Source organism: Pseudomonas sp. NCIMB 10586 (genome assembly GCF_023127895.1).
Lineage (GTDB): Bacteria > Pseudomonadota > Gammaproteobacteria > Pseudomonadales > Pseudomonadaceae > Aquipseudomonas > Aquipseudomonas synxantha_A.
The window spans coordinates 1-90,770 of the sequence record NZ_SPKQ01000009.1; the positions used below are offsets into that span (position 1 = coordinate 1).

The window sequence follows — 90,770 nt, forward strand, 5'->3', positions numbered from 1 at the left end:
GCCAGCCGCTAAAACTGCAGCCGCGAAACCAGCAGCCAAGCCAGCCGCTAAACCTGCTGCTGCCAAACCAGCAGTCGCCAAGCCAGCCACTCCAGCGGCACCGGCAGCATCCACCGCTCCAACCGCATCGGCCAGCACCACGCCTGCACCGGTAGCGCCAAGCACCACCCCAGCCAGCGCTTCCTAAGCGTCGGTGGCCGCGACGCGCAGCGCCTGCAGCGCGTCGTGGTCAAGGTTGGCGGCTTCGGTCGCCAGGCCTTCAAGCCATTCGTACTGACCCACCACCTCATTGATCGGCCATGCCTGCGCCAAGGTTTCCAGGCGCGCCAGCAGTGTTCGTTCAGCCTCCAGCTCCAGGGCTTTGACCCGCTCGCGCAACGATGCCAGCTGCGTATCCTGCTGCGCCAGGGCTCGCCATTGCACGCGCAGGTATCGCAACGGTTCGACAACCTGCACCCGCCACGGACGGGCAAGCTGTTGCAGCGCCTGCACCCGCTCAGGTGTATGTGCCACACCGCGCCGCTCCAGCCAGGCACCACACAGCAGCAGGCATACATCCGCGCCTTGTTCCTGCAAACGCAGGCAAGCGGCCTCTACACCCGAGCGAGCGTAGGTAGAAAGGGCAAAGCTCCACAGGTCAGCGCACATATTCACACCCAAGCCAGCGGCCAACGAAGCTGGTAGACTCCGCCGCCATTATGATCCGACTTCAAAGCCTAACATTACAGCGTGGCCCGCAACGTCTTCTCGAAGACGCCGAGCTGACCCTGCACGCCGGTCACAAAGCCGGCCTGATCGGTGCCAATGGCGCCGGCAAATCCACGTTGTTCGCCTTGCTGCTCGGTGAGCTGACCCCGGATTCCGGGGACTGCCTGCTGCCGGCCGACTGGCGCATCGCCCATATGCGCCAGGAGATCGACACCCTGGACCGCATCGCGATCGACTACGTGCTCGATGGCGACCTGCGCCTGCGCCAGGTGCAACACGACCTCGCCGAAGCCGAAAAAGCCCAGGACGGTGCCGCCCAGGCCCGCCTGCACGCCGAGCTGGACAGTGCCGACGGCTACACCGCCGACGCCCGTGCCCGCAAAATGCTCGCTGGCCTTGGCTTTACCAACGAACAGATGGACCGCCCGGTCGCCGACTTCTCCGGCGGCTGGCGCATGCGCCTGAATCTGGCCCAGGCACTGATGTGCCCCTCCGACCTGTTACTGCTCGACGAACCGACCAACCACCTGGACCTCGATGCGATCCTGTGGCTGGAAGATTTCCTCAAGAGCTACCAGGGCACCTTGCTGCTGATTTCCCACGACCGGGATTTCCTCGACGCCGTGGTCGACAACATCGCCCACGTCGAGCAGAAGAAAATCACCCTCTACCGTGGCGGCTACACCGCGTTCGAACGCGCACGCGCCGAACGCCTGGCCCAGCAGCAACAGGCCTTTGAAAAGCAACAGGCGCAACGTGCGCACATGGAAAGCTACATTGCCCGCTTCAAGGCCCAGGCCACCAAGGCCCGTCAGGCCCAGAGCCGCATCAAGGCGCTGGAGCGCATGGAAGAACTGTCGGCGGCCCACGTCGATTCGCCGTTCGATTTCGTGTTCCGTGAGTCGGTGAAGATCTCAAGCCCCCTGCTCGATCTGTCGGACGCTCGCTTGGGCTACGGCGACAAGACCATCCTGGAGAAGGTCAAGCTGCAGCTCACGCCGGGCGCACGCATTGGTTTGCTCGGCCCCAACGGCGCGGGCAAGTCGACGCTGATCAAGAACCTGTCGGGTGAGCTTGAGCCACTGGCTGGCCGCCTGACCCGTGGCGAGAACACGGTGGTGGGCTACTTCGCCCAGCATCAACTGGACTCGCTTGATGCCAAGGCCAGCCCGCTGTTGCACCTGCAACGCCTGGCGCCCACCGAGCGCGAGCAAACCCTGCGCGACTTCCTCGGCGGTTTCGACTTCCGGGGGGCGCGTATCGACGAGCCAGTGCTGAATTTCTCCGGGGGCGAAAAAGCCCGACTGGCCCTGGCCCTGATCGCCTGGGACCGTCCAAACCTGCTGCTGCTCGACGAACCGACCAACCACCTGGACCTGGAGATGCGCCTGGCACTGACCATGGCCCTGCAGGAGTTCAGCGGTGCGGTACTGGTGGTGTCTCACGATCGCCACCTGCTCAAGAGCACCACCGACAACTTCCTGCTGGTGGCCGACGGCAAGGTCGAAGAATTCGACGGCGACCTGGACGACTACGCACGCTGGCTGACCGATTACCGCCTGCGCAATGCGCCGGCCAGCAACACCCCGGTCAACCCGGACAAGACCGACAAGAAAGCCCAGCGCCAGGCCGCCGCCGCGCTGCGCCAGCAGCTGGCGCCGCACAAGCGTGAGGCCGACAAGCTGGAAGCCGAGCTGGGCAAGGTGCACGAGCGCCTGGCCAAGATCGAAACCAGCCTGGGTGATAGCTCCGTGTACGAGGCGGCGCGCAAGGATGAGCTGCGTGACCTGCTGGCCGAACAGGCCAAGCTCAAGGTGCGCGAAGGGCAATTGGAGGAAACCTGGATGGAGGCCCTCGAACTGCTCGAAACCTTGCAAGCGGAGCTGGAGGCGCTGTCCTGATGGAAGCGTTGCAACTGCCGGTACCGGCGCAATGGGTCGAGCCCGTATGGATCGGCGTGCAAATCCTGCTGATCCTGCTGGCCGGCTACCTGGCCCAGCGCTTCGTCGCCAAGGGCCTGACGCGCCTGGGTGAGCGTTACCCGTTCCCGCCGCAACTGCTGATGCCCCTGCGCGGCGGCTTGCGCTGGCTGATCATGGGCAGTGCGCTGATCTTTGTGCTGGGGCGCCTGGGGGTGTCTGCCACGGTGTTGTGGACGGCGCTGTCAGGGTTTGTCGCGGTAGCGGCAGTGGCGTTCTTCGCCATGTGGTCGGTGCTGTCCAACCTGTTGTGCGCAATTCTGATCTTCACCGTCGGGCCGTTCCGCCTTGGGGATATTGTCGAGTTGGTGGACACCGTCGACAAACCCGGCGTGAAGGGCCGGGTCGTGGCGATCAACCTGCTTTACACCACATTGATCGAAGTAGAAGAAGCCGGGACCAGCAGCGCGATGGTGCAAGTGCCTAACAGCTTGTTCTTTCAGCGCTCGGTGCGCCGTTGGCCTGGCACCCATGTATTTCCGGGCGACCGCTAGCGTCTACATCTTGTAAAAAGCTATAGCCAGCCTCCGGTCGGTAGAGTTAGCTTAAGGCACAATCGCTGACTCCCTTCTGAGGTGCGCAATGGCTCTCGACACATGGCTGGCCTTTTTCCTGGCCAGTTGGATCATCTCCCTTTCTCCTGGCGCCGGTGCTATCGCCTCGATGTCCAGCGGCCTGCAATACGGTTTTGTCCGTGGCTACTGGAACGCCATTGGCCTGCAACTGGGCCTGGCGATGCAGATTGCCGTGGTCGCCGGTGGCCTGGGGGCCATTCTGGCGGCGTCGTCTACCGCGTTCTATGCGATCAAATGGTTTGGCGTGGCCTACCTGGTGTACCTGGCCATCAAGCAATGGCGCGCCCTGCCCATGGACATGACCGATGATGACGCCGTGCGCCCGATCGGGAAGCCGATGGCGATGATGTTCCGCGGCTTTTTGGTCAACGCCAGCAACCCCAAGGCCTTGGTGTTCATGCTGGCGGTGTTGCCGCAATTCGTGAACCCGCAGGCGTCGCTGTTGATTCAGTACCTGATCCTCGGTGCGACCATGATCAGCGTCGATATGATCGTGATGGCGGGTTACACGGGGTTGGCGTCGAAAGTCTTGCGTCTGTTGCGTACGCCTAAACAACAGAAGCGCGTAAACCGCACATTCGCCGGCTTGTTTGTTGGCGCTGCCGGCTTCCTCGCCAGCCTGCATCGCGCTACGGCGTAATTGCCGAAACCGAATCGAAATGTGGAAGGGGCAAGCTCCCCCCCACATTGGATTTAGGGGTGATATGAAATAACACCTTGAGTCGAATTCATTAAAGCTCAACAATAGTGTTACTTCGTATTTCCACTTGAGATTCATTCATGACTGCCCCTTTCCGCTTTCTTGCGTGGCTGCTGTTGCCGGCGCTGATGTCGTGCAGCTTCAATCTCTTGGCCGCGACCGCCGAAGGCGCGCCACAGGCCCTGCATTTGCTGGATTACATCGGCGCCGACTACCCGCCTACGGTAGAGGCAGGCAAGGTGGTAGACGACTCGGAATACCGCGAGCAGGTGGAGTTTCTCGGAGTGCTGCAGGGTTTGGTGGCTGATCTGCCCGACAAACCCGAGCGCGCTGAGTTGATAAGCGGCGTTAATGAATTGCTGGCGGCGGTCACCGCCCATCAGGACGGCGCGAGCGTGGCCCGCCAGGCTCGTCAGTTGGGCGCCAAGCTGGCCGTGGCGTATGAAGTCAGCCAAGCCCCGGCCATCACGCCGGACCCGACACGCGGCGCGCCGCTTTATGCCCAGCATTGTTCGGTGTGCCACGGCACTGTCGGCGCCGGTGATGGTCCGGCTGGCATGGGCATGACGCCGCCCCCCGCTAACCTGCGTGACGCCACGCGCCTGGATCGCTTGAGCCTGTATGCGATCTACAACACCCTCGGTCTGGGTGTCGAAGGCACTGATATGCCGTCGTTCGCTGACCAACTGGACGATCGCCAGCGCTGGGACCTGGCGACCTATATCGCCGGTTTCACCGCCGACCCGGCTGCCGCCAAAAGCGAGCAGGCGTTCAACCTCGCCGACCTGGCGCGCCAGACCCCCAATGAAGTGCTCGCCGCTGACGGCCCTGGCGCTGTGGCGACGTTCCGCGCCCAGCGTGCACAGCCGCCACAGGTTCAGCGTGGTCCCGCGCAGTTGCTCGACTACACGGCCGCCACGCTGGACAAGAGCCTCGCGGCCTTCCGCAACGGCGACCACGAGCAGGCCTATGATTTGTCCGTCGCTGCCTACCTGGAAGGCTTCGAGCTGGTGGAAAGCTCCCTGGATAACGTCGACGCCAATGTGCGCAAAGACACCGAGAAGGCCCTGATGGCCTATCGGCAATCGTTGCAGGATGGTTTGCCTATGGAGCAGGTGCAGCAGCGTCTGGACGTTGCCAAAGGCAAACTCACTGAATCCGCCGGCTTGCTGGGCGGCGATGGCCTGAGCTGGTCATTGAGCTATATCTCTGGCCTGCTGATCCTACTGCGCGAAGGCCTGGAAGCGATTCTGGTGCTAGCGGCGATCCTCGCCTTCCTGCGTAACACCGGCCAGCAGTCGGCGGTTCGCAGCGTCAACGTCGGTTGGGGCCTGGCGCTGTTGGCAGGCTTGGCTACGTGGGCCTTGGCGGCGTATGTGATTGACGTCAGCGGGGCCCAGCGAGAACTGCTCGAAGGCTGCACGGCGCTGTTCGCCAGCGTGATGGTGCTATGGCTCGGCGTGTGGATGCACGACCGGCGTCACGCGGCGGCCTGGCAGGATTACATCAAGAGCAGCCTGGTGGGCGGCGGCGGCCGTTTCGGTTTTGCCGTGCTGGCGTTCTTCTCGGTTTATCGCGAGCTGTTCGAAGTGATCCTGTTCTACGAAACCCTGTGGCTGCAGGCCGGCCCTGCCGGGCACAACGCGGTGCTGGCCGGTGGTGCCACTGCGCTGGTGCTGCTGGTGGGCCTGGCCTGGGTGATCCTGCGTGGCTCGGCGAAGTTGCCGTTGGCGCTGTTCTTCGGCATCAACGCTGCGTTGCTGTGCGCACTGTCGGTGGTGTTCGCCGGGCACGGTGTCAAGGCCTTGCAGGAGGCGGGCATCTTCGGCACGCGGCCGGTGGCGTTTTTTGACTTCGACTGGCTGGGCATCCATGCCGATGCGTATTCGTTGGGCGCGCAGGCTGTGGCGATCCTGGCGATTGTGGTGCTGTATGGCCGCAGCCGGCTGACCGAGAAGCGCCGGGCGGCGGTGTAGCATGCGGGTATGGATCGACGCCGACGCCTGCCCTCGGGCGGCCAAGGACTAGGTAGTGAAGTTTGCCCTCAAGCGCCAGTTCGAGGTGGTGCTGGTGGCCGGGCAGAGCCAGATCAAGCCGAGCTTTTCCTGTGTGAAGCTGATCGTGGTGCCCAGTGGCCCCGACGCGGCCGATGATTACCTGGTTGAGCACGCCGTACCCGGCGAACTGGTGATTTGCAGTGACGTGCCCTTGGCCGATCGGCTGGTGAAGAAGGGCGTCACGGCCCTCGATCCGCGAGGCAAGGAGTTCAGCCCTGCGAACATGAGTGAGCGCCTGGCGGTGCGCAACCTGTTCACCGACCTGCGTGAGCAAGGTCAGATGGGCGGCGGACCACCGCCCCATGGCGAGAAGGATAAGCAGGCGTTTGCCAATGCCCTGGACCGAATCCTTACACGTCTTATGCGCCCAGCCTGACCTGTCAGTCGTTCTCGTGGGTCAACTCCAGCACCCGATCCACCAACTTGTTGATCCCTGACGCCACTTCACTGATGTTCTTGCCGAGCATATACGCCGGCGTACTGACCAGCTTGCGCGCCTTGTCCTCGACGATATCTTCCACCGTGCATTCGTGGTGCGTGGCGCCCATCTTGTCCAGGGCAGCCGCTGTGTCGGCATCGTTACCGATGGTGCAGGTCACGCCAGGGCCGTAGATCTTCGCGGCCAGGGCCGGAGAGATGCAGATCAACCCCACCGGCTTGCCTGCTTCGGCAAACGCTTCAGCCAGTTCCAGCACCTGCGGGTTGACGCTGCAGCCGGCGCCCTCCACGGCGAAGTTCGACAGGTTCTTCGCTGCGCCAAACCCGCCCGGCACGATCAGGGCGTCGAAGTCGGCGGCATTGGCTTGGCCAATATCCTTCACTGCGCCCCGGGCGATACGCGCAGACTCCACCAGCACATTGCGCGACTCGGGCATTTCTTCGCCGGTGAGATGGTTGATCACGTGCAATTGCGCAATATCGGGTGCAAAGCATTCCACTTGAGCGCCGCGCTGGTCCAGGCGCAGCAACGTGATCACGCTCTCGTGAATCTCTGCGCCGTCGTATACGCCACAGCCGGAAAGGATCACTGCAATCTTTTTGCTCATGGGCATTTCTCCTGATTCATGGCGTTAAATGTCTACTAATTTGTAACCTGTTGCCAATGGGATCTCACGTCGCTGCACCTAATCTTGATGTAACAAAAATAGACCGGACTAGCCCATGGACTTTGTGCCTTACGCAGTACCGTTTTTTATCGCCCTGATCGTTGTGGAGCTGCTGGCCGACCGTTGGCGCGGTGCACGCAACTACCGAGTAGCGGACGCCATCAACAGCCTCAGCACCGGTGTGCTGTCCACCACGACCGGTTTGCTGACCAAGGGCGTGGGCCTGCTGACCTACGCGTTCGCCCTCAAACACCTGGCGCTCATCGAGTTGTCGGCCCAGAGTGCCTGGACCTGGGTGTTCGCCTTTGTGTTCTATGACTTCTGCTATTACTGGCTGCATCGCATGGGCCATGAGCGCAATATTCTCTGGGCCGCGCATTCGGTGCATCACCAGAGCGAGGACTACAACCTCACCACCGCCTTGCGCCAGACCAGCACCGGTTTTCTGCTGAGTTGGATCTTCTACCTGCCTCTGGCTGTGGTCGGCGTGCCGCTGGTGGTGTTTATCAGCGTGGCTTCGCTCAACCTGTTGTATCAATTCTGGGTCCATACCCGCCACGTTCCCAAACTGGGCTGGTTTGAATGGTGCTTCGTGACGCCGTCCAATCATCGGGCCCACCACGCACAGAATGCTCTCTACATGGATCGTAACTACGGCGGGGTGTTCATTATTTGGGACCGGCTGTTCGGTACTTTTCAAGAGGAAGACGACAACGAGCCGGTGATCTTTGGGGTAACCACACCCCTGGCCAGTTGGAACCCGCTGTGGGCCAACCTGCAGTTTTATGCGCAATTATGGAGTGACGCCCGGCGCACCGAGAGGTGGTGGGACAAGTTGCGCATCTGGTTCATGCGCACCGGCTGGCGCCCGGCGGACGTCAAAGCCAAATACCCGATAGCCAAGCCGGACCTGAGCCAGTTTCGCAAGTTCGAAGTGCCTTTGGATGCGCGGCAGCAGGTCTACATCGCCTTGCAATTTGCTGCTTATGTGGGCTTTGGCAGTTATCTGATGAATTTCGGTGAGGGCCTGCCTACGGCGGCGTTGGTGCTCGGCTGGGGCGCGATGGCGCTGGGCCTGTTTACGTTGGGGGTGGCGCTGGAGAATCGCCCATGGGCGTTGAAGGCCGAGCTGGCGCGCCTGGCGCTGAACCTGCCGTTGGTATGGTTGGCGCCGCTGGTCGGCTTGTGGCCTGCCAGCCCTCTCGCCTGGCTGGGCCTGGCGAGCTACAGCCTGCTCAGCGTGATTGGTCTCTACTGTTGCAGAGGCCGTTTTACTCGGTTGGCGTCTTAGGCGTTTCGACCGAGGCTTGCTCGACAGCCTGTCGCGCCTTGGCCTCGGCACACGCTTGGCGGGCGATGCGAGCATTCTTGAAGCGACGTCGCAGCCACAGGCCAAAACCCAGCACCAGCAAGGCGCCCAGTACCCATAGCTCGTACTTCTTGACGCTGCCGAGCATACCTTCCAGCACCGCACCGAAATGATAGGCCGCAGCCCCCAGTGCAGCGGCCCAGATCGCCGCACCAATACCGTTGAGGATCAGGTAGCGCATCGGCGGGTAACCGGACAGGCCGATCGCCACGGGCATCACCGTGCGCAACCCGTAGACAAAGCGAAAGCTCAGTACCCAGATATCCGGGTGCTTGCGGATATGCTCCAGTGCCTTGTCGCCCATCAACTGCCAGCGCGGCTTGCGTGCCAGCAGCTTGCGGCCGTGCTTGCGCCCCATGTAGTACCAAAGCTGGTCGCCGGCGTAGCTGCCAAAAAAGGCAACGACCACCACCAGGTTGATATCCATGTAGCCACGAAACGCCAGGAAGCCTGCGAGTACGAGGATGGTCTCGCCTTCGAAAAACGTGCCGAGAAAGAGGGCAAAGTAGCCGAAGTCATGCAGAAATTGTTGAAGCATGGTCTAGGGTGCTGGCGAAATGAACGCGCAGCCTACGCCTTCACGAAGATTCATGAAAGTATCGAGATGTGTCACGAAGTGAACAATTCCTACATAAATGACGAATGCGACTACAGGTCGCATCGATAAGCACAACTGTCATTCCTTCGTCATAATGGCCGCTTATAACTGCAACGCTCGCCCGTAAACGCGGGCTCAGGAGTCTGTCGTGAGCTTTACCCCTGCCAATCGCCTGTTCCCTGCCACTCGTCTGCGTCGCAATCGTCGTGATGATTTTTCTCGCCGCCTGGTACGTGAAAATGTACTGACGACGAACGATCTCATCCTGCCGGTCTTTGTGCTCGACGGTGAAAATCGTCGGGAAGCAGTCGCCTCGATGCCGGGTGTGGAGCGTTTGACCATTGATCAGTTGCTGATCGAGGCGGCCGGTTGGGTCGAACTGGGGATCCCGGCACTGGCGCTGTTTCCGGTGACCCCACCGCAGCTCAAGTCTCTGGACGCCGCCGAAGCCTGGAACCCGCAAGGGATCGCGCAGCGCGCCACCCGTGCCCTGCGCGAGCGCTTCCCGGAGCTTGGGGTGATCACTGACGTGGCGTTGGACCCGTTCACCACGCACGGCCAGGATGGCATTCTTGACGAAGAGGGTTATGTTCAGAACGACAGCACCGTCGATGCACTGGTCAAGCAGGCTTTGTCGCACGCAGCGGCGGGCGCCCAGGTGGTTGCGCCGTCGGACATGATGGACGGGCGTATCCAGGCGATTCGCGAAGCCCTTGAGCTGGCCGGTCACGTCAATGTACGAATCATGGCCTACTCGGCCAAATACGCCAGCGCCTATTACGGCCCCTTTCGCGATGCGGTGGGGTCGGCGCTGAACCTGGGCAAGGCCAACAAGGCTTCGTACCAGATGGACCCGGCCAATAGCCAGGAAGCGCTGCACGAAGTGGCGGCCGACCTGGCCGAAGGCGCAGATATGGTGATGGTCAAGCCCGGGATGCCGTACCTGGACATCCTTTATCGGGTCAAAGAGGAATTCAAAGTGCCGACCTTTGTCTATCAGGTCAGCGGTGAATACGCCATGCATATGGCGGCGATCCAGAATGGTTGGTTGAGTGAAGGGGTGATCCTCGAATCCCTGACTGCCTTTAAACGTGCCGGCGCTGATGGCATTCTGACCTACTTCGCCGCCCGCGCTGCCCAATTGCTTAGAGAGCAACAATAGCCCTCACAGGAACACTCGATGAATACCGAAGGACTCTCCGAAGTTGCCGTAAAAGACGCTCACCCGGTGGTTGAACAAGTTTCCCAGACCCCGCCGGAGCTGGAGCCTGCCCCGCCAGCGGTGGTTGCCGAAGCACCTGCGCCGGCACCGGTGGCCGTGGTCACCAACCTGGATGACAGCAGCCTGTACATCCATCGCGAGTTGTCACAACTGCAATTCAACATCCGCGTGCTGGAGCAGGCGCTGGATGAGTCCTACCCGTTGCTGGAGCGGCTGAAATTCCTGCTGATCTTCTCCAGCAACCTGGATGAGTTCTTCGAGATTCGCGTTGCCGGCCTCAAGAAGCAGATCACCTTCGCCCGTGAACAAGCCGGGGCCGACGGCCTGCAACCGCACCAGGCGTTGGCGCGCATCAGTGAGCTGGTACATGGTCATGTGGACCGCCAGTACGCAATCCTCAACGACATCCTGCTGCCGGAACTGGAAAAGCATCAGGTCCGCTTCATTCGTCGTCGTCACTGGACCGCCAAGATCAAGACCTGGGTGCGCCGTTACTTCCGGGACGAGATTTCGCCGATCATTACCCCCATCGGCCTGGACCCTACGCACCCGTTCCCACTGCTGGTGAACAAGAGCCTCAACTTCATCGTCGAGCTTGAAGGTATCGATGCCTTCGGTCGCGATTCGGGCCTGGCGATTATCCCGGCCCCGCGTCTGTTGCCACGCATCATCAAGGTACCGGAAGAGGTAGGGGGCGCTGGCGACAACTATGTATTCCTGTCGTCGATGATCCATGCTCACGCCGATGACCTGTTCCAGGGCATGAAGGTCAAGGGCTGCTACCAGTTCCGCCTGACCCGTAACGCCGACCTGGCACTGGATTCCGAAGACGTCGAAGACTTGGCTCGCGCCCTGCGTGGCGAGCTGTTCTCGCGGCGTTATGGCGATGCGGTGCGTCTGGAAGTGGCGGATACCTGCCCTAAACACCTGTCGGACTACCTGCTCAAGCAGTTCAACCTCGCCGAATCCGAGTTGTATCAGGTCAACGGCCCGGTGAACCTGACGCGCCTGTTCAGCATTACCGGCCTGGACAGCCATCCGGAGCTGCAATACAAGCCGTTCACGCCACAGATCCCGAAACTGCTGCAAAACAGCGAGAACATCTTCAGTGTTGTGAGCAAGCAGGACATTCTATTGCTGCACCCCTTCGAGTCGTTCACCCCAGTGGTCGACCTGCTGCGCCAGGCCGCCAAGGACCCGCATGTTCTGGCCGTGCGCCAGACCCTCTACCGCAGTGGCGCCAACTCGGAAATCGTCGATGCGTTGGTGGATGCTGCGCGTAACGGCAAGGAAGTCACCGCGGTGATCGAGTTGCGTGCGCGCTTTGACGAAGAGTCCAACCTGCAACTGGCCAGCCGTCTGCAAGCCGCCGGTGCGGTGGTGATCTACGGCGTGGTCGGCTTCAAGACCCACGCCAAGATGATGTTGATCCTGCGCCGCGAGGCCGGGGAGATCGTGCGCTACGCCCACTTGGGCACCGGCAACTACCACGCCGGCAACGCCAAGCTCTACACCGACTACAGCCTGCTGACATCCGACGACGCACTGTGCGAAGACGTCGGCAAGTTGTTCAGCCAGCTCATCGGCATGGGCAAGACCTTGCGCATGAAAAAGCTGCTGCACGCGCCGTTCACCCTCAAGAAGGGCATGCTCGACATGATTGCCCGCGAGACCCAGTTTGCCCTCGATGGCAAGCCGGCGCACATCATCGCCAAGTTCAACTCGCTGACCGATCCGAAGATCATCCGCGCGCTGTACAAGGCCAGCCAGTCGGGCGTGCGCATCGATCTGGTGGTGCGTGGCATGTGCTGCCTGCGTCCGGGTATTGTCGGCGTGTCGCATAACATCCACGTGCGCTCGATCATCGGCCGCTTCCTGGAGCACACCCGTGTGTTCTACTTCCTCAACGGTGGTGAAGAGCAGATGTTCCTCTCCAGCGCCGACTGGATGGAACGCAACCTCGATAAGCGTGTGGAGACCTGCTTCCCGGTGGAAGGCAAGAAGCTGATCATGCGGGTCAAGAAGGAGCTGGAAAGCTACCTTACCGACAACACCCACAGCTGGAGCCTGCAGTCGGACGGGCGTTATGTACGCAACACCCCGACCGGCAACCAGAACCCGCGCAGCGCGCAGGCGACGTTGCTGGAGAAGTTGGGTAGCCCGATTCTTGCGGTGAACTAAAACCCAGCACCAGCAAGGTCTAAAAAATGTGGGAGGGGGCTTGCTCCCTCCCACATTTGTTTTGCAGTGTGCTTTAGCGCAGGTTCAGGCTGAACCCCACCCGCGTCAGCCATTCCGCTTCCTGGGCGAAGTCCGCCTGGGTCAGCTGGTTTTCATCCAGCCAGCCCTTGGGGAAGATCACTTCCAGGCTGTCATCAGCAGCGCGCAGTTTTACCTGGGGCATTTCCTGGGTGCCACGAATGTGGTGGAACAGGATTGCAAAGCGCAACAGCGCGCACAGGCGAATCAGCTTGATGCCGTCTTTGCCGAATTCGGCAAATTTGTCCTTGGGAATATTGCGGCGATGGCCGCGCACCAGCAGCGCGAGCATCTGTTGGTCTTCGCGGGAGAACCCAGCCAGGTCCGAGTGCTCGATCAGGTAGGCGCCGTGCTTGTGGTAATGGTAGTGGGCGATGTCCAGGCCCACTTCATGCACCTTGGCGGCCCAGCCCAGCAGCTCGCGCCAGACGCCGTCTTCCAGGTCCCAATCGGCGGCCACCTGGTCGAAAGCGTGCAAGGCTTTGCGCTCCACACGGGCGGCTTGTTCCAGATCGACGTGGTAGCGCTCCATCAGCGAGCTGAGGGTGCGCTCGCGCACGTCTTCATGGTGATGACGGCCCAGCAGGTCATAGAGCACGCCTTCGCGCAGGGCGCCGTCACAGTGGTCCATGCGTTGCAGTTCGAGGGCGTCGAAGATGGCTTCGAGAATCGCCAGGCCCGCAGGGAAAATGGCGCGTCGATCAGGTTTGATGCCGTCGAAGTCGATTTTCTCCGCATCCCCCAGCTTGAACAGCTTGCGCTTGAGCCACGCCAGACCTTCGGCATTCACCTCGCCAGTGCCATGGCCGCCAGCCTTCAAGGCCAGGCCGATGGCGCGGATGGTGCCGGACGAGCCGATGGCTTCATCCCAGGTCAGGCGGTGCAGGGCATGTTCAATGCTCATGATCTCCAGCCGCGCCGCCGTGTAAGCCTGGGCATAGCGCGCCGGCGTGATCTTGCCGTCCTTGAAGTAACGTTGAGTGAAACTCACGCATCCCATCTGCAGGCTTTCACGCAGCAGTGGCTCGAAACGCTGGCCGATGATGAACTCGGTACTGCCGCCACCAATGTCCGCCACCAGGCGTTTGCCGGGCGTGTCGGCCAGTGTGTGGGACACACCGAGGTAGATCAGGCGCGCCTCTTCACGGCCAGAGATAACTTCCACCGGGTGCCCGAGGATTTCCTCGGCACGATGGATAAACTCATTGCGGTTTCGGGCTTCGCGCAACGCGTTGGTGCCGACGATGCGTACGGCGCCAGGCGGCATGCCATTGATCAATTGCGCAAATCGCTTGAGGCAGTCGAGCCCGCGCTGCATGGATTCTTCATTGAGCTTGCGCTCGTCGTCGATCCCGGCGGCCAGTTGCACTTTTTCGCCGAGCCGCTCAAGGATGCGGATCTCGCCGTTCTGGGCCTTGGCCACGACCATGTGAAAGCTGTTGGAGCCCAGGTCGATGGCGGCGATCAAGGACAGATTCTTGGCTTGGGATTGCGGCATGGTTTGGGGATCTCGGTCGATAACCTTGCCATCGTGCCACGATCGACCGCTGGAGCCAACGCGTTGTGCTTCGGTAATTTTCCCGATGTGGTCTGTAGGAAAATTTTGGAAAGTTCAGGGCTGCTTCGCAAGTTTCCAGCAAACAAACTTTCCGACGATGTAAGACGTTTTAACCGGATGCAGTTGTAAGTGTTTAGATAATTTCTCCTACAGTGAGTGGGACTATATGCTGTTCTATATCTTGCTCAAGACTACAAGGTCGATAGGTTAAAGTAATTTTTATGCTGGCTGGAGCCTACAATAAATACCGTGCTGTCTGATTTTTTATCCGGGCATCTACGCGCCAGACTGTCACTCGGCAATTCTGCCGGGGTGTTATTTATTTATAGTTTTTGTATCAGGGACAATAAGCTGTTGGGCGAAGGAGTCGCCAAAACCAAAATAAAGAGCGCCTGCTAACTTCAAGCGACAGGACGAACATGAAAAAAATTATTGGATTGACTTTCGGCATCGCATGTCTGGCTGCGACCCTGCAGGTTCAGGCAAACACGAGCGCCCAGTTAGTCGTCAGGGGGACGATCACGCCTGCAGCGTGCAACCTCAGCCTGGCGGGCAGTGGCATCATCGACTACGGCACTATTCGCTCCGGCGAATTGTCTCGCACGGCATTCAACCCCCGTGAAGAGAGGACCACGTCTCTGGTTATCAACTGCGGCACTACGCCTGCCAGGTTCGGGCTCACCTTTACCGATCTGCAAGCGGGGAGCAAGGTGGCAGGCATCCTGGGGGCGGGCTTTTCCGAAGCGCAGAATTTCGGTCTGGGGATGGCAGCGTCCCGGCGCACTGGTGGCTATTCGGTCACCCTCAGGGACCTCCGCTCTACCGGAACAACGTTGTTTCCGATCATGCGCACCGGGCTCGGTGCCTGGCAGAACAGCGACGGCAGGGTTGCCCAATCGCCCAGCCAGTACTCCTGGCGTAATAGCGTGACCGTCACCCCTGCCGCTATTAGCCAGCTGACCGCCACGGTGGCGGTGAAAGCAGTGATCAACAAGGCCCAGGACTTGGACCTGAGCCGCGACATCTCCATAGATGGGCGCGCCACGCTTGTATTGAGTTACATCTAAACAACCGAAAGCAGCCGATCAAGAAAGCCAACCCTTTCTTGTTGGCTGTTTTTCTTTGGGCGTTGGATGGCCAAACGTCAACTTCATAAGTTGTGGGGAATATTGAGTGCGTGTTTTTTTAATAAGTCTTACGTGGCTATGGAGTGTGTTTTTCAGTGTGGTTGCTACGGCGGACGGGATGTTGCCGGAAACAACTGTGGTCGTGCTTTACGAAGAAGTTGGCGAAGCCTCGATCAATATCAAGAACACCGATGCAGGGCCGGCGTTGCTTCATTCTGTTATTGAAAACGTGCCTGAAGATCTGGAGCCGCTACTGATTGTCACGCCTCCCATTACCCGTGTGGAAGCGGGGGATACGCAACTGGTGCGTTTCATCAGCACGTTGAAGCAGCCGCTCAAGACCCAACGGCTCAAGCGCGTATCTTTTGAGGGCATTCCCCAGGCGCGTGCCGCGGACGGTGCGACCATCGGTATCACTCTTCGGCAGAATCTGCCGTTGATCCTGCATCCCAAAGACTTGCCACGCCACCAAACGCCGTGGGAGCTGCTGAGGTGGGAACGGGTCGCAGAGCGACTCACCGTCCACAACGACAGCGCTTACGTCGTACGCCTGGCGCCGCATGTGCAGCTGCTTCCACAAGGCGTTCAAGCCACACTGCCGCGCACCTATGTCTTGCCGGGTGAGGCATTGGCGTTGAAGGTTGACGGTGCTTTGAGCGATGTGGCGCAGGTTGAGATTCAACCCGCCACGGTCTATGGATTTTCGGTAGATAGCTACCGTGCACCGGTCAACACAGATGCGCGTTGATCGGTTCATGATCGTTTCTTCGGCGCGCGGTATTGCTGGCCCGTTCCGGCCCTGCAAATCCAGATTGTTCATTGGGCTCACGGCGCTATGGGGTTTGCCTGGCATGACGGCTGCGCTGGAGCTTGGTGAGGGATTTGACCTGGCTGCGCTGACGACCCACGGCATAGACCCCCAGGTCTCCGATTACTTTCGCAGTGCGGCGCGCTTTCGTGAAGGTATTCAAATGGTGGGATTGCGCGTCAATGGCAACCCCCTTGGGCTGGTTGATGCTCGGTTCGATTCGCAGGGAGGGCTGTGTTTCACTCCCGGGTTGCTGGAGAAGGCGGGGTTGGTAAAGCCTCGGGAGATCATTCGAGAAGGCGCCACACCCGACCAGGCGTGTCATGACTTCCTCGGTGCGTTCCCGGCGACCATGGTGCGCTTGCGCCCCGGTACTGACGAAGTGGCGCTGGTGGTGCCGACCCAGGCTTTGCGTGAACCCGAATGGGAGAGCGGGCGTTCTTCCCGGGGCGGCGCGGCCGCGTTGTTCAACTATGACGTACTGGGTTATGACAGCCACTCGCGTAGCGGCCCGACCCGGTTCGTGTCGGCCTATACCGAAGCGGGCTTCAACCTGGATGACTGGATTGTTCGCAGTCGCCAGTTCTATGTGTCCGACGACGGCCATACCCGTACCGAGCACCTGCATGCCTATGCCCAACGGGATATCGCCGCGTTGCAGTCGACCTTCCAGGTGGGCCAGCTCTCCAGTAATAACCCGCTGTTTGGCGGGATCCAGCTGTCCGGCTTGCAGTTCTCCCCTGATGGGCAGTCCAGGGCCCCGGCGGGCGGCAATAATGCGGTGGTCGAAGGCTTGGCCCAAAGCCAGTCGCGAGTTGAAGTGCGCCAGTCCGGGGTGTTGATCCACAGTACATTGGTGCCCGAAGGGCCGTTTCGGTTGACGGGGGTACCGCTGCTCAATGGCACCAGTGACCTTGATGTCAGTGTGATTGACGTGCGTGGCGCCAGGCGCAGTTTTGTCGTGCCGGCGGCTTCGTTCGCGGGTGCTGCCCCATCGGCGCCGGGCTATTACTTTTCGATTGGCCAGCTGCGCAAAACTGCAGGTGAAGAGGGGCCATCACCGGTGGTCGCCATGGGCAGTGGCACCTGGGGGCTGGGGCGCGATGCGTCTGCGGGTTTTGGCTTGTTGAGTACCGATGACTATTGGGCCGCAGGTGGCACTCTGAGCAGTGTATTTTTCCAGCGGGTCTCTGTGAGCGCACGACATAACCTGTCCCGAGACAGCCACAACGCGGTGTCCGGGTCACGCAGCAGCGTCTCCGTGAGTAGCCCACTGGTTGCCGATCTAGATGTCAACTTAAGTGCAACCACCCAGACGCGCGGTTATCGCGAGGTCACTGAGGCAGGTCGGTCGCTCAGGGGCGATGAGCTGAACTCGCACTTCAAGAACCAATACACCGCGGGCATGAGCTGGGCCGACCCCACACTGGGCATATTTTCGCTGAACTACACTCGCAGTGCTCAATTTGGCGGGCAGACGAGCGAGCACGTATTCGCCTCCTGGAATAAGTCGTTCGGTCGCGTCGATGTCGCATTTATCGCGGACTCGCAAGTGGGCGGTACGCGGGCCCGCCGAGACGCCCCACTGGATGGCAGCCGGCGTGACAGTGCCTTGGATCACGACTTGTCCTTGCGGTTGCAGGTCAGCGTGCCGCTGGGCGGGGATCGGCGTGTGAGCAGCTTCACGAGCCGCCGTGGGGACCACTTCACTGCGGGTACCGCGCTCAGCGAAAGGGTCAACGAGTATGTGAATTACGAAGTCGGCATCGAGCGTGACATGCGGGCCCGGGAGCAGTCAGTGCGCGGGCGGGTGGACCTGTTGCCGCACTATACCCAAGTGGGCCTGGGCGTCAGCCGCGATTCCCTGGGCACCAGCTATACCGGGCAGTTGCGGGGCGGTGCAGTGGCGCATGAAGGCGGGGTGACCTTGTCGCCTTATAGCGTGCAAGACACGTTCGGCATCGTCTCGGTCGGCGATATCGGCTCCGCAAAAATCCAGACGCCGCAAGGCCCTGTCTGGACCGACTTCAAAGGCCAAGCGGTGATCGCGGGCTTGCCGGCCTACACCAACAGCCGAGTCGAAGTGCAGACTCAATCCTTGCCCAAACGAGTGGACCTGAAAAACGGCACCCAAGTGCTTACGGCGGGCCGAGGTTCGTTCAATACCGTGGATTTTGACGTAGTGAAAGTACGCCGAATGCTGGTGACTGCGAGCGATCAGCACGGCCGACCGTTACCTCAGGGCGCCTCGGTATTGGGCAAGGGCAACCGCTTTCTCACCAGCGTAGTAGGCGAGGGCATGATTTTCCTCAACGACGTTACGGAGTCGCAAAGCTTGCGGGTTTCATTGCCGGACTCTTCCACTTGCCTACTGCACATTGACCCTGAGGCCAAGCCTGACAATGACAAATTTTATGAAGCCGCATCGGCGGTATGCCGAGGTGATTAAAAAGGCCCTGAGCCCGCCCTTGGCGCTGTTTTGCACACTGCTGGCGCCGCTTGATGCGATGGCTGAAAACTGCCACCTGTCGCTGGGCCAGCCGCGTATCGACTATGGCCAGATACGCAGGGATGGCCTGGTTGAAACCACTACCGTGGTACTGGCAACCCGCTCGTTGAGTGTCAATGTACTCTGCGCCGAGCCTGCGGCCATGGCGTTGCGTTTTGTTGGCGCGGCAGCCGATGGGCAGGGATTTCGGTTCGGTCGCGAGGGGCATTTGCGGCTGAGTATCAAGCATGCCCAGGTAGATGGGCGTACCGTCGGGTGGTCGGCCGCCCACGTGCCAGGTGAGGCGGACGGAGGCCAGTTGTTGCCCGGCCAGGTTTTGGTGGCTCGAGCAGCAGGGATGCCGGTGGTAGGGCGGCGACTCACCGCCCAGGTCGATATCGATACCCAATTGCCCTTCGATGCCTTGTCGGTGCGCAGGGAGACGCACCTGGAGGCACGGGGCATTTTTGAACTGGTCAGCCCGGCTGTTCAACCGAGCCAATGAAGTTGGCGAGCTCTACGGTACCAGGGTTGGCAAACAACACCTTCGGGTCGCCGGTTTCATGCACTTTGCCTTGGTGCATGAACACCACTTTGTCGCCAACTTCCCGGGCAAAGCGCATTTCATGGGTGACCATGATCAGCGTCATGCCGTCCTGGGCCAGTTGACGCACCACGCTGAGCACCTCATTGACCAACTCCGGGTCCAGGGCCGAGGTAATCTCATCGCACAACAGCACCTTGGGTGACATGGCCAGCGCGCGGGCAATGGCGACCCGTTGCTGCTGACCACCGGACAGCCGATCGGGGAAGGCGTCGAACTTCTCGCCCAGCCCAACGCGTTCGAGCATTTGCCTGGCCAACTGTACCGCTTTGGCCTTGGGCACTTTTTGCACCACTTGCGGTGCCAGCATCACGTTTTCGCCGACGCTCAGGTGCGGGAACAGGTTGAACTGCTGGAACACCATGCCGACTTTCTGCCTCAGGCTGCGCAGGTCGGCGCGGGCGGCATCAAGGTATTCGCCATCGACTTCGATCACACCGTCATTGATCGACTCCAGGCCATTGAGGGTACGCAGCAAGGTGGACTTGCCCGAGCCGCTGCGGCCGATGATCGCCACAACCTGGCCTTCTTCCACCGTCAGGTCGATGCCCTTGAGGACGTGATGATCGCCGTAATACTTATGCAGGGCGGAAATTCTAAGCAGAGGCATGCAGTCTCCTTTCCAGGTAGCGCGCACTGAGGGACAAGGGGTAGCAGAGCAGGAAATAACCGAGGGCCACCAAGCCGTAGACCATAAACGGCTCGAAGGTGGCGTTGGCGAGCATGCCGCCGGTCTTGGTCAGTTCGGTGAAGCCGATGATCGAGGTCACGGCGGTGCCTTTGACCACCTGCACCGAGAAACCCACCGTTGGCGCGACGGCAATGCGCAGCGCTTGGGGCAGGATCACAAAACGCAGTTGCTCAAAAGGGTTCAGGGCCAGACTGGCCGAGGCTTCCCATTGGCCATGGGCGATGGAGTCCACGCAACCGCGCCAGATTTCGGCCAGGTAAGCGCTGGTGAACAGGGTCAATGCGATTGCAGCTGCCAGCCAGGGCGATATGTCCACGCCAAGCAGGGCAACGCCGAAAAACACCAGGAACAACTGCATCAGCAAGGGCGTGCCCTGGAACAGTTCGATATAGGTGCGGGCAATATTGCGTGGGAAAGCTTTGCGGCTGATGCGCATCGTCATCACCAGCAGGCCGATCAGGCCACCGCCCACAAATGCTACCAGTGACAGCAGCAGGGTCCACTGCAGGCCAGTGAGCAGGTTGCGCACGATGTCCCAGAGGGTGAACTCACTCATCGACTGTTCCTCATCACAAACCGCCGGCCGATCCAGTTGAGCAGTTGGCGAATCATCAGCGCCATGCACAGGTACACCAGGGTGGTCAGGGCATAGGTTTCAAAGGCGCGGAAATTACGCGACTGGATAAAGTTGGCGGCAAAGCTCAATTCTTCGGTGGCGATCTGCGAACACACCGCCGAACCGAGCATCACAATGATGATCTGGCTGCTCAGGGCCGGCCACACCTTGCCCAGCGCCGGTAGCAGTACCACGTGACGGAACGCTTCGAAGCGCGTCATCGCCAGCGCGGCGGCGGCTTCCAATTGCCCGCGCGGGATGGCCTGGATCCCGGCGCGGATGATCTCGGTGGAGTACGCCCCCAGGTTGATCACCATTGCCAGCACAGCGGCTTGCCACTCGGTGATTTTCAACCCCAGGGACGGCAGGCCGAAGAAAATAAAGAACAACTGCACCAGAAACGGCGTGTTGCGGATCAATTCGACATACACACCAAAGATCCATGCAAACGGCTGGATCTTCCACGCCCGCACCACGGCACCGACGGTGCCCAGTGCAACCCCAAGGAGGGCGCCGATGGCCGTCAGTTCAAGGGTAAACAACGCGCCGCGCAGCAGCAGGTCGGTATTGGCCAGCACCGGCACAAAGTCGAATTGATAGGCCATCGTTCAACTCCGCCTCAGAGGTCAGCAGGCAGCGGTTCTTTGAGCCACTGCAGTGCGTTTTTTTCCAGGCTGCCGTCCGCCTTGGCCGCAACCAGGATCTGGTTGACCTTCTCCAGCAGCGCCGGCTCGTTCTTGTTCACGCCTACGTACACCGGCGAATCCTTGAGCTTCACCTTCAGCGCGGGGACGCGTTTGGGGTTGCGTTCGCTGATTGCGACCATGACCACGTTGCCGCTGGCGATCAGGTCGACCTGGCCGGCCAGGTAAGCGGCGATGGTTGAGTTGTTGTCCTCAAAGCGCTTGATCGTGGCTTCCTTGGGCGCCACGGCGGTCAGCTCGATATCCTCGATGGCGCCGCGGGTCACGCTGATAGTCTTGCCCTTGAGGTCGTCGGTGGTGCTGATTGCCGCCTCGGGTGGACCGAACACCGCGAGGTAGAAAGGCGCGTAAGCCTTGGAGAAATCAATGACCTTTTCGCGCTCGGGGTTTTTGCCCAGGCTGGAGATCACCAGGTCCACCTTGCCGGTGGTAAGGAACGGAATGCGGTTGGTGCTGTTGACCGGGGTCAGTTCCAGCTTGACCTTGAGCTGGTCGGCCAGCAGCTTGGCGGTGTCGATGTCCAGGCCACGTGGCTGCATGTTGGGGCCGACCGAACCAAACGGCGGGAAGTCCTGGGGCACGGCGACCTTGAGGGTGCCACGGGCGACGATATCGTCCAGACCATTAGCCTGGGCAGGTGCCTGGCTCAGCATCAGGCTGGCAAACAGGGCAGTGAGCAGGGCGCTGTAGCGCTTGGTCATGGCAACTCTCCGAAAAAGGCGAAGGAATTTTCTGAGTTTGCTCAGTGCACAGCCCATGCCAGCTCTCTCGGAATGGTCTGTAAGGCACGGATTCGTTGAAGTGTCATGGTCTTACTGGTCTGAACAGTTGCGAGATTTTTCGCACCCTTTTCGAGCGCCGTAAAAAACGCACGGGCCCCTTTGGGGCGTGGCTTGCCGACAGACTTCAATAGCTTTACAACTAGCTCTTCAGCTGACGGGAACCTTGAGTTTTTTATGAATTCCATTGCCCAAGCCGTACCGGAAGCGGCCTTGCAAGCCATCCGCAAACTGATCAAGGAGCAAGGCTTTGGGCCGGGCGAGGCATTGCCTTCGCAACGCGATTTGGCGATGCGGTTGGGCGTGAGCCGGGCGTCGTTGCGCGAGGCCTTATCGTCCTTGAGCGCATTGGGTGTGGTCAGTGTACAGCCGGGCAAGGGCGTGTTCGTGCTGGCGCCGGACCCGCCATCCGAGCTCGCCTGGCCGTTTGCGGCGCAGGCCACACCGCTGGACATCTTCCAGCTGCGTTACGCGCTTGAAGGGTTCGCTGCGGGTTTGGCGGCAGTCACATTGACCACGAACGAGCTCGACAGCCTGGAAGACAATGTCGAGGCGATGCGCAAGGTCCTCAAAGGGGGTGACTTCGAAGCCGCCGCCCGGCTGGACTTTGAATTTCACCAGCGCATCCTGTTGGCCAGCGGCAACCAGGCCATGGTGAGTATTCTCAGTGCCAGCGCCGAGGTGTTTCTGGAGAGCCAGAAACTACCGTTCATCCGGCCGGAGCGAGCCATGGAGACCTGGCAGGAGCATCGCAAAATCCTGCGCGCCTTGGCCCGGCGCAGCAGTGCGGCAGCGCAGAAAACCATGCAGGAACACGTTCGCAATGCGGCGTTGCGAATAGGCATCGTGTTTGTGACTGCCGTGACGCCATGAGTTGGCTATATCCCCACTCATGCAACGCCATAGCAAGACTCAATCAGAGGCGGCTTCCTGAACGAGGGAAGGGCAGCTATGATGGGCAACGTTTTTTTTGCTTACAATCCGGAGACATCCATGAGCAACGATCTTATCAAGCACGTCACCGACGCGACCTTTGAGGCCGAAGTACTCAAGGCTGCTGGCCCGGTGCTGGTTGACTACTGGGCTGAATGGTGCGGCCCTTGCAAAATGATCGCTCCGGTTCTGGACGACATTGCAACCACCTACGAAGGCAAACTGACCATTGCCAAACTGAACATCGACGAAAACCAGGAAACCCCGGCCAAGCACGGCGTGCGTGGTATTCCGACCCTGATGCTGTTCAAGAACGGCAACGTCGAGGCCACCAAGGTTGGCGCGCTGTCCAAGTCGCAACTGGCTGCATTCCTCGACGCGAACATCTAAGCGTCGTCAAAAAAGCCCCGAAAATCTCGGGGCTTTTTCGTAAAGCAGGGCTAGACGCTCCGAAACTCAGGTGGTACATTCGGCCCCGCACTGGTTTCTCCACTGCCCCCTGCAAGCCGTCGCCGACGCATTCCTTTTCGATTAGTACGCGATCCTGTCGCCTTCTCTGCGGCGCGGCCTCATTAAGCCAAAAGCTTAATTTCCCCCCTCCATAAATGATTACGTCATTCCTATATGAATCTGACTGAACTCAAGCAAAAGCCGATTACCGACCTGCTCCAACTGGCCGAAGAAATGGGCATAGAAAATATGGCCCGTTCGCGCAAGCAGGACGTGATTTTCTCCCTGCTCAAGAAGCACGCGAAAAGCGGCGAGGAAATCTCCGGTGATGGCGTGCTGGAGATTCTCCAGGACGGCTTCGGCTTCCTCCGCTCCGCAGACGCTTCCTATCTCGCCGGCCCAGACGATATCTATGTCTCGCCGAGCCAGATCCGTCGCTTCAACTTGCGCACCGGTGACACCATCGTTGGCAAGATCCGTCCTCCGAAGGAGGGCGAGCGGTATTTCGCCCTGCTCAAGGTCGACACGATCAACTTCGATCGCCCCGAGAACGCGAAAAACAAGATTCTCTTCGAGAACCTGACCCCGCTGTTCCCGACCGTGCGCATGAAGATGGAAGCCGGTAACGGTTCCACCGAAGACTTGACCGGTCGTGTGATCGACCTGTGCGCCCCGATCGGCAAAGGCCAGCGTGGCCTGATCGTCGCACCGCCGAAAGCCGGTAAAACGATCATGCTGCAGAACATTGCAGCGAACATCGCCCGTAACAATCCTGAAGTTCACCTGATCGTACTGTTGATCGATGAGCGTCCGGAAGAAGTGACCGAGATGCAGCGCACCGTGCGCGGCGAAGTGGTTGCCTCGACGTTCGATGAGCCGCCAACCCGCCACGTGCAGGTAGCCGAAATGGTGATCGAAAAGGCCAAGCGCCTGGTCGAACACAAGAAGGACGTGGTGATCCTGCTCGACTCCATCACCCGTCTGGCCCGTGCCTACAACACTGTGATCCCGAGCTCCGGCAAGGTATTGACCGGTGGTGTCGATGCCCACGCCCTGGAGAAACCGAAACGTTTCTTCGGCGCCGCGCGCAACATCGAAGAAGGCGGCTCGCTGACCATTATCGCCACCGCGCTGGTTGAAACCGGCTCGAAGATGGACGAAGTGATCTACGAAGAGTTCAAGGGTACCGGCAACATGGAGCTGCCCCTGGACCGTCGCATTGCTGAAAAGCGTGTGTTCCCGGCGATCAACATCAACCGCTCCGGCACTCGCCGCGAAGAGTTGCTGACCGCTGACGACGAGCTGCAGCGTATGTGGATCCTGCGCAAGCTGCTGCATCCGATGGACGAAGTGGCTGCCATCGAGTTTCTGATCGACAAGCTGAAAACCACCAAGACCAACGACGAGTTCTTCCTGTCGATGAAACGCAAGTAATACAGCGTTTCAGGTCCAAAAAAATGGCGCCCTTAATGGGGCGCCATTTTTTTTGCGTCGAGATTCTGCGATTTTTGTGGCATAAGTATCCGTTAAGTAACAAAAATTGACGCGTGACTTCGCTCATCCCTTTCGTCGCAGACTGACCACATTCTTATGACCACCCTTGCTTACCGCAGAGACATCGATGGCCTGCGTGCCATCGCTGTCCTTGCAGTCGTGTTGTTCCACTTTGGTGTCCCTGGCATTACTGGCGGTTTTGTTGGCGTTGACGTCTTCTTCGTCATCTCGGGCTTTCTAATCACGTCAATTATCTGGCGAGAGCGTCAAGCTGGACGCTTCAGTTTCATCGACTTCTGGGCTCGCCGTGCCCGACGTATCTTGCCCGCGCTGTTTGTGATGATCGCCGCGACACTGGCAGTGGGTTGGTTTCTGTTGGCGCCCAAGGACTATGAAGAGTTGGGGCGGTCTGCGCATTATCAGGTGACCTTTACCTCGAACCTGTTGTTCTCGCGCCAGCACGGCTATTTCGATGCCTCATCGGACATCAAGCCCTTGCTGCATACCTGGTCATTGGCGGTAGAAGAGCAGTTCTATATTTTCTTCCCATTGCTGCTGACCTTGCTTTCCAGCCGTTTGAAGCACTGGCGCCTGGCATTGTTCGCGGTGCTGCTGGCGTCGTTTGGCATGAGCGTCTGGGCGGTTCAGCATGAGCCACAGAAAGCTTTCTTCCTGTTGCATCTGCGGGCCTGGGAGCTACTGGCCGGTGCGATGCTGGCGGTGCAGCCCAAGCGTGAATGGCGCGCCTCGCCGGCCTTGGCGCAAGGAATCAGCCTGGCTTCCCTGGCATTGATCCTCATCGCTGTATTGGGTTACGACGCGAAAACGCCGTTCCCAGGCGCGACTGCGTTGTTGCCTGTGCTGGGTGTGGTCGGGTTGATCTGGGCCAACGGCCAGCAACAGACTTGGGTCGCTCGCCTGTTGGGCACGCGGATCATGGTGGGTATCGGGCTGATCTCTTATTCCTGGTACCTCTGGCACTGGCCGGTATTCGTGTACGCCAACTACGCCGCGGTGGATGGCTTGAGCGCGCTGGAACTGGCGGGGCTGATGCTGCTTTCGCTGGTGCTGGGCTATCTGTCCTGGCGCTTCGTGGAAACGCCGTTCCGGGAAAAACGTTTGCTGGCTTCGCGTAAGGCGATTCTGGCGTCAGCCATGGTCGGCATTCTGGGGCTGGGCTTCACTGGCCTTGCGATACGCGAAGCTGACGGCGTGCCTTCGCGCTTGTCCGAGCAGGCGTTGCGCTTTGCCCAAGCCAAGAAGTGGAGCCCGGACCTGCTGGCGTGCATGGCCGACAAAGATACGCCCGATGAACGCTTGTTCTGCCATTTCGGCCCCAAAGACCAATCGGTTTCAGCGTTGGTATGGGGTGACAGTCACGCTACCGCGCTGATACCGGCACTCAAAGAGGGCGCTGATCGTCACGATATCAGCCTGGTCGAAGCCAGTTTTGCCGGCTGTATTCCCCTCGATGGCCTGGAGAATATTGCCCGCTGCGCGCATTTCAACCGTCGCGTCGAGAAGGCCATGGCTGAGCAGACATTCAGCGATGTGGTGTTGGCCGCCCGCTGGAGCCTGTATGTGTATGGGCAAATGTCGGGTGACAAGGAGCATGCGCTCAAAGACCCCGGCACTGGCCAGTATGTGCGTGCCGTCGCCGAGCAACGCTTCGCCCAAGGCTTGCGTGAACGCATCCAGGGTTTGCGTGCTGCCGGCCATAAGGTCTGGCTGGTCAAGGAAGTGCCGCTGCAGGAAATCATCGTGCCTTACCGTCTCAGCCGGTTGGCGATGATGAACCGGCCCGTGAGTGGTGAAGGGCTGGCCGTGGCCGAGCATGTGAAGCGCCAGGCGTTCATCACGCAATTGTTTGACGAACTGGCGGCTGCCGACAGTGGTGTCGCGGTGCTGGACCCTGCGCCCCTGCTGTGCGGCGCCGATGGTTTGTGCCGGGTCGAACTCAATGGTCGCGCGCTGTATACCGACGATAACCATCTGTCAGACGTGGGGGCGCGACACATTGAAGCCTTCCTTGAGCCATTGTTCAGTTCGTTGCAATCACGCAGCTTGACGGCCAATTAAGCTGCCAGCCGCCCTCAGAGCAGGTAGGATGTACGCCTATTTTACGGGTGGCATGGTTAATGAAATTCAAGGATCTTCGGGATTTCGTGCAGCAACTTGAGCAGCGCGGAGAGTTGAAACGTATCCAGATGCCGATTTCTCCGGTACTGGAAATGACTGAGATTTGCGACCGCACCTTACGCAACAAGGGCCCGGCGCTGCTGTTCGAAAACCCGACCGGCTTTGATATCCCGGTGCTGGGCAACCTGTTCGGTACGCCCGAGCGCGTAGCCTTCGGCATGGGTGCCGAGTCGGTCAGCGAGCTGCGCGAGATCGGCAAGTTGCTGGCGTTTCTCAAGGAGCCCGAGCCGCCCAAGGGCTTGAAGGACGCCTGGTCGAAGCTGCCGATCTTCCGCAAGATCATTGCCATGGCGCCCAAGGTGGTCAAGGACGCGGTGTGCCAGGAAGTGGTCATCGAAGGCGATGATGTCGATTTGGCCATGCTCCCGGTCCAGACGTGCTGGCCGGGCGATGTCGGCCCGCTGATCACGTGGGGCCTGACTGTCACCAAAGGCCCGAACAAGGATCGCCAGAACCTCGGCATCTACCGTCAGCAAGTCATTGGCCGCAACAAGGTGATCATGCGTTGGCTGAGCCACCGTGGCGGCGCACTCGACTTCAGAGAGTGGTGTGAAAAACACCCGGGCAAGCCGTTCCCGGTGTCCGTGGCCCTGGGGGCCGACCCGGCGACCATTCTCGGCGCCGTGACACCTGTGCCCGATAGCTTGTCCGAATACGCCTTCGCCGGCCTGCTGCGCGGCAATCGCACCGAATTGGTCAAGTGCCGCGGTAACGACTTGCAGGTGCCCGCTACCGCCGAAATTATCCTTGAGGGCGTGATTCACCCGGGTGAGATGGCCGATGAAGGCCCTTACGGCGACCACACCGGCTATTACAACGAAGTCGACAGCTTCCCGGTGTTCACCGTCGAGCGCATTACCCATCGGGTCAAACCGATCTACCACAGTACCTACACGGGGCGTCCACCCGATGAGCCGGCGATTCTCGGAGTGGCGCTCAACGAAGTGTTCGTACCGATCCTGCAGAAGCAATTTCCGGAAATCACCGACTTCTACCTGCCGCCCGAGGGCTGTTCGTACCGCATGGCCATCGTGACCATGAAGAAGTCGTATCCGGGCCATGCCAAGCGCGTCATGTTGGGTGTGTGGTCGTTTTTGCGACAGTTCATGTACACCAAGTTCGTTATCGTGACCGACGACGACATCAATGCGCGGGACTGGAACGATGTGATCTGGGCCATCACCACGCGCATGGACCCCAAGCGCGATACCGTGATGATCGATAACACGCCGATCGACTACCTCGACTTTGCCTCGCCGGTATCGGGCCTGGGTTCGAAAATGGGCCTGGATGCCACCCACAAATGGCCGGGTGAAACCACTCGCGAGTGGGGCCGGGTGATCGTCAAGGATGAAGCCGTCACCGCGCGTGTCGATGCGATCTGGAAAGAATTGGGAATAGATTGATGCGTGTAACCCTGCAACCTTCCGGCGCTGTACTGGAGCTGGTCCCTGGCGAACGAATCCTCGAAGGTGCACGCCGCCTGGGGTACGAATGCCCCCAGGCCTGCCGCAATGGCGTGTGCCATGTGTGTGCGGCGTTGCTGGTGGAGGGCCGGGTAAGCCAAGCCGGTGAAGTGCGCGACCATGGCGAGTTCTATACCTGCATCGCCGAGCCGCTGGAAGACTGCATTGTGTTGTGGGATGGCGTACTCGCGCCAGGAGAGTTGCCGTTGCGCAAATTGTCATGCCAATTGATCGAGTGCGTGGAAGTCGGCGGCGATGTCTGGCGTGTGCGCCTGCGCGCCCCGGCCGGTAAGGCGGTGCGTTACCACGCCGGGCAATACTTGATGCTCGAACGTGAGAACGGCGAGAAGTCGGCGTTTTCCCTGGCTTCTGCACCCCATGCCGGGCGTGAGTTGGAGCTGCATGTGCTGGTGCGCGAGGACAGTGCGCGCAACCTTATCAAACAATTGCAGCGCAACCAGATGGCCCGTGTGGAACTGCCGTTCGGTGACACCCACCTGGCCGAGTTGCCGGACGGACCGCTGGTGCTGATGGCCGCCGGTACCGGTATGGCGCAGATGCACAGTCTGATCGAGCACTGCCGCGCTTCGGGCTTCAAGCACCCGGTGCACCTGTACTGGGGCGTACGGCGCCCGGAAGATTTCTACCAGATCGAGCACTGGGATCAGTGGCTGCAACTGCCCAATCTGTTCCTGCACAAAGTGGTCAGCGACCTCTGTGGCTGGGAAGGGCGCTGCGGTTTGCTGCACGAGGTGGTGTGCGAGGACATTGCCGATCTCAATAGCGTGCATGTCTACGCCAGTGGTTCGCCAGCAATGATCTACGGCACCCTGGATGCATTGGTCGATGCCGGTATGGATGCGCACCGGATGCGCGCTGACGTGTTTGCCTACGCCCCACGGCCCTGAAGTGTTGCGCTGAATAATGTGAGAGCTGGCTTGCCTGCGATAGCGGTGGGTCAGTGTCTCATTTGCCGACTGGCGCACCGCTATCGCAGGCAAGCCAGCTCCCACACGGGACAGTGTCGTGTCAGAAGCGTAAGCCAGTCGTCACCATCGCTGCATTGAACCCCAGCAACACCAGCTCCGCCGCGACCGGCCCGTAATGGGTTCCCACGGACGGAATGATCACTGGCGCTACGCCAAAACGATTCAACGGGATCTTGTCGCGATACTCGCCGCGATAGCCCTGGATCAACCCACCGGTCAACTTCGCATACACCGGGTAGTCGGCCATGTCATAGCGCTTGCCCGCATAGGCGTAGTACGAGCGTTGGCGGAACGAGTTGCGAAAGGTCACCCCGCCATACACCAGGCCCGACGCCTCATTGCGCTCCAGGCCGATCAGGTCCTGTTTGTTGTTGTGTTGCGGGTCGGGTGCAAAGTGCCGGGTGTAGACGCTTGTCTGGGCGTACCAGAAGCCTTTGTCGTCAGTCGCCGTTGGCGTTTCGCTAGCCAGTGCAGTGGTGGCCTGGGCAAGCAATAACAGGCCAGGCAATCGGAATTTTTTCATGGCGACCTCGGTAGTCGATTTGATGAACGGCTAAGTGGGTCGTTACAGGCGCGCCAGTTTGACGGCTTGGCACGCGCCCAGGCTGAACCGGGGCTGAAATTACCGGGATTAGACGCGTGGATCCTGACGAATGGGCGAGCGTGCTTATGCTTTTGCTTATTCTTTTAAGGTATTTATTCTGGATGATGAATATCTTTAAGCTATATCGCAACGGACTACCGACTTCACCGACCATAACCAGATACTGACCGCCACCGCCCGCCAGCCGGATCGATCGTACGAACTTCGCGCATTGCAGTTCTATTTTTGATTCAAAGGGGAGCGGTATGGGGAGCTACAGGAAACACGCGCTATACACGGCGATTTTGTCGGCCAATTTGCTGACCGTTGTGGGATTCAATCCAGTTCTGGCAGACGAAACTTCTGCGGTTGATGCACCTAAACTCGACACTGTGATCGTCACCGGCACCCGCGCCCAAGAGCGCACCGCCAGTGCATCGCTGTCGCCAATCGACGTAATCTCCGGTGAAACCCTGCGCAGTACTGGCTCCGATGAGCTGGGTGCCGTATTGGCGCGGCTGATACCGTCGATCAACTTCCCCCGGCCAAGCCTGGTGGACGGCGCCGAACTGGTGCGTCCGGCGCAGTTGCGCGGTTTGTCGCCGGACCAGGTGTTGGTACTGGTCAACGGCAAGCGTCGACATACCAGTGCCTTCGTCAACCTGGGCGGTGCGGTTGGGCGCGGTTCGGCCCCGGCAGACTTGAATGCTATCCCGCTGTCGGCGGTGGACCATATCGAGGTGCTGCGCGACGGCGCTTCTGCCCGTTACGGCTCCGATGCGATCGCCGGGGTGATCAACGTGATCCTCAAGCACGCCGACCATGGCGGCTCGGTGTCCAGCAAGTTTGGCGAGTACAAAAAGGGTGATGGCATCCAGCGTAATGTCAGTGGTAATACGGGCCTGGCATTGGGCGACAATGGCTTTATCAACCTGTCTGCCGAAGGCGCCGACAACGATTACACCAACCGCGCCGGTAACGACTACCGCCCCGGCAGTATTGGCTCCACCACCTACGGCCAGCGTGTGTTCCGCCAAGGTGAGCCGGCCACCAATGAAGGCAAATTCCAGTTCAACTCGGAATATTCCTTCAGTGATGCAGCCGAGTTCTACACCTTCGGTGGCTACAGCAAGCGCCGCGGTGAGACGGCGGCCTTCTACCGTGCGAGCAACGCATCCAACAACATCAAGGCGCTAAACCCCAACGGCTACCTGCCACTGATCAAAGGCAACCTGGAAGACACCTCGCTGGTGGTGGGCCTGCGCGGCCTGCTGGCCTACGACTGGCATTACGACTTGTCGGCCAACTACGGCAAGAATCAGTACGAACTGGGCACCGAAACCATCAACACCTCCCTGGGCCTGGCAACGCCGCGCAAGTTCAACAACGGCACCCTGAGCAACGATCAAAAGCAAGTCAGCCTGGACCTGTCCCGTGAGTTCGATGTGGGCTTTCTGCCGTATCCGGTCTCCGTAGCGTTCGGCGGTGAATACCTGCATCAGGGCTATGAAATCGAGGCGGGCGAGCCAGCGTCCTATTACCAGACCGGCAGTTCCGGCCTGGGAGGCTTCCGTGATGCCGACGCCGGCACCAGCACACGCCATAATTGGGCGCAGTACCTGGACCTGGAAACCAACTTCACCGAAAAACTCAGCGCCTCGGCCGCCGTGCGCCATGAGGATTACAGTGACTTTGGCTCCAACGTCAGCGGCTCGCTGTCGGCCCGCTACGACTTCACCCCCCAGGTGGCCTTGCGCGGCAGCATCTCCAACGGTTTCCGTGCGCCGTCCCTGGCCCAGCAGAATTTTGCCTACACCTCATCGCAGTTGATCGGCAGCACCATCCAGGAAGCCGGCACCTTCCCGGCCAACAGCCAGGTGGCGCGGCTGCTCGGTGCCGAAGACCTCAAGGCGGAAAAGTCGCGCAACTACAGCCTCGGCCTGGTGCTGGAGCCGGCCGATGACCTGACCGTCACGCTCGATGTGTACCGCATCGACATCCGCGACCGCATCAGCCTGTCCTCCAACCTCAATCTCAACCCGGCGACGGTTGCCTACCTGCAAGCCAACGGTGTCGGCAATATCAACTACACCACCGCCCGGTACTTCACCAACGCCACGGACACCAGCACCGATGGGGTCGACCTGGTGGCCAATTATCGCTACCAGTTCGATAACGGCATTCGCTGGAACAGTACCGTGGGCTACAACTACAACCACACCAAAGTCACCGACGTGAAAGCCAACCCCGCGATTCTCGATAGTCTGGGGGCCAATCTGGTGAGGGTGGACCGTCGCGAGCGTATCGGTTTGCTGGGCGATACCACGCCCCAGCACAAGCTGAGCCTGGGCAACGACTTCACCTTCGGTAATTGGGCGCTGCACACTAACCTGGTGCGCTATGGTGAGTTCACCAGTTATCAGGCGGACAAGGTCAACGACCAGACCTTCAAAGCCGCCTGGGTGCTGGACCTGTCGGCGGATTACAAGCTCAAGAACTGGACCTTTACCCTGGGCGGCGACAACGTCACCGATAAGTACCCGGAGAAGGTTAACGCCTTCGCCAGCAGCGGCGGCAATCTCGCCTACAGCACTTTTTCGCCGTACGGTTACAGCGGCGCGTTCTATTACGGTAAAGTCGCTTACAACTGGTAACACACAGGAGGCGCACCGCTTTTCGCCATGACCGCCATTGAAACCGATCTTTTGCAGTTGGCTTACCCTCCGCGGCTCGATCTTGGGCCGCAACTCACTCACGAACAATTAATGAGCTCGATGCAGGCCACTATGGCCCGGCACAAGGGTGGGCCAGTGTGGCTGTTTGCCTATGGTTCGCTGATCTGGCGCCCTGAATGTTCGTCGACCGAACGGGTGCGCGCACGGGTTCATGGTTATCACCGCGGCTTGTACCTGTGGTCCCACGAGCATCGGGGCACGCCGGAGTTGCCGGGGTTGGTGTTCGGCCTGGATCGCGGAGGTTCCTGCAGCGGGTTTGCCTACCGCTTGCCGGAGGACCAGTTGGAAGCCTCGCTATACGCCCTTTGGCAGCGCGAGATGCCTTACCCCTCGTACCGGCCGCACTGGCTCAGTTGCCGATTGGAAGATGGCAGCACCGTGCAGGCGTTGGGGTTTGTGTTGGAGCGGCACCTGCCTAGCTATGCCGGCAACTTGCCCGATATTGTGCTTAATCATGTGCTGCAAAGCGCTTGCGGGCGTTACGGCACGACTCGCGATTATGTCGAGCAGACCGTGAACGCCCTGCGTAGCCACGCCATGCCAGATAAAAACCTGGAGGCGCGGCTCAAGCGTTGTGCCAAAGATTGCTCTGGCGATTAACGCGCCGAGCTGACGCTGTTGGTGTGCCACAGCGTGGGGATCAGGAACGCGATCGCCAGTACACAGGCACCAATCAGCAGCACGAAACCACCGTCCCAGCCGAAATGGTCAACCGTGTAGCCCATGGCCGCACTGGCTGCTACCGAACCGCCCAGGTAACCGAACAAGCCGGTGAAACCCGCGGCAGTGCCGGCGGCTTTCTTCGGTGCCAGCTCCAGCGCCTGCAGGCCGATCAGCATGACCGGGCCGTAGATCAGGAAGCCGATCGAGAACAGCGCAATCATGTCGATCATCGGGTTGCCCGGCGGGTTGAGCCAGTAAACCAGGGTCGCCACGGTGACCAGCGCCATGAACACGATGCCGGTCAGGCCGCGATTGCCACGGAAGATTTTGTCCGACATCCAGCCGCACAACAACGTGCCTGGGATACCGGCCCACTCATAGAAGAAATACGCCCAGGACGACTTATCGACCGTGAAGTGCTTGGCTTCTTTCAAATAGGTCGGCGCCCAGTCCAGAACGCCGTAGCGCAGCAGATAGACAAACACGTTGGCGAAGGCGATGTACCAGAGCATTTTGTTGCGCAGCACGTACTTGACGAAGATTTCCTTGGCGCTGAATTCGTCTTCGTGGCTGGCGTCGTAGCCTTCCGGGTAATCGTTCTTGTACTTCTCGATAGGCGGCAAACCCACCGATTGCGGGGTGTCACGCATGGTGATGAAGGCAAACGCCGCGACCGCCAGGGCCACGGTGGCCGGCACGTAGAAGGCAGCATGCCAGTCGTTGAACCACGCCATGCCCAGCAGGAACAGCGGGCCGATCAAGCCACCGCCGACGTTATGCGCCACGTTCCACACGGACACCACGCCGCCGCGTTCTTTCTGCGACCACCAGTGCACCATTGTCCGCCCACTCGGCGGCCACCCCATGCCCTGGGCCCAGCCGTTGATGAACAGCAAAATGAACATCATGGTCACGCTGGACGTTGCCCAAGGTGCGAAACCGAAAATGAACATCACCCCCGCTGAAACCAGCAGGCCGAACGGCAGGAAGTAACGTGGGTTGGAGCGGTCGGACACCAGCCCCATGAGGAACTTGGATAAACCGTAGGCAATCGCAATCGCCGACATCGCCAGGCCCAGTTCACCACGGGTGTAACCCTCGTCGATCAAGTAGGGCATGGCCAGGGAGAAGTTTTTGCGCAGCAGATAGTAGCCGGCGTAACCGAAGAAAATACCAGCGAAGATCTGCCAGCGCAGCCGTCGGTAGGTACTGTCTATTTTTTCTTCAGGCAGAGGCGCCTGGTGTGCGGCAGGTCGAAAGAAAGCAAACATTCAAGAGCTCCAAATTTCTTGTTTTGACTGCGGATGCGAATGTTACAGTTTCGTTACCGAAAATAGCATCGCCTCTTATCTGCAAACACAGGAAACGAGAGCAATTGCATGTTCTTTTACGAACATGTCGTAAATAGATAAGTTGTGGTCGTAATCCGTTCTCTTGAACACCGAGGATCAAAATGTGGGAGGGGGCTTGCTCCCGATAGCGGTGGTTCAGTCACTCATGTACTCACTGACCGACTCCTATCGGGGGCAAGCCACCTCCCACAAGGACCGCATTTCAGATCAATCAGCGTGTCTGGACGACGACCTTACCCACTGCCTTGCGCTGCCCCAGGTCATTAATCGCCTGGGCAGCCTGCTCCAGCGGATACACCTGCGACACCAACGGCTTCAACTTGCCCTCGGCATACCACGTGAACAACTGCTGAAAATTCGCCGCGTTATCCTGCGGCTGGCGCTGGGCAAACGAGCCCCAGAACACCCCAACTACCGCCGCGCCCTTGAGCAATGCCAGGTTCACCGGCAATTCGGGAATGCGCCCGCTGGCAAACCCCACTACCAGCAGGCGGCCGTTCCAGGCGATGGCGCGGACGGCCTGGTCAAACAGGTCGCCGCCCACCGGGTCGTAGATCACATCCGCGCCATTGCCGTCGGTGAGGCGTTTGATCTCGTCCTTGAGGCTGGTTTCGCTGTAGTTGATCAACTCATCAGCCCCGGCCGCCTTGGCCACCGCGAGTTTGTCGGCGCTGCTGGCGGCGGCGATCACGCGTGCGCCCATGGCCTTGCCGATTTCCACCGCGGCCAGGCCCACACCGCCGGAGGCGCCTAGCACCAGCAGGGTCTCACCGGGTTGCAGGTTGGCGCGCTGTTTAAGCGCGTGCATCGAGGTGCCGTAGGTCATGCTGAAGGCAGCGGCGATGTTGAAGTCCATGCTCGGCGGAATCGGCAGCACGTTATAGCCAGGCACCGCGACCTGCTCGGCAAAGCTGCCCCAACCGGTCAACGCCATTACGCGGTCACCGACCTTCAAGTGGCTGACTTTCTCACCCACCTCGCTGACCACGCCTGCCGCTTCGCCACCGGGTGAGAATGGAAAGGGCGGCTTGAACTGGTACTTGCCCTCGATGATCAGGGTATCCGGGAAGTTCACCCCGGCCGCGTGCACGTCCAGCAGGATTTCGTTCTTCTTGATCGCAGGGCTGGCGATATCTTCCAGCACCAGGGTTTCGGCGGGGCCGAAGGCTTTGCACAGCACAGCTTTCATCGGACTATTCCTTTTGGCATCGTGGCCGATAAGTGTAGGAGGGTGCGCCCGTGGGTCAACGAGCATACCCGCGCCTGATAAGCCCCCATAAGCTTGTGCTCAGCCTTGCTAGCGTTATGCTACCGGGCAAACGAATTCGAGGAATGAACTGTGAAAGCGTGGATCCTGTTGATGCTGGCCCTGACGTTGCCGATGGCCGTCCAGGCCGAAGAAGCCAAGGAAGGCGAGGCGCCGAAAGTCAGCTATATCAGCCTGACGCCGCCATTCGTAGGCAACTATGGCCTGGATGGCACGGCGAAGCTCAAGGTTTACAAGGCCGATATCGCCCTTCGCGTGACCGGCACCGAAGCAGCTGCGGCGGTCAAAGCCAACGATCCGTTGATCCGCAACCAGCTGGTGGGGCTGTTTACCCAGCAGACCAGCGAGGCCATGAGTACGGTCGAAGGCAAGGAAAAGCTGCGTCAGGAAGCCCTGAAACAAACCCAGCAAGTGATGAATGACGAGACCGGCAAGCCGATGGTGGAAGATTTGCTCTTCAACAATCTGATCATCCAGTAAAGCCGGCGCTTAGCGCTATTCGCGAGGTCCTGCCAGGCGCCTCAGGAAGCCAGGCTCTTGCGAAACCGCGCCAACGCCACCGCAAAAAATACCAAGCCAATTCCCGTCAGGGCCAGCAAGTCTGGCCACACCACGCTCAACCCCGCGTCCCTGAATAGAATCGCGGCACTCAAGCTTACAAAATGCGTCGATGGCGAGCCCTGCATCACCCACTGCAACCATTCGGGCATGCTATCCAGCGGCGTACTGCCGCCAGAGAGCAACAGCATGGGAATGATCACCGGGATCGCCAGCAGGCCGAACTGCGGCGTCGAGCGGGCGAGAGTGGCGAGGAAGATCCCCAACGCAGTACTCGCAAATAAATACAGCGCCGTCACCAGCAGGAACAGGCCCAATGACCCGGCCAGCGGCACGCCGAGCAAGCCTTTGACCACCAGTTCCAGGGACAGCCACGTACACAACACCACCACCAGCATGTTGCTCCAGATTTTTGCCAGCATGATCTCCAGCGCGGTCAGGGGCAGCACCAGCAGATGGTCGAGGGTGCCGTGCTCGCGTTCGCGCAGCAGGGCGGTGCCGGTCAGCACGATGGCGAGGATGGTGATGTTGTTGACGATCTGGATCACCGCCAGGAACCAGCCACCTTCCAGGTTGGTATTGAACAACGCCCGAGTGGTCAGCAGGGCCGGAGCTTTGCCGGCAGCGTCGGCCTGGCCGCTGTAGGTCAGCAGTTCGCGTTGGAAAATCCGCCCGATGTAACCCGCGCCCATGAATGCCTGGCTCATCGCCGTGGCATCGATGTTCACCTGCACCCCCGGCTGGCGCCCCGCCAACAGGTCGGCCTGGAAATTCGCCGGTACATTGACGACGAAGGTGTATTGGCCGCTGTCCATGACCCTGTCCAGCTGGTCGTAGGCCAGTGGCGCCGGCGCCTGGAATTCCGGTGGTTGCAGGGCCTCGGCCATTTGCCGCGAGAGCGCGCTGTGATCTTCATCGACAAAGGCCACGCTGGCGTTGTGCACGCCAATCACTGAACCGGCAGCGGGCATGTAGATCGCCACGGTGAAGGCGTAGGCCAGAAACAGCAGCAACACGCTGTCGTGGCGCAGGCTGGTGAGTTCCTTGAGCCCCAGGCGCAGGATATGGGCGAGCTTGTGCATCAGGCCTCCTGCTTCTTGAGCATCACCAGGCTCAGCCCGGTAAAACCGACGAAAAATCCGAACAAGGCCAGGCATTGTGGCCACAACTGGCGCAGGTCCAGGGCCTTGGTGAAGGTGCCCACCGCAATATCCAGAAAGTGCCCGGCCGGAAACAGCATGCCCATCAGCGCCGCCGCACCTTCCAGGGACGAACGCGGCACGATCAGCCCGGAAAACTGGATGGTCGGCAGGCTGGTGATGATCATGGTGCCGAGGATCGCCGCGATCTGGGTGCGGGTGAACGCCGAGATCAGCAGGCCCATGCTCGTGGTCGCCAGCACGTACAACAGGCCACCGAAAGCCAGGGTCAGGCCGCTGCCTTTGAACGGTACACCGAACAACCAGCGGTTCATCGCCACCAACAGTGCCAGGTTGACCAGGCTGACGACCAGATAGGGCGCCTGTTTACCCAACAGGAACTCCAGGCGCGTCAGTGGTGTGGCATAGAAGTTGGTGATCGACCCCAGCTCCTTCTCGCGCACAATGCCGAGGGCGGTGAGCATGGCCGGAATGAACGCCAGGATCAGCGCCATCACGCCAGGGCCAATGGCATTCACGCTGACCACGTCCTGGTTGTAGCGAAAGCGTGTTTCAAGCTTGACGGCGGCCCGGTTGTTCAAGGGTAAGCTACTGAGTTCAGCCAGTTGCGCAAGGTTGCCCTGGTGCACGGCCTCCACGTAGTTGCGGCTGGTTTCAGCGCGAAACGGCATGCCGCCGTCGAGCCAGGCCGCGACGGTGGGCTGGCGGCCGGCGTATAGGTCACGGCCAAAGCCGGGTGGGATCTCCAGGGCCAGCTTGATTTCCGAACGTTGCAGGCGCCGGTGCAATTCGTTGGCGTCGCGAATGGGTGCTTGCTCGGCGAAATAGCGCGAACTGCGAAATGCCTCTAGATAGGCGCGGCTTTGCGGGGTCTGGTCCTGGTCGTAGACGGCGAAGGCGAGGTTTTCCACGTCCAGGGAAATCCCGTAGCCGAAGATCACCATCATGAACATCGCCCCGAGCAGGGCGAAGGCCATGCGTACCTTGTCGCGCAGCAGCTCCTTGCCTTCGCGGCTGGCCACGGCTAACCACCGCGCCAGGCTGAAGCCGTGTTTGCTCGCGGGCGGCGCGTGGGCATCGTTGACCGTTGCACGGGGCGCGCTGGATTCGGGTTCGCCCTGGGCCTGCTCCAGGCAGGTGACGAAAGCCGCCTCCAGGGTATCGCCGTGGAACTGCTGTTGCAGCGCCTCGGGCGTGTCGCAGGCCAACACCTTGCCGGCATGCATCAAGGAGATGCGGTCGCAGCGCTGGGCTTCGTTCATAAAGTGGGTGGACAGGAAGATGGTCACGCCTTGTTGGCGCGACAACTCGATCAGCAACCGCCAGAAATCATCCCGTGCCGCCGGGTCGACACCCGAGGTGGGCTCATCGAGGATCAGCACTTCCGGGCGATGCAGCACCGCAACCGCCAAGGACAAACGCTGGCGCAGGCCAAGGGGTAACTCGCCGGAGGGCTGTTCGGCCACTTCACCCAGGTCGAAACGTTGGATCAGTTCATCAATGCGCGGACCGCTGTCGGCCTTGGGCAAGTCGAACAGTTGCGCATGCAGCACCAGGTTCTGGCGCACGCTCAGTTCGCCATACAGCGAGAAGCTCTGCGACATGAAACCTACGCGCTTGCGGGTCGCCAGGTCCTTGGCGTCCACCGGCTTGCCCAGCAGGATTGCACTGCCCTCGGTGGCCGGCATCAGCCCGGTCAGCACTTTCATGGTGGTGGTCTTGCCGCAACCGTTGGAACCGAGGAAGCCGAAGATCTCGCCGCGGCCAATGGCAAAGCTGACGTTGTTCACCGCGGTGAAATCGCCAAAGCGCAGGGTCAGGTCGTGGGCTTGGATAGCGATATCGGCGTTGCCGCCTGTGCGCGGTGGAATTACCAGCGGCTGGCTGTCGTGAGCACTGTCGCCCTGGAAGTGGGTGAAGGCCTCATCCAGCTTGCCGCTGGGCGTTATCGCCGCCAGTTCGCGGCTCAGTCCATCGGCGATCAACCTGCCACGGTCGAGCATCAGGCAATGCTCGAATTGCTCGGCCTCTTCCATGTAGGCGGTGGCCACCAGCAGTGTCAGTTGCGGGCGCTCACTGCGTACGCTATCTACCAGCTCCCAGAAACGCCGGCGGGACAGCGGGTCGACGCCGGTGGTGGGCTCGTCGAGGATCAACAGGTCCGGATCATGGATCAGCGCGCAGCACAGGCCGAGCTTCTGTTTCATACCGCCGGAGAGCTTGCCTGCCGGGCGCTCGGCAAAGCGTGCGAGGTCGGTGGCGAGCAGCAGGTTGTGCATGCGCTGGTCGCAATCGGTTTTCGACAGGCCGAACAAGGTGGCGAAGAAACGGATGTTCTCGCTGATGGACAGCTCGGGGTACAGATTGCCGCCCAGGCCCTGGGGCATAAAGGCAATGCGCGCGTACAGGCTATTGCGGTGGCGACGGTCTTGGATGGAACCGCCGAGCACCTGCAACTGGCCCTCCTGCAGCTTTTTAACCCCGGCGATCAGACCCAGCAGGCTCGACTTGCCGGCGCCGTCCGGACCTATCAACCCGCAGCGGGTACCGGCTGGCAAGCTGAAGGCAACGTCGAGCAGTGCCTGTTGCTTGCCGTAGCGGTGGTTGATCCCCGTGGCGTGCAGCGCCAGGCCGCTCATTGCAGGTTGGCCGGCCAGTCGACATCGGCCGTGCGTACATAGCCCGCGCCGGGCATGCCCGGTTTGGCTTGTGGCACGGCGCTGGGCTGAGTCAGGCGCAATTTGACGCGGAACACCAGTTTTTGCCGCTCATCGCGGGTTTCGACTTCCTTGGGAGTGAACTGGGATTTGGCCGCGACAAAACTGATTTTGGCCGGCAGCGCTTGCTGGGGCAGGGCGTCGAGCAGGATGCGTGCTTCACTGCCGACGGTCAGGCGGCCGGTGACGGAGGCGGGCAGGTAGAGATTCATGTACTGGTCATTGGGGTCAATCAGCAGCAACACGCGCCCACCCGCGCCGAGCACTTCGCCCGGCTCGGCCAGGCGCAATTGGATGATGCCGTCGATGGGCGCACGCAGGCTGCTGTCGTCGATTTCGCTGGTGAGTTGGGCCACCTGGGCCTGGGCTGCGCCGATGGCGGCCTTCACCGCGTTGACCTGGGCTTGGGCGGCGATCACTGCCGCGTTACCGGTGTTCTGGCGCGCCTGCTGCTGGTCGATCAATTGGCTGCTGGCGAAGCCGCGCCGGTACAGCTCTTGGGTGCGCTTGAGTTCCTGGCTGGCCAGCAGTTGCTCGCTTTGGCGCAACTGCACGTTGGCTTCAGCAGAGGCGAAGTTTTCCCTGGCGCGTAACACCTCTGCTTCGGCCTGGGCGCGCTGGGCTTGCAGGGTGCGGGTGTCCATGCGTGCCAGCAACTGGCCCTTGAGCACTTTGTCGCCTTCATCCACGTGCACTTCGGCCAGGCGCCCGGGGATCTTGGCGGCGATTTGCACTTCGGTGGACTCCAGGCGCCCATTGCCCATGCTCAAGCCCTCGGGCAGGCGGTCCTGGGTCGAACGCCAGTAGCCAAAGGCCCCCGCCCCCAGCAAGAGGACGATCAGGGCGATGGCGAACAGACGGGACGTATGGTGGTTCGTAGACATGGCTGCATCCTGCGGCGTTAGCGTCCAGTGTGATGGGTTTGGCCCGTGAGGGTCTTGATATCGGTCAGTTAAAGCAGCTGAAGGATGGCCGTCCATTGTTCAGGCGTGACCGCCATGACCGAAAGCCGGCTACCTTTCTGCACCAGCGGCATTTCGGCAAGAGCGGTTTGCTGCTTTAGATAGCCCAGGCCCAGCACCTTGGGGAAGGTGTTGACGTGGCCCACGGTGATGGCACTCCACGGATTTTTCTCCGCACTGGCCTTGGCGTCGAAATAATGGCTGTCCGGTTCCAGCGCTGTAGGATCCGGGTAGGCGGCCTCGACGATTTTGCCGATGCCGGCAATCCCTGGCTCCGGACAGCTGGAGTGATAGAAGAAAAACTCATCGCCCACCGCCATGGCGCGCAGAAAGTTGCGCGCCTGATAGTTGCGAACCCCATCCCAGCGCGCTTCGCCGAGCTTTTCCAGGTCCTCGATGGACAATTCGTCAGGCTCGGATTTCATCAGCCAGTAGGCCATTTTTGGGCTCCTGAAAAAGGCATTGGGCAAGTTGTCGGGCAATTGCATGACAAACCGACAGTCGGTTGGCGTCAAGGTTTGCGTGTTGGTTCACGTTACCGCAGAATGCGCGCTTTTAGGCTTGGCGCAGCTGCAACGGACTACTTTGGAACGTTGTTGTCATCGTGTACGAGGTGCCTGAAGGGGGGCAATCGATGCAACGTAAACCGGATTTACTATGGATTTTGGTTATTTTGTTTGGTCTGGGCGTTGTGACCACCGGGTATGCCCAGAGCTTGTGGTCGAACAAGGCCGACGCACCGGTTGAACTCTCGCCAGTGCAGCAACAATTCAAGCGTTAATAAGGCTTCAAGGCGTCGCTGGTTCCAGCGACGTTTGTGCAACATACCAGTGCTTATCGGTGACAGTGCCCGCCAGCGGCACGTCCCAACTTGCCTGCGCCAAGCGGTCTACCTGCTGACATTCATGGGCCAACCCCAGCAAGGTCGGCTTGCGCCAGCTTTTGCGCCTGGCCAGGTAGGCCAGGCTGCGGTCGTAGAATCCGCCACCCATGCCCAGGCGTCCGCCTTCGCTATCGAACCCCACCAGCGGCAACAGCACCAGGTCGAGCGCCCAGACTTTGCGCTGCTGGTGGACATTGACCCGCGGCTCAAGAATGCCAAAGCGGTTGGGCGACAACTTATCCCCAGGCCGCACGCGCTGGAACACCATCTTGGTGCGCGGCCAGGCACTCAGTACCGGCAGATAGGTGGCCTTGCCACGGCGCTGCGCCGCGCGCAGCAGCAGGCGCGGATCGATTTCGCCGTCCGTCGGCAGGTATAAGGAAATATGTTTGGCCCGGCGAAACAGCGGGTGCTGCGCCAGTTGCCGGTACAGGCCAAGGGCGGCCTGGCGCTGCTCGCTCGGCGTGAGGGCACGGCGGGCCTTGCGCAACATGCGTCGAAGTTGCGGACGGGACAGCGGCGCAGGTTCGGTCATGGCTTATCGGCTCATAAAACAATGCCAGTCCTGGGACTGGCATTGAGTTTGGGAATTCAGGCTCCCCGACAGAGCCGCTGTCGACTTAGCCCTTGAACCCGAAAGTTCAAGGTGGAAGAAGCAGTAGGCTTTAAGGCTTTCCGTCTAGCGGACATGCACACCAGCCCAACGTGCAACTTCCAGGGTAGTGCGAATCGGCTCAGGGACATCGCCGACTGGCAAACACGCCAGGGAGTGGGGCGAGTATACCTTAAACAGACTCGGCAATCAGCCCTTGGGTGCGTCGGAATCGGTGGAAAGCACCAGATCCACGCGCTCGAGCAGGTCACGCACTTGCTCGCGGGTCGAGCCGCTGGCCTGCACGTCAGGGCGTTCCTGCTTGTGCAGCAGATCGTGGGTGATATTCAGCGCGGCCATCACGGCGATGCGGTCGGCGCCGATCACTTTGCCGCTGCTGCGGATTTCACGCATCTTGCCGTCCAGGTAACGCGCAGCGCTCACCAGATTGCTGCGTTCTTCCTGGGGGCAGATGATCGAATATTCTTTGTCGAGGATCTGCACGGTAACGCTATTGCTTGAACTCATGAGTCTTGCTCCAGGGCCTTCAGGCGCGAAATCATCGATTCGACCTTACGCCGGGCGATTTCGTTTTTTTCAATGAGGTGAGCGCGTTCCTCGCGCCAGGTCTTTTCCTGAGCTAATAGGAGTCCGTTTTGACTCTTTAGTTGCTCGACCCGATCAATTAGCAGTTCGAGTCTGGCCATCAGCGCTTGCAGGTCGGTGTCTTCCATTGGGTTCCACTGGATTTGTCTGATGAATGGCAACTGCAGGATAAACGATCTGACGCCCTCGATAGTCTTGGTGCGTCTGCCGGTGCTAGGATACAGCGCTCCATTCTAGACATTGCGCCGTCTGGCGCCTAGCTCACCATGCCCATTCAGAATTCCCCGTACGACGCTTTTTCCAAACTGCTGAGCACCAGCGGTCACCCATGCTCGCCTGCCGAACTGCACGGCGTGCTGTTGGGCCGCAGCTGCACCGGCGTGGGCTTTGATGCCGACAACTGGTTGGCCGACGTGGCCGAGCTGCTCGAAACCGAACCCAACGAAAACGTGCGCAACGCGTTGATTGGCCTGCAAGAGATGGTCAAGGGCGAGCTGACCGGTGACGACGTCACCGTAGTTCTGCTGCTGCCGACCGACGACGCCCCACTCACCGAGCGTGCTGCTGCCCTGGGCCAGTGGTGCCAGGGTTTCCTCCACGGTTTCGGCGTGAACGCCGGTGGCCTGGAGCTGAGCACCGACGCCAAGGAAGTGCTGCAGGACCTGGCAGCCATCTCCCAGGTGCAAGATGCTCTGGAAGAGTCCGAAGACGGCGAAGGCGACTACATGGAAGTGATGGAATACCTGCGCGTCGCGCCGTTGCTGCTGTTCACCGAGACCAAAAAGTCTGCTGAACCTGCTGCACCCAAGCCTTCGCTGCATTAAAAAAGGAACCCCATCTGCCCATGATTCATATCCCCAAAGCGGAATACACCCGTCGCCGCAAGGCGCTCATGGCGCAGATGGAACCCAACAGCATCGCGATCCTGCCGGCAGCCGCCGTGGCCATCCGCAACCGCGATGTCGAGCACGTGTACCGCCAGGACAGCGACTTCCAGTACCTGAGCGGTTTCCCCGAGCCCGAAGCAGTGATCGTGCTGATGCCCGGTCGCCAGCATGGCGAATACGTGTTGTTCTGCCGTGAGCGCAACGCTGAGCGCGAGCTGTGGGACGGCCTGCGCGCCGGCACTGAAGGCGCGATCCGCGACTTTGGCGCCGACGACGCATTCCCTATCACTGATATCGACGACATCCTGCCCGGCCTGATCGAAGGCCGCGACCGGGTATATTCGGCCATGGGCAGCAACGCCGAATTCGACCGGCATGTGATGGAGTGGATCAACGTGATCCGCTCCAAGGCGCACCTGGGCGCCCAGCCACCGAACGAATTCGTTGCCCTGGATCATCTGCTCCACGATATGCGCCTGTATAAATCGGCGGCAGAGGTGAGGGTGATGCGCGAAGCAGCGCGCATTTCCTGCGCGGCCCATGTGCGGGCGATGCAGGCCAGCCGTGCGGGTTTGCATGAGTTCAGCCTGGAGGCCGAGCTGGATTACGAGTTCCGCAAGGGCGGCGCGAAAATGCCGGCCTATGGCTCTATCGTCGCCGCCGGACGCAACAGCTGCATCCTGCATTACCAGCAGAATGACGCGTTGCTCAAGGATGGCGACCTGGTGCTGATCGACGCCGGTTGTGAGATCGACTGCTACGCCAGCGACATCACCCGCACCTGGCCGGTCAACGGCAAGTTTTCGCCCGAGCAAAAGGCGATCTACGAGATTGTGCTGGCCTCCCAGGAAGCCGCTTTCAAGCAGATCGCACCGAACAAGCATTGGAACCAGGCCCATGAGGCTACCGTGCAGGTCATCACCGCCGGCTTGGTGAAGTTGGGGTTGCTGCAAGGTGACGTTGACGAACTGATCGCCAGCGAAGCCTACCGCGCTTTCTACATGCACCGCGCCGGCCACTGGCTGGGCATGGATGTGCATGATGTGGGCGAGTACAAGGTCGGCGGTGAATGGCGTGTGCTGGAAGTCGGCATGGCCTTGACCGTGGAGCCGGGCATCTATATTTCCCCGGACAACCAGAACGTGGCAAAGAAATGGCGTGGCATTGGCGTACGCATCGAGGATGACGTGATAGTGACCAAGCAAGGCTGTGAAATCCTGACCGGCGCGGTGCCCAAGACCGTTGCCGAGATCGAAGCACTGATGGCGGCTGCCCGATGAGCCGGGTCAACCTGGCGATTATTGGTGGTGGCCTGGTGGGTGCCAGCCTGGCCCTGGCGTTGCAGGCCGGGGCCAAGGCACGTGGCTGGAAGATCGTGCTGATCGAACCCTTTGCCCCGGGCGACAGCTACCAGCCCAGTTACGATGCGCGTTCTTCGGCGCTGTCCTTTGGTGCCCGCCAGATTTATCAGCGTCTGGGCCTGTGGCAGGACATTGCCCGCCGCGCCGAACCGATCAAGCAGATCCACGTATCGGACCGCGGGCGTTTCTCTACCGCGCGCTTGTCCGCCATGGAAGAGGGCGTACCGGCTCTGGGCTATGTGGTGGAAAACGCCTGGCTGGGCCAATGCCTGTGGCAAGGCCTGGATAAAGACGTCGTCAGCTGGCGCTGCCCCGCGGAAGTCACGCGCATGGAGCCGCTGCCTGATGGCTATCGCCTGACCCTCAACGATGAAACCGTGCTGGAATGCGACCTCGCGGTGTTGGCCGACGGCGGCCGCTCCGGCCTGCGCGAGCAACTGGGCATTGGCGTGAAGACCCGGCCCTACAACCAGAGCGCACTGATCGCCAATATCACCCCGAGCGAAGCCCACAATGGCGAAGCGTTCGAGCGCTTTACCGATGAGGGGCCGATGGCCTTGTTGCCGCTGCCGGACAACCGCTGTGCGCTGGTCTGGACCCGCATCGGCATGGACGCCCAGCGCCTGGCCGACCTTGACGAGCGCAGCTTCCTGAGCGAGTTGCAGGGCGTATTCGGTTATCGCCTGGGCACCCTCAAGCAAGTGGGCGCCCGTCATCTGTACCCGCTGACCCTGGTGGAAGCTGAAGAGCAAGTGCGCTCGCATCTTGCGGTCCTCGGCAATGCCGCCCACAGCCTGCACCCGATTGCCGGGCAGGGGTTCAACCTGTCCCTGCGCGATGCCAATGCCTTGGCCGAAGCCTTGTTGGCCAGCCCGGCAGTGCCAGGTGACCTGGCGACGTTGCAAGGCTATCGGGATCGCCAGCGCCTGGACCAACAACTGACCGTAGGCTTTTCCGATCAGGTCACACGCTTGTTTGGCAGCGGCCAGCCGCTAATGGCGCTGGGCCGTAACCTGGGCTTGCTCGGCCTGGATCTGTTGCCGCCGGCCAAGCGCTGGTTCGCCCGCCAGGCCATGGGGCTGGGGGTGCGCTCCGATGTTTGAGCCGGCCCATCACTTTATTGGCGGCCTGTGCCGCACACGAGACAAGGCTTAAAGCATGGACATGCGCGCAGATGTGCTGATTGTCGGGGCCGGAATGGTCGGAAGCGCCCTGGCGCTGGCGTTGCAGGGCAGCGGCTTGCAGGTGCTGCTGCTCGACGGCAGCCCGCTAAGCGTCAAACCGTTTGAACCGCAGGCGGCGTTTGAGCCGCGGGTGAGCGCGTTGTCCGCTGCCAGCCAACGCATCCTCGAACGCCTGGGCGTGTGGGACGGCATCGTCGAGCGTCGCGCCAGCCCTTACGGCGAGATGCAGGTGTGGGACGGCAGCGGCACCGGACAGATCCACTTCTCGGCGGCCAGCGTGCATGCCGAGGTGCTCGGGCATATCGTCGAAAACCGCGTAGTGCAGGATGCCTTGCTGGAGCGCTTGCACGACTGCGACCTCGGCCTATTGGCCAATGCGCGCCTGGAACAGATGCGCCGCTCCGGCGATGACTGGCTGTTGACCCTGGCTGACGGGCGCAAGTTGCGTGCGCCGCTGGTGGTGGCCGCCGATGGCGCCAACTCCGCAGTACGCCGCCTGACCGGCACCCCGACCCGCGAGTGGGATTACCTGCATAACGCGATCGTCACCAGCGTGCGCAGCAGCCAGCCGCACCAGCGCACGGCCTGGCAACGCTTTACCGATACCGGCCCGCTGGCGTTCCTGCCGCTGGTACGGGATGGGCAGGAAGATTGGTGTTCGATTGTCTGGTCGACCACGCCGGCTGAATCCGAGCGCCTGATGGCCCTGGATGATGAACGCTTCTGCCGGGAGCTGGAGCGCGCCTTCGAAGGGCGCCTGGGCACTGTGATCAGCGCCGACCCGCGAGTTTGCGTGCCGTTACGCCAGCGCCATGCCAAACGCTACGTGGCCGAAGGCCTGGCACTGATCGGTGATGCTGCCCACGTTATTCACCCGTTGGCGGGGCAGGGCGTGAACCTGGGCTTTCTTGATGCGGCGGTATTGGCCGAGGTGTTGTTGGCGGCCACCGAGCGCGGCGAGCGCCTGGCAGATGTTAAGGTCCTGAGTCGTTACGAGCGGCGGCGCATGCCTCACAACCTGGCGTTGATGGCGGCAATGGAAGGCTTTGAGCGCTTGTTCCAGGCGGATCAACTGCCGCTGCGCTGGCTGCGTAATGCCGGCCTGAAAATCGTCGACCAGATGCCCGAAGCCAAGGCAGTGTTTGTGCGCCAGGCGCTAGGTTTGACTGGCGATCTACCAGAACTCGCTAAACCCTGATTGAAACACAGTCCCCTGTGGGAGGGGGCTTGCCCCCGATGAGGTCCTCAACCCTCGCGCATATTCGGGCTGTGCAACATCTGGTAACGCCTCCACCGAGCGTTACCAAATGTGAGTCCTTATCATTTGCCCTCAATTTGCAAATGAGAGACCGCACCCATGTTGGCACCCAAGCGCCTCCTGACTGCCCTGGCACTCACCCTGATCGGCAGCACCACCGTGCAGGCAGCCGACGAAGTCGTGGTCTACTCCTCGCGCATCGATGAGCTGATCAAGCCGGTATTCGATGCCTACACCAAGAAGACCGGGGTGCAGGTCAAGTTCATCACCGACAAGGAAGCGCCGCTGATGCAGCGCATCAAGGCCGAGGGCGAGAACGCCACCGCCGATCTGCTGCTCACCGTCGACGCCGGCAACCTCTGGCAGGCCGAGCAAATGGGCATCCTGCAACCGTTCACTTCCGCTGTGATCGACAAGAATATCCCGTTGCAATATCGCTCATCGGCCCACGCCTGGACCGGCTTGAGCCTGCGTGCGCGCACTATCGCCTATTCCACCGAGCGGGTGAAACCGGGCGAACTGACCACCTACGAAGCCCTGGCAGACAAGCAATGGGAAGGCCGCCTGTGCCTGCGTACCGCGAAAAAAGTCTACAACCAGTCACTGACCGCCACGTTGATCGAAACCCATGGCGCGGCCAAGACCGAAGAGATCGTCAAGGGCTGGGTCAACAACCTGTCCACCGACGTGTTCTCCGATGACATCGCCGTGCTGGAAGCCATCAATGCCGGACAGTGCGACGTGGGTATCGTCAACACCTACTACTACGGCCGCCTGCACAAGCAGAAGCCGGATCTGGCGGTGAAACTGTTCTGGCCGAACCAGGGCGACCGTGGCGTGCATGTGAACCTGTCGGGCATCGGCCTGACCAGGCACGCGCCGCACCCGCAAGCAGCCAAGGCGCTGGTGGAGTGGATGACCACGCCTGAGGCGCAGAAAATCTTTGCCGACGTGAACCAGGAGTTCCCGGCCAACCCGGCGGTACCGCCATCGGCGGAAGTGGCGAGCTGGGGCAAGTTCGTGGCCGATACCTTACCGGTAGAAGTGGCGGGCAAGCGCCAGGCTGAAGCCATTCGCCTGATGGATCGCGCTGGCTGGAACTGAATGTGTAAATTGCCACAGATCTAAATGTGGGAGGGGGCTTGCCCCCGATAGCGGGGTATCAGTCTAATCATCATTGACTGGCACTCCGCTATCGGGAGCAAGCCCCCTCCCACATTGTTTTGTGTCTCCCCTTTAGATAACCCGTTCACAGAGAGTTTGCTCTTGGCCCACCCCGCCCAACGCCGCTGGTACCTGCCGGTCTTCACCGTCGCCGCCCTGGTGCTGCTGCCGCTGAGCGTGCTGCTGCTGTCCTGGCAAAGCATCGACCACCAGATCTGGTCCCACCTCTGGGACACCCAGATGCCGCGCTTGCTGGGCAACACCCTGACCCTGGTACTCGGCGTCGGTATTGGTGTGACGCTGCTGGGCGTCAGCCTGGCCTGGTTGACCAGCCTCTGCGAATTCCCCGGGCGACGTTGGCTCGATTGGGCGCTGATGCTGCCCTTTGCGATCCCGGCTTATGTGCTGGCCTTCGTGTTCGTCGGTCTGCTGGACTTTGCAGGGCCCGTGCAAACCCTGCTGCGCGAATGGTTCGGCAATGGGCTGCGCTTGCCGCGAGTGCGCTCCACCAGCGGCGTGATCATCGTGTTGGTGCTGGTGTTCTATCCCTACGTTTACCTGCTGGCACGTTCTGCGTTTCTGGCCCAGGGCAAGGGTTTGATGGAAGCGGCGCGGGTATTGGGGCAATCGCCATGGCAAGCATTCTGGCGCGTGGCGTTGCCGATGGCGCGACCAGCGATTGGTGCCGGTGTGGCCCTGGCGTTGATGGAGACCCTGGCAGATTTCGGCGCCGTCTCGGTGTTCAATTTCGATACCTTCACCACGGCTATCTACAAAACCTGGTATGGCTTTTTCAGCCTTTCCAGCGCCGCGCAACTGGCCAGCCTGTTGCTGCTGGTTGTGATGTTGGTGCTGTATGGCGAGCGGCGCGCGCGTGGAGCCAGCCGACCGAGCAATGAGCGGCCACGCGGCAAGGCGTTGTACCACCTGCACGGGTTCAAGGCCGTGGCGGCCAGCGCCTGGTGCGGCCTGGTATTTGCCTGTGCGTTTGTGATCCCGATGCTGCAACTGGTGGCCTGGTTCTGGCAGCGCGGGCGCTTCGACCTGGATGAGCGCTATACGGGCCTGATCGTCCACACCCTCTACCTGGGTGGTATTGCCGCGCTGATTACCGTCAGCGTGGCGATGATCCTGGCCTTTGCCAACCGCCTGGCGCCGACCCGGGCGATTCGCTCCGGTATCAGCCTGGCCAATGTCGGTTATGCCTTGCCGGGCTCGGTGCTGGCGGTGTCGATCATGTTGGCGTTCAGCTACCTGGACCGCGAGCTGGTGGTGCCACTGTCCGGCTGGCTGGGCGGTGCGGGCAGGCCCTTGCTGTTGGGCAGCCTGTCGGCATTGGTGCTGGCTTACCTGGTACGGTTCCTGGCAGTGGCCTACGGGCCTTTGGAAAACAGCCTGGCGCGCATTCGTCCGTCATTGCCCGAAGCTGCACGCAGCCTTGGGGTGAGCGGTCCACGACTGTTTTGCAAAGTGTATCTGCCGTTGTTGTTGCCCGGCACCCTGAGCGCGGCGCTGCTGGTGTTCGTGGATGTACTCAAGGAAATGCCCGCGACATTGCTGATGCGCCCGTTTGGCTGGGACACGCTGGCGGTACGGATCTTCGAGATGACCAGTGAAGGTGAATGGGCGCGGGCTTCTTTGCCGGCGTTGACCCTGGTGCTGGTCGGGTTGTTGCCGGTCATCGGGCTGATCCGTCGCTCTGCTCGGCAAATCGGTTAGGTGCCAGTCCTACGGCATGAGGCTACAATGCGCGGCATTCGGTGCGCTCCGTCTTTCGGATCGACCTGCTGTATGTGGCTGCGGGCCTTGTAAATCAAGGTGTTCGGCACAAGTGGCAGCTCTGCGCACCTTCGCCAAGCCCGGAAGGAGAAACCCATGGGACAGCGTACGCCTTTGTATGACCTGCATCTCGCCCTCGGCGCGAAAATGGTCGATTTTGGCGGTTGGGATATGCCTTTGCATTACGGCTCGCAGGTTGAAGAACACCATCAGGTGCGGCGCGACTGTGGGGTGTTCGATGTATCTCATATGACCGTAATCGATGTCACCGGCCCTCAGGCCAAGGAATGGCTTCAGCACCTGCTGGCCAATGACGTCGATCGATTGCACGGCTGCGGCCGTGCGCTGTACAGCGCCATGCTCAACGAGCAAGGCGGAGTGGTGGACGATATGATCGTCTACCGAACCGAAACCGGGTACCGGCTGGTGGTCAATGCCGCCACCCGCGATCAGGATATGGCCTGGATGCAGGCGCAACTGGGCGCTTACCAGGTGCAGCTGCATGAGCGGTCCGAATTGGCCATGCTTGCCATCCAAGGGCCTCATGCCCGGCATAAGATCGCCGAACTGGTGACTCAGTCCCGTGGCATCCTGATCCACCAGCTCAAGCCGTTCGAAGGCCATGCCGACGGCGACTGGTTTATCGCCCGTACCGGCTACACCGGCGAAGACGGCCTGGAAATTGTCCTGCCCGCCGACCAGGCACCGGGTTTTTTCAACGATCTGGTGGGGGCGGGCATTTCACCTATCGGCCTCGGCGCCCGCGATACCTTGCGCCTGGAGGCCGGCATGAACCTGTACGGCCAGGATATCCATCAGCAGGTATCGCCCCTGGCGGCCAATATGGCCTGGAGCATTGCCTGGGAACCTGCCGGGCGCAATTTTATCGGTCGTGCCGCGCTGGAAGCGGAAAAGGCGGCCGGTGTGCAGTTCAAATTGGTCGGGCTGGTGCTGGAAGAGCGTGGAGTTTTACGCGCTCACCAGGTGGTTCGTATCGCCAATGTTGGCGAAGGAGAGATCACCAGTGGTAGTTTCTCGCCTACGCTAAGCAAATCCATTGCTCTGGCGCGCGTACCGGCGGCGACTGCCGACCGGGCCGAAGTGGAAATCCGCGGCAAGTGGTACCCGGTTCGAGTGGTCAAGCCGACCTTCGTGCGCCATGGTAAAACCTTGATCTAACTATTTTCCGGCAGGCCAATGGCCGCTGACATTTCTTCTTGAGGACACAGACTATGAGCAATATCCCTGCCGACCTGCGTTTTGCCGAAAGTCACGAATGGGCCCGTCTGGAAGCTGATGGCACCGTGACTGTCGGCATCTCCGACCATGCACAGGAAGCTTTGGGTGATGTGGTGTTTGTTGAGCTGACTGAAGTGGGCAAGGTGTTTGCCGCTCAAGATCAGGCGGGTGTGGTGGAGTCGGTCAAAGCAGCTTCGGATATCTACTCGCCGATTGCCGGCGAAGTGATTGCTGTCAACGAAGAGCTGAGTGGCAGCCCTGAGCTGCTGAACTCTGACCCTTATGGCGCCTGGATCTTCAAGCTCAAGCCAAGCGACAAGGCTGAACTGGACAAACTGCTGGATGCCGCCGGCTACAAAGCCGCCATCGGCGACTAAACGCAATAGCTGCAACAGCACACATCAATGTGGGAGCTGGCTTGCCTGCGATTGGATCACCCGTGTATCACCGATACACCGAGGTGCCTGCATCGCAGGCAAGCCAGCTCCCACAGTTGATTGGGGTGTGCCTGCTGGTTGTGTTCAGTCTTTCTTCAGTACCGCTTTAACCGCCGCTACAGCCCGCTCCACATCCGCCTCTGTCATTGCCGTGAACATCGGCAACGACACGATCAAACGCCCAACACGCTCCGCCACCGGGAACATGCCTTCCTTGAAACCCTGTGCCCGATACAGGCTCAGCAAGTGGATCGGCGGGTAGTGATAGCCAATGCCAACGCCGTGGGCCTGCATCTGCTCCATGAACGTTGCGCGAGCAGGCAAGCCGTCCTGGCGCTCCGGCAACACCAGTTGGAACAGGTGCCAGTTGCTGTTCTCGAAATCCGCCGGCGGCAGTTGCGCGCCATATTTCTCTTCGAAGTCACTGCCAAAGCACTGGAAGTAGTGGCGTGCCAGGTGCTGGCGGTGGGCCGTGATCTTCTCGATATGCGCAAACTGCCCCAGGCCAATGGCGGCGGCGATGTCGGTCATATTGAACTTGCCGCCCAGGACATCCACATCCAGGCCATCGAAACCGGTGCGGGTCACGCCCTGCAGGCGATACTTCTCTGCCAGGCGAGCCTCCTCGGCGTTGTTCAACACCAGGCAGCCACCCTCGGATGAGGTGATGTTCTTGTTCGCCTGAAAGCTGAACGACACGAAGTCGCCGGTTGCACCGATGCGTTCCCCGTCCCAGCTGGAGCCCAAGGCTTGCGCGGCGTCTTCGACGATACGCAGGTTGTACTTGTTGGCCAGCGCGTAAAGCATCGGCATGTCCAGGGGCAAGCCCGCCAGGTAGACCGGGATGATCGCTTTGGTACGTGGGGTGATTGCCGCCTCAACCTGGGCCAGGTCAATGTTGCGGGTAATCGGGTCGATATCGGCGAACACTGGAGTAGCGCCGACTTCGAGGATGACGTTGGCGGTGGCCACCCAGGAAATCGGTGTCGTGATGACTTCATCCCCAGGCCCGATACCGGCGATGCGCAAGGCGATCTCCATGGTGCAGGTGCCCGAGTTGAAGGTGCGCACCGGCCTCCCGCCAAAGTATTCCGACAACTGCGCCTCGAACGCCTGCACTTTTGGCCCGCTGGTGATCCAGCCGGAACGCAGGACATCGCCGACTGCCGAAATGGTGGCTTCATCAATGGTCGGTTTGGAAAACGGCAGGAAAGGCTGTTGGCTCATGACGAAGAAGGCATCCGTTCAAGATAGGCGATGAATGTTAAACGTGTCAGTAACGCATGGTTGCACGGCAAGACTGAATATAGCCTGTCGCTTATGAACGATTCGTCATAGGGCAGGCAAAAAAATGCCGCTTGAAAAAGCGGCATTTTTTATCGGTGCGGCTGTTACTCGGTTACAGCATTCTTCGCCAGGATGGCGTTAGCCAGTTCCATGTCCGTGGCCTGAAGGCCAGGGTTGTCGGCGCGGACCTTCTGCATGGCCGCTTCCAGGTACGGGCCGCGGATGCCGCCGTCGCTGGCGACGAAGCTGCCCGCGTCGTCCTGGGCGGCGACTACCAGCTTGTGGTCCTTGAATGTCAGGTAAGTCGAGCCAGTGGTGGCGCCCGACGAGATGACATTACGCCAAAAGCTATCGGCCATGGCTGAGCCGACAGGTAGGGAAAGCACAGCGAGGGTTGCGACAGCATATTTAAGACGCATGATGGGTGACTCCGGTGGGTTATCTGTACGTTTTGATTGTAGTTAAGTCGATCCAGTTCCATCACTGACTAAACAGTTTCAACCTCTAAAATCACCCCATCCTGGCCAACCACGCGTACTTGAGCGCCTGCTGGGGCATCGGCACCGGTGACCATCCACACGCCATCGCCGACTTTAATCTTGCCCCGGCCATCCACAATCGCCTGATGCACCATGAAGGTGCGCCCGATCAATTCGGAGCCGCGCTCGTTCAACCCCGGTTGATCGCTGACCTTGGCGCTGCTGCGTTGGCGCTTCCACCAATACACGGCCGTCAGGATCGACAGCATGGCGAACAGCAGCAGTTGCCACTCCAGCCCGAGTGGCGGGACCAGGAACTTGATCACCCCCACTGCGGCCGCGGCGATACCCATCCACAGCAGGTAACCGCCGGCGCCGAACACCTCAAGAATCAACAGCACGGTGCCCAGCGCCAACCAGTCCCAGAACGACAAATGCAGCAAAAAGTCCCACATGGTGTTGGCCTCAGCCTTTCTGGTTGCCAAAAGTTGCCTTGACGATTTCGCCGATACCGCCCACGGCGCCAATCACCTGGCTGGCTTCCAGCGGCATCAGGATGACCTTGCTGTTGTTGGCCGACGCCAGCTTGCCCAAGGCATCGATGTATTTTTGCGCGACGAAGTAGTTGACCGCCTGCACATTGCCCGACGCGATGGCTTCGGACACCACTTGTGTCGCTCGAGCTTCGGCTTCGGCCTGACGCTCACGTGCTTCGGACTCCAGGAACGCGGCCTGGCGGCTACCTTCGGCTTCAAGGATCTGCGCCTGCTTCTTGCCTTCGGCCGTCAGGATCGCCGACGCACGCAGGCCCTCGGCTTCGAGGATCTGTGCACGCTTGATTCGCTCGGCTTTCATCTGGCCGGACATGGCGGCCATCAGGTCGGCGGGTGGGCTGATATCTTTGATCTCGATACGGGTGATCTTGATGCCCCACGGCGCAGTGGCTTCGTCCACGGTGCGCAGCAGCTTCTCGTTGATGCCATCACGCTGGCTGAGCATGGCATCAAGCTCCATGGAGCCCAGGACGGTACGGATATTGGTTTGCAGCAGATTGCGGATTGCGTGTTCGAGGTTGTTGACCTCGTAGGCCGCCTGGGCGGTGTTGACCACCTGGAAGAAGCACACGGCATCGATCTGCACGGTGGCGTTGTCGGCAGTGATGACTTCCTGGGGCGGAATGTCCAGCACGCTTTCCATCACGTTGATCTTGCGACCGATGCGGTCCATGACCGGGATGATGATGTTCAGGCCGGGCTTGAGGGTGTTGGTGTAGCGGCCGAAACGTTCGACCGTCCATTGGTAGCCCTGGGGCACCACTTTGAAACCCATGAACAGGATGGCGATGGCCAAGCCCACAAAAAGAAGCAGTACGGTTCCGATCTGCATAGCGATTCCTTATCTGAAGATGTCAGTGAACGACGTTGGGCCGATTGTAGCGGTCTGGTCACCGATAAGGACGGTTTCACGGCCCAACAAATAAAGGATTTGTTTCTGAATCCCCAGGCGTGACCCGTAATATTTCCGTCATCGTGGTCACGCCGGCGTTCACTTTATCGATGCCGGCCATGCGCAAGCTGTTCATGCCCTGCGCGAGCGCCTCACGGCGTAGCGCCTGTATGTCCGTACCGGGAGTCACCAGCGCCTTGAGCGCTGGGTCCAACGGCATGATTTCATACAGCCCGGCTCGGCCTCGATAACCGCTGTCACGGCATTCCACACAACCGACGGCCTCGTAGCAGCCTATGTTCTCCACACCCGTCACACGCTTGCAGTGGGTGCACAAAACCCTCACCAGACGCTGCGCCATGACGCCTATGAGTGTGGCCTTGATCAAATAGTGAGCAATGCCAAGCTCCTGCAGTCGGCTGATGGCGCTGGGCGCATCGTTGGTATGCAGGGTCGAGAACACCAGGTGCCCGGTCAGTGCGGCCTGTATGGCCATCTCGGCGGTTTCCCGGTCACGGATTTCACCGATCATGATGATGTCCGGGTCCTGGCGCAGCAGGGCGCGGACGCCGCTGGCAAAGGTGAGGTCGATATTGTGTTGGACCTGCATTTGATTGAACGCCGGCTCGACCATTTCAATCGGGTCTTCTACCGTGCACAGGTTGACCTCTCGGGTCGCCAGTTGCTTGAGGGTGGTGTAGAGGGTGCTGGTCTTGCCCGAGCCGGTCGGGCCTGTGACCAGGATGATGCCATTGGCTTGCCGAGTCATGGCGTGCCAGCGCTGCTGATCGGCGCTCGACAAGCCCAGCTGGTCGAAGTCCTTGAGCAGCACCTGAGGGTCAAAAATCCGCATCACCAGCTTTTCGCCAAACGCGGTCGGCAGGGTCGAAAGGCGCAATTCCACTTCCGCGCCTGCCGGGTTCCTGGTCTTGACGCGACCATCCTGGGGTTTGCGTTTCTCGGCCACATTCATTCGCCCAAGACTTTTCAAGCGGCTGACCACTGCGGTGGTGACCTGAGGCGGAAATTGATAGACGTCATGCAACAGCCCGTCGATGCGAAAACGCACCCGGCCCTGATCGCGACAGGGTTCGATATGAATATCGCTGGCCCGTTGGGCAAAGGCGTATTGCAACAGCCAGTCGACGATATTGACGATATGCGCGTCATTGGCATCGGGCTCCTTGTCGCTGGCGCCGAGGCTGAGCAGTTCGACGTTGCCGGGTATCGCCATTTTCTGATCGGCGCCGCTGACTGACTTGGCCAAGCGGTAAAACTCGTGGAGGCAGCGCTGGATATCGCGGGGGTTGGCCACCACGCGCTTGATGGTGCGTTTGAGCACTTGAGCGAGCCCGGCTTCCCAGGCGCTGATGTACGGCTGGGCGCTGGCGATCGTGACGCTTTGGGCATCCACGGCGACCGCAAGAATGCCGTGGCGCTGGGCGAAGGCATGGGACATCAACGGCACCACGCTCGCCACGTCGATCTTCAACGGGTCGATGCGCAGGTAAGGCTGACCTGCATGTTGTGCCAGCCATTGGGTCAGGGTCTCAAGACAAGGGCCTTGGGCTGCGATGCATTCCAGGGGATGTTGAGTGCAAGATGCTGCCTGAATGCTATGGGCCGCCTGTGCGGTAATCAGCCCTTGCTCGATCAATGCCGGCAATAATTGTTGCAGTTCCAAGGGGTGGTCGAGGGAGGCGGCGGTCATGCAGGTTTCCTGGGCGGTTTGGGGTGTAATCCCAGACTAGTCAGCCGCTGGAAATCCTCGTTCCCAGGTGTATTGCAGGTTTTTACCGCGCCGTCGCCGCCAGTGCCTGAGGCCGCTCGGCATCAGCCGGCCACAACTCCAGGTCGCAGACACTGATCAGGTTTCGAATCTTTTCACCGATGACTTGGGCACGGTGCCAGCTAAGGCCGTCGATCACGATATCGATATTCAGCAGGTCGGCGTCCTGGCTCATATTGACGTGGGCTGGCGTCAGGAACTGCAGCGCAAAGTAGTTCAGCACCCGGCACAGCACGTCGGGCTCAGCCTCGGCGACGATCCGATAGTGCGCCTGGCAGTGGGCGCTGTTGACGGCCCACGCATCGACGCGGGTGACAGGGTGGGCGGTTTCGACGGCGTGCATACTGACTCTCCAAAATCGACTGGAGGAATTTTCACATTCGCCTAGGGAGATTTCTTATCTAAGATGAGCCCTATTGGCGCATTATCGAATCAATCAATTCAAAAAATACACATCCACAGGTATTTCTATGCACAGCGAGTTGGACGTCTACGATCGCCGCATTCTGGCCCTGCTGCAAGAGGACGCCTCGCTCTCCAGCGCACAGATCGCCGAGCAGGTCGGCCTGTCGCAGTCTCCGTGCTGGCGACGCATTCAGCGGCTCAAGGAAGAGGGCGTGATCCGGGGCCAGGTCACCCTCTTGGACCGCAAGAAAATCGGGCTCAACACGCAGATTTTCGCCGAGATCAAACTCAACGCTCACGGCCGCTCCAACTTCACTGAGTTCACCGAAGCGATTCGCGGATTTGCGGAGGTGCTGGAGTGTTATGTGCTGATGGGGTCGGTGGATTTTCTGCTGCGCATCGTCACTTCGGACATCGAGGCGTATGAGCGGTTTTTCTTCGAGAAGTTATCGATGGTGCCGGGGATCCAGGAGGTCAACTCCATCGTGGCGTTGTCGGAGATCAAGTCCACTACCAGCCTGCCAGTATTGCGCTGACAGGGCGGGCCTCATCGGGAGCAAGCCCCCTCCCACACAATGTGGGAGGGGGCTTGCTCCCGATGCGATTTTACAGGCGCAGGAGGGTCTTCCAGGCCCGGTTCTGATACACCGCAATCGCCTGGTGCATACGCGCATCCAGCGATTCATCGGTGATCGGCTGGTTAGCCAACTGCGCCAGCTTGTTCAGCTCGCCGTACAAACGGTCCAGTTCCGCAATGTCTACCACATGGCGCGCATGGTGCAGCCAGGCCTGGATGCGTTCGATGCGCGGCAGTTGCTCGGCGAGGTCTTCGGGCTGTTGCTGGTAGCGCGGCAGTTGCAGGGCGACGGCGTCGTCGGCCAGCAGGCGTGGCAGCCAGTTGGTGATTTGCGCAGCACCCTGGCGGTTGCCGCGCACGTTGCGCTCGGCGGTCCAGGTACGGTCCAGCAGCCAGCGCGAGGTATTCAGTGAGAACAGGCCCCAGCGTACATCTTGCAATTCTTCGATGAACTGCTCCGGTGCGGCTTTGCGAATGTCTTCATCGTCGTCACCGGCCTGGACCAGCGGGCGCCAGTCTTCCAGCAGTGCATCCAGGGCGCTGCGCAGTTCGCTGGTGGATTGGCGCGGCGCGGCCTGGCCGAGGCTGCCGATCAGCGCGCGCAACTCACCCAGGTTCTCGACCCAGTCCTGCAGCAAGCGCCAGTGGCCGTTGAAACGGTATTGCTCGGCCAGGCGCTGGCTACTGCCCAACAGGTGCCACATGATTGCAGCGAAAGCATCATCCAAAGGCATTTCGGCGTGGATCTGCGGTGCCGGCAGGCTCAATGAGTAGCTGCTCGCGTCATACAGGCGATAGCCGCGCTCGGCTTTGCTGATGTCACAGGGCATCAGCGCCAGGGTCGCAGCCAGTTCGGCGGCCAGCTCCAGCAGGGCGGCGGGTTCGCCTTCGCGCAATTCCAGTTCCAGCTCGCAGATTTCTTCCTTCTGCTTGCCAACCACCACATGGCCCAGGTCCAGGGCGGCTTCGATCACCACCTTGGCCTTGCCACGGCCCCAGGCGATTTCGGCGCGTTCACGCACGAAGTCGGTGGTGAAGATCGGCTTGAGGGTCTTTTTGTCCAACTCGGCCAGTTGCTCGGGCCAGCACTCGCCGTCGAGTTTCTTCACATCGAGCTTGGCTTTGGGCAGGTCCCAGTTGTACTCGTTGCGCTCCGACAAGCCGGCAACGCTTTGGCCACGGGTCTTGAGGGTCTGAATGATGTCGTCACCGTCCTTGCGCAGGCGCAGGGCGACCTTGGCCTGCGCCAGGTCGCGCTCGGGGGTGTCGAAGTACTGATTCATCAACTCACGGCGTTCCCAGCCACTTTTGTTGCGTTTTTTCAGTAGCGGGTGCTCACGTAGCGCGGCGAGTGTTTCGCGGCTGACGCGGAGCTTGATTTCGGTTTCTTTCTGCATGGCCGGAAAATCCAGGATCGGGAGCGCAGCCGGGGAAAAGTGTGGCTGCCAAGGTCGTGCAGTGTACAGGACTGAGCCCGGCAACGTGCCGCAACGGTTTATTGTGTTGGGCAGATGCCTCTATAGTGAGGTTCATCCGGGAAGTTGGGAGACCGCGCATGCCGTTACCGTCCATGAAAGAGCAGTTCGCCGCCTTGATCGCCGCGCCGTCGGTGAGTTGCACCCAAGCGTCTCTCGACCAGACCAACCGCCCGGTGATCGATCTGCTCGCCGCGTGGCTGGGCGACCTGGGTTTCGCTATTGACATCCAGCAAGTCAGCCCTGGCAAGTTCAACCTGCTCGCCAGTTTCGGCAGCGGCCCCGGTGGCTTGGTGTTGGCGGGCCATAGCGATACGGTTCCTTATGATGCGGCACTGTGGAAGACCGATCCGCTCAAGCTGACGGAAGTCGATGGTCGTTGGGTGGGGCTGGGCAGTTGCGACATGAAAGGATTTTTTGCCCTGGCCATTGAAGCGGTGTTGCCGTTGCTCGACCAGCCGTTCAAGCAGCCGCTGCTGATCCTCGCCACCTGTGACGAGGAAAGCTCCATGTCCGGCGCGCGTGCGCTGGCCGAGGCGGGGAGGCCGCTGGGACGGGCGGCGGTGATCGGTGAGCCAACTGGGCTCAAGCCGATCCGCCTGCACAAAGGCGTGATGATGGAGCGCATCGACATCCTCGGCCGCAGCGGCCACTCGTCGGACCCAAGCCTGGGCCACAGCGCCCTCGAAGCCATGCACGATGCCATCGGCGAACTGCGCGGCCTGCGCCTGGCCTGGCAGCGTGAGTATCGCAATGCGCAATTCAGCGTGCCGCAGCCGACCATGAATTTCGGCTGTATCCACGGCGGCGACAATCCTAATCGCATCTGCGGCCAGTGCTCCCTGGAGTTCGACCTGCGACCCTTGCCGGGCATGGACCCCGAGGTGCTGCGTGCGGCGATCCGACAGAAGCTCGAACCCTTGGCCGAGCGTCATAAGGTCAAGATCGACTACGCGCCGCTATTCCCCGAAGTGCCGCCTTTCGAGCAGCCCGAAGACACCGAGTTGGTGCGGGTGGCGGAACGGTTGACCGGTCATCGTGCTGAAGCAGTAGCGTTCGGCACCGAAGCGCCTTATCTTCAGCGCCTTGGTTGTGAAACCCTGGTGCTTGGCCCCGGCGACATCGCCTGCGCCCACCAGCCGGGCGAGTACCTCGAAATGTCACGCTTGACGCCTACAGTGCGTCTATTGCGGGAATTGATCGAACATTACTGCCTGAAACCTGCATAAATTAACCTTTGCCCATTCGTACATAAGGAGAGCGAGCGTGTCGCCAAGCCTGTTCCGACGATAACCATCAGCCCGCTGTGCGTTTTTGCGACTCATCCTTTTTCGGCTGCTTTTTATTACAGGCCCAGGTGTTATGCCCGAATACGTTAATTGGCTTCGTCACGCTTCGCCCTATATCAATGCCCACCGCGACTGCACCTTTGTGGTCATGCTGCCTGGCGACGGTGTGGAACATCCCAACTTCGGCAATATCGTCCACGACCTGGTGCTGCTCCACAGCCTGGGCGTGCGGCTGGTGCTGGTGCACGGTTCGCGTCCGCAGATTGAAACCCGCCTTGAAGCACGCGGCCTGACCCCGGCTTACCACGAAGGCTTGCGCATCACCGATGCGGCGACGCTGGAGTGCGTGATCGACGCTGTCGGCCATCTGCGTATCGCCATCGAAGCGCGCCTGTCCATGGACATGGCCTCGTCGCCCATGCAGGGCTCGCGCCTGCGCGTGGCCAGCGGCAACCTGGTGACGGCGCGCCCGATTGGCGTGCTTGAGGGCGTTGACTATCACCACACCGGCGAAGTACGCCGGGTCGACCGCAAAGGCATCAACCGCCTGCTGGACGAGCGCTCTATCGTGCTGTTGTCGCCGTTGGGCTACTCGCCTACCGGTGAAATCTTCAACCTGGCCTGCGAAGATGTCGCCACCCGTGCCGCCATCGACCTGGGTGCCGACAAATTGCTGCTGTTCGGTGCCGATCCCGGCCTGATCGATGAGAACGGCCGTCTGGTACGTGAATTGCGCCCGCAGCAAGTGCCTGCGCACCTGCAACGCCTGGGCAGCAACTATCAGGCCGAGCTGCTCGACGCCGCTGCCGAAGCCTGTCGGGGTGGAGTAGGGCGCAGCCATATCGTCAGCTACGCCGAAGACGGCGCCTTGCTCACCGAGCTGTTTACCCGTGACGGCGGCGGTACGCTGGTGGCCCAGGAGCAATTCGAACTGGTGCGCGAAGCGGCGATCGAAGACGTCGGCGGTTTGCTGGACCTGATCAGCCCGCTGGAAGAGCAGGGCATTCTGGTGCGTCGTTCGCGGGAAGTGCTGGAGCGGGAAATCGAACAGTTCAGCGTGGTCGAGCGCGAAGGCATGATCATCGCGTGCGCAGCGCTGTATCAGATTGCGGATTCGGATGCGGGCGAGCTCGCGTGCCTGGCGGTTAACCCGGAGTACCGCCACGGCGCGCGCGGCGATGTGTTGCTCGAACGCATCCAGACCCGTGCACGTGCGCAGGGGTTGAAGACCTTGTTCGTGCTCACCACGCGCACGGCCCACTGGTTCCGTGAGCGCGGTTTTGTGCCGAGCAGCGTGGACCGCCTGCCGTCGGCGCGTGCGTCGCTGTACAACTATCAGCGCAACTCCAAGATCTTTGAAAAGGCCCTGTAAAAGAGTACGGCTCTGTGTGGGAGCTGGCTTGCCTGCGATAGCAGCGCCTCGGTTTATCTGAACGACCGAGTTGCTGGCATCGCAGGCAAGCCAGCTCCCACCGAAGACTGTATTTATTGTGTGATGAATTTGTCGGTCACATAGGCCGAATAGTCCGGCAACACCGTCTCCACCTTGCCTTGCTCTTTCAAGAACTTCGCCGTCTCCCCAATCGCCTTCGCCGTGCCGCCCTTGAGCAGCGCTTCGGTCTGTTGTGCCTGCGCATCGGGAAACGTCGTGCCCGCCAGCAACTCTGGAATATCGTCGGCATTGGAGCCTGTCAATTTGGCGATCTTCTGCACCGGTTCCGAATCCACCGTCCAACTGTCTTTATGCGCGGCATAGTCGGCGAATGAATCGAGGGTGACCTTGGCAAACCTGGCCACTACCTCAGGATGTTTTTCGGCGAAATCCTTGCGTGCTACCCACACTTCAAACGTCGGTGCGCCCCATTGGCCCACCTGCGCCGCATCGGTCAGGGTTTTGCCGGTCTTGCGGATTTCGCCAAGGGCCGGTGACCACACGAATGCGCCGTCGATATCGCCGCGCTTCCAGGCGGCGGCGATTTCGGCCGGTTGCAGGTTCACCACTTTGACTTGCTTAGTGTCCAGCCCCCAATGCTTCAGGGCGCCGAGCAGGCTGTAATGGGAGGTTGAGACGAAGGGTGTGGCGATGGTTTTGCCGATCAGGTCTTCGGGTTTGTCGATGCCACTGCCATTACGCACTACCAGGGCTTCAGAAGCGTTGATCTGTGCCGATACGATAAACGCGACGATGGGTAGATTGCGCGAAGCGGCTGCGGCGAGGGGGCTGGAACCGAGGTTGCCGATTTGTACATCACCCGAGGCAATGGCCGTGACCACCTCCGGGCCACTGTTGAACCGGTGCCAGGCGATTTTCTCACCAATGGTTTTTTCGTAGAGGCCGTCAGCCTGGGGGACTTTGCTGGGATCGATGCCGGTCTGGTAGCCGACCGTCAAATCGGCCGCGCTGACACCAAAAGAAAGTAATACCGATACAAAAACTGTAACAAATTGACGGGAGGATGTGCGTTTGGCCATGATGGCGTCGCCTTTTTGATCGTGAGTGACGTATGCAACCATACGGTCACACTAATCGATCTAAAAAAGCACTGGTAAATACCCTTTAGGAATTAGCTTATGGAGCGGTTCGTGTCACTCGACCCACCCGCTTCACGCATCCGCTTATTCCCGAATCGTATGAAAAAGAATGAAACAATTCTTTTTGGGTGTATGAAAAACTCATTACCCTGCAGGGACCAAATCAACTGCGATTAGACGAAGGTAGTAGACACACAAGGTTACGATTGACTTGCTAGTCACTATCTGGCGCTAATCGCGCATCTGTGGATCCAGGGCGTCAGACCCGGGGCCAAAGAAATACAAAAATTAGAAACGAGAGGAGCGGTACATGAAGAAGTCCACCTTGGCTGTGGCTGTAGCTTTGGGCGCAATCGCCCAGCAAGCAGGCGCCGCCGGTTTCATCGAAGACAGCAAGGCCACACTGGGCCTGCGTAACTTCTACATCAACACCGACAACCGTGAAGGTGCTGGTGCGAACAAGAACGAAGAGTGGGGCCAAGGCTTCGATCTGCGTTTCATCTCCGGTTACACCCAAGGCACCGTCGGCTTCGGTCTTGACGCTATCGGCCTGCTGGGTGTTCGCCTGGATTCCGGTGGCGGCACCAACGGCGCGACCGCCAGCTCGTATGGCGGCACCATCTTCCCGAGCAAGTCCAATGGCGAAGCCGTTGATAACTACTCCAGCCTGGGCCTGACCGCCAAAGCGAAGATCTCCCAGACCGAACTGAAGCTGGGTACCTTGCAGCCCAAGCTGCCGGTCATCGTCACCAACGATGGTCGTATGCTGCCGCAGACCTTCCAGGGTGGCCAGATCACCTCCAGCGACATCAAGGACCTGACCCTGGTTGCCGGCCAGATCGAAAAAGCCAAGGGCCGTAACTCCAGCAACAACGAAAGCCTGTCCATCTCCGGCGCCAACAGCCGTGGCGTGAACTGGCGTTCGAGCAACAAGTTCTACTACGCCGGTGGTGACTACAAGATCACCAAGGACCTGACCGCCCAGTACTACTACGGCAACCTGGAAGATTTCTACAAGCAACACTTCCTGGGCCTGACCCACAACTGGGCTATCGGCCCTGGCGTGCTGAAGTCTGATCTGCGTTACTTCAACAGCTCCGACGACGGTAACAACGGCAACCAGTCTGCCTACTTCTCCACAGGCAACTACGGTGGCGTCAACTCCGGTCGTGGCAAAGTCGACAACAACCTGTACAGCGGCCTGTTCCTGTACTCGGTTGCCGGCCACACCTTCGGTGGCGGTTACCAGGTCAGCAACGGCAGCAGCGACTTCCCTTGGTTGAACCAGGGTGACGGCTCGTCGGCTTACATCACCACCGACATGCAGATCCAGAAGTTCGCCCGTGCCGGCGAGCGCACTTGGCAAGCTCGCTACTCCTACGACTTCGCCAAGGTGGGCGTACCTGGCCTGACCGCTGGTGTGGTTTACCTGAAGGGTGATCATATCGACACCGTTGCCAGCAACCGTGCCGAGTTCACCGGCCAGTCCGAGTGGGAACGTGACATCACTGTTGCCTACGTCGTACCGGAAGGTCCGCTGAAAAACGTCGGCGTGGCGTGGAAAAACGCTATGTGGCGCAGCGACATCGCCAACGCACGTAACCAGGACGAAAACCGCCTGATCGTCAGCTACTCGATCCCGCTGTTGTAAGACTGTAAAGCCTTGCCCGGCGCAATGCCGGGCAAGGTGTACTGCTTTCAAGTCGGGCTCAACCCCCGCAAGCCCTTCCTGAAACCCTCTTTACTACAGCGACTCAAGGCCTTCTCGAACCTTGAAAACAATGTTGATCTTCGCCTGCGCCCAAGTCCAATGAACACATTTTTAATATTCCTTTATCGTCTAGATAAATCGATATTTATTCTTTTTAAATAACTCCAAATCCATGCACAGTGGGCTCCATAAGCACTCATCAGGAGCCGCACCATGAGCCTAAGACTGGGCGACATCGCCCCCGACTTCGAACAGGATTCCAGCGCCGGCAAGATTCGCTTCCACGAATGGCTGGGCGACAGCTGGGGTGTGTTGTTTTCCCACCCGGCAGACTTCACCCCGGTGTGCACCACCGAGCTGGGCTTCACCGCCAAGCTCAAGGACGAATTCGCAAAACGTGGCGTCAAGGCCATCGCCCTGTCGGTAGACCCGGTGGACTCGCATCACAAGTGGATCGAAGACATCAATGAGACCCAGAACACCGTGGTCAACTTCCCGATCCTGGCCGACGCCGACCGCAAGGTCTCGGACCTCTACGACCTGATCCACCCCAACGCCAGTGACACCCTCACCGTGCGCTCTTTGTTCGTGATCGACCCGAACAAGAAGATCCGTCTGACCATCACCTACCCAGCCAGCACCGGGCGCAACTTCCATGAAATCCTGCGGGTGATCGACTCGCTGCAACTGACCGACAACCACAAGGTCGCCACGCCCGCCAACTGGCAGGATGGGGATGAGGTAGTGATCGTGCCGTCGCTCAAGGACGAGGAAGAGATCAAGAAGCGCTTTCCAAAGGGCTACCGCGCGGTGAAGCCGTACCTGCGCCTCACCCCACAACCCAACCGCTGACACAGATCCCATGTGGGAGGGGGCTTGCTCCCGATGGCGGTCTGTCAGTTACCAAATACTTACCTGACCCACCGCTATCGGGAGCAAGCCCCCTCCCACATGTTAAGTGCATTTTCAAAGTAAGCATGCAGGGGTTTTCAGGCCGTTTTCACGGCCTTTTTTTTCGCCTGGCGATTGATAAACGGCTTATGTATTTATGGAATAAACAAATGAATAAATAAGATTTATAGATATATAAATCTACTGATATGGTCTGTTCCATCTTGGCGCCATCGCCGTACAGCGAACCGCCGACACTTGCTCAAGGAATCTCCTGCATGCTGGTCGTAACACTTGGAGGCAGTCCCAGCCAGCGTTCGCGCTCCGGGGTGTTGCTGGATAAAACCCGTCAATGGCTGCAACAGCAGGGCGTGGAAGTGGTGAGTTACCAGATACGCGACTTCCCGGCAGAAGACTTGCTGCACGCACGGTTCGACAGCCCCAAGGTCATCGACCTGTTGCAACAGGTGGCCAATGCCGACGGCCTGGTGATCGCCACGCCGGTGTACAAGGCGTCGTTTTCCGGCGCGCTGAAAACCGTGTTGGACCTTCTGCCCGAACGCGCCCTGGCCCATAAGGTGGTATTACCGATTGCAACCGGCGGCAGCATCGCCCACATGCTGGCGGTGGACTATGCCTTGAAACCGGTGTTGTCGGCCCTGAAAGCCCAGGAATTGCTCCACGGCATTTTCGCCGAAGACAGCCAGATCGCCTATGGCGAAGGCAGCGTCCAGGCGCAACTGGTGCCGGTACTTGAACGACGCTTGCACGAAGCCCTGGAGCAGCTCTATAGCGCCATGGCGCGTCGCCCGAAACCGCTGGATCCGGACGTGTTGAATGAACGTTTGTTGAGTGCTCGCTGGAGCATCTGAGCCTTACCCCCGAATCGAGAAACACTCACCTTACTCAGCCGCCAACGGCCAAGCAGGTGCAGCCAAAACCCTAATCGCAACTGTGGAGAGAGCGCCATGCGCACTGTCATCTTGCGTCGTGGTCTGGTCGCACTGTTTGCTGCGGCTGTGTCCTTCGGCGCCATTGTTCAAACCCAAGCCGCCGAGACCCTGCGGATCGGTTATCAGAAGTACGGCACCCTGGTGCTGCTCAAGGCCAAGGGCACGCTGGAAAAACGCCTGGCCGCCCAGGGCGTGCAGGTGCAGTGGACCGAGTTCCCCGGCGGCCCGCAGTTGCTTGAGGGCCTGAACGTCGGCTCCATCGACTTCGGCGTCACCGGTGAAACGCCACCGGTGTTTGCCCAGGCGGCCGGCGCCGACTTGCTTTACGTCGCCTACGAACCGCCCGCGCCTACCAGTGAAGCGATCCTGGTGCCCAAAGACTCACCGATCAAATCGGTCGCCGAGCTCAAAGGCAAAAAGGTTGTGCTCAACAAAGGCTCCAACGTGCATTACCTGCTGGTGCGAGCCCTGGAAGATGCCGGCCTCAACTACACCGACGTGAAAACCGTATTCCTGCCACCTGCCGATGCCCGTGCCGCCTTCGAGCGCGGCAGTGTGGATGCCTGGGTGATCTGGGACCCGTACCAGGCCGCCGCCGAGAAACAACTGCAAGCCCGTACCCTGCGTGACGGCACCGGCATTGCCGACAACCATCAGTTCTACCTGGCCACCAAACCCTACGCCGAGCAACACCCTGAAGTGATCAGGGCGCTGGTGGAAGAAGTGCGCGCGGTGGGCGAGTGGTCCAAGGCCAACCCGCAGGAAGTCACCGAACAAGTCGCACCGCTGCTGGGCCTGCCCGCCGACATCACCCTGACCTCGGTGAAACGCCAGGGCTACGGTGCGCTGTTCCTGACCCCGGAAGTGGTCGCGGCCCAGCAGAAAATCGCCGACAGCTTCTACCAGCTCAAACTGATCCCCAAACCCTTGAGCATCAAGGACGTGATCTGGACGCCACCCGCCGCGGTTGCCAAAGCGCCGTAATCCGATTCCTTCAGGAGACAACTCCATGAGCCTCAATATTTTCTGGTTCCTGCCTACCCACGGCGACGGCCATTACCTTGGCACCGCCGAAGGCGCCCGCGCCGTCGATCACGGTTATTTGCAACAAGTGGCCCAGGCCGCTGACCGCCTGGGTTTCGGCGGGGTGTTGATCCCTACCGGTCGCTCCTGCGAAGACTCGTGGCTGGTGGCTGCCTCACTGATTCCAGTGACCCAGCGTTTGAAATTCCTGGTTGCTCTGCGCCCCGGGATCATTTCCCCGACGGTGGCCGCACGCCAGGCCGCCACCCTGGACCGGTTGTCCGGTGGTCGTGCGTTATTCAACCTGGTAACTGGCGGTGACCCGGAAGAGTTGGCTGGCGATGGCTTGTTCCTCAGCCACGAAGAACGCTATCAGGCATCGGTGGAGTTCACGCGCATCTGGCGCCGCGTGCTCGAAGGCGAAACCGTGGACTACGACGGCGAGCACATCAGCGTCAAAGGCGCCAAGCTGCTCTACCCACCAGTCCAGCAACCGCGCCCGCCGCTGTACTTCGGCGGTTCCTCCGAAGCGGCCCAGGACCTGGCGGCCGAGCAGGTGGAAATGGTCCTGACCTGGGGCGAGCCGCCGGCTGCTGTTGCGGAAAAAATCGCCCAGGTTCGCGCCAAGGCCGAGAAACTCGGGCGTACCCTGCGCTTCGGCATTCGCCTGCATGTGATTGTGCGCGAGACCAACGAAGAGGCCTGGAAAGCCGCCGACAAACTCATCTCCCATCTGGACGACGACACCATTGCCCGCGCCCAGGCGTCGCTGGCGCGTTTTGACTCGGTTGGCCAGCAACGCATGGCCGCTTTGCATGGCGGCAGCCGTAACAACCTGGAGGTCAGCCCCAACCTGTGGGCCGGCGTCGGCCTGGTACGTGGCGGAGCAGGCACGGCGCTGGTCGGCGATGGCCCGACGGTTGCGGCGCGGGTCAAGGAATACGCGGACCTGGGTATCGACACCTTTATCTTCTCCGGTTATCCACACCTGGAAGAGTCGTATCGAGTCGCCGAACTGTTGTTTCCGCATCTGGATATCGAACGTCCCGAGTTGCCGAAAAGCGCCGGTTACGTCAGCCCGTTTGGCGAGATGGTCGCCAACGACATCCTTCCCAAAGCTGCGTCACAGAGTTGAGGCGCCGTTATGGACTTTGAAAAATTCAGCCATCGCGTGGCGCCCTGGGTGCTGCCGATCTTGTTGCTGGCGGTGTGGCAGTTGTCGGTGTCGGCGGGGTGGTTGTCGACGCGCATTTTGCCGGCGCCCAGTGCGGTGATCGAAGCCGGAGTCAACCTGGTGGTCAGCGGCGAAATCTGGACACACCTGGCCATCAGTGGCTGGCGTGCCGGCCTGGGCTTTGTGATCGGCGGCAGCATTGGTTTGGCCCTGGGCTTTATCACCGGGTTGTCGAAGTGGGGCGAGCGCTTGCTGGACAGCTCTGTGCAGATGATTCGTAACGTGCCGCACCTGGCGCTGATTCCACTGGTGATCCTGTGGTTCGGCATTGACGAGACCGCGAAGATTTTCCTGGTGGCACTCGGCACGTTGTTCCCGATCTACCTGAACACCTATCACGGTATCCGCAACGTCGACCCGGCGCTGGTGGAAATGTCGCGCAGCTATGGCCTGTCGGGGTTCAGCCTGTTCTGGCAAGTCATCCTGCCTGGCGCGCTGCCGTCGATCCTGGTGGGCGTGCGCTTTGCCCTGGGCTTTATGTGGCTGACGCTGATCGTGGCGGAAACCATCTCGGCCAGTTCCGGCATCGGTTACCTGGCGATGAATGCCCGTGAGTTCCTGCAAACCGACGTGGTGGTGCTGGCCATCGTGATGTACGCGATCCTCGGCAAACTCGCCGACCTGGCGGCGCGTGGCCTGGAACGGGTATGGCTGCGCTGGCACCCGGCGTATCAAGTCAAAGGAGGTGCGGCATGACAGCTCAACAACCCCCGCGCCTGCTCAAGGGCATTCCCCTGGCGGTGCGCAAGTTGCGCAAATCCTTCGGCACTCGCGAAGTGCTCAAGGACATCGACCTGCATATTCCGGCCGGTCAATTCGTGGCCGTGGTAGGTCGCAGCGGCTGCGGCAAGAGTACCTTGTTGCGCTTGCTGGCGGGGCTGGACAAGGCCAGTGGCGGCGAGCTGCTGGCCGGCTCCGCGCCGCTGCACGAGGCGATTGAAGACACACGATTGATGTTCCAGGAAGCGCGTTTGCTGCCGTGGAAAAAGATCATCGACAACGTCGGCCTCGGCCTTACGGGCAACTGGCGCCCCAGGGCGCTGGAGGCCCTGGAAGCGGTGGGCCTGGCCGAGCGCGCCAATGAATGGCCGGCGGCCTTGTCCGGTGGCCAGAAGCAGCGCGTGGCCCTGGCGCGCGCGTTGATTCACCAGCCGCGCCTGTTGCTGCTCGACGAGCCGCTGGGGGCGCTGGATGCCCTGACTCGCATCGAGATGCAGCAACTGATCGAGAACCTCTGGCGCAAGCACGGTTTCACTGTGTTGCTGGTGACCCACGATGTCAGCGAAGCCGTGGCGATTGCCGACCGGGTGATTCTGATCGAAGACGGCGAAATCGGTCTCGACCTCGCCGTCGACCTGCCACGCCCACGGGCCCGTGGTTCACACCGCCTGGCCGCGTTGGAGGCCGAGGTGCTCAACCGCGTGCTGTCGCTGCCCGGTTCACCGCCGGAACCCGAACCTGTTTCACCGCTGCCGACGCAATTGCGTTGGGCTCAATAACCCACACAGGAAAAACATCATGACTATTAAAGCCATCAACGTGCGTAACCAGTTCAAAGGCACCATCAAGGAAATCGTGGTCGGTGACGTACTGTCGGAGATCGATGTGCAGACGGCGTCGGGCATCGTTACTTCGGTGATTACCACTCGCTCGGTGAAAGAGCTGGAGCTGGTGATTGGCAGTGAAGTGATTGCCTTTGTGAAATCGACTGAGGTGTCGATTGCCAAGTTGTGATTCGCGTCGCTCTTGAGCTCGCTATCGCAGGCAAGCCAGCTCCCACATTTGAATGTATTCACAGATCAAAAATGTGGGAGCTGGCTTGCCTGCGATGAGGCCCGTTTGGACAAATATGCGGGTAAGTAGAGCCCCACATAGGCATCAAACACTCGCATTCCTTCCTCAGCCATACGCGGCGTAATCAGCCCATGCTGATGCACTGAGCGCGCATACACGCGGTCGCTCAACTCCAGCGCCAGGGCAAATACATCCACGTCCCTGGGCAAGCTCGGCACTTCGAAGTGGCGGTTGAACACCTCCAGCATCAAGTCCCCCAGCTCCAGGTCATGCTGACGATCGGCCTGGGTCACCTCGGTCAACCCGTGCTGTGCCAGGATCAACTGGCGTGCAGCCGCGTCCTGGTCGTAAACGTTGAGCATGCGCTGTTCGACGATGCAGGACAGGTCGCGCCAATGCTTGAGTGAGTCATGTTCGATGGGCGCCTGGATGGCGGCGCGGAAGGCGGCGTGTACCTGGGCGGTCAACGCCTCCAGCAAAGCCGGCACGCTGGCGAAGAAGTGATACACCGACGACGGTGGAATCTGCGCCCGGTCGGCCACGCTGTAGATCGACAAACTCGCCACGCCTTCGGCGGCCAGCAAGGTGCGGGCGGCTTCAAGGATCGCGTCGATCCGGGCCTGGCTGCGGGCGCGGGGTTTGCGAGGCGTGGCGGGGCGGGTGGTCATGGATGTCTCCTACAAGGCAGCGGGCATTGTATGAGCAGGGAGGTGTGTTGTCTTCCAGACCGCCATCGGGAGCAAGCCCCCTCCCACATTTAGATCTGTGAATACATTCAAAATGTGGGAGGGGGGCTTGCTCCCGATGAGGCCAATTCGGTCCCCCGGAATAAGCCCATAAAAAAACGCCACAGACCCTAAGCCTGTGGCGCTTCTTCAATGCCGCAACCGCTTACACGGTATGCAGGTACCAGTTGTACTCAAGGTCGGAGATGGAGTGTTCAAACTCTTCCAGCTCACTTTCCTTACAGGCAACAAAGATATCGATGTATTTAGGATCGATGTACTTGGCCATCACCTCGCTGTCGTCCAACTCGCGCAGGGCATCGCGCAGGTTGTTCGGCAGGCTTTGCTCGTTCTGCTCGTAGCTGTTGCCTTCCACCGGAGCGCCCGGTTCGATCTTGTTGGTCAAACCGTGGTGTACACCCGCCAGGACCGAAGCCATCAGCAGATAAGGGTTGGCATCGGCACCGGCCACGCGGTGTTCGATACGCACGGCATCGGAAGAGCCGGTGGGTACGCGAATCGCTACGGTGCGGTTGTCCAGGCCCCAGCACGGCGAGTTCGGCACATAGAACTGTGCGCCGAAACGACGGTAGGAGTTGACGTTGGGGCACAGGAACGCCATTTGGGCGGGCAGGGTCTCCAGCACACCGCCGATCGCGTGACGCAATGCGGCGTTCTGCTCGGGATCCTCGCTGGCAAAGATGTTCTTGCCGTCCTTGTCCAGAATGGAGATGTGTACGTGCAACCCGTTGCCTGCCTGCCCTGGGTAAGGCTTGGCCATGAAGGTGGTGTCCATCTCATGGTCGTAGGCGATGTTCTTGATCAGGCGCTTGAGCAGTACTGCGTAGTCGCAGGCCTTGATCGGGTCGGCCACGTGGTGCAGGTTCACTTCGAACTGCGCCGGGGCACTTTCCTTGACGATGGCATCGGCCGGAATGCCTTGCTCCTTGGCACCTTCCAGAATGTCCTGGAGGCAGTCGACGTATTCGTCGAGGTCGTCGATCAGGTAGACCTGTGTCGAGTGCGGGCGTTTGCCGGAGATCGGCGAGCGGGGCGGTTGTGGGCGGCCGTTCACGTTCTCCTGGTCGATCAGGTAGAACTCAAGCTCGAAGGCGGCGCAGATGGTCAGACCGAGGTCGTCAAACTTGCTTACAACTTGGCGGAGCACTTCGCGCGGGTCGGCGAAGAAAGGTTCACCTTCAAGTTCGTGCATGGTCATCAGCAATTGCGCGGTAGGGCGCTTTTGCCAGGGTTCATTGCACAGGGTGTCGGGGATTGGATAACAGATTCGGTCAGCATCACCGATGTCCAGGCCCAGGCCGGTGCTTTCCACCGTCGAGCCATTGATATCCAGGGCAAATAAAGAGGCAGGCAGGTTAATGCCCTTCTCGTAAACCTTGTGGAGGCTGGTGCGTTCGATGCGCTTGCCGCGCACCACACCATTCATATCCGCAATTAGAAGGTCTACGTACAGAACCTCAGGATGATCCTTAAGGAACGCGTTCGCTTCGTTAAGCTGAACGGCACGCGGGGGTACCGACATGATGCAACACCTTTGTTGTTAAAAATATCAATCATTGATCTTTTCTGGTTTCAGTCAACCCGAACGGCTTGCCGAAGTCAAGCGAGGCATTTTTTGCCCTAAAAAAGCGCCATGAAGCCTTTTTTGGGGCTTTTTGGGGCGGTTTTTTGGGTTTAAAGGTCTTTGGACCTGCAGGCTTGAGCGGGCCGTGTTGTATTTTTTACGGGGGTGTTGTGTAAAAAAATGAACAAGGCTAAGCTCGATTCAAACCCATAACAGCAATAATACCGGGGTGCTTCATGTTTCACCTGCCGCCATTCGGCGTCTCTGCGTGCTTGCGCCACACATTGTGCGCAGTCCGTTCGTCCCGCGTGAATGCTCACGCACCGGCCAATATTCTTGACGGCCCGTCCGACCTCCTCTTTGCCAACGCCTGCGCCACCCACCCGCCCATATTCGCCGTGCCGATCATGATTCTGCACAACTTTGGCGTGAGGAATGCAACCCATGGGCAAATGGCAGGTAAGCTCCTACCCTGAATGAACAAACGACGCGGATGCTGCGTCAACCAACGCCTGGCTTTTAACGGATGCCAGGAAACCCAGCCCAGAGGCATTTATGAGTAACAACCTCGACCAGCTCACCGATTGGTTGAAAGACCACAAGATCACAGAAGTCGAATGCATGATTGGCGACCTCACCGGTATTACCCGGGGCAAGATCTCGCCGACCAACAAGTTCATCGCCGAAAAAGGCATGCGCCTGCCCGAAAGCGTTCTGTTGCAGACCGTGACCGGCGACTATGTCGAAGACGACATCTATTACGAATTGCTCGACCCGGCCGACATCGACATGATCTGCCGCCCCGACCAGAACGCGGTATTCCTGGTGCCCTGGGCCATCGAGCCCACTGCTCAGGTGATCCACGACACCTACGACAAGCAAGGCAACCCGATCGAGCTGTCGCCGCGCAACGTGCTCAAGAAAGTCCTCAAACTCTACTCCGACCGCGGCTGGCAGCCCATCGTGGCGCCGGAGATGGAGTTCTACCTGACCAAGCGTTGCGAAGACCCGGACTTTCCGCTGCAACCGCCGATTGGCCGTTCCGGGCGCCCGGAGACTGGCCGCCAGTCTTTCTCTATAGAAGCAGCCAACGAATTCGACCCGCTGTTCGAAGACGTCTACGACTGGTGCGAACTGCAGGAGCTGGACCTCGACACCCTGATCCACGAAGACGGCACCGCGCAGATGGAAATCAACTTCCGTCACGGCGATGCCCTGTCCCTGGCCGACCAGATCCTGGTGTTCAAGCGCACCATGCGTGAAGCCGCGCTCAAGCACGACGTGGCTGCCACCTTTATGGCCAAGCCGATGACCGGCGAGCCCGGCAGCGCGATGCACCTGCACCAGAGCATCATCGACATCGCCACCGGCAAGAACGTCTTCTCCAATGAAGACGGGACAATGAGCCAGCTGTTTCTCAACCACATTGGTGGCCTGCAGAAGTTCATCCCTGAATTGCTGCCGCTGTTCGCCCCGAACGTGAACTCGTTCCGCCGCTTCCTGCCCGACACCTCGGCGCCGGTGAACGTGGAGTGGGGCGAAGAGAACCGCACCGTCGGCCTGCGCGTTCCAGATGCCGGCCCACAGAACCGCCGCGTGGAGAACCGCCTGCCGGGCGCCGATGCCAACCCCTACCTGGCGATTGCCGCCAGCCTGCTGTGCGGCTACATCGGCATGGTCGAAGGCCACAACCCGAGCGCGCCAGTAGTCGGCCGTGGTTACGAGCGCCGCAATCTGCGTCTGCCGTTGACCATCGAAGATGCCCTTGAGCGTATGGAAAACAGCAAGACCATCGAGAAATACCTGGGGCAAAAGTTCATCACAGGCTACGTCGCGGTCAAGCGGGCCGAGCATGAAAACTTCAAGCGCGTGATCAGTTCGTGGGAGCGGGAATTCCTGCTCTTCGCCGTCTGATGCGCCGGGCGCGTCCTTCAAACGGCGCGCCCTTCACTGAAAAGTCTAGGAGATTGGTATGTCCAGCAACAACCCGCAAACCCGTGAATGGCAAGCCTTGAGCAATGATCACCACCTGGCGCCGTTCAGCGATTTCAAGCAATTGAAAGAGAAAGGCCCAAGGATCATCACCAAAGCCCACGGTGTTTACCTGTGGGACAGCGAAGGCAACAAGATCCTCGACGGCATGGCCGGCCTGTGGTGCGTGGCGATCGGCTATGGTCGCGACGAACTGGCTGACGCCGCCGCCAAACAGATGAAAGAGCTGCCGTACTACAACCTGTTCTTCCAGACCGCACACCCGCCGGTGCTTGAACTGGCCAAAGTCATTTCCGAAGTCGCGCCCGCCGGCATGAACCATGTGTTCTTCACCGGCTCCGGCTCCGAAGGCAACGACACCATGTTGCGCATGGTCCGCCACTACTGGGCGATCAAGGGCCAGCCGAGCAAGAAAACCATCATTGCCCGCAAGAACGGCTACCACGGTTCCACCGTGGCCGGCGCCAGCCTGGGTGGCATGACTTATATGCATGAGCAGGGCGACCTGCCTATCCCGGGTATCACCCACATCGCTCAACCCTACTGGTTTGGCGAAGGCGGCGACATGAGCCCTGAAGAATTCGGGATCTGGGCCGCCAACCAGCTGGAAGAGAAGATTCTGGAGTTGGGCGTGGACAACGTCGGCGCCTTTATCGCCGAGCCGATCCAGGGAGCCGGTGGCGTGATCGTGCCACCCGCCACCTACTGGCCGCGCATCAAGGAAATTCTCGCCAAGTACGACATCCTGTTTGTCGCCGACGAAGTGATCTGCGGTTTTGGCCGTACCGGTGAGTGGTTCGGTAGCGATTTCTACGACCTCAAGCCACACATGATGACCATCGCCAAGGGGCTGACCTCAGGCTACGTGCCCATGGGCGGCCTGATCGTGCGCGACGAAGTGGTGGCGGTGCTCAACGAAGGGGGCGATTTCAACCACGGTTTTACCTACTCCGGCCACCCGGTCGCAGCGGCCGTGGCCCTGGAAAACATCCGTATCCTGCGCGATGAAAAAATCGTCAGCCGTGTACACGACGAAACGGCACCGTATTTGCAGAAGCGTCTGAGGGAGCTGGCTGACCACCCGCTGGTGGGCGAAGTGCGCGGCGTGGGTATGCTCGGTGCGATCGAGCTGGTGCAGGACAAGGTCACGCGCAAGCGTCATGAAGGCAAGGGCGCCGGCATGATCTGCCGAACCTTCTGCTTCGAGAATGGCCTGATCATGCGCGCCGTGGGCGACACCATGATCATTTCGCCGCCGCTGGTGATCAGCCAGGCAGAAATCGACGAGCTGGTGACCAAGGCCCGTCATTGCCTGGACCTGACGTTGGCGGCATTGCAGGGCTGAGTAGATAAATGCGGGGGCCGGTTGAAAGCGGGCCCCTGAACTTGCCAGACTGTCGTCCTGTTTTGTTGCCCTTTGGCTGGGCCCGAAACATAAACAATGTGCGGCCCAAAAAAGAAAAATCGGAGCATCACCCAATGAAGGCATTAGGTTTGAAAAACGCTGGCAAGACCCTCCTCGCCTTGTCCCTGATGGGCGCAATGGCGGGCGCGGCCCAGGCAGACAATAAAGTGCTGCACGTGTACAACTGGTCTGACTACATTGCACCGGACACCATCGCCAACTTTGAAAAAGGGTCGGGCATCAAGGTGGTGTACGACGTGTTCGACAGCAACGAGACCCTGGAAGCCAAGTTGCTGGCAGGCAAGTCCGGCTACGACATCGTCGTGCCGTCGAACAACTTCCTGGCCAAGCAGATCAAGGCCGGCGTGTACCAGGAGCTGGACACGTCCAAGCTGCCTAACTACAGCAACCTGAACAAATCCCTGCTCAAGGCCGTGTCGGTCAGCGACCCGGACAACAAGCACGCGTTCCCGTACATGTGGGGTTCGATCGGCATCGGCTACAACCCGGAGAAGGTCAAGGCCGCGCTGGGCGTGGACAAGATCGATTCGTGGGATGTGCTGATGAAGCCGGAAAACATCGCCAAGCTGAAAAGCTGCGGCGTGAGCTTCCTCGACTCGCCAACCGAAATGCTGCCAATCGCGCTGCATTACCTGGGCCTGCCGACCGACAGCCAGAAGAAAGCCGATCTCAAGCAGGCTGAAGACCTGTTCTTGAAGATCCGTCCTTCGATCGGTTACTTCCACTCGTCCAAGTACATTTCCGACCTCGCCAACGGCAACATCTGCGTGGCCGTGGGTTACTCGGGTGACATCCAGCAAGCCAAGTCCCGGGCGGCTGAAGCCGGTGGCAAAGTCAAAGTCGCCTACGACATTCCGAAAGAAGGCGCCGGCAGCTTCTTCGACATGGTCGCTATCCCCAAGGATGCCGAAAACGTCGAGGCCGCCTACACCTTCATGAACTACCTGCTCAAGCCCGAAGTCATGGCATCGATCACCAACAGCGTGCGTTTCCCGAACGGTAACGAGAAAGCCACCGCACTGGTCGATAAAGACATCACCAGCGACCCGGGCATCTACCCGTCGGCGGACGTGCAGGCCAAGCTCTACGCGATTGCCGACTTGCCGGCCGCGACCCAGCGTGAAATGACCCGTAGCTGGACCAAGATCAAGTCGGGCAAGTAAGCCCTGGCAGCTGTGGGAGGGGGGTAAGCCCCTCTCCCACAAATTAGATCAAAGAAAGTTTTGCCGGATCGGTTTATCGAGGGTAAGTTGCGCGCCGGTTTTGTTGCCGGGCAACAACTTTGGGCCCAACTATTTAAGAGGACCTCCACTTGCCAATTTCTTTATTTCGCAAAGCCTTGCTGGTGGGTGCAGGTATCACGCTGGCTGTCAGCGTGCAGGCCGCATCGACGGTGCATGTTTATAACTGGTCGGACTACATCGGCCCCGACACCCTGGCCAACTTTGAAAAGGCCACCGGCATCAAGCCCGTGTATGACGTGTTTGATTCCAACGAAACCCTGGAAGGCAAGTTGCTCGCCGGGCGTACCGGCTATGACGTGGTCGTGCCGTCCAACCATTTCCTCGGCAAGCAGATCAAGGCCGGGGCGTTCCAGAAGCTCGACAAGTCACTGCTGACAAACTACGCCAACCTCGACCCGGCCCTGCTCAAGCGCCTGGAAAAGAACGACCCGGGCAACCAGTACGCGGTGCCGTACCTGTGGGGCACCAATGGCATTGGCTACAACGTCGATAAGGTCAAGGAAGTGCTGGGCGTCGACCATATCGATTCCTGGGCGGTGTTGTTCGAACCGGAAAACATGAAGAAGCTCGCCACCTGCGGTGTGTCGTTCATGGATTCGGCCGATGAAATGCTGCCGGCAGTGCTCAACTACATGGGCCTGGACCCTAACAGCACCAACCCGGCCGACTACAAGAAGGCCGAAGAGAAGCTGCTCAAAGTGCGGCCCTACGTGACTTACTTCCACTCCTCCAAATACATCTCGGACCTGGCCAACGGCAACATCTGCGTGGCTGCCGGTTTCTCCGGTGATGTGTTCCAGGCCAAGGCCCGCGCGGCCGAGGCGGGCAAGGGCGTGAACATCGCCTACGCAATTCCCAAGGAAGGCGGCAACCTCTGGTTTGACGTACTGGCGATCCCCAAGGATGCGAGCAACGTTAAAGAGGCTCATGCCTTCATCAACTATTTGCTGCAACCTGAGGTGATCGCCCAGGTCAGTGATTACGTCGGTTACGCCAACCCTAACCCCGGGGCGGACAAGCTGATGGAACAATCGATACGCACCGACGCAGCGGTTTACCCACCGCAGGCGGTTCTCGAGCGGACATTCGTCAACTTCGAGCTACCCCCGAAAGTGCAGCGTTTAATGACCCGTAGCTGGACCAAGGTCAAGACGGGCAAGTAAGGCTCAAACTATCCAAGGCTGGCCCGTATTGGGCGAGCTGCACTCTTTTTTTGGGAGTTTCGTAAATGGCAGTTGCCTCCGGCGCCTATAAGAAAGCCCTCGAGGGCGACCAGACACCGAAAAAGGTGCTGGTCAAAATCGACCGGGTCACGAAGAAGTTCGACGAGACGATTGCGGTGGACGATGTGTCCCTGGAAATCAAGAAAGGCGAGATCTTCGCCTTGCTCGGCGGTTCGGGTTCAGGCAAGTCCACCTTGCTGCGTATGCTCGCAGGTTTCGAGCGCCCAACCGAAGGCCGCATCTACCTGGACGGCGTGGACATTACCGACATGCCGCCCTACGAGCGGCCGATCAACATGATGTTCCAGTCCTATGCGCTGTTCCCACACATGACCGTGGCGCAGAACATCGCGTTCGGCCTGCAGCAGGACAAGATCCCCAAGGCCGAAGTCGACGCCCGCGTGGCGGAGATGCTCAAGCTGGTGCAGATGAGCCAATACGCCAAGCGCAAGCCGCACCAGCTGTCCGGCGGCCAGCGCCAGCGTGTAGCCCTGGCCCGTTCCCTGGCCAAGCGCCCGAAATTGCTGTTGCTTGATGAGCCCATGGGCGCGTTGGACAAGAAGCTGCGCTCGCAGATGCAGCTGGAGCTTGTAGAGATCATCGAGCGCGTCGGCGTGACGTGCGTGATGGTGACCCACGACCAGGAAGAGGCCATGACCATGGCCGAGCGTATTGCGATCATGCACCTGGGCTGGATCGCCCAGATCGGCAGCCCGATCGACATCTACGAAACCCCTACCAGCCGCCTGGTGTGCGAGTTCATCGGCAACGTGAACATCTTCGACACCCAGGTGGTGGACGACGCCGAAGGCCATGCGGTACTCAAGTGCCCGGACCTGGATCGCGACATCTACGTGGGCTACGGCATCGCTACTTCGGTGGAAGACAAGTCGGTGACCTACGCGATTCGCCCGGAAAAGCTGCTGGTCACCACCGAAATGCCGACCTGCGAGCACAACTGGTCCAGCGGCAAGGTGCACGATATCGCCTACCTGGGCGGTCACTCGGTGTTCTATGTGGAGCTGCCGAGTGGCAAGCTGGTGCAGTCCTTCGTCGCCAACGCCGAACGCCGTGGCCAGCGCCCAACCTGGGGTGATCAGGTTTACGTGTGGTGGGAAGACGACAGCGGCGTGGTACTTCGCTCATGAACATGAAGAAATTCAAGCGGCGCTTGGATCGCATAATCCCCAATGGCAAGCAGGTGGTCATCGGGATTCCATTCCTCTGGCTGTTTCTGTTTTTCGCACTGCCGTTTTTCATCGTATTGAAAATCAGCTTTGCCGAAGCCGACGTGGCGATCCCGCCCTATACCGAGATCTACACCTACGTTGAGCAAAAGCTGCAAGTGGTGCTGAACCTGGCCAACTACAGCCTGTTGGCGGGCGACGAGTTGTACATCGCCGCCTACTTGGGCTCGTTGAAGATGGCGTTCTTCAGCACGCTGCTGTGCCTGCTGATCGGCTACCCGATGGCCTACGCCATCGCCACCGCGCGCAAAGAGATGCAGACCGTGCTGGTGCTGCTGATCATGATGCCGACCTGGACCGCGATCCTGATCCGCGTGTATGCGTGGATGGGCATCCTCAGCAACAACGGTTTGCTCAACGGCTTCCTGATGTCCATGGGGCTGATCAGTGAACCGTTGCAGATCCTCAACACCAACATCGCGGTGTATATCGGCGTGGTCTACTCGTACCTGCCGTTCATGATCCTGCCGCTGTACGCAAATCTGGTCAAACACGACCAGAGCCTGCTCGAAGCCGCCTCCGACCTCGGTTCGAGCACCTTCAACAGCTTCTGGAAAATCACCGTGCCGCTGTCCAAGAACGGCATCATCGCCGGCTGCATGTTGGTGTTTATCCCTGTGGTGGGCGAGTTCGTGATCCCTGAACTGCTCGGCGGCCCGGAAACCCTGATGATCGGTAAAGTGTTGTGGCAGGAATTCTTCAACAACCGTGACTGGCCGGTGGCTTCTGCCTTGGCCGTGGTGATGCTGGCGATCCTGATCGTGCCGATCATTCTGTTCAACCGCAGCCAGGCCAAAGAGCTGGAGGGCAAGATATGAAGCGCTTTCGTTTCTCCAGCTTCATGCTGGTCGCAGGCTTGTTGTTTATCTACCTGCCGATGTTGATCCTGGTGATCTACTCGTTCAACGAATCCAAGCTGGTGACGGTGTGGGGCGGTTGGTCGATCAAGTGGTACGTGGGCCTGCTGGACAACACCCAGTTGATGGGTTCGGTGGCCCGTTCCCTGGAAATCGCCTGCTACACGGCGGTGGCCGCGGTGGCGCTGGGCACGTTGGCGGCATTTGTGCTCACGCGTATCAGCCAGTTCAAGGGCCGTACGCTGTTCGGCGGCCTGGTGACGGCGCCGTTGGTCATGCCTGAAGTGATCACCGGCCTGTCGCTGTTGCTGCTGTTCGTGGCCATGGCGCAGATGATCGGCTGGCCCCAGGAACGTGGCATCGTCACCATCTGGATCGCGCACACGACGTTCTGTGCGGCGTATGTGGCGGTGGTGGTGTCGGCGCGCTTGCGTGAGCTGGATTTGTCGATCGAAGAAGCCGCGATGGATTTGGGCGCGCGGCCGTGGAAGGTGTTTTTCCTGATCACCATCCCGATGATCGCGCCGTCCCTGGCGGCGGGCGGCATGATGTCGTTTGCGCTGTCCCTGGATGACCTGGTACTGGCCAGCTTTGTATCGGGCCCGGGTTCCACCACCTTGCCGATGGAAGTGTTCTCGGCGGTGCGCCTTGGGGTTAAACCCGAGATCAACGCGGTGGCGAGTCTGATCCTGTTGGCGGTGTCGTTGGTGACCTTCCTGGTGTGGTTCTTCAGCCGTCGGGCCGAAGAGCATCGCAAGAAGGCCATCCAGCAAGCCATCGAAGAAGCCGCGGCTGACGGCTGGCAACAGCCGGACAAGCGCCGGGCGCCAGCCCCGGTCTAAAGCTGGGTGAGGTCCAAATGTGGGAGGGGGCTTGCTCCCGATAGCGGTGTATCAGTATCAGATTTGCTGACTGACACACCGCCATCGGGGGCAAGCCCCCTCCCACATTTGATCGCATTTCAACTCAGCTACGCCAACCACGGCGACGTGCGAATCACCTCGACAAAATTCATCGGCCTGAACCCCGGCTCCTGATCCACCAGCACATCCGTCTTCACGTTGCCAAACGTGGTCTGCGGGCGATGGCGCAAGCCGTCGGCAAACGCGCAGATGATGCACTCCTTGAACCCTTCACCGCGTGGATGCGCATGCACCACCGCTTCGCGCTGCACCGTGGAAAATGCGGCGTAGTCCATGCCCAGCACGTCCATCTCCACCCCGGCGGTCACCAGCGCCACGGTGGGGCGCAGGTGTTGCGGCACACCCGGTGTGGTGTGCAGGGCGATGGACAACCACACTTGTTCGATATCGTCATCGCTCAGCCCGTAAGGCTTGAGGAACGCGGCGGCGGCATTGGCACCGTCCACTTCGAAACGCTGGTCGTCACTGCGATGACCTTCCACCAGGCCCAGGTCGTGGAACATTGCGCCGACATACAGCAGCTCCGGGTTGTAGGCCAGTTGCTTGCGCTCTCCGCTCAAGGCGCCGAACAGAAATACCCGGCGCGAGTGGTGGTACAGCAGGTCGGATTCGATGTCGCGGATGTATTCAGTGGTGGCTTTGGCCAAGGCGCTGTCGGGGATTTTGATGCCGGCGATGGTGGTGTTCATGGTGGTGCTCCTCTGGAAAGCATCCAGTCTGTTCGCGCTTGGGCGACGCAGCTATCGAGACGAGGGCGCGTTTTCGGCCAATGTGCTGCCACATCGCGCCAAGGCTGCGCGCGATCTAATGTGGGAGTTGGCTTGCCTGCGATAGCATCACCTCGGTATACCTGATGAGCCCAGGTGTCTGCATCGCAGGCAAGCCAGCTCCCACAGGGTTTTGCGTCAGCCCAGAGATAAAGGTCTCCCATGCACAAAACCGTCGCGATCCTGATCTTCCCCGGCGTCCAGTCACTGGACGTGACCGGGCCCATGGATGTGTTCTGCGAGGCCAACCGCTTCCTGGCGCCTGACGATCACTACCGCCTGGAGGTGATCGGTTTCGGCCACGGCACTCTGGCTGCCTCCAATGGCCTGTCATTGCAGGCGCACAAGCACTACAGCGAAGCCCGGCAGCCCTACGACCTGTTGCTGGTAGCGGGCGGCCCGCAACTGCCTTTCGAAGATTTCGGCCCTCAGTTTGATGAGTGGCTGCGCGGTGCCGCTGCCAGGGCACAGCGCTTCGGCTCGATCTGCAACGGCGCCTTCATGCTGGCCCGCGCCGGTCTGCTGGACGGTAAAACTGTCACTACCCACTGGAATGACGCCGCCAGCCTGGCGCGCCTGTGCCCTTCTGCCCAGGTCGAGGCCGACCGTCTCTATGTGCAGGACGGTAACCTCTACACCTCGGCCGGGGTCACGGCGGGTATCGATCTTTCGCTGTACCTGCTGGCCCAGGATCACGGCCCGGAAGTGGCGCTGAGCGTGGCCAAGCGCCTGGTGGTGTTCACCCAACGCTCGGGCGGGCAATCGCAGTTCAGCCCGTTTCTCACTCCCCATGCCGAGGCCACTTCGGCGGTGGCGCTGGTGCAGTTGTACGTGCTGGCCAACCTGACCGGGGATTTGACCATTGCCGATTTGGCCAGGGCGGCCAATATGAGTGCGCGCAATTTCTCCCGGGTGTTCGCCCGTGAAGCGCGGATCACGCCGGCGGAATTTGTCGAGAGAGCGCGGGTGGATGCGGCGCGGGTGATGCTCGAAAGCAGCCCGGCGCCACTCAAGACGGTGGCCTATCAATGCGGATTTCGCGACGCCCAGCACATGCGCAGCGTGTTCAATCGCCGCCTGGGCGTCACGCCGCAACAGTTCAGGCTTAACTTTGCCGCACCCGTGTAGCGGTAAACTGTGGGAGGGGGCTTGCTCCCGATTGCGGTGGGTCAGCTACACATCAGCTGACTGATACATTGCTATCGGGAGCAAGCCCCCTCCCACATTTTTACCCAGTGATACTCGGCTATCTGGCAGGCAACAGTTTCAAGGTGCCTCGGGTATTGGCCGTCACTTCCTCATCACTGAAATGCGCCTGCTCATACCCGCCTTCGATATAGCTTTGCGCCTGATCACCATAGTGAGCATCAAACGGTACGCCGCTTTGCCCCACTGGGTTGATGGTCAGTGCGTGGGCAGGGTCGGCGAAGTCGATCAGGCGCCGTGTCGAAGGCCCATAGGTCACCGGCCATGGCGCCGGGCCGATCGCGGCGGTCTGGTTGTTCGGCACTTCGTGGCTGCCCGGTGCGGCGAACGGGCCGACGTTGAAGAGCTTATCCAGCGGTTTCTGCAAGCCCAGCGGATGACCATGGGTCAAGGTGTGCGCCTTGCCCCACTGCCACTGCGCCGGGTCGTCGCCGAAGGTCGTCTTGAGGTGGGCCAGGCTGTTGTCCCAGGCGAGCTTGACGATATCCGCGCGCTTGCCCTCCCACCAGGGTGAGTCCGCCGAGGCTGCCAGGCGTGGCAACGCCGCGTCGATCACACGGGTGGTGATCAGGGTCTTGAACAGTGCATCGCCCAGCTTCGGGTGGAAGGTCGCATCGGCAAGGTTGAACAGGAACTGGTTGAACAGCGTGGCGCTGGTGGAGTCCAGCGGGTAGTCGCCTTTCCAGCTTGCGAGCTGTTCCACCAGCTTGAGTTGAGCCGGGTCCTTGATCCCTTCGCGCAGCACCGGCAGCAGCGGTGCGAGCAGGCGTGGGCCGTAGGTGGTGGTGGTGCCCAGTTGCAAAGCCTGGCTGTTGCTTACATCCCACTTCACGCTGTTGTCGCTCAACTGCGCATTCAACTGCTGGCCACGGTCCGCGAGGTTGTAGTAGCCCGGGATCTCCATGCCGGTGGGCGATGCCGGTTGGGCGTTGGCGGAGACCACATAGCCACGTGCCGGGTTCTCTTCCTGGGGGTTGGCGCTGAACGGGTAGAAGCCCAGCTTGTCGGCCTGAGCGGTGCTGCCATCGAGGATGAACGCCGGGTTGACGCCGGCCGGGCGGATCGGCAACTGCGCTGCCGCCCACCAGCCGATATCGCCCTTGGCATTGGCCCATATGATGTTCAGGCCCGGTGCCGACACCTTGGCGGCCGCGGCACGTGCCTTGGCCAGGGTATCGGCGCGGTTGAGTTGGTAGAAGCCGTCGAGGATCGGGTTTTCGGTGTCCAGGAACGCCCACCACATGGCAATTGGCGTGCTGCCCGCGTTCTCGCCGAGCACGTCATTGATGATCGGGCCGTGGGGCGAACGGCGCAGCGTGAGGGTCACCGGCGCCTGTCCCTTGACCTGGATCTGTTGCTCGCTGCTGGTCATGTCGACCCATTGGCCGTGATACCAGACCTGGTTGGGGTTGTCCGGGTTGACCTTCTCGGCGACCAGATCAAGGTCGTCGTTCTGGAACATGGTCAGGCTCCAGCCGAAGTCCAGGTTGTGCCCCAGGAACGCCACCGGCACCAGCGCGTTGTGATAGCCGTACAGCTCAAAGCCTGGCGCCGACAGCTGCGCCTCGTACCACACCGATGGCACCGAGAAGCGGATATGCGGGTCACCCGCCAGCAACGGCTTGCCGCTTTTGGTATGGCTGCCGCTGACGGCCCAGGCGTTGCTGCCCTCGAACTGCGGCAGGCCGTTGTCGGCCAGGGCCTGCTCACTCAGGGCGGCGATGGCGCCGAGGGTTTGCCAGTCACTGGCCGCCAGGTTGAGCGCACCCTTGGGTTGCCAGTCGAGATCGAACACTTTCAGGTAGTCGCTGCCCAGATGGTCGCGTACGTAAGTCAGCACCGGCTCGGTACGAAAGGCGGCGGCAAAGCTGTAAGCCATGTACCCGGCGACACTGATGCTGTCCTCGACGGTAAAGCGGCGCTTGGGGATGCCCAGCACGTCGAACTCCATGGGGCTGGCGTGGCTGTCCTGATATTGGTTGATCCCGTCCAGATAGGCTTGCAGGGCTTTGGACGACGCTGAGTCGGGGTCCATGTGCTCTGCGTAGCTCAAGGCGCGCTCACGAATGCGCAGGCTGCGAAACAGCTTGTCGGTCTCAAGCAGTTTGGGCCCCAGCACTTCGGCCAGTTCGCCACGGGCCAGGCGCCGCATGACCTCCATCTGGAACAGCCGGTCCTGGGCATGCACATAGCCCAGGGCGCGGTACAGGTCAGCCTCGTTCTCGGCACGGATATGCGGTACGCCACGGTCGTCGTAGCGCACCGTGACCGAGCTTTGCAGGTGGGCCAGCGGCACTGTGCCCTGACGCGTGGGCTGCTTGCTGTAGACATACCAACCGGCGCCGAGGGCGACCAGCGCAATCAGCACCGCGAAAATCTGCAAGACGCGCTTCATGAACATTCCTTACCAGAGTGGACGGACTACTGATCCTTAGGCCACGAACAATAGCAGCCTACCGCGAGGGTGTGAGTGGCATTCACTTCGCGTCCGGTTCCAAGGGCCTTGAGAATGGGTTCGATAAAACTGTTGCTGGCATTGCACGTCAGCCCTTCGCTGTAGGGGCCGAAATAGGCCAGTTTGCCTGTGCGGTCCCAGATGCCTACGGCCGGGCTGGCGGGTATGCGATCGGCGCCGGGCAGGGCGTCGAGGATTTTCATGTGGCGCAGGTTGTCGGGCAGGGTGCCGTGGCTACCGGCTTTTTGCAGGGCGTAAAACTCGACCCCTTGGGGCTCGTACTGCTCGATCAGCTCACCCAGGTGTTGCTGGTTGCCGACATTGCACGGGCAGGCCGGGTCCCAGAAGTGCACCAGGCGAATCGGGCCAGGGCCGCTGAGGGCGGCGGGCAGTTGCAGCGCATCGCCGGAGAATACCGCCGTGTGCTCGCTGAAGGCGCGCAGGTAGCGGCCCTGGAACCAGTCATACGCGGCCCACAGCACGCCGGCGCAGATAACCAGGATCAGGCTGGCGAACAGGGCGTTGCGGTAAGGCGGTCGCATTCAAAGGTATCCTCGCAGGTCGCGTAGCTTGCCATGCTTGTCCTGACAGATGAATATCGCAGCTCGATATTCATCTTCACCGCCAGTCTGGAAGCCTTTATGCCCGTCACCTTTGACCCTGATCATCTGCGCGAAAGCTTGCGGCCCCTGGTGGACGCGCAACCGCTTAGCGCCGAGGCAAGGGTCTATCAACGTTTCTATGGGCTTGACCTGGCCGCTCGCAAGGTGCCGGCGGTGAGCCGGTTGGGGCGCCTGGAAGTGGACGGGTTTGAAGTGGTGGCCCAGGTATGGTGGCCGCCTGCGCCGGTGGCAACGATGTTCATGTTCCACGGTTTCTACGACCACATGGGGTTGTACCGCCATGTGGTGGATTGGGCGCTGGACCAGGGCTTGGTGGTGATCGCCTGCGACTTGCCGGGCCACGGCTTGTCCAGCGGCCCGCGCGCCAGCATCGATGAGTTTGCGGTGTACCAGAGCGTGGTGCAGGCGTTGTTCGCTGAGGCCAAGGCGCTGCAATTGCCGCAACCCTGGCACCTGTTCGGGCAAAGCACCGGCGGCGCCATTGTGGTGGATCACTTGCTCAACCACGGCGCCGACAGCCCGGCCCAGGGCAAGACCTTCCTGCTCTCACCGCTGGTGCGGCCGCGTGCCTGGGGATGGTCGCAGGTCAGCTATTACCTGCTGCGCCCGTTCGTCAAAGGCATCGCCCGACGCTTCAGCGATAACTCCAACGACCCTGCGTTCAAACCGTTCCTTGAAGCCGACCCACTGCAGCCGCGCCAATTGCCCACCGCTTGGGTAGGGGCGCTGGCGCGCTGGATCAAACGCATCGAAGCCGCACCCCGCAGCCCACGGCGGCCGGTGATCGTGCAGGGTGAGGAAGATATGACGGTGGATTGGCAACACAATTTGCAGGTGCTACGCGGTAAGTTCGACCGGCCCGAGGTGTTGATGCTGCCGCGGGGCAGGCATCACCTGGCCAATGAGATTCCAGAGATTCGTAATGAGTACTTCAAGTACCTCACCGATCACCTGAACTAACGCATTTTAAATGTGGGAGGGGGCTTGCCCCCGATTGCGGTGTGTCAGTCATATATCTGGTGACTGACACTCTGCTATCGGGAGCAAGCCCCCTCCCACAATTACTGCGTCAGGCTTGAGGTGCTTTGGCCGACGGCCAGCCCTGCGCGAATGGCTGCCAGGGCCGCCTGGTAATACGCCTTACCTTCCGGCGATTCGGCAAACGTAGCGAACTCTTCCAGCTCCGGGTCGGACAAATCCCGGTAGACGTACAACAGCGTGTTGTTCAGGTCCTTGTCGATTTGTTGCATCAACCGTTCGCGCTGCCCATTCAACATACCCTGGGCCTGACCGCCGCCAAGCAAGCCGGGGATCATCTGGCTCAAGCTGTCGGCCGCTACACCGGCAATCGCCAGGCTGACTTCTGCACCGGCCTCGCGCGCGGGCAGGGCTTGGGCCAGATGGCCGATGATCAGGCTGCGGGTGGCGTCGGCCTGGATTTTCGGCAAGCCCTGGGCGTTTTTCGCCAACTGGTCGCGGCGCGTGGCCAGCAATTCTGCAGCGACGATCTTGCGGCCCAGGGGCGATTGGAAGAACGCCAGGGCCGGTTTCGGGTTGGCCAGGTGCTTGCGCAGTTGCGCCTCGGCACGCTGATCCATGGCTTGGGCGCCAAAGCGCTTATTGCTGTTGTCCACCAGCGCCTGATACACCACCGGCGGCAGGCTATTGCGGTAGCGTTGCTGGGCGGCACTGAGGGCGTCATTGAAATGCGCACGTTGTTCGGCCCAGCCGGCAACCTTGTACAACTGGTCATGGCCGTCTGCCCAGGCGGGCAAAACGCAGAACATCAACACGGTAAAAAACAAACGACGCATATGGACTCCTGTCAGTCGGCCACTATTGTCCGTGTCGGGCGTAGGATTTGTCGAGAAGTCCTATCAGACAGCTGATTTAAAGTGCATTCGGGCGCTCGACGGCGCTGTCGGATTCTCAGGCGTATGGATACTATGCGCGCCATGCAAATATCCCTCGATGACCCGCTGCTGCAACGTATCGTTGACGACTTGGCCGAAAAAGGCTGGTCGCAGCAGAATGGCTTCCTGCCCCAGGCTCTGACCCTGGAACTGGCGGCTGAGTGCCATAAACGTGCGGCCGAAGGTGAGCTGGCACCGGCGGCAGTCGGGCGCGGGCCGGCCCAGGAGATTCGCGAGGGTATTCGCGGTGATCATATTCAGTGGCTGGAAGAGGGCGACGCGGCGGTTTGCGACACCTATATGGCCGTCATGGACAGCCTGCGCCTGGCAATGAACCGCAGCCTGTTCCTTGGGCTGGAAGATTTCGAAAGCCACTTCGCGATGTACCCACCCGGTGCGTTTTACCTCAAGCATGTGGACCGCTTTCGTGATGACGACCGGCGCATGGTCTCGGCGGTGATCTACTTGAACGACGCCTGGCTGCCCGAGCATGGCGGCCAGTTGCGCATGTACCTCAAGGGCGGCGTCGAATATGACGTGGTGCCTACCGGCGGCTGTCTGGTGGTGTTTTTGTCGGGCGAGGTGCCCCACGAGGTACTGCCGGCCACGCGCGAACGCCTGTCCCTGACCGGCTGGTTTCGCCGGCGGGGCAACGAGCCGTTTTAGGCAGGCAAAGGATTCTAAAGTCTTGCCTTGGACAAAATGTGGGAGGGGGCTTGCTCCCGATAGCGGTGGCTCAGTCAACAGATGCCGTGACTGGCACTCAGTAATCGGGAGCAAGCTGAACTGGCCTAATGAATTTGGACACATCAATAGGGCGCTATGATGGCGCC

84 protein-coding genes and 1 other RNA gene are annotated in these 90,770 nt (G+C 60.4%); 52 read left to right on the forward strand and 33 right to left on the reverse strand.

The annotated features are described in order from the left end of the window. A partial coding sequence (locus E4P01_RS04810) for a hypothetical protein (RefSeq protein WP_248129916.1) occupies positions 1-187 on the forward strand: 187 nt, incomplete at its 5' end. Here the strand turns inward: E4P01_RS04810 and E4P01_RS04815 are convergent. Continuing rightward, complete coding sequence (locus E4P01_RS04815; RefSeq protein ID WP_216090469.1) at positions 184-648, reverse strand: TIGR02444 family protein; 465 nt, start codon at positions 646-648, stop codon at positions 184-186. The genes E4P01_RS04810 and E4P01_RS04815 overlap by 4 nt on opposite strands. 50 nt (positions 649-698) lie before the next feature. Here E4P01_RS04815 and E4P01_RS04820 point away from each other — a divergent pair, with 50 nt between their 5' ends. The 5 genes from E4P01_RS04820 to E4P01_RS04840 all read left to right on the forward strand — a co-directional run bounded on the left by E4P01_RS04820 (position 699) and on the right by E4P01_RS04840 (position 6,395). Continuing rightward, positions 699-2,609 (forward strand): ATP-binding cassette domain-containing protein, encoded by a 1,911-nt coding sequence (locus E4P01_RS04820; protein ID WP_078822612.1) that lies wholly within the window; start codon positions 699-701, stop codon positions 2,607-2,609. Then, positions 2,609-3,181: a mechanosensitive ion channel family protein gene (locus E4P01_RS04825; RefSeq protein ID WP_005792426.1), complete on the forward strand. Its 573-nt coding sequence runs from the start codon at positions 2,609-2,611 to the stop codon at positions 3,179-3,181. Before E4P01_RS04820 ends, E4P01_RS04825 begins: the two co-directional genes overlap by 1 nt. A gap of 88 nt (positions 3,182-3,269) precedes the next feature. Then, the gene (locus tag E4P01_RS04830) at positions 3,270-3,902 is read left to right on the forward strand and encodes a LysE family transporter (protein ID WP_248129918.1); all 633 of its coding nucleotides are present in this window, start codon (positions 3,270-3,272) and stop codon (positions 3,900-3,902) included. 140 nt (positions 3,903-4,042) lie between these two features. Beyond that, positions 4,043-5,938 (forward strand): FTR1 family protein, encoded by a 1,896-nt coding sequence (locus E4P01_RS04835; protein ID WP_216090467.1) that lies wholly within the window; start codon positions 4,043-4,045, stop codon positions 5,936-5,938. A 55-nt stretch (positions 5,939-5,993) separates the two neighbouring features. After that, positions 5,994-6,395, forward strand: coding sequence for a DUF188 domain-containing protein (locus tag E4P01_RS04840; RefSeq protein WP_248129920.1), 402 nt, complete (start codon positions 5,994-5,996; stop codon positions 6,393-6,395). Between the two features lie 4 nt (positions 6,396-6,399). On the opposite strand, the gene elbB is transcribed toward E4P01_RS04840, so the two are convergent. Further along, positions 6,400-7,065 (reverse strand): isoprenoid biosynthesis glyoxalase ElbB, encoded by a 666-nt coding sequence (gene elbB / locus E4P01_RS04845; RefSeq protein WP_005792422.1) that lies wholly within the window; start codon positions 7,063-7,065, stop codon positions 6,400-6,402. 115 nt (positions 7,066-7,180) lie between these two features. On the opposite strand from elbB, the gene E4P01_RS04850 reads away from it, so the two are divergent. Next, positions 7,181-8,416: a sterol desaturase family protein gene (locus E4P01_RS04850; protein WP_216090466.1), complete on the forward strand. Its 1,236-nt coding sequence runs from the start codon at positions 7,181-7,183 to the stop codon at positions 8,414-8,416. On the opposite strand, the gene E4P01_RS04855 is transcribed toward E4P01_RS04850, so the two are convergent. Beyond that, complete coding sequence (locus tag E4P01_RS04855) at positions 8,397-9,032, reverse strand: DedA family protein (protein WP_032881179.1); 636 nt, start codon at positions 9,030-9,032, stop codon at positions 8,397-8,399. The two genes, E4P01_RS04850 and E4P01_RS04855, sit on opposite strands and share 20 nt — an antisense overlap. Positions 9,033-9,240: 208 nt before the next feature. On the opposite strand from E4P01_RS04855, the gene hemB reads away from it, so the two are divergent. Next, positions 9,241-10,254 (forward strand): porphobilinogen synthase, encoded by a 1,014-nt coding sequence (gene hemB, locus E4P01_RS04860; RefSeq protein ID WP_216090465.1) that lies wholly within the window; start codon positions 9,241-9,243, stop codon positions 10,252-10,254. A gap of 18 nt (positions 10,255-10,272) precedes the next feature. After that, positions 10,273-12,495 (forward strand): polyphosphate kinase 1, encoded by a 2,223-nt coding sequence (gene ppk1 / locus E4P01_RS04865; RefSeq protein WP_005792418.1) that lies wholly within the window; start codon positions 10,273-10,275, stop codon positions 12,493-12,495. 73 nt (positions 12,496-12,568) lie between these two features. Here the strand turns inward: ppk1 and ppx are convergent, their stop codons facing one another. Then, positions 12,569-14,071 (reverse strand): exopolyphosphatase, encoded by a 1,503-nt coding sequence (gene ppx, locus E4P01_RS04870; RefSeq protein WP_005792416.1) that lies wholly within the window; start codon positions 14,069-14,071, stop codon positions 12,569-12,571. A 479-nt stretch (positions 14,072-14,550) separates the two neighbouring features. On the opposite strand from ppx, the gene E4P01_RS04875 reads away from it, so the two are divergent. The 4 genes from E4P01_RS04875 (at position 14,551) to E4P01_RS04890 (ending at position 19,059) form a co-directional block, all read left to right on the forward strand. Further along, positions 14,551-15,198, forward strand: coding sequence for a DUF1120 domain-containing protein (locus tag E4P01_RS04875; RefSeq protein WP_078822608.1), 648 nt, complete (start codon positions 14,551-14,553; stop codon positions 15,196-15,198). Positions 15,199-15,319: 121 nt separating this feature from the next. Continuing rightward, positions 15,320-16,006, forward strand: a complete 687-nt coding sequence (locus E4P01_RS04880; RefSeq protein WP_256584575.1) for a fimbria/pilus chaperone family protein — start codon at positions 15,320-15,322, stop codon at positions 16,004-16,006. Positions 16,007-16,013: 7 nt separating this feature from the next. Beyond that, positions 16,014-18,515: a fimbria/pilus outer membrane usher protein gene (locus E4P01_RS04885; protein ID WP_216090464.1), complete on the forward strand. Its 2,502-nt coding sequence runs from the start codon at positions 16,014-16,016 to the stop codon at positions 18,513-18,515. Continuing rightward, the gene (locus tag E4P01_RS04890; protein ID WP_216090463.1) at positions 18,481-19,059 is read left to right on the forward strand and encodes a hypothetical protein; all 579 of its coding nucleotides are present in this window, start codon (positions 18,481-18,483) and stop codon (positions 19,057-19,059) included. The genes E4P01_RS04885 and E4P01_RS04890 overlap by 35 nt, the downstream gene beginning before the upstream one ends. Here the strand turns inward: E4P01_RS04890 and E4P01_RS04895 are convergent. From E4P01_RS04895 to E4P01_RS04910, 4 genes are read right to left on the reverse strand one after another with little or no spacing between them, the layout of a single operon-like run. Beyond that, positions 19,031-19,768 carry an amino acid ABC transporter ATP-binding protein gene (locus tag E4P01_RS04895; protein WP_032878805.1) on the reverse strand — a complete coding sequence of 246 codons (738 nt, stop codon included), beginning with the start codon at positions 19,766-19,768 and terminating at the stop codon, positions 19,031-19,033. The genes E4P01_RS04890 and E4P01_RS04895 overlap by 29 nt on opposite strands. Continuing rightward, on the reverse strand, positions 19,755-20,405 hold the full coding sequence (locus E4P01_RS04900) for an amino acid ABC transporter permease (protein WP_032878807.1): 651 nt from the start codon (positions 20,403-20,405) through the stop codon (positions 19,755-19,757). Before E4P01_RS04900 ends, E4P01_RS04895 begins: the two co-directional genes overlap by 14 nt. After that, positions 20,402-21,070, reverse strand: a complete 669-nt coding sequence (locus E4P01_RS04905) for an amino acid ABC transporter permease (RefSeq protein WP_005792409.1) — start codon at positions 21,068-21,070, stop codon at positions 20,402-20,404. The genes E4P01_RS04900 and E4P01_RS04905 overlap by 4 nt, the downstream gene beginning before the upstream one ends. Positions 21,071-21,084: 14 nt before the next feature. Next, a complete protein-coding gene (locus E4P01_RS04910) occupies positions 21,085-21,870 on the reverse strand; it encodes a transporter substrate-binding domain-containing protein (RefSeq protein ID WP_032878810.1) in 786 nt (261 codons plus the stop codon). A 255-nt stretch (positions 21,871-22,125) separates the two neighbouring features. Here E4P01_RS04910 and E4P01_RS04915 point away from each other — a divergent pair, with 255 nt between their 5' ends. From E4P01_RS04915 to E4P01_RS04940, 6 genes are all read left to right on the forward strand, one after another. After that, positions 22,126-22,821: an FCD domain-containing protein gene (locus tag E4P01_RS04915; protein ID WP_216090462.1), complete on the forward strand. Its 696-nt coding sequence runs from the start codon at positions 22,126-22,128 to the stop codon at positions 22,819-22,821. A gap of 120 nt (positions 22,822-22,941) precedes the next feature. Further along, positions 22,942-23,271: a thioredoxin TrxA gene (gene trxA / locus E4P01_RS04920; protein WP_032881181.1), complete on the forward strand. Its 330-nt coding sequence runs from the start codon at positions 22,942-22,944 to the stop codon at positions 23,269-23,271. Positions 23,272-23,505: 234 nt separating this feature from the next. Continuing rightward, positions 23,506-24,765, forward strand: coding sequence for a transcription termination factor Rho (gene rho, locus E4P01_RS04925; protein ID WP_003176825.1), 1,260 nt, complete (start codon positions 23,506-23,508; stop codon positions 24,763-24,765). 156 nt (positions 24,766-24,921) lie between these two features. Continuing rightward, positions 24,922-26,904 (forward strand): acyltransferase family protein, encoded by a 1,983-nt coding sequence (locus E4P01_RS04930; RefSeq protein ID WP_032878812.1) that lies wholly within the window; start codon positions 24,922-24,924, stop codon positions 26,902-26,904. Positions 26,905-26,963: 59 nt separating this feature from the next. Further along, positions 26,964-28,430: a 4-hydroxy-3-polyprenylbenzoate decarboxylase gene (ubiD, locus tag E4P01_RS04935; RefSeq protein ID WP_003195329.1), complete on the forward strand. Its 1,467-nt coding sequence runs from the start codon at positions 26,964-26,966 to the stop codon at positions 28,428-28,430. Then, positions 28,430-29,398: a CDP-6-deoxy-delta-3,4-glucoseen reductase gene (locus E4P01_RS04940; RefSeq protein WP_078822604.1), complete on the forward strand. Its 969-nt coding sequence runs from the start codon at positions 28,430-28,432 to the stop codon at positions 29,396-29,398. The genes ubiD and E4P01_RS04940 overlap by 1 nt, the downstream gene beginning before the upstream one ends. 121 nt (positions 29,399-29,519) lie before the next feature. On the opposite strand, the gene E4P01_RS04945 is transcribed toward E4P01_RS04940, so the two are convergent. After that, on the reverse strand, positions 29,520-30,002 hold the full coding sequence (locus tag E4P01_RS04945) for a hypothetical protein (RefSeq protein WP_005792403.1): 483 nt from the start codon (positions 30,000-30,002) through the stop codon (positions 29,520-29,522). Between the two features lie 326 nt (positions 30,003-30,328). Between E4P01_RS04945 and E4P01_RS04950 the strand changes: the two genes are divergently transcribed. Together E4P01_RS04950 and E4P01_RS04955 are read left to right on the forward strand one after the other, a co-directional pair. Then, complete coding sequence (locus E4P01_RS04950) at positions 30,329-32,716, forward strand: TonB-dependent receptor (protein WP_216090461.1); 2,388 nt, start codon at positions 30,329-30,331, stop codon at positions 32,714-32,716. A gap of 27 nt (positions 32,717-32,743) precedes the next feature. Continuing rightward, positions 32,744-33,397 carry a gamma-glutamylcyclotransferase gene (locus E4P01_RS04955; RefSeq protein ID WP_015886454.1) on the forward strand — a complete coding sequence of 218 codons (654 nt, stop codon included), beginning with the start codon at positions 32,744-32,746 and terminating at the stop codon, positions 33,395-33,397. Here the strand turns inward: E4P01_RS04955 and glpT are convergent. Together glpT and E4P01_RS04965 are read right to left on the reverse strand one after the other, a co-directional pair. Then, positions 33,394-34,731 carry a glycerol-3-phosphate transporter gene (gene glpT / locus E4P01_RS04960; protein WP_032878817.1) on the reverse strand — a complete coding sequence of 446 codons (1,338 nt, stop codon included), beginning with the start codon at positions 34,729-34,731 and terminating at the stop codon, positions 33,394-33,396. The genes E4P01_RS04955 and glpT overlap by 4 nt on opposite strands. Before the next feature lie 292 nt (positions 34,732-35,023). Beyond that, on the reverse strand, positions 35,024-36,001 hold the full coding sequence (locus E4P01_RS04965; RefSeq protein WP_216090460.1) for an NADPH:quinone oxidoreductase family protein: 978 nt from the start codon (positions 35,999-36,001) through the stop codon (positions 35,024-35,026). Between the two features lie 150 nt (positions 36,002-36,151). Between E4P01_RS04965 and E4P01_RS04970 the strand changes: the two genes are divergently transcribed. Next, the gene (locus E4P01_RS04970) at positions 36,152-36,559 is read left to right on the forward strand and encodes a flagellar basal body-associated protein FliL (protein ID WP_216090459.1); all 408 of its coding nucleotides are present in this window, start codon (positions 36,152-36,154) and stop codon (positions 36,557-36,559) included. Between the two features lie 41 nt (positions 36,560-36,600). Here E4P01_RS04970 and E4P01_RS04975 read toward each other — a convergent pair whose 3' ends face one another. The 4 genes from E4P01_RS04975 to E4P01_RS04990 all read right to left on the reverse strand — a co-directional run bounded on the left by E4P01_RS04975 (position 36,601) and on the right by E4P01_RS04990 (position 41,916). Next, complete coding sequence (locus E4P01_RS04975) at positions 36,601-37,719, reverse strand: ABC transporter permease (RefSeq protein ID WP_216090458.1); 1,119 nt, start codon at positions 37,717-37,719, stop codon at positions 36,601-36,603. Then, positions 37,719-40,436: a ribosome-associated ATPase/putative transporter RbbA gene (rbbA, locus tag E4P01_RS04980; protein WP_216090457.1), complete on the reverse strand. Its 2,718-nt coding sequence runs from the start codon at positions 40,434-40,436 to the stop codon at positions 37,719-37,721. Before rbbA ends, E4P01_RS04975 begins: the two co-directional genes overlap by 1 nt. Further along, positions 40,433-41,398, reverse strand: a complete 966-nt coding sequence (locus tag E4P01_RS04985; protein ID WP_032878823.1) for a biotin/lipoyl-binding protein — start codon at positions 41,396-41,398, stop codon at positions 40,433-40,435. Before E4P01_RS04985 ends, rbbA begins: the two co-directional genes overlap by 4 nt. Before the next feature lie 68 nt (positions 41,399-41,466). Next, complete coding sequence (locus tag E4P01_RS04990; RefSeq protein WP_032878824.1) at positions 41,467-41,916, reverse strand: EVE domain-containing protein; 450 nt, start codon at positions 41,914-41,916, stop codon at positions 41,467-41,469. Between the two features lie 194 nt (positions 41,917-42,110). Between E4P01_RS04990 and E4P01_RS04995 the strand changes: the two genes are divergently transcribed. Then, positions 42,111-42,257 (forward strand): hypothetical protein, encoded by a 147-nt coding sequence (locus E4P01_RS04995; RefSeq protein WP_005792392.1) that lies wholly within the window; start codon positions 42,111-42,113, stop codon positions 42,255-42,257. A 7-nt stretch (positions 42,258-42,264) separates the two neighbouring features. Here E4P01_RS04995 and E4P01_RS05000 read toward each other — a convergent pair whose 3' ends face one another. The 4 genes from E4P01_RS05000 to E4P01_RS05015 form a co-directional block, all read right to left on the reverse strand. After that, complete coding sequence (locus tag E4P01_RS05000; protein WP_032878825.1) at positions 42,265-42,894, reverse strand: 5-formyltetrahydrofolate cyclo-ligase; 630 nt, start codon at positions 42,892-42,894, stop codon at positions 42,265-42,267. A gap of 58 nt (positions 42,895-42,952) precedes the next feature. Beyond that, positions 42,953-43,131: non-coding RNA, 6S RNA (ssrS, locus tag E4P01_RS05005), on the reverse strand. Positions 43,132-43,161: 30 nt separating this feature from the next. Then, complete coding sequence (locus E4P01_RS05010) at positions 43,162-43,479, reverse strand: cell division protein ZapA (protein ID WP_005792389.1); 318 nt, start codon at positions 43,477-43,479, stop codon at positions 43,162-43,164. After that, the gene (locus E4P01_RS05015; RefSeq protein ID WP_003177365.1) at positions 43,476-43,685 is read right to left on the reverse strand and encodes a TIGR02449 family protein; all 210 of its coding nucleotides are present in this window, start codon (positions 43,683-43,685) and stop codon (positions 43,476-43,478) included. The genes E4P01_RS05010 and E4P01_RS05015 overlap by 4 nt, the downstream gene beginning before the upstream one ends. A 138-nt stretch (positions 43,686-43,823) precedes the next feature. Here E4P01_RS05015 and E4P01_RS05020 point away from each other — a divergent pair, with 138 nt between their 5' ends. The 8 genes from E4P01_RS05020 (at position 43,824) to gcvH (ending at position 52,806) form a co-directional block, all read left to right on the forward strand. Then, positions 43,824-44,381, forward strand: a complete 558-nt coding sequence (locus E4P01_RS05020) for a YecA family protein (protein WP_216090456.1) — start codon at positions 43,824-43,826, stop codon at positions 44,379-44,381. A gap of 20 nt (positions 44,382-44,401) precedes the next feature. Next, complete coding sequence (gene pepP / locus E4P01_RS05025; protein WP_032878828.1) at positions 44,402-45,724, forward strand: Xaa-Pro aminopeptidase; 1,323 nt, start codon at positions 44,402-44,404, stop codon at positions 45,722-45,724. Further along, positions 45,721-46,908, forward strand: a complete 1,188-nt coding sequence (gene ubiH, locus E4P01_RS05030; RefSeq protein ID WP_216090455.1) for a 2-octaprenyl-6-methoxyphenyl hydroxylase — start codon at positions 45,721-45,723, stop codon at positions 46,906-46,908. Before pepP ends, ubiH begins: the two co-directional genes overlap by 4 nt. Before the next feature lie 61 nt (positions 46,909-46,969). Beyond that, on the forward strand, positions 46,970-48,187 hold the full coding sequence (locus tag E4P01_RS05035) for a 2-octaprenyl-3-methyl-6-methoxy-1,4-benzoquinol hydroxylase (RefSeq protein ID WP_177464456.1): 1,218 nt from the start codon (positions 46,970-46,972) through the stop codon (positions 48,185-48,187). Positions 48,188-48,346: 159 nt separating this feature from the next. Continuing rightward, a complete protein-coding gene (locus E4P01_RS05040) occupies positions 48,347-49,351 on the forward strand; it encodes an extracellular solute-binding protein (protein ID WP_032878835.1) in 1,005 nt (334 codons plus the stop codon). Positions 49,352-49,513: 162 nt separating this feature from the next. Beyond that, a complete protein-coding gene (locus E4P01_RS05045; RefSeq protein ID WP_078822594.1) occupies positions 49,514-51,130 on the forward strand; it encodes an iron ABC transporter permease in 1,617 nt (538 codons plus the stop codon). Positions 51,131-51,286: 156 nt separating this feature from the next. Beyond that, on the forward strand, positions 51,287-52,369 hold the full coding sequence (gene gcvT, locus E4P01_RS05050; protein WP_032878838.1) for a glycine cleavage system aminomethyltransferase GcvT: 1,083 nt from the start codon (positions 51,287-51,289) through the stop codon (positions 52,367-52,369). A 53-nt stretch (positions 52,370-52,422) separates the two neighbouring features. Next, entirely contained in the window at positions 52,423-52,806 is a 384-nt protein-coding gene (gene gcvH / locus E4P01_RS05055) for a glycine cleavage system protein GcvH (protein WP_032878840.1), read from the forward strand. Positions 52,807-52,950: 144 nt separating this feature from the next. Here gcvH and E4P01_RS05060 read toward each other — a convergent pair whose 3' ends face one another. From E4P01_RS05060 to E4P01_RS05085, 6 genes are all read right to left on the reverse strand, one after another. Next, on the reverse strand, positions 52,951-54,093 hold the full coding sequence (locus E4P01_RS05060) for a DegT/DnrJ/EryC1/StrS aminotransferase family protein (RefSeq protein WP_032878841.1): 1,143 nt from the start codon (positions 54,091-54,093) through the stop codon (positions 52,951-52,953). A gap of 164 nt (positions 54,094-54,257) precedes the next feature. Further along, a complete protein-coding gene (locus tag E4P01_RS05065; RefSeq protein ID WP_003176799.1) occupies positions 54,258-54,572 on the reverse strand; it encodes a DUF2388 domain-containing protein in 315 nt (104 codons plus the stop codon). Between the two features lie 68 nt (positions 54,573-54,640). Next, positions 54,641-55,087, reverse strand: a complete 447-nt coding sequence (locus tag E4P01_RS05070) for an NfeD family protein (protein WP_005792377.1) — start codon at positions 55,085-55,087, stop codon at positions 54,641-54,643. 10 nt (positions 55,088-55,097) lie between these two features. After that, complete coding sequence (locus E4P01_RS05075) at positions 55,098-56,018, reverse strand: SPFH domain-containing protein (RefSeq protein WP_003195285.1); 921 nt, start codon at positions 56,016-56,018, stop codon at positions 55,098-55,100. A gap of 76 nt (positions 56,019-56,094) precedes the next feature. Then, positions 56,095-57,789 (reverse strand): GspE/PulE family protein, encoded by a 1,695-nt coding sequence (locus tag E4P01_RS05080; protein ID WP_216090454.1) that lies wholly within the window; start codon positions 57,787-57,789, stop codon positions 56,095-56,097. Between the two features lie 82 nt (positions 57,790-57,871). Then, complete coding sequence (locus E4P01_RS05085; protein WP_216090453.1) at positions 57,872-58,210, reverse strand: hypothetical protein; 339 nt, start codon at positions 58,208-58,210, stop codon at positions 57,872-57,874. A 127-nt stretch (positions 58,211-58,337) separates the two neighbouring features. Here E4P01_RS05085 and E4P01_RS05090 point away from each other — a divergent pair, with 127 nt between their 5' ends. After that, on the forward strand, positions 58,338-58,808 hold the full coding sequence (locus E4P01_RS05090) for an Lrp/AsnC family transcriptional regulator (RefSeq protein WP_005792372.1): 471 nt from the start codon (positions 58,338-58,340) through the stop codon (positions 58,806-58,808). Positions 58,809-58,878: 70 nt separating this feature from the next. Here E4P01_RS05090 and E4P01_RS05095 read toward each other — a convergent pair whose 3' ends face one another. Next, positions 58,879-60,246 (reverse strand): CYTH domain-containing protein, encoded by a 1,368-nt coding sequence (locus tag E4P01_RS05095; RefSeq protein WP_078822592.1) that lies wholly within the window; start codon positions 60,244-60,246, stop codon positions 58,879-58,881. A 158-nt stretch (positions 60,247-60,404) separates the two neighbouring features. Here E4P01_RS05095 and argE point away from each other — a divergent pair, with 158 nt between their 5' ends. Further along, positions 60,405-61,553: an acetylornithine deacetylase gene (gene argE / locus E4P01_RS05100; protein ID WP_005792369.1), complete on the forward strand. Its 1,149-nt coding sequence runs from the start codon at positions 60,405-60,407 to the stop codon at positions 61,551-61,553. Positions 61,554-61,686: 133 nt separating this feature from the next. Then, positions 61,687-62,985, forward strand: a complete 1,299-nt coding sequence (gene argA, locus E4P01_RS05105) for an amino-acid N-acetyltransferase (protein ID WP_005792368.1) — start codon at positions 61,687-61,689, stop codon at positions 62,983-62,985. 113 nt (positions 62,986-63,098) lie between these two features. On the opposite strand, the gene tauA is transcribed toward argA, so the two are convergent. Beyond that, the gene (gene tauA, locus E4P01_RS05110; protein ID WP_216090452.1) at positions 63,099-64,085 is read right to left on the reverse strand and encodes a taurine ABC transporter substrate-binding protein; all 987 of its coding nucleotides are present in this window, start codon (positions 64,083-64,085) and stop codon (positions 63,099-63,101) included. A gap of 370 nt (positions 64,086-64,455) precedes the next feature. On the opposite strand from tauA, the gene E4P01_RS05115 reads away from it, so the two are divergent. From E4P01_RS05115 to E4P01_RS05150, 8 genes are all read left to right on the forward strand, one after another. Then, the gene (locus E4P01_RS05115; RefSeq protein WP_032878849.1) at positions 64,456-65,796 is read left to right on the forward strand and encodes an OprD family porin; all 1,341 of its coding nucleotides are present in this window, start codon (positions 64,456-64,458) and stop codon (positions 65,794-65,796) included. A gap of 273 nt (positions 65,797-66,069) precedes the next feature. Next, the gene (locus E4P01_RS05120) at positions 66,070-66,708 is read left to right on the forward strand and encodes a peroxiredoxin (RefSeq protein WP_003195267.1); all 639 of its coding nucleotides are present in this window, start codon (positions 66,070-66,072) and stop codon (positions 66,706-66,708) included. Between the two features lie 317 nt (positions 66,709-67,025). Beyond that, positions 67,026-67,619: an NADPH-dependent FMN reductase gene (gene ssuE / locus E4P01_RS05125; protein WP_078822590.1), complete on the forward strand. Its 594-nt coding sequence runs from the start codon at positions 67,026-67,028 to the stop codon at positions 67,617-67,619. A gap of 96 nt (positions 67,620-67,715) precedes the next feature. Continuing rightward, positions 67,716-68,684 (forward strand): sulfonate ABC transporter substrate-binding protein, encoded by a 969-nt coding sequence (locus E4P01_RS05130; protein ID WP_216090451.1) that lies wholly within the window; start codon positions 67,716-67,718, stop codon positions 68,682-68,684. Between the two features lie 25 nt (positions 68,685-68,709). Continuing rightward, entirely contained in the window at positions 68,710-69,858 is a 1,149-nt protein-coding gene (gene ssuD, locus E4P01_RS05135; RefSeq protein ID WP_216090450.1) for an FMNH2-dependent alkanesulfonate monooxygenase, read from the forward strand. Between the two features lie 9 nt (positions 69,859-69,867). After that, positions 69,868-70,653, forward strand: a complete 786-nt coding sequence (ssuC, locus tag E4P01_RS05140; protein WP_032878854.1) for an aliphatic sulfonate ABC transporter permease SsuC — start codon at positions 69,868-69,870, stop codon at positions 70,651-70,653. Continuing rightward, a complete protein-coding gene (gene ssuB / locus E4P01_RS05145; RefSeq protein WP_005792359.1) occupies positions 70,650-71,456 on the forward strand; it encodes an aliphatic sulfonates ABC transporter ATP-binding protein in 807 nt (268 codons plus the stop codon). The genes ssuC and ssuB overlap by 4 nt, the downstream gene beginning before the upstream one ends. 19 nt (positions 71,457-71,475) lie before the next feature. After that, on the forward strand, positions 71,476-71,691 hold the full coding sequence (locus E4P01_RS05150) for a TOBE domain-containing protein (RefSeq protein WP_003176783.1): 216 nt from the start codon (positions 71,476-71,478) through the stop codon (positions 71,689-71,691). A 65-nt stretch (positions 71,692-71,756) separates the two neighbouring features. Here E4P01_RS05150 and E4P01_RS05155 read toward each other — a convergent pair whose 3' ends face one another. After that, positions 71,757-72,419 carry a TetR/AcrR family transcriptional regulator gene (locus E4P01_RS05155; RefSeq protein WP_216090449.1) on the reverse strand — a complete coding sequence of 221 codons (663 nt, stop codon included), beginning with the start codon at positions 72,417-72,419 and terminating at the stop codon, positions 71,757-71,759. A 223-nt stretch (positions 72,420-72,642) separates the two neighbouring features. After that, positions 72,643-74,019, reverse strand: coding sequence for a glutamine synthetase family protein (locus tag E4P01_RS05160; RefSeq protein ID WP_003213894.1), 1,377 nt, complete (start codon positions 74,017-74,019; stop codon positions 72,643-72,645). A 597-nt stretch (positions 74,020-74,616) separates the two neighbouring features. On the opposite strand from E4P01_RS05160, the gene E4P01_RS05165 reads away from it, so the two are divergent. From E4P01_RS05165 to E4P01_RS05195, 7 genes are all read left to right on the forward strand, one after another. Next, complete coding sequence (locus E4P01_RS05165; protein ID WP_003195249.1) at positions 74,617-75,975, forward strand: glutamine synthetase family protein; 1,359 nt, start codon at positions 74,617-74,619, stop codon at positions 75,973-75,975. Positions 75,976-76,033: 58 nt separating this feature from the next. Beyond that, positions 76,034-77,398: an aspartate aminotransferase family protein gene (locus tag E4P01_RS05170; RefSeq protein WP_216090448.1), complete on the forward strand. Its 1,365-nt coding sequence runs from the start codon at positions 76,034-76,036 to the stop codon at positions 77,396-77,398. A gap of 149 nt (positions 77,399-77,547) precedes the next feature. Then, positions 77,548-78,642, forward strand: a complete 1,095-nt coding sequence (locus E4P01_RS05175; protein WP_216092208.1) for a polyamine ABC transporter substrate-binding protein — start codon at positions 77,548-77,550, stop codon at positions 78,640-78,642. A gap of 149 nt (positions 78,643-78,791) precedes the next feature. Further along, positions 78,792-79,886, forward strand: a complete 1,095-nt coding sequence (locus tag E4P01_RS05180; RefSeq protein ID WP_005792355.1) for a polyamine ABC transporter substrate-binding protein — start codon at positions 78,792-78,794, stop codon at positions 79,884-79,886. Between the two features lie 65 nt (positions 79,887-79,951). Next, the gene (gene potA, locus E4P01_RS05185; RefSeq protein WP_003195240.1) at positions 79,952-81,094 is read left to right on the forward strand and encodes a polyamine ABC transporter ATP-binding protein; all 1,143 of its coding nucleotides are present in this window, start codon (positions 79,952-79,954) and stop codon (positions 81,092-81,094) included. Between the two features lie 35 nt (positions 81,095-81,129). Further along, positions 81,130-82,011 (forward strand): ABC transporter permease subunit, encoded by an 882-nt coding sequence (locus E4P01_RS05190; RefSeq protein WP_231989070.1) that lies wholly within the window; start codon positions 81,130-81,132, stop codon positions 82,009-82,011. Further along, the gene (locus E4P01_RS05195) at positions 82,008-82,892 is read left to right on the forward strand and encodes an ABC transporter permease subunit (protein WP_003195236.1); all 885 of its coding nucleotides are present in this window, start codon (positions 82,008-82,010) and stop codon (positions 82,890-82,892) included. The genes E4P01_RS05190 and E4P01_RS05195 overlap by 4 nt, the downstream gene beginning before the upstream one ends. Positions 82,893-83,020: 128 nt before the next feature. Here E4P01_RS05195 and E4P01_RS05200 read toward each other — a convergent pair whose 3' ends face one another. After that, the gene (locus E4P01_RS05200) at positions 83,021-83,662 is read right to left on the reverse strand and encodes an HD domain-containing protein (protein ID WP_032878860.1); all 642 of its coding nucleotides are present in this window, start codon (positions 83,660-83,662) and stop codon (positions 83,021-83,023) included. Between the two features lie 240 nt (positions 83,663-83,902). On the opposite strand from E4P01_RS05200, the gene E4P01_RS05205 reads away from it, so the two are divergent. Then, entirely contained in the window at positions 83,903-84,868 is a 966-nt protein-coding gene (locus E4P01_RS05205) for a GlxA family transcriptional regulator (RefSeq protein ID WP_103734203.1), read from the forward strand. Between the two features lie 118 nt (positions 84,869-84,986). Here E4P01_RS05205 and E4P01_RS05210 read toward each other — a convergent pair whose 3' ends face one another. Next, entirely contained in the window at positions 84,987-87,341 is a 2,355-nt protein-coding gene (locus E4P01_RS05210; RefSeq protein ID WP_078822582.1) for a penicillin acylase family protein, read from the reverse strand. Between the two features lie 26 nt (positions 87,342-87,367). Next, a complete protein-coding gene (locus tag E4P01_RS05215; protein WP_103734205.1) occupies positions 87,368-87,943 on the reverse strand; it encodes a DUF6436 domain-containing protein in 576 nt (191 codons plus the stop codon). Positions 87,944-88,042: 99 nt separating this feature from the next. On the opposite strand from E4P01_RS05215, the gene E4P01_RS05220 reads away from it, so the two are divergent. After that, complete coding sequence (locus E4P01_RS05220) at positions 88,043-88,984, forward strand: alpha/beta hydrolase (protein ID WP_216092207.1); 942 nt, start codon at positions 88,043-88,045, stop codon at positions 88,982-88,984. 101 nt (positions 88,985-89,085) lie between these two features. On the opposite strand, the gene E4P01_RS05225 is transcribed toward E4P01_RS05220, so the two are convergent. Continuing rightward, a complete protein-coding gene (locus E4P01_RS05225; protein ID WP_032878866.1) occupies positions 89,086-89,838 on the reverse strand; it encodes a DUF2059 domain-containing protein in 753 nt (250 codons plus the stop codon). A gap of 132 nt (positions 89,839-89,970) precedes the next feature. On the opposite strand from E4P01_RS05225, the gene E4P01_RS05230 reads away from it, so the two are divergent. Next, on the forward strand, positions 89,971-90,603 hold the full coding sequence (locus E4P01_RS05230) for a 2OG-Fe(II) oxygenase (RefSeq protein WP_005792345.1): 633 nt from the start codon (positions 89,971-89,973) through the stop codon (positions 90,601-90,603). Positions 90,604-90,770: the final 167 nt, after the last annotated feature.

What these genes read in the sequence shown, in the direction of transcription:
- E4P01_RS04815 (WP_216090469.1), bottom strand. Translation starts at nt 648, where the DNA reads ATGTGCGCTGACCTGTGGAGCTTTGCCCTTTCTACCTACGCTCGCTCG.
- E4P01_RS04820 (WP_078822612.1), top strand. Translation starts at nt 699, where the DNA reads ATGATCCGACTTCAAAGCCTAACATTACAGCGTGGCCCGCAACGTCTT.
- E4P01_RS04825 (WP_005792426.1), top strand. Translation starts at nt 2,609, where the DNA reads ATGGAAGCGTTGCAACTGCCGGTACCGGCGCAATGGGTCGAGCCCGTA.
- E4P01_RS04830 (WP_248129918.1), top strand. Translation starts at nt 3,270, where the DNA reads ATGGCTCTCGACACATGGCTGGCCTTTTTCCTGGCCAGTTGGATCATC.
- E4P01_RS04835 (WP_216090467.1), top strand. Translation starts at nt 4,043, where the DNA reads ATGACTGCCCCTTTCCGCTTTCTTGCGTGGCTGCTGTTGCCGGCGCTG.
- elbB (WP_005792422.1), bottom strand. Translation starts at nt 7,065, where the DNA reads ATGAGCAAAAAGATTGCAGTGATCCTTTCCGGCTGTGGCGTATACGAC.
- E4P01_RS04850 (WP_216090466.1), top strand. Translation starts at nt 7,181, where the DNA reads ATGGACTTTGTGCCTTACGCAGTACCGTTTTTTATCGCCCTGATCGTT.
- E4P01_RS04855 (WP_032881179.1), bottom strand. Translation starts at nt 9,032, where the DNA reads ATGCTTCAACAATTTCTGCATGACTTCGGCTACTTTGCCCTCTTTCTC.
- ppk1 (WP_005792418.1), top strand. Translation starts at nt 10,273, where the DNA reads ATGAATACCGAAGGACTCTCCGAAGTTGCCGTAAAAGACGCTCACCCG.
- ppx (WP_005792416.1), bottom strand. Translation starts at nt 14,071, where the DNA reads ATGCCGCAATCCCAAGCCAAGAATCTGTCCTTGATCGCCGCCATCGAC.
- E4P01_RS04875 (WP_078822608.1), top strand. Translation starts at nt 14,551, where the DNA reads ATGAAAAAAATTATTGGATTGACTTTCGGCATCGCATGTCTGGCTGCG.
- E4P01_RS04885 (WP_216090464.1), top strand. Translation starts at nt 16,014, where the DNA reads ATGATCGTTTCTTCGGCGCGCGGTATTGCTGGCCCGTTCCGGCCCTGC.
- E4P01_RS04890 (WP_216090463.1), top strand. Translation starts at nt 18,481, where the DNA reads ATGAAGCCGCATCGGCGGTATGCCGAGGTGATTAAAAAGGCCCTGAGC.
- E4P01_RS04895 (WP_032878805.1), bottom strand. Translation starts at nt 19,768, where the DNA reads ATGCCTCTGCTTAGAATTTCCGCCCTGCATAAGTATTACGGCGATCAT.
- E4P01_RS04900 (WP_032878807.1), bottom strand. Translation starts at nt 20,405, where the DNA reads ATGAGTGAGTTCACCCTCTGGGACATCGTGCGCAACCTGCTCACTGGC.
- E4P01_RS04905 (WP_005792409.1), bottom strand. Translation starts at nt 21,070, where the DNA reads ATGGCCTATCAATTCGACTTTGTGCCGGTGCTGGCCAATACCGACCTG.
- E4P01_RS04910 (WP_032878810.1), bottom strand. Translation starts at nt 21,870, where the DNA reads ATGACCAAGCGCTACAGCGCCCTGCTCACTGCCCTGTTTGCCAGCCTG.
- E4P01_RS04915 (WP_216090462.1), top strand. Translation starts at nt 22,126, where the DNA reads ATGAATTCCATTGCCCAAGCCGTACCGGAAGCGGCCTTGCAAGCCATC.
- trxA (WP_032881181.1), top strand. Translation starts at nt 22,942, where the DNA reads ATGAGCAACGATCTTATCAAGCACGTCACCGACGCGACCTTTGAGGCC.
- rho (WP_003176825.1), top strand. Translation starts at nt 23,506, where the DNA reads ATGAATCTGACTGAACTCAAGCAAAAGCCGATTACCGACCTGCTCCAA.
- E4P01_RS04930 (WP_032878812.1), top strand. Translation starts at nt 24,922, where the DNA reads ATGACCACCCTTGCTTACCGCAGAGACATCGATGGCCTGCGTGCCATC.
- ubiD (WP_003195329.1), top strand. Translation starts at nt 26,964, where the DNA reads ATGAAATTCAAGGATCTTCGGGATTTCGTGCAGCAACTTGAGCAGCGC.
- E4P01_RS04940 (WP_078822604.1), top strand. Translation starts at nt 28,430, where the DNA reads ATGCGTGTAACCCTGCAACCTTCCGGCGCTGTACTGGAGCTGGTCCCT.
- E4P01_RS04945 (WP_005792403.1), bottom strand. Translation starts at nt 30,002, where the DNA reads ATGAAAAAATTCCGATTGCCTGGCCTGTTATTGCTTGCCCAGGCCACC.
- E4P01_RS04950 (WP_216090461.1), top strand. Translation starts at nt 30,329, where the DNA reads ATGGGGAGCTACAGGAAACACGCGCTATACACGGCGATTTTGTCGGCC.
- E4P01_RS04955 (WP_015886454.1), top strand. Translation starts at nt 32,744, where the DNA reads ATGACCGCCATTGAAACCGATCTTTTGCAGTTGGCTTACCCTCCGCGG.
- glpT (WP_032878817.1), bottom strand. Translation starts at nt 34,731, where the DNA reads ATGTTTGCTTTCTTTCGACCTGCCGCACACCAGGCGCCTCTGCCTGAA.
- E4P01_RS04965 (WP_216090460.1), bottom strand. Translation starts at nt 36,001, where the DNA reads ATGAAAGCTGTGCTGTGCAAAGCCTTCGGCCCCGCCGAAACCCTGGTG.
- E4P01_RS04975 (WP_216090458.1), bottom strand. Translation starts at nt 37,719, where the DNA reads ATGCACAAGCTCGCCCATATCCTGCGCCTGGGGCTCAAGGAACTCACC.
- rbbA (WP_216090457.1), bottom strand. Translation starts at nt 40,436, where the DNA reads ATGAGCGGCCTGGCGCTGCACGCCACGGGGATCAACCACCGCTACGGC.
- E4P01_RS04985 (WP_032878823.1), bottom strand. Translation starts at nt 41,398, where the DNA reads ATGTCTACGAACCACCATACGTCCCGTCTGTTCGCCATCGCCCTGATC.
- E4P01_RS04990 (WP_032878824.1), bottom strand. Translation starts at nt 41,916, where the DNA reads ATGGCCTACTGGCTGATGAAATCCGAGCCTGACGAATTGTCCATCGAG.
- E4P01_RS04995 (WP_005792392.1), top strand. Translation starts at nt 42,111, where the DNA reads ATGCAACGTAAACCGGATTTACTATGGATTTTGGTTATTTTGTTTGGT.
- E4P01_RS05000 (WP_032878825.1), bottom strand. Translation starts at nt 42,894, where the DNA reads ATGACCGAACCTGCGCCGCTGTCCCGTCCGCAACTTCGACGCATGTTG.
- E4P01_RS05010 (WP_005792389.1), bottom strand. Translation starts at nt 43,479, where the DNA reads ATGAGTTCAAGCAATAGCGTTACCGTGCAGATCCTCGACAAAGAATAT.
- E4P01_RS05015 (WP_003177365.1), bottom strand. Translation starts at nt 43,685, where the DNA reads ATGGAAGACACCGACCTGCAAGCGCTGATGGCCAGACTCGAACTGCTA.
- E4P01_RS05020 (WP_216090456.1), top strand. Translation starts at nt 43,824, where the DNA reads ATGCCCATTCAGAATTCCCCGTACGACGCTTTTTCCAAACTGCTGAGC.
- pepP (WP_032878828.1), top strand. Translation starts at nt 44,402, where the DNA reads ATGATTCATATCCCCAAAGCGGAATACACCCGTCGCCGCAAGGCGCTC.
- ubiH (WP_216090455.1), top strand. Translation starts at nt 45,721, where the DNA reads ATGAGCCGGGTCAACCTGGCGATTATTGGTGGTGGCCTGGTGGGTGCC.
- E4P01_RS05035 (WP_177464456.1), top strand. Translation starts at nt 46,970, where the DNA reads ATGCGCGCAGATGTGCTGATTGTCGGGGCCGGAATGGTCGGAAGCGCC.
- E4P01_RS05040 (WP_032878835.1), top strand. Translation starts at nt 48,347, where the DNA reads ATGTTGGCACCCAAGCGCCTCCTGACTGCCCTGGCACTCACCCTGATC.
- gcvT (WP_032878838.1), top strand. Translation starts at nt 51,287, where the DNA reads ATGGGACAGCGTACGCCTTTGTATGACCTGCATCTCGCCCTCGGCGCG.
- gcvH (WP_032878840.1), top strand. Translation starts at nt 52,423, where the DNA reads ATGAGCAATATCCCTGCCGACCTGCGTTTTGCCGAAAGTCACGAATGG.
- E4P01_RS05060 (WP_032878841.1), bottom strand. Translation starts at nt 54,093, where the DNA reads ATGAGCCAACAGCCTTTCCTGCCGTTTTCCAAACCGACCATTGATGAA.
- E4P01_RS05065 (WP_003176799.1), bottom strand. Translation starts at nt 54,572, where the DNA reads ATGCGTCTTAAATATGCTGTCGCAACCCTCGCTGTGCTTTCCCTACCT.
- E4P01_RS05070 (WP_005792377.1), bottom strand. Translation starts at nt 55,087, where the DNA reads ATGTGGGACTTTTTGCTGCATTTGTCGTTCTGGGACTGGTTGGCGCTG.
- E4P01_RS05075 (WP_003195285.1), bottom strand. Translation starts at nt 56,018, where the DNA reads ATGCAGATCGGAACCGTACTGCTTCTTTTTGTGGGCTTGGCCATCGCC.
- E4P01_RS05080 (WP_216090454.1), bottom strand. Translation starts at nt 57,789, where the DNA reads ATGACCGCCGCCTCCCTCGACCACCCCTTGGAACTGCAACAATTATTG.
- E4P01_RS05085 (WP_216090453.1), bottom strand. Translation starts at nt 58,210, where the DNA reads ATGCACGCCGTCGAAACCGCCCACCCTGTCACCCGCGTCGATGCGTGG.
- E4P01_RS05090 (WP_005792372.1), top strand. Translation starts at nt 58,338, where the DNA reads ATGCACAGCGAGTTGGACGTCTACGATCGCCGCATTCTGGCCCTGCTG.
- E4P01_RS05095 (WP_078822592.1), bottom strand. Translation starts at nt 60,246, where the DNA reads ATGCAGAAAGAAACCGAAATCAAGCTCCGCGTCAGCCGCGAAACACTC.
- argE (WP_005792369.1), top strand. Translation starts at nt 60,405, where the DNA reads ATGCCGTTACCGTCCATGAAAGAGCAGTTCGCCGCCTTGATCGCCGCG.
- argA (WP_005792368.1), top strand. Translation starts at nt 61,687, where the DNA reads ATGCCCGAATACGTTAATTGGCTTCGTCACGCTTCGCCCTATATCAAT.
- tauA (WP_216090452.1), bottom strand. Translation starts at nt 64,085, where the DNA reads ATGGCCAAACGCACATCCTCCCGTCAATTTGTTACAGTTTTTGTATCG.
- E4P01_RS05115 (WP_032878849.1), top strand. Translation starts at nt 64,456, where the DNA reads ATGAAGAAGTCCACCTTGGCTGTGGCTGTAGCTTTGGGCGCAATCGCC.
- E4P01_RS05120 (WP_003195267.1), top strand. Translation starts at nt 66,070, where the DNA reads ATGAGCCTAAGACTGGGCGACATCGCCCCCGACTTCGAACAGGATTCC.
- ssuE (WP_078822590.1), top strand. Translation starts at nt 67,026, where the DNA reads ATGCTGGTCGTAACACTTGGAGGCAGTCCCAGCCAGCGTTCGCGCTCC.
- E4P01_RS05130 (WP_216090451.1), top strand. Translation starts at nt 67,716, where the DNA reads ATGCGCACTGTCATCTTGCGTCGTGGTCTGGTCGCACTGTTTGCTGCG.
- ssuD (WP_216090450.1), top strand. Translation starts at nt 68,710, where the DNA reads ATGAGCCTCAATATTTTCTGGTTCCTGCCTACCCACGGCGACGGCCAT.
- ssuC (WP_032878854.1), top strand. Translation starts at nt 69,868, where the DNA reads ATGGACTTTGAAAAATTCAGCCATCGCGTGGCGCCCTGGGTGCTGCCG.
- ssuB (WP_005792359.1), top strand. Translation starts at nt 70,650, where the DNA reads ATGACAGCTCAACAACCCCCGCGCCTGCTCAAGGGCATTCCCCTGGCG.
- E4P01_RS05150 (WP_003176783.1), top strand. Translation starts at nt 71,476, where the DNA reads ATGACTATTAAAGCCATCAACGTGCGTAACCAGTTCAAAGGCACCATC.
- E4P01_RS05155 (WP_216090449.1), bottom strand. Translation starts at nt 72,419, where the DNA reads ATGACCACCCGCCCCGCCACGCCTCGCAAACCCCGCGCCCGCAGCCAG.
- E4P01_RS05160 (WP_003213894.1), bottom strand. Translation starts at nt 74,019, where the DNA reads ATGTCGGTACCCCCGCGTGCCGTTCAGCTTAACGAAGCGAACGCGTTC.
- E4P01_RS05165 (WP_003195249.1), top strand. Translation starts at nt 74,617, where the DNA reads ATGAGTAACAACCTCGACCAGCTCACCGATTGGTTGAAAGACCACAAG.
- E4P01_RS05170 (WP_216090448.1), top strand. Translation starts at nt 76,034, where the DNA reads ATGTCCAGCAACAACCCGCAAACCCGTGAATGGCAAGCCTTGAGCAAT.
- potA (WP_003195240.1), top strand. Translation starts at nt 79,952, where the DNA reads ATGGCAGTTGCCTCCGGCGCCTATAAGAAAGCCCTCGAGGGCGACCAG.
- E4P01_RS05195 (WP_003195236.1), top strand. Translation starts at nt 82,008, where the DNA reads ATGAAGCGCTTTCGTTTCTCCAGCTTCATGCTGGTCGCAGGCTTGTTG.
- E4P01_RS05200 (WP_032878860.1), bottom strand. Translation starts at nt 83,662, where the DNA reads ATGAACACCACCATCGCCGGCATCAAAATCCCCGACAGCGCCTTGGCC.
- E4P01_RS05205 (WP_103734203.1), top strand. Translation starts at nt 83,903, where the DNA reads ATGCACAAAACCGTCGCGATCCTGATCTTCCCCGGCGTCCAGTCACTG.
- E4P01_RS05210 (WP_078822582.1), bottom strand. Translation starts at nt 87,341, where the DNA reads ATGAAGCGCGTCTTGCAGATTTTCGCGGTGCTGATTGCGCTGGTCGCC.
- E4P01_RS05215 (WP_103734205.1), bottom strand. Translation starts at nt 87,943, where the DNA reads ATGCGACCGCCTTACCGCAACGCCCTGTTCGCCAGCCTGATCCTGGTT.
- E4P01_RS05220 (WP_216092207.1), top strand. Translation starts at nt 88,043, where the DNA reads ATGCCCGTCACCTTTGACCCTGATCATCTGCGCGAAAGCTTGCGGCCC.
- E4P01_RS05225 (WP_032878866.1), bottom strand. Translation starts at nt 89,838, where the DNA reads ATGCGTCGTTTGTTTTTTACCGTGTTGATGTTCTGCGTTTTGCCCGCC.
- E4P01_RS05230 (WP_005792345.1), top strand. Translation starts at nt 89,971, where the DNA reads ATGCGCGCCATGCAAATATCCCTCGATGACCCGCTGCTGCAACGTATC.